91 protein-coding genes, 2 pseudogenes and 1 riboswitch (2 of these 94 cut by a window edge) are annotated in these 115,343 nt (G+C 67.7%); of the genes and pseudogenes, 36 read left to right on the top strand and 57 right to left on the bottom strand.

All coding sequences use genetic code 11. The features are described 5' to 3' along the window. The 5 genes and pseudogenes from LRM18_RS05405 to LRM18_RS05385 form a co-directional block, all read right to left on the bottom strand. Positions 1-51, bottom strand: a pseudogene (locus LRM18_RS05405) (pseudouridylate synthase); its annotated part reaches 111 nt to the left of the window's first position; the annotation flags it as partial. Positions 52-181: 130 nt separating this feature from the next. Then, positions 182-925: a pseudouridine synthase gene (locus tag LRM18_RS05400; protein WP_270952128.1), complete on the bottom strand. Its 744-nt coding sequence runs from the start codon at positions 923-925 to the stop codon at positions 182-184. Positions 926-1,056: 131 nt separating this feature from the next. Then, positions 1,057-1,635: an O-methyltransferase gene (locus LRM18_RS05395; RefSeq protein ID WP_270952436.1), complete on the bottom strand. Its 579-nt coding sequence runs from the start codon at positions 1,633-1,635 to the stop codon at positions 1,057-1,059. A 5-nt stretch (positions 1,636-1,640) separates the two neighbouring features. Further along, on the bottom strand, positions 1,641-3,296 hold the full coding sequence (ubiB, locus tag LRM18_RS05390) for a ubiquinone biosynthesis regulatory protein kinase UbiB (protein ID WP_057493989.1): 1,656 nt from the start codon (positions 3,294-3,296) through the stop codon (positions 1,641-1,643). Next, positions 3,293-3,928, bottom strand: a complete 636-nt coding sequence (locus LRM18_RS05385) for an SCP2 sterol-binding domain-containing protein (protein ID WP_270952125.1) — start codon at positions 3,926-3,928, stop codon at positions 3,293-3,295. The genes ubiB and LRM18_RS05385 overlap by 4 nt, the downstream gene beginning before the upstream one ends. A gap of 422 nt (positions 3,929-4,350) precedes the next feature. Between LRM18_RS05385 and ddlA the strand changes: the two genes are divergently transcribed. After that, complete coding sequence (gene ddlA, locus LRM18_RS05380) at positions 4,351-5,445, top strand: D-alanine--D-alanine ligase (protein WP_270952123.1); 1,095 nt, start codon at positions 4,351-4,353, stop codon at positions 5,443-5,445. Positions 5,446-5,521: 76 nt separating this feature from the next. Here the strand turns inward: ddlA and LRM18_RS05375 are convergent, their stop codons facing one another. The 3 genes from LRM18_RS05375 to oleC all read right to left on the bottom strand — a co-directional run bounded on the left by LRM18_RS05375 (position 5,522) and on the right by oleC (position 8,406). Beyond that, the gene (locus tag LRM18_RS05375) at positions 5,522-5,677 is read right to left on the bottom strand and encodes a DUF1328 domain-containing protein (protein WP_005407633.1); all 156 of its coding nucleotides are present in this window, start codon (positions 5,675-5,677) and stop codon (positions 5,522-5,524) included. A gap of 81 nt (positions 5,678-5,758) precedes the next feature. After that, the gene (oleD, locus tag LRM18_RS05370) at positions 5,759-6,751 is read right to left on the bottom strand and encodes a 2-alkyl-3-oxoalkanoate reductase (RefSeq protein WP_150828265.1); all 993 of its coding nucleotides are present in this window, start codon (positions 6,749-6,751) and stop codon (positions 5,759-5,761) included. Continuing rightward, a complete protein-coding gene (gene oleC, locus LRM18_RS05365; RefSeq protein ID WP_270952110.1) occupies positions 6,748-8,406 on the bottom strand; it encodes an olefin beta-lactone synthetase in 1,659 nt (552 codons plus the stop codon). Before oleC ends, oleD begins: the two co-directional genes overlap by 4 nt. Before the next feature lie 104 nt (positions 8,407-8,510). Between oleC and LRM18_RS05360 the strand changes: the two genes are divergently transcribed. Continuing rightward, positions 8,511-8,942, top strand: a complete 432-nt coding sequence (locus LRM18_RS05360; protein WP_029380125.1) for a YkgJ family cysteine cluster protein — start codon at positions 8,511-8,513, stop codon at positions 8,940-8,942. Positions 8,943-9,042: 100 nt separating this feature from the next. Here LRM18_RS05360 and LRM18_RS05355 read toward each other — a convergent pair whose 3' ends face one another. The 4 genes from LRM18_RS05355 to LRM18_RS05340 form a co-directional block, all read right to left on the bottom strand. Continuing rightward, positions 9,043-9,933, bottom strand: coding sequence for an alpha/beta fold hydrolase (locus LRM18_RS05355; RefSeq protein WP_164688713.1), 891 nt, complete (start codon positions 9,931-9,933; stop codon positions 9,043-9,045). Positions 9,934-10,029: 96 nt separating this feature from the next. Beyond that, a complete protein-coding gene (locus tag LRM18_RS05350) occupies positions 10,030-11,046 on the bottom strand; it encodes a 3-oxoacyl-ACP synthase III (RefSeq protein WP_010487115.1) in 1,017 nt (338 codons plus the stop codon). 102 nt (positions 11,047-11,148) lie between these two features. Next, a complete protein-coding gene (locus LRM18_RS05345; protein WP_130768364.1) occupies positions 11,149-11,466 on the bottom strand; it encodes a DUF4156 domain-containing protein in 318 nt (105 codons plus the stop codon). Between the two features lie 222 nt (positions 11,467-11,688). After that, positions 11,689-14,538: a pitrilysin family protein gene (locus LRM18_RS05340; RefSeq protein WP_053461845.1), complete on the bottom strand. Its 2,850-nt coding sequence runs from the start codon at positions 14,536-14,538 to the stop codon at positions 11,689-11,691. A 415-nt stretch (positions 14,539-14,953) separates the two neighbouring features. On the opposite strand from LRM18_RS05340, the gene LRM18_RS05335 reads away from it, so the two are divergent. After that, positions 14,954-15,430 (top strand): hypothetical protein, encoded by a 477-nt coding sequence (locus LRM18_RS05335; RefSeq protein WP_049470054.1) that lies wholly within the window; start codon positions 14,954-14,956, stop codon positions 15,428-15,430. Between the two features lie 69 nt (positions 15,431-15,499). Then, positions 15,500-15,979: a tRNA (cytidine(34)-2'-O)-methyltransferase gene (locus tag LRM18_RS05330; RefSeq protein ID WP_049455011.1), complete on the top strand. Its 480-nt coding sequence runs from the start codon at positions 15,500-15,502 to the stop codon at positions 15,977-15,979. A gap of 252 nt (positions 15,980-16,231) precedes the next feature. Here LRM18_RS05330 and LRM18_RS05325 read toward each other — a convergent pair whose 3' ends face one another. Continuing rightward, positions 16,232-17,395, bottom strand: a complete 1,164-nt coding sequence (locus LRM18_RS05325; protein ID WP_270952094.1) for an acyl-CoA dehydrogenase family protein — start codon at positions 17,393-17,395, stop codon at positions 16,232-16,234. A 256-nt stretch (positions 17,396-17,651) separates the two neighbouring features. On the opposite strand from LRM18_RS05325, the gene LRM18_RS05320 reads away from it, so the two are divergent. After that, the gene (locus LRM18_RS05320; protein ID WP_270952092.1) at positions 17,652-19,328 is read left to right on the top strand and encodes an electron transfer flavoprotein-ubiquinone oxidoreductase; all 1,677 of its coding nucleotides are present in this window, start codon (positions 17,652-17,654) and stop codon (positions 19,326-19,328) included. Positions 19,329-19,393: 65 nt separating this feature from the next. Further along, on the top strand, positions 19,394-19,792 hold the full coding sequence (locus tag LRM18_RS05315; protein WP_053461842.1) for a c-type cytochrome: 399 nt from the start codon (positions 19,394-19,396) through the stop codon (positions 19,790-19,792). Here the strand turns inward: LRM18_RS05315 and LRM18_RS05310 are convergent. After that, positions 19,786-23,385 (bottom strand): transporter substrate-binding domain-containing protein, encoded by a 3,600-nt coding sequence (locus tag LRM18_RS05310; protein ID WP_270952089.1) that lies wholly within the window; start codon positions 23,383-23,385, stop codon positions 19,786-19,788. The genes LRM18_RS05315 and LRM18_RS05310 overlap by 7 nt on opposite strands. A 75-nt stretch (positions 23,386-23,460) precedes the next feature. Here LRM18_RS05310 and LRM18_RS05305 point away from each other — a divergent pair, with 75 nt between their 5' ends. The 5 genes from LRM18_RS05305 (at position 23,461) to pnuC (ending at position 29,259) form a co-directional block, all read left to right on the top strand. After that, positions 23,461-24,099, top strand: coding sequence for a response regulator transcription factor (locus LRM18_RS05305; RefSeq protein WP_270952086.1), 639 nt, complete (start codon positions 23,461-23,463; stop codon positions 24,097-24,099). Positions 24,100-24,569: 470 nt separating this feature from the next. Continuing rightward, positions 24,570-24,977 carry a glycine zipper 2TM domain-containing protein gene (locus tag LRM18_RS05300; RefSeq protein WP_049416597.1) on the top strand — a complete coding sequence of 136 codons (408 nt, stop codon included), beginning with the start codon at positions 24,570-24,572 and terminating at the stop codon, positions 24,975-24,977. 125 nt (positions 24,978-25,102) lie between these two features. Further along, positions 25,103-26,227, top strand: coding sequence for a phosphotransferase (locus LRM18_RS05295; RefSeq protein WP_270952081.1), 1,125 nt, complete (start codon positions 25,103-25,105; stop codon positions 26,225-26,227). Between the two features lie 98 nt (positions 26,228-26,325). Then, positions 26,326-26,421: riboswitch (TPP riboswitch) on the top strand. A gap of 70 nt (positions 26,422-26,491) precedes the next feature. Next, complete coding sequence (locus LRM18_RS05290; RefSeq protein ID WP_270952079.1) at positions 26,492-28,681, top strand: TonB-dependent siderophore receptor; 2,190 nt, start codon at positions 26,492-26,494, stop codon at positions 28,679-28,681. An 8-nt stretch (positions 28,682-28,689) separates the two neighbouring features. Then, entirely contained in the window at positions 28,690-29,259 is a 570-nt protein-coding gene (pnuC, locus tag LRM18_RS05285) for a nicotinamide riboside transporter PnuC (RefSeq protein WP_057494013.1), read from the top strand. 59 nt (positions 29,260-29,318) lie between these two features. On the opposite strand, the gene LRM18_RS05280 is transcribed toward pnuC, so the two are convergent. From LRM18_RS05280 to LRM18_RS05250, 7 genes are all read right to left on the bottom strand, one after another. Beyond that, positions 29,319-29,735, bottom strand: coding sequence for a hypothetical protein (locus LRM18_RS05280; protein ID WP_270952077.1), 417 nt, complete (start codon positions 29,733-29,735; stop codon positions 29,319-29,321). A 119-nt stretch (positions 29,736-29,854) separates the two neighbouring features. Then, on the bottom strand, positions 29,855-30,175 hold the full coding sequence (locus LRM18_RS05275) for a hypothetical protein (protein ID WP_182068669.1): 321 nt from the start codon (positions 30,173-30,175) through the stop codon (positions 29,855-29,857). A 54-nt stretch (positions 30,176-30,229) separates the two neighbouring features. After that, positions 30,230-31,204, bottom strand: coding sequence for a Dyp-type peroxidase (locus LRM18_RS05270; RefSeq protein WP_049465993.1), 975 nt, complete (start codon positions 31,202-31,204; stop codon positions 30,230-30,232). 91 nt (positions 31,205-31,295) lie between these two features. Further along, a complete protein-coding gene (locus LRM18_RS05265; RefSeq protein WP_065428186.1) occupies positions 31,296-31,658 on the bottom strand; it encodes a hypothetical protein in 363 nt (120 codons plus the stop codon). A gap of 59 nt (positions 31,659-31,717) precedes the next feature. Next, a complete protein-coding gene (locus LRM18_RS05260) occupies positions 31,718-32,086 on the bottom strand; it encodes a VOC family protein (protein WP_270952069.1) in 369 nt (122 codons plus the stop codon). A 68-nt stretch (positions 32,087-32,154) separates the two neighbouring features. Continuing rightward, positions 32,155-32,922, bottom strand: coding sequence for a helix-turn-helix domain-containing protein (locus tag LRM18_RS05255; RefSeq protein ID WP_270952067.1), 768 nt, complete (start codon positions 32,920-32,922; stop codon positions 32,155-32,157). A gap of 123 nt (positions 32,923-33,045) precedes the next feature. After that, a complete protein-coding gene (locus LRM18_RS05250; RefSeq protein WP_049465985.1) occupies positions 33,046-33,621 on the bottom strand; it encodes an Ax21 family protein in 576 nt (191 codons plus the stop codon). Positions 33,622-33,784: 163 nt separating this feature from the next. Between LRM18_RS05250 and LRM18_RS05245 the strand changes: the two genes are divergently transcribed. The 6 genes from LRM18_RS05245 (at position 33,785) to LRM18_RS05220 (ending at position 39,046) form a co-directional block, all read left to right on the top strand. Then, positions 33,785-34,765 carry a DUF2268 domain-containing putative Zn-dependent protease gene (locus LRM18_RS05245; RefSeq protein ID WP_270952063.1) on the top strand — a complete coding sequence of 327 codons (981 nt, stop codon included), beginning with the start codon at positions 33,785-33,787 and terminating at the stop codon, positions 34,763-34,765. A gap of 211 nt (positions 34,766-34,976) precedes the next feature. Next, positions 34,977-35,249: a hypothetical protein gene (locus LRM18_RS05240; RefSeq protein WP_010487149.1), complete on the top strand. Its 273-nt coding sequence runs from the start codon at positions 34,977-34,979 to the stop codon at positions 35,247-35,249. 158 nt (positions 35,250-35,407) lie between these two features. Beyond that, on the top strand, positions 35,408-36,100 hold the full coding sequence (locus LRM18_RS05235) for a hypothetical protein (RefSeq protein ID WP_064237400.1): 693 nt from the start codon (positions 35,408-35,410) through the stop codon (positions 36,098-36,100). Between the two features lie 414 nt (positions 36,101-36,514). Beyond that, entirely contained in the window at positions 36,515-36,778 is a 264-nt protein-coding gene (locus tag LRM18_RS05230; RefSeq protein ID WP_064237399.1) for a helix-turn-helix domain-containing protein, read from the top strand. After that, the gene (locus LRM18_RS05225; protein ID WP_080473081.1) at positions 36,775-38,157 is read left to right on the top strand and encodes a HipA domain-containing protein; all 1,383 of its coding nucleotides are present in this window, start codon (positions 36,775-36,777) and stop codon (positions 38,155-38,157) included. Before LRM18_RS05230 ends, LRM18_RS05225 begins: the two co-directional genes overlap by 4 nt. A gap of 514 nt (positions 38,158-38,671) precedes the next feature. After that, on the top strand, positions 38,672-39,046 hold the full coding sequence (locus tag LRM18_RS05220) for a hypothetical protein (RefSeq protein WP_270952047.1): 375 nt from the start codon (positions 38,672-38,674) through the stop codon (positions 39,044-39,046). Positions 39,047-39,059: 13 nt separating this feature from the next. On the opposite strand, the gene LRM18_RS05215 is transcribed toward LRM18_RS05220, so the two are convergent. Then, positions 39,060-39,725, bottom strand: coding sequence for an Ivy family c-type lysozyme inhibitor (locus tag LRM18_RS05215; RefSeq protein WP_270952045.1), 666 nt, complete (start codon positions 39,723-39,725; stop codon positions 39,060-39,062). Between the two features lie 114 nt (positions 39,726-39,839). On the opposite strand from LRM18_RS05215, the gene LRM18_RS05210 reads away from it, so the two are divergent. Then, a complete protein-coding gene (locus LRM18_RS05210) occupies positions 39,840-40,316 on the top strand; it encodes a nuclear transport factor 2 family protein (RefSeq protein WP_270952042.1) in 477 nt (158 codons plus the stop codon). A gap of 118 nt (positions 40,317-40,434) precedes the next feature. Here the strand turns inward: LRM18_RS05210 and LRM18_RS05205 are convergent, their stop codons facing one another. From LRM18_RS05205 to LRM18_RS05185, 5 genes are all read right to left on the bottom strand, one after another. After that, complete coding sequence (locus tag LRM18_RS05205) at positions 40,435-41,460, bottom strand: NAD(P)H-dependent glycerol-3-phosphate dehydrogenase (protein ID WP_021204061.1); 1,026 nt, start codon at positions 41,458-41,460, stop codon at positions 40,435-40,437. 20 nt (positions 41,461-41,480) lie between these two features. Then, entirely contained in the window at positions 41,481-41,999 is a 519-nt protein-coding gene (gene secB, locus LRM18_RS05200; RefSeq protein ID WP_005407596.1) for a protein-export chaperone SecB, read from the bottom strand. Between the two features lie 100 nt (positions 42,000-42,099). After that, positions 42,100-42,537: a rhodanese-like domain-containing protein gene (locus LRM18_RS05195; RefSeq protein WP_005420930.1), complete on the bottom strand. Its 438-nt coding sequence runs from the start codon at positions 42,535-42,537 to the stop codon at positions 42,100-42,102. A 57-nt stretch (positions 42,538-42,594) separates the two neighbouring features. After that, positions 42,595-43,020 carry a hypothetical protein gene (locus LRM18_RS05190; RefSeq protein WP_049470818.1) on the bottom strand — a complete coding sequence of 142 codons (426 nt, stop codon included), beginning with the start codon at positions 43,018-43,020 and terminating at the stop codon, positions 42,595-42,597. A 32-nt stretch (positions 43,021-43,052) separates the two neighbouring features. Continuing rightward, complete coding sequence (locus LRM18_RS05185) at positions 43,053-43,520, bottom strand: YiiD C-terminal domain-containing protein (protein WP_049470815.1); 468 nt, start codon at positions 43,518-43,520, stop codon at positions 43,053-43,055. A 35-nt stretch (positions 43,521-43,555) separates the two neighbouring features. On the opposite strand from LRM18_RS05185, the gene LRM18_RS05180 reads away from it, so the two are divergent. The 3 genes from LRM18_RS05180 (at position 43,556) to LRM18_RS05170 (ending at position 46,749) form a co-directional block, all read left to right on the top strand. Continuing rightward, entirely contained in the window at positions 43,556-44,365 is an 810-nt protein-coding gene (locus LRM18_RS05180; RefSeq protein WP_270952021.1) for a uroporphyrinogen-III synthase, read from the top strand. Positions 44,366-44,469: 104 nt separating this feature from the next. Next, the gene (locus tag LRM18_RS05175) at positions 44,470-45,447 is read left to right on the top strand and encodes a uroporphyrinogen-III C-methyltransferase (protein ID WP_150828284.1); all 978 of its coding nucleotides are present in this window, start codon (positions 44,470-44,472) and stop codon (positions 45,445-45,447) included. A gap of 6 nt (positions 45,448-45,453) precedes the next feature. Beyond that, positions 45,454-46,749, top strand: a complete 1,296-nt coding sequence (locus LRM18_RS05170; protein ID WP_049470806.1) for a heme biosynthesis HemY N-terminal domain-containing protein — start codon at positions 45,454-45,456, stop codon at positions 46,747-46,749. Between the two features lie 109 nt (positions 46,750-46,858). Here LRM18_RS05170 and LRM18_RS05165 read toward each other — a convergent pair whose 3' ends face one another. After that, complete coding sequence (locus LRM18_RS05165; protein ID WP_005420942.1) at positions 46,859-48,154, bottom strand: acetyl-CoA C-acetyltransferase; 1,296 nt, start codon at positions 48,152-48,154, stop codon at positions 46,859-46,861. A gap of 93 nt (positions 48,155-48,247) precedes the next feature. Between LRM18_RS05165 and LRM18_RS05160 the strand changes: the two genes are divergently transcribed. Further along, a complete protein-coding gene (locus tag LRM18_RS05160; RefSeq protein ID WP_053461823.1) occupies positions 48,248-49,135 on the top strand; it encodes a hypothetical protein in 888 nt (295 codons plus the stop codon). A 672-nt stretch (positions 49,136-49,807) separates the two neighbouring features. Here the strand turns inward: LRM18_RS05160 and LRM18_RS05155 are convergent. The 16 genes and pseudogenes from LRM18_RS05155 to glnA form a co-directional block, all read right to left on the bottom strand. Continuing rightward, on the bottom strand, positions 49,808-50,434 hold the full coding sequence (locus tag LRM18_RS05155; protein WP_053506120.1) for a superoxide dismutase family protein: 627 nt from the start codon (positions 50,432-50,434) through the stop codon (positions 49,808-49,810). Positions 50,435-50,471: 37 nt separating this feature from the next. After that, the gene (locus LRM18_RS05150; RefSeq protein ID WP_270952014.1) at positions 50,472-51,041 is read right to left on the bottom strand and encodes a superoxide dismutase family protein; all 570 of its coding nucleotides are present in this window, start codon (positions 51,039-51,041) and stop codon (positions 50,472-50,474) included. A gap of 93 nt (positions 51,042-51,134) precedes the next feature. After that, complete coding sequence (gene ntrC / locus LRM18_RS05145) at positions 51,135-52,583, bottom strand: nitrogen regulation protein NR(I) (RefSeq protein ID WP_270952012.1); 1,449 nt, start codon at positions 52,581-52,583, stop codon at positions 51,135-51,137. After that, the gene (locus LRM18_RS05140) at positions 52,576-53,637 is read right to left on the bottom strand and encodes an ATP-binding protein (protein WP_053462608.1); all 1,062 of its coding nucleotides are present in this window, start codon (positions 53,635-53,637) and stop codon (positions 52,576-52,578) included. Before LRM18_RS05140 ends, ntrC begins: the two co-directional genes overlap by 8 nt. 171 nt (positions 53,638-53,808) lie before the next feature. Continuing rightward, positions 53,809-55,854 (bottom strand): TonB-dependent receptor, encoded by a 2,046-nt coding sequence (locus tag LRM18_RS05135; RefSeq protein WP_270952009.1) that lies wholly within the window; start codon positions 55,852-55,854, stop codon positions 53,809-53,811. Positions 55,855-55,958: 104 nt separating this feature from the next. Then, entirely contained in the window at positions 55,959-56,273 is a 315-nt protein-coding gene (locus LRM18_RS05130) for a hypothetical protein (protein ID WP_053461818.1), read from the bottom strand. A 107-nt stretch (positions 56,274-56,380) separates the two neighbouring features. Beyond that, positions 56,381-57,547: an MltA domain-containing protein gene (locus LRM18_RS05125; RefSeq protein ID WP_270952005.1), complete on the bottom strand. Its 1,167-nt coding sequence runs from the start codon at positions 57,545-57,547 to the stop codon at positions 56,381-56,383. A gap of 67 nt (positions 57,548-57,614) precedes the next feature. Beyond that, positions 57,615-58,361: an N-acetylmuramoyl-L-alanine amidase gene (locus LRM18_RS05120; RefSeq protein WP_270952003.1), complete on the bottom strand. Its 747-nt coding sequence runs from the start codon at positions 58,359-58,361 to the stop codon at positions 57,615-57,617. Positions 58,362-58,491: 130 nt separating this feature from the next. Next, the gene (locus LRM18_RS05115; protein ID WP_270952001.1) at positions 58,492-58,929 is read right to left on the bottom strand and encodes a hypothetical protein; all 438 of its coding nucleotides are present in this window, start codon (positions 58,927-58,929) and stop codon (positions 58,492-58,494) included. Positions 58,930-59,119: 190 nt separating this feature from the next. After that, positions 59,120-60,316 (bottom strand): annotated as a pseudogene (locus LRM18_RS05110) (IS3 family transposase). Positions 60,317-60,420: 104 nt separating this feature from the next. Beyond that, positions 60,421-60,792, bottom strand: coding sequence for a hypothetical protein (locus LRM18_RS05105; RefSeq protein WP_241738408.1), 372 nt, complete (start codon positions 60,790-60,792; stop codon positions 60,421-60,423). After that, positions 60,789-76,232, bottom strand: coding sequence for a hemagglutinin repeat-containing protein (locus tag LRM18_RS05100; protein ID WP_270951997.1), 15,444 nt, complete (start codon positions 76,230-76,232; stop codon positions 60,789-60,791). Before LRM18_RS05100 ends, LRM18_RS05105 begins: the two co-directional genes overlap by 4 nt. Positions 76,233-76,338: 106 nt before the next feature. Then, positions 76,339-78,063, bottom strand: a complete 1,725-nt coding sequence (locus tag LRM18_RS05095) for a ShlB/FhaC/HecB family hemolysin secretion/activation protein (protein WP_270951995.1) — start codon at positions 78,061-78,063, stop codon at positions 76,339-76,341. 295 nt (positions 78,064-78,358) lie between these two features. Next, on the bottom strand, positions 78,359-79,789 hold the full coding sequence (amt, locus tag LRM18_RS05090; protein ID WP_053506115.1) for an ammonium transporter: 1,431 nt from the start codon (positions 79,787-79,789) through the stop codon (positions 78,359-78,361). 22 nt (positions 79,790-79,811) lie between these two features. Beyond that, the gene (locus LRM18_RS05085) at positions 79,812-80,150 is read right to left on the bottom strand and encodes a P-II family nitrogen regulator (RefSeq protein ID WP_004134334.1); all 339 of its coding nucleotides are present in this window, start codon (positions 80,148-80,150) and stop codon (positions 79,812-79,814) included. A 346-nt stretch (positions 80,151-80,496) separates the two neighbouring features. Further along, positions 80,497-81,906, bottom strand: coding sequence for a type I glutamate--ammonia ligase (glnA, locus tag LRM18_RS05080; protein WP_019661939.1), 1,410 nt, complete (start codon positions 81,904-81,906; stop codon positions 80,497-80,499). 223 nt (positions 81,907-82,129) lie between these two features. Between glnA and LRM18_RS05075 the strand changes: the two genes are divergently transcribed. Both LRM18_RS05075 and LRM18_RS05070 read left to right on the top strand, forming a co-directional pair. Beyond that, on the top strand, positions 82,130-82,924 hold the full coding sequence (locus tag LRM18_RS05075) for an undecaprenyl-diphosphate phosphatase (RefSeq protein ID WP_057493697.1): 795 nt from the start codon (positions 82,130-82,132) through the stop codon (positions 82,922-82,924). A gap of 73 nt (positions 82,925-82,997) precedes the next feature. Next, the gene (locus tag LRM18_RS05070) at positions 82,998-83,822 is read left to right on the top strand and encodes an META and DUF4377 domain-containing protein (protein WP_049466280.1); all 825 of its coding nucleotides are present in this window, start codon (positions 82,998-83,000) and stop codon (positions 83,820-83,822) included. Between the two features lie 157 nt (positions 83,823-83,979). On the opposite strand, the gene LRM18_RS05065 is transcribed toward LRM18_RS05070, so the two are convergent. The 9 genes from LRM18_RS05065 to LRM18_RS05025 all read right to left on the bottom strand — a co-directional run bounded on the left by LRM18_RS05065 (position 83,980) and on the right by LRM18_RS05025 (position 92,937). After that, complete coding sequence (locus tag LRM18_RS05065) at positions 83,980-84,591, bottom strand: YbhB/YbcL family Raf kinase inhibitor-like protein (protein WP_270951931.1); 612 nt, start codon at positions 84,589-84,591, stop codon at positions 83,980-83,982. A gap of 10 nt (positions 84,592-84,601) precedes the next feature. After that, a complete protein-coding gene (locus LRM18_RS05060; protein WP_154329815.1) occupies positions 84,602-86,671 on the bottom strand; it encodes a tetratricopeptide repeat protein in 2,070 nt (689 codons plus the stop codon). Between the two features lie 56 nt (positions 86,672-86,727). Beyond that, positions 86,728-87,717, bottom strand: a complete 990-nt coding sequence (locus LRM18_RS05055; protein ID WP_049466306.1) for an alpha/beta fold hydrolase — start codon at positions 87,715-87,717, stop codon at positions 86,728-86,730. A 52-nt stretch (positions 87,718-87,769) separates the two neighbouring features. Continuing rightward, positions 87,770-88,561 carry a lysophospholipid acyltransferase family protein gene (locus LRM18_RS05050; protein ID WP_270951928.1) on the bottom strand — a complete coding sequence of 264 codons (792 nt, stop codon included), beginning with the start codon at positions 88,559-88,561 and terminating at the stop codon, positions 87,770-87,772. A gap of 118 nt (positions 88,562-88,679) precedes the next feature. Beyond that, a complete protein-coding gene (locus tag LRM18_RS05045) occupies positions 88,680-89,114 on the bottom strand; it encodes a hotdog fold thioesterase (protein WP_049466272.1) in 435 nt (144 codons plus the stop codon). A gap of 10 nt (positions 89,115-89,124) precedes the next feature. Beyond that, positions 89,125-91,173: a phospholipase D family protein gene (locus tag LRM18_RS05040; protein ID WP_049466270.1), complete on the bottom strand. Its 2,049-nt coding sequence runs from the start codon at positions 91,171-91,173 to the stop codon at positions 89,125-89,127. Further along, positions 91,170-91,787 (bottom strand): YceI family protein, encoded by a 618-nt coding sequence (locus LRM18_RS05035; protein ID WP_049466268.1) that lies wholly within the window; start codon positions 91,785-91,787, stop codon positions 91,170-91,172. The genes LRM18_RS05040 and LRM18_RS05035 overlap by 4 nt, the downstream gene beginning before the upstream one ends. Positions 91,788-91,791: 4 nt before the next feature. Then, entirely contained in the window at positions 91,792-92,268 is a 477-nt protein-coding gene (locus LRM18_RS05030; RefSeq protein WP_049466266.1) for a histidine phosphatase family protein, read from the bottom strand. 39 nt (positions 92,269-92,307) lie between these two features. Then, the gene (locus LRM18_RS05025; protein ID WP_005420986.1) at positions 92,308-92,937 is read right to left on the bottom strand and encodes a ParA family protein; all 630 of its coding nucleotides are present in this window, start codon (positions 92,935-92,937) and stop codon (positions 92,308-92,310) included. A 123-nt stretch (positions 92,938-93,060) separates the two neighbouring features. Here LRM18_RS05025 and LRM18_RS05020 point away from each other — a divergent pair, with 123 nt between their 5' ends. Then, complete coding sequence (locus LRM18_RS05020; protein WP_049466262.1) at positions 93,061-94,545, top strand: AAA family ATPase; 1,485 nt, start codon at positions 93,061-93,063, stop codon at positions 94,543-94,545. Positions 94,546-94,925: 380 nt separating this feature from the next. Here the strand turns inward: LRM18_RS05020 and LRM18_RS05015 are convergent, their stop codons facing one another. Continuing rightward, positions 94,926-95,561 carry a hypothetical protein gene (locus LRM18_RS05015; RefSeq protein WP_049466260.1) on the bottom strand — a complete coding sequence of 212 codons (636 nt, stop codon included), beginning with the start codon at positions 95,559-95,561 and terminating at the stop codon, positions 94,926-94,928. 169 nt (positions 95,562-95,730) lie between these two features. On the opposite strand from LRM18_RS05015, the gene LRM18_RS05010 reads away from it, so the two are divergent. Then, the gene (locus tag LRM18_RS05010; RefSeq protein ID WP_270951909.1) at positions 95,731-99,417 is read left to right on the top strand and encodes an indolepyruvate ferredoxin oxidoreductase family protein; all 3,687 of its coding nucleotides are present in this window, start codon (positions 95,731-95,733) and stop codon (positions 99,415-99,417) included. An 83-nt stretch (positions 99,418-99,500) separates the two neighbouring features. Here LRM18_RS05010 and LRM18_RS05005 read toward each other — a convergent pair whose 3' ends face one another. Continuing rightward, positions 99,501-100,115, bottom strand: coding sequence for a DUF938 domain-containing protein (locus tag LRM18_RS05005; protein WP_270951907.1), 615 nt, complete (start codon positions 100,113-100,115; stop codon positions 99,501-99,503). A gap of 740 nt (positions 100,116-100,855) precedes the next feature. Between LRM18_RS05005 and LRM18_RS05000 the strand changes: the two genes are divergently transcribed. Genes LRM18_RS05000 through LRM18_RS04960 form a run of 9 tightly spaced genes read left to right on the top strand, consistent with a single transcriptional unit; the run spans position 100,856 to position 113,207 of the window. Beyond that, positions 100,856-102,487, top strand: a complete 1,632-nt coding sequence (locus LRM18_RS05000; protein WP_270951905.1) for a TldD/PmbA family protein — start codon at positions 100,856-100,858, stop codon at positions 102,485-102,487. A 30-nt stretch (positions 102,488-102,517) separates the two neighbouring features. After that, entirely contained in the window at positions 102,518-104,152 is a 1,635-nt protein-coding gene (locus tag LRM18_RS04995; protein ID WP_057493705.1) for a TldD/PmbA family protein, read from the top strand. Between the two features lie 21 nt (positions 104,153-104,173). After that, positions 104,174-105,508: a TldD/PmbA family protein gene (locus LRM18_RS04990; protein ID WP_049470455.1), complete on the top strand. Its 1,335-nt coding sequence runs from the start codon at positions 104,174-104,176 to the stop codon at positions 105,506-105,508. After that, positions 105,508-106,215 (top strand): DUF4159 domain-containing protein, encoded by a 708-nt coding sequence (locus LRM18_RS04985; protein ID WP_049470457.1) that lies wholly within the window; start codon positions 105,508-105,510, stop codon positions 106,213-106,215. The genes LRM18_RS04990 and LRM18_RS04985 overlap by 1 nt, the downstream gene beginning before the upstream one ends. A 16-nt stretch (positions 106,216-106,231) precedes the next feature. Next, a complete protein-coding gene (locus LRM18_RS04980) occupies positions 106,232-107,215 on the top strand; it encodes a MoxR family ATPase (protein WP_057493706.1) in 984 nt (327 codons plus the stop codon). A 7-nt stretch (positions 107,216-107,222) separates the two neighbouring features. Next, positions 107,223-108,119 carry a DUF58 domain-containing protein gene (locus LRM18_RS04975; protein ID WP_270951898.1) on the top strand — a complete coding sequence of 299 codons (897 nt, stop codon included), beginning with the start codon at positions 107,223-107,225 and terminating at the stop codon, positions 108,117-108,119. Further along, positions 108,116-109,237 (top strand): BatA domain-containing protein, encoded by a 1,122-nt coding sequence (locus tag LRM18_RS04970; protein ID WP_270951897.1) that lies wholly within the window; start codon positions 108,116-108,118, stop codon positions 109,235-109,237. Before LRM18_RS04975 ends, LRM18_RS04970 begins: the two co-directional genes overlap by 4 nt. After that, the gene (locus LRM18_RS04965) at positions 109,234-111,402 is read left to right on the top strand and encodes a hypothetical protein (RefSeq protein ID WP_270951894.1); all 2,169 of its coding nucleotides are present in this window, start codon (positions 109,234-109,236) and stop codon (positions 111,400-111,402) included. The genes LRM18_RS04970 and LRM18_RS04965 overlap by 4 nt, the downstream gene beginning before the upstream one ends. After that, the gene (locus LRM18_RS04960; RefSeq protein ID WP_270951892.1) at positions 111,399-113,207 is read left to right on the top strand and encodes a hypothetical protein; all 1,809 of its coding nucleotides are present in this window, start codon (positions 111,399-111,401) and stop codon (positions 113,205-113,207) included. The genes LRM18_RS04965 and LRM18_RS04960 overlap by 4 nt, the downstream gene beginning before the upstream one ends. 110 nt (positions 113,208-113,317) lie before the next feature. Here LRM18_RS04960 and LRM18_RS04955 read toward each other — a convergent pair whose 3' ends face one another. Both LRM18_RS04955 and LRM18_RS04950 read right to left on the bottom strand, forming a co-directional pair. Beyond that, complete coding sequence (locus tag LRM18_RS04955; RefSeq protein WP_074725827.1) at positions 113,318-113,992, bottom strand: hypothetical protein; 675 nt, start codon at positions 113,990-113,992, stop codon at positions 113,318-113,320. Between the two features lie 39 nt (positions 113,993-114,031). Then, positions 114,032-114,550 carry a hypothetical protein gene (locus LRM18_RS04950; RefSeq protein ID WP_270951889.1) on the bottom strand — a complete coding sequence of 173 codons (519 nt, stop codon included), beginning with the start codon at positions 114,548-114,550 and terminating at the stop codon, positions 114,032-114,034. Between the two features lie 211 nt (positions 114,551-114,761). On the opposite strand from LRM18_RS04950, the gene LRM18_RS04945 reads away from it, so the two are divergent. Then, positions 114,762-115,343: the start of a DEAD/DEAH box helicase gene (locus LRM18_RS04945; RefSeq protein ID WP_053461795.1), read on the top strand. It continues 1,908 nt past the right edge of the window; the window shows 582 of its 2,490 coding nt (coding positions 1-582); the start codon lies at positions 114,762-114,764; its stop codon lies off the right edge, out of view.

The raw sequence follows: 115,343 nt of genomic DNA, 5'->3' as shown, positions 1-115,343 counted from the left end.
CTCGGCGTGCAGCAGCATGCGATGCACGCCCTGCATGCGGAAGATCCTGTTTGCAGAGCTGCAGAAGGACCTGAAAGCGATCGTCAACGAACCGGAAAAGAAATGAGGTAGTGCCGGCCGCTGGCCGGCTCCGCAGTACATCTGGAATCACGCAGCTGCCGGCCAGCGGCCGGCACTACCGTCAAACGGTGTCCACCTGCCAGCCGAACAGGTCCAGCGCCTTCTGGAATTCACGGTCCAGCGGCGCACTGACATCCACGGCGCCGCCATCGGGATGCGGGAAGCGCAGGCGCTCGGCGTGCAGCAGCATGCGATGCACGCCCTGCATGCGGAAGATGCGGTTGTGGCGGCCATCGCCGTGGCTGGTATCGCCGATCATGTGGTGCGACAGGTGCTTGAGATGCCGGCGGATCTGCCGGAAGCGCCCGGTCTGCGGCTGGCAGCGCAGCAGCGCGTAGCGCGAGCGGGTGAATTCACCCACCGGCACCGACAGCTCGCCGGTGGCCAGGCGCTGGAAATCGGTGATCGCCGGCTTCTTCACCGGCTTGCCCGGCCCGCCATCCAGGTCATGGTCCACCCGCCAGGACAGCTCGGCCGGCCAGCCCCGGCAGACCGTCAGGTAGTCCTTGGCCACTTCGCCACCCATCAGCGCCTTGCCCAGCGCACTGGCGGTCTCGCGGTCGAAGGCCAGCAGCAGGCAGCCGCTGGTGGCCCGGTCCAGGCGGTGCACGAGGAAGATCGGGCGGCCCAGCTGCTCGCGCAGGCGGTCGGCCAGGAAGTCGTCCTCGCCTCGGGCCAGCTTGCTGTCGTGGACCATCAGCCCGGCGGGCTTGTTGACCACGGCCAGGCGCTCGTCCAGGTGCAGCAGCTGCAGGGGCACGGTTGCAGGCTCGACCGCGGCGAGGGTGTCAGGTTCGGTACTCACCGCAGGATTATCGGGGCTGGGCACTGAATGGGGTAGAGCCGGCCGCTGGCCGGCTGCCTCCGGGCAGTTGGATTGCTGCGGTTGCCGGCCAGCGGCCGGCACTACCGGATCACGGGTGTGTGGCGCGGCGGTCAGCCGTTGCGCACGGCCAGCAGCTCGCCGTTGCCCACCGGCACCAGGCTGGTGCTGAACACCGGATCAGTGTCCAGCAGCGCCCGCAACGGCTCCATCTCCACCGCGTGCGACGTGGCATTGTCCACCACCAGCAGGCCCCCCGGCCGCAGCACGCGGCGCAGCTGCGGCCACCAGCCGGCGTACTGCGCGCGGTCCGAATCGAGGAACAGCAGGTCGATGCTGCCTTCGGCGGCCTCGGCCAACCACTGCCCGGCATCGCCATGCACCAGCGTGATGTGCGCGGCCAACCCGCTGCGCGCGAAGGTGTCACGCGCCATCGCCACCTTGTCCTCGGCAAATTCCAGCGTGGTCACGTGACCTTCGATGGCGGCGGCGGCCTCGGCCAGCCACAGCGTGGAGTAGCCGTTGGAGGTACCGATTTCCAGCACCCGTCGCGCATTGCCGAAACGCACCAGCACCGACAGGAATTCGCCGGTGTCCGGCGTGATGTTGAGCATGCGGCGGCCGCGCTGGCTTTCACGCGCGTCGTTCTCGGCGCCGAAGCGTGCCAGCTCATCCTTCAGCGCCCGCAGCACCGGGTCTACTTCCACCACGCGCGCGCCAGCGCCAGCGCACCGACGGCACCGGAAACCCAGCTCCACATCGGCACCTCACCCCAGTACCAGCCTGGCGGCTGCAGCACGTACATCAGCGCGGCGATGGCCAGCAGGCCAACGCCGGTGATTGCGCCGACCGCGCGCTTCTGCAGGCGCTGCACGCTGGCGTCGAGCGCGACCAGATCGCGCGAGCGCATCGCCAGCTCATGGCGGCCCTCCACCTGCTGGGTCAGCCAGGCATGCACCAGGCGCGGCATGTCCGGCGCGTGGGTCATGATCTCCGGCAGGCGCTTGCCGATCTCGCGCACCACCCGGCGCGGGCTGTAGCGCTCGCGCAGGATCTTCGCCAGCACCGGCTTGGCCACCGCCCAGATGTCGATCTGCGGGTCCAGCTGGCGGCCGACGCCTTCGATGTTCAGCAGGGTCTTCTGCAGCAGGATCAGCTGCGGCTGCAGGGTCAACTGGTAGCGCTGGGCCACGCGGAACAGCTTCATCAGCACTTCGGCCAGCGAGATCTGCGACAGCGGGCGGGTGAAGTACGGCTCGCACACCGAACGCACGGCTGCTTCCAGATCATCGATGCGCACGTTGTCCGGCATCCAGCGCGCCTGCACATGCAGCTCGGCGATGCGGCGGTAGTCGCGGTTGAAGATGGCCATGAAATTCTCGGCCAGGTAGTACTGATCTTCCTGCGACAGCTGCCCCATGATGCCGAAGTCCAGCGCGATGAAGCGCGGATTGGCGCGGCGTGCCGGATCGGTGTCGACCCAGATGTTGCCGGCATGCGCATCGGCATGGAAGAAATTGTCGCGGAACACCTGGGTGTAGAACACCCGCACGCCCTTGGCAGCCAGCGCCTTGCGGTCGATGCCGGCCTTGTCCAGCGCGACGATGTCATCGGACGGAATGCCCCACACCCGCTCCAGGGTGAGTGCACGCTCGGCGGTGTGGCTCCAGATCACTTCCGGGACGTACAGATCGTCGCTGTTTTCCCAGAAGCGGCGCAGCACGCTGGCGTTGGCGCCTTCGCGCTGCAGGTCCAGTTCGGCGGCCAGGGTGTTCTCGACCTCGGCCACCACTTCACGCGGACGGATCTTGTCGGCACGCGGATGGGTACGCTCGACCAGCGCGGCCAGCGAATTGAGCAGGGCGATGTCGGCGTCGATCTGCTTCTCGATGCCCGGGCGCAGCACCTTGACCACCACCTGGCGGCCATCGGCCAGCGTGGCCGCATGCACCTGCGCGATCGAGGCCGAGGCCAGCGGTTCGGTATCGAAGCTGGCGAACGCCTCGCTGACCGGCCGGCCGAGGGCGTCCTCGACGATGCGGCGTGCGGTTTCGCCATCGAACGGTTTGACCCGGTCCTGCAGCAGGGTCAGTTCGTTGGCCACGTCCGGCGGCACCAGGTCGCGGCGGGTGGAGAGGATCTGGCCGAACTTGACGAAGATCGGGCCGAGATCCTGCAGCGCCAGGCGCAGGCGCGCACCGCGCGACTGCACGGCGATGTCGGCCGAGGCACGCGGTACGAATGGCTTGGCCAGGCGCAGCCAGCGCTCGGCCGGCGTGCCCTGCAGCAGGTCGTCGAGGCGGTAACGCAGGATCACCCGACCGATGCGGCTGGCCCGCAGCACGGCCTTCATGCGGCACCCCGCAGGCGCTGCACGCGCGCGCCAAGGCGCTCGACGTCATCGCGCAGCACGTCCACGTCATCGTGGAAGGCGTCCAGCTCGGCGCGCGGCACTACATCGCGCGACTCCTCGGTGATGAATTCGGCGGCGCTGTGGGCCAGGTCGATTGCCCCTTGGCGCGCATGCTGCAGGGCACTGCGCAGGGTGTTGGCAACCTGCACCCCCAGTACCTCGCCGAACACACTGACGAACGGCTGCTGCCAGTCCGGATCGAAGCCCTTGGCCAGCTGCTGCAGGCGGCGCGCCAGTTCGGCGTCACCGGCCACGCGCACGCGGCCCTTGCTGTTGGATTCGCCGCGCCTTGCGTTGGCCAGCAACGGCAGCTGCGCCAGCACGCCGGCCAGGCTGCTGCGCACGGCCAGGTCGGCTTCCTGTGCATCCACCGGGCCGACCCGCAGCTGGTCGCCATCAACGCTGATGCGCATCGCCAGCGACGGCGCTTCCAGGGTCAGGTCGATGTGCCGGCCATCGAGGCTGCCCAGGGCATGGCGGGTATCCGGATCCAGCGCCAGCGCGCGGTTCAGGGCGATCTGCAGGGCGCGGCCAGCGACCGGCTTGAGGGACTTGAGCAGGGAAGGAGCCATGCGCGCATTCTACCTGCGTGGGTGGGGAGCTTGGGCCGGGCTGCCGCCCGGCACCCGCGGTAGTGCCGGCCGCTGGCCGGCAACCTCAACCCCAACAGCAACATCAAAAGCTGGCTTCCTGTGGGGTGCGGGGTGGGTCCGGTTGCGGGAGACGCCGTAAACCCGTCCGTGGGGGCTTGGCCGCGGCATCCATGCCGCGGACACTCCCGCAACCGGACCCACCCCGCCTTCGACAGTTTCCTGTCGTCCGTGGGGTCGGATCCCGTTGCTCCGCAACGGGCTCCGACCCCTGTTGATGGGCCATGAGGACGGTCGATCCGCGCCATGCGTGGATGGATTTCTGGTTCATCTGTGCCTCACGCGGAGGGCCGATGAAGGTTCATGCTATGAGGCCACGCAACGCACAGGACATCGCATTTCCCATGGCACGGACCCGGGTCGGCATCATCTTCGGGGGCAAGTCTTCCGAACACGAAGTTTCACTGCAGTCGGCGAAGAACATCCTGGACGCCCTTGATCGCGAGCGCTTCGAGCCGGTGCTGGTCGGCATCGACAAGCAGGGCCAGTGGCATCTGAGCGAACCGGCGACCTTCCTGCTGCATGCCGACGACCCGGCCCGCATCGCGCTGCATCGTTCCGGCCTGTCGCTGGCGGTCCTTCCGGGCGCCGAGCAGGCGCAGCTGCAGCCCTCGGACGCGGCCAGCGCCCTGGCGCAGATCGATGTGGTGCTGCCGATCGTGCACGGGCCGCTGGGCGAGGACGGCGCGCTGCAGGGCCTGCTGCGCATGGCCAACCTGCCCTTCGTCGGTTCACCGGTGCTGGGATCGGCCGTGGCGATGGACAAGGACGTGACCAAGCGCCTGCTGCGCGACGCGGGTCTGCAGGTAGCGCCGTGGTTGTGCATCCGCCGCCACCAGGCGGCGTCGGTGGATGTCGATGCGGTGATCGCCCGGCTCGGCCTGCCACTGTTCGTGAAGCCGGCCAACCAGGGTTCGTCGGTGGGCGTGAGCAAGGTCAAGGATGCGGCGGGCTTTGCCGAGGCGCTGGCACTGGCACTGCGCTACGACCACAAGGTGCTGGTGGAATCGGCGGTGGTCGGCCGCGAGATCGAATGTGCGGTGCTGGGCAACGCGCACCCTCAGGCCAGCCTGTGCGGCGAGGTAGTGGTGCACGACGAGTTCTATGCCTACGACACCAAGTACATCAACGAAGATGGCGCCGACGTGGTGGTGCCGGCCGATATCGATGCCCTCACGCAGGCACGCATCCAGCAGGTCGCCCTGCAGGCCTACCAGGCGCTGGAGTGCGCGGGCATGGCGCGCGTGGACGTGTTCCTCACCGCGGGCGGCGAGATCATCATCAACGAGGTCAATACGCTGCCGGGCTTCACCCGCATCAGCATGTATCCGAAGCTGTGGGGCGCCAGCGGCATCGACTACACCACGCTGATCACCCGCCTGATCGAACTGGCGCTGGAGCGCCATGAGGCCGATCGCGGGCTGCAGAGCGCTGTGTAACGCGGTGATCGCCCGCAGAGTCGAGCATGGCTCGACTCTGCGGAAAGCGATGCCGGCCAGCGGCCGGCACTACCGGCTAGCCTCGCTTGCGGAACATCGAGATCACGGCAAGGATCAGGAACACCACGAACAGGATCCAGGCGATGTTCGTTGCGGCGCCGGCAATTCCGGAGAAACCCAGAACGGCGGCGATGATGGCGATGACAAAGAAGATAATGGCGTAGTGCAGCATGGCGCTCCTCGCGGGTGGTCGAGCCTTGGATGGCGTGGGTCCATCCTCCCGATCCAGCGGTGTGCAAGCAGTGATGGCGATCTATGCGGCAGATGAAGCCTTCAGCCTGCGCAGCCCTTCTTCGATGCTGACCTGCGGCACGTAGCCGAAGTCACGGCGTGCCGGTTCCATGCTGTACCAGTGCGGCGTGCACAGCTGCTCGGCCAGGAAGCGGGTCAGCGGCGGCTCGCCGCGCAGGCGCAGCAGCGGCCACAGCCGCTCGCAGACGGCGCCGATGCGGTAGGCGGTCTTGAAGCTGATCGCCTTGTCCACCGTTGGCGCACCCACCGCCTGCAGCAGCCTGTTGACCAGCTCGCGCATCGGCAGCGGCTCGCCGTTGGAGATGAAGTAGGCCTTGCCCGCACACGCAGCGCCCGGTGCCAGGGCGTCAAAGGCGAGGAAGTGCGCCAGCGCGGCGTTGTCGATGTAGGTGGTATCGACCTTGTTGCTGCCATCGCCGACCAGGCGCAGGCGCCCTTGCCGCGCACGCTCGGCGAGCCTGGGCACCAGCTGCTGGTCACCGGGGCCCCAGATCAGCCGCGGGCGCAGCGCCACCGTCGCCAGCGCGGCGTCATTGGCCGCCAGCACGCGCTGTTCTGCGATCGCCTTGGTGGCCGCATACGGCGCCTGGAAATCTTCCCCGTACGGCACCTCGTCCGCGCCCAGGCCTTCCACCGGATGCGTGGCACGATGGGTCACGCTGGGCGTGGAGGTGTAGACCAGCCGGGTGATGCCCTGCGCGCGGCACGCCGCGATGACGTTGTCGGTGCCGACCACGTTGGCCTGGTGGTAGCTGTCATAGCTGCCCCACGCCCCGGCCTTGGCACCGTTGTGGAACACCGCATCGACGCCGGCCACCGCGTGCAGCACCGCCTGTGCATCGGCGAGGTCGCCGCGGATCTGGCCCACGCCGATCGCCTGCAGCGCCGGGTAATGACTGCGGTTGAACGCCAGCACCTGGTGGCCACGTTCGACCAGGCCACGGCACAGCGCCTGGCCAAGGAAACCACCACCGCCGGTGACCAGGATCTTCATGCGCGCTTCTCCAGTTCGGCGCTGGCCCAGACGGCGAGCTTTTCGCGGCCGATCTTGGCGTTGTGACGGATATCGACGGGGAACGCCGGATGCACCAGGAAGTGCTGCAGGCCGGCCTCCGGCAGGCGGGCGGCGGCATGTGCACGCAGCGCTTCCTGCAGCGCCGGGCTGTCGGACCGGCCGCTCTGCAGTTCCACGCACAGCACCGGCACCTGCGCGCCGGCGGCGCCGACGCCGACCAGTGCCGTGCGCGCCACGCCGGCCACGGTGTTGAACACCGGCTCGACCTGCTCGGTGTACAGCGGCCCGCGCGCGGTTTCCACGCGCTGGGTCTTGCGCCCGCAGAACCACAGGCGGCCCTGCGCGTCGAAGTAGCCCACATCGCCCATGCGGTGGACGATGCGCGTGCTGCCGTCGTCCAGCGTCTCGCGGATCTTCGCCGCCGCTGTGGCCTGCGGGCGGTTGAAGTAGCTGTCGGTGGCGGTCGGTCCGGCCACGGTGATCTCGCCCACTTCGCCGGTGGCCAGCACGCGCGCCTGCGACCACTCCGGCAACGGTGCGTCGTCGATGGCGATGATGCGCACGTCGTTGGGCGCAACTACGCTGCCCACGCAGGTGCCGGCACCGGCCTCGGTCGCGGCACGGGTACGCTCCAGTTCGCGCCCCTCGACCACCGCCACCGGCAGGCACTCGGTGGCGCCGTACGGGGTCCAGAACTGCGCATCGGCCGGCAGCAGCCCCCGGATGGTGGCGACCACATCCGGCGGCACCGGGGCACCGGCCGAGGTCACCCGGGTCACCGTCGGCAGCGGCCGGCCATGCCGCGCCAGCACCCGCATCAGGGCCGGCGAGCCGAACAGCTGGGTCACGCCGAAACGCTGGATGGCGTCGTGCAGGCGGGCCGGGTCAGCCTGCGCCGGCCGGGTCGGGTCCATGTCCGGAATCACCGAGGTCAGCCCCAGCGCCGGGTCGAACAGCGCGAACGGCGGGAACGTCGGCAGGTCCACACCGCCCGCTTCCATGCCGAAGGCGCTGCCCAGCAGCTGGATCTGTCCAACGAAGTGGCGGTGGCGGTAGACCACGCCCTTGGGCACGCCGGTGGAGCCACTGGTGAACAGGATCGCGGCCATGTCCTCGCCATCGGTGTCGGCCAGCATCGGCCCAGCGCTGGCGCCAGCGCGCTCCAGCGCGGCCAGCGTGGTGCCGCCCCAGCCGAGGCGCCGGCCGACCGTGACCAGGCGGGTGGCCGACGGCGCCCAGCGCAGCACCAGCCGCGCCACGTGCGCCAGCGGAATGCCGATGAAGGCCTGCGGCTGCGCTTCGTCCAGGCACTGCTTCAGCGCACGCCTGTCGATGCCCGGGTCGACCAGCACCGGCACCGCGCCCAGCTTGAACAGCGCGAACATCAGCAGGAAGAACTCCGGCGAGGGCCGCACCATCACGACCGTACGCACGCCGCGGCCGATCCCGTAACCGGCCAGGCCGGCGGCCATGGCATCGCTGCGGGTGTCCAGCTGGCGGTAATCCAGGGTCACATCGTAGGCCGCCATGCCATTGCCCGCGCCGCGGCGGCCGGGACAACGGATGGCAATCTGGTCAGGGCGTTCACGCGCCAGTTCAGGCAGGCGCGCGGCAATGTTGCAGGGTCGGTTCATCCGTTCATTGTCGCCGCTTACGGAATTTCTTGCGCGGCGGCCCACTTCGTGGAAAATCCGCTCCCTCGTTCCTGATTCCGACTGCCGCCCGAGGCGGCTTGCCCATGCAACATCCCTGCATGACCTGCGGCGCCTGCTGCACCCAATACCGCGTGGCCTTCCACTGGATGGAATCGGACGAGGTCACCCCCGGCGGCGTGCCGCACCAGCTCACCGAGGTGCTGGACCCGCACCGCCTGTGCATGCGCGGCACCCACTCCAAGCCGGTGCGCTGCGTGGCGCTGGATGCGCAGATCGGCGTGTACTCGCGCTGCACCATCCACCCCAACCGGCCCAGCGTGTGCCGTGAGGTGGATGCATCCTGGGAGTACGGCAAGGCCAGCCCGCAGTGCGACAAGGCACGCATCGCCTATGGCCTGGATCCGCTGACGCTGGCCGACTGGCGCTGGCGCGATGACGCCGACAATGACGACGATCACCCGGACGACAACGGCAACAGCCCGTCCTCACCGCCGCAGGCACCGGTCGCGGCGTAATGGTAGTGCCGGCCGCTGGCCGGCAAGCGCGCTATGCGCGCCGGGTTCATGAAGTTGCCGGCCAGCGGCCGGCACTCCCGGGATCCGGCCCGGGAGCCGATCAGAGCGGGTTGGCGTCCAGGAAGGCGCGGATCTCCGGCACCAGCACTTCATGCTTGTCTTCCAGCACGTAGTGGCCGGCGTCCTCGAAGGCATGCACCTGGGCCTGCGGCAGCGCGGCCTGGAAACCCTTCAGGAAGTGGTGGTCGAACACGAAGTCGCGCAGGCCCCAGCCGAGGAAGGCCGGTCGATCCGCGAACGACGGCAGCGCCTTGCCGGCCCGTTCCAGCAGCGACCAGGCCTTGTCGGCCGGCGACAGCGGGATGTCCTGCATGAAGCGGATGGTGCTGATGCGGTTGGCCCAGCTGTTGTACGGCGACACGTAGGCGCGGCGCACATCGGCCGGCATCTTCCGCTCCACGCCCAGCCACGAGGCACCGGACGAGAACGCGTTGAAGCTGCGGATGATCCACTCACCGATCTTCCAGTGGCGGCCGAGCGCGATCTGCCAGGGCATCTTCTTCGCCGCCGGCATCGGGAACGCAGCGGTGTTGAGCACCACCAGGCGCTGGACCTGGGCGTGGTGCGACAGCGCCCAGCCGAAGCCGATCATGCCGCCCCAGTCGTGCACGGCCAGGGTCACCGGGCCGGTGATGCCCAGGTGCTTCAGCAGCGCATCGAGGTCGTCCACGCGCGACTGCAGCGTGTAGTCGTAGCGGCTGTCATCGGGCTTGTCCGACAGGCCCATGCCGATGTGGTCCGGCACGATGCAGCGGTACCTGTCCGACAGGCCGGCCACCAGCGTGCGCCAGTAGTAGCTCCACGACGGGTTGCCATGCACCATCACCACCACTTCGCCGTCGCGCGGGCCTTCGTCGAGATAGTTCATCGACAGGCCCGGTCGGACCTCGAAGCGTTGCGGGTGGGCGGGGTAACCGGGAAGCTGGGACATCGAATCGCACCTGTAGAAAGGGCCGGTAGAACCGGCCCCTGGACACTTGGAAAAATCATCGCTGCCCATCGTGCAGCAGGTCAGCGGTGACTTTTTTTACCAGACCACTTCAGCCATCGAGCAGTTCAGGCCCGAGCCAATGCCCAGAAGCGCGATGCGATCGCCCTTCTTCAGCTTGCCCAGCTGCTTGAGCTTGCTCAGCACGATCGGCACCGAGGCCGGGCCGATGTTGCCGTGCTCGCCGAAGATGGTCATGACCTTCTTCGGGTCGATGCCGAAATTCTTGATGAACGCGGCGGTGTGCGGCTGGCTGACCTGGTGGATCACGAACTGGTCCAGTTCTTCCACGGCCCAGCCGAGTGCGATCTTGGCGGCGCTGAAGGTCTTCTGCGCCAGCTTGATGCCTTCGATCAGCAGCAGGCGGGTGTCGGTCACCATGCGGTCCAGGTTGCCCAGGCACAGCTGGTTCCACTCGGTGGCCGAGCGGGTCACGCCACCCTTGTAGCGCGGGGCGTCCGGCACCAGCTCCGAGCGCGCCATCACCATCGCGGCGGCGCCCGAACCGGTGGTCAGCGCGGCCAGCTCGTTGCGGAAATCATCGGCGGTGACGTCCGGGGCGGTCATGCGCTCCAGGGTCTTCTCGTACACCAAGTTGGCGGTCTCGCCATCCACCACCAGCGCGTAGTCGATGTCGCCGCGCTCAATCATGCGCGCGGCGATATCCATGCCATTGATGAAGGCCAGGCAGGCATTGGCGACGTCGAAGGTCATGCATTCGTCGCTGACGCCGAGGTTGCCCGACACGATGGAGGCGGTGGACGGCTCCAGGTAGTCGCGGCTGACCGAGGTGTTGACCAGCAGGCCGACCTGGGTCGCGGTGATGCCCGCGTCTTCCAGCGCCTTGCGCCCGGCCATGGTGGCAGCGTCCGAGGCCAGTACGCCGTTGTCCCACAGGCGGCGGGCGTGGATGCCGGCGATGTCGCCGAGCACATCGGTGCGGATACCCAGGCGATCCAGCGTCGGCTGCAGCCGCTCGTTGATTTCCTTGGTCGTCAGCGTATGCGGCGCGTCGACGTGTGCCAGGCCGGCGATCGAGACATTCTTGAAGAGCATCGAGGTTAGCGCCAAGGCTCAGGCAAAAGGGGGCGCTATTCTATAACCCCCGGGCTTTCACCGCATCTTTACGAATTCAGCCTTGGCCGTATGGTGAAGCGTTCAGCGCGGCGGGCACTGGAACGCCGCAAAGCGCTGGCTGCCATCGGCGGGGGCCGCAGCGGCCTGCACGGCATTGGCGCCGGCGCTGGGGGCCTCGTTGCGGGCCAGCGTTTCCAGCTCTTCCTGCACCCGCAGCGGGTTGCGGTTGTAGAAGCCGACCTTGCTCTTCACGGTGACCACCACCTCGCCCTTGGCGATGCAACCGGCTGGAACCGGGCCCGCCGGCAGCACGCGGGTCGCCTTGCCGGCCGGTTCGATCGGCACCCAGGTACAGGCGCTGACGGTGAGCAGCAGGGAGGAAAGCAGCAGAACGCGCATGGGCAGATCCTGGAAGGGTATGGGGGGATTCTGCCTGAACAGCCTGAATCGGGGGTAGCCGGGGCCGGGGTCGTAGCCCCCTGCGGGGGATCCGACCCCAGGTCGGCAGAGGGGTCAGCCCCCCCGCAGGGGGCTCTGACCCCGGATGCATGACGGGGTTGCCGGCCAGCGGCCGGCACTACCGGGGCAGCCGGCCCGCCACAGGGCGGGCCGGGTATTGCCTTATTTCTTGACCGGGTTGCCTTCGGCGTCGATCACCGTCACCTCGCCCAGGTTCAGCGCACGCACCGCCGCTTCGGTCTGCTTGAGATCGCCCACCACCACCCAGGTCAGGGCCTGCGGCTTGATCTCGGCAGCGGCCTGCTGCACCTGCGCCGGGGTCATCGCTTCGATCTCGGCCTTGCGGCGCAGCACATAGTCATCCGGGCGCTTGAACTGCACGATCGAACCGATGGTGGCGGCCACCGCGCTGGCGGTCTCGTAAGCACCGGGCAGGCTCAGGGTCTGGATGTTGCGGATGCGGTTGACCTCGGCCGCGGTCGCCGGCTTGCTGCCATCGGCGAACGCGGCGATTTCCTTGCGCATCTCGGCCATCGCCGGGCCGGTCTTGTCGATCTGCACCGGCGCGCTGGCCATCCACGGGCGCTGGCCCACCGAGTTGACCGCGCTGCTGCGCGCACCGTAGGACCAGTGCTTGTCCTCGCGCAGGTTCATGTTCAGGCGCGAGGTGAAGTCGCCACCGATCACCCCGTTGGCAATGTCGAAGCGGGTGGAACTGGACGCACTGGACGGCGGCACCACCTGGCCAGCGAACAGGTTGGCCTGCACCGCACCCGGCTGGTCGATCAGGAACACGCGCGGGCCCTTCGGCAGTGCGACATCGGTGGCCGCCTTCACCTGCGGCGCATCGCCTGCCGCCTTCCAGTCGCCCAGCTGCTTGTCCAGCAGCGGCACGATCTCGGCCAGCGTGGTGTCGCCGACCACGATCAGGGTGCCGTTCTGCGGCCGCAGCCAGTCGTGGTGGAAGTCGACCAGGTCCTCGCGGGTCAGGCCGTTGATCGCCGCCTCGTCGCCACTACCGGTGAACGGAATGGCATACGGATGGCCCTTGCCGTACAGCAGCGGCGGCAGCACGCGCATCGCCACCGCACCGGGGTTGACCTTCTCCTGCTGGATGCCGGCGATCCAGGTCGCCTTGACCCGGTCGATCTCGCCCTGCTCGAAACGCGGCTCACGCAGCAGGTCGCGGTACAGCGCCAGCGACGGTGCCAGGTTTTCCTTCAGCGCCGACAGGTCCACGCTCATCGAGTCCAGGCCGGCCGAGGCATCCAGGCTGGCGCCCAGTGCGTCAGCGGCATCGGCGAAGGCCAGCGAGCCCAGCTTGCCGGCGCCTTCGGTCATCAGGCTCATGGTGAAGTTGGCGGTGCCCGGCTTGCGGCCCTGGTCGGCACTGAAGCCGCCCGGGAACTGGTAGCTGAACTGCACCACCGGGATCTCATGGCGCTCGGCCAGGATCACCTGGGTGCCGTTCTTCAGCGTGGCGCGCTGCAGCGCCGGGAACTTCAGCTGCGGGAACTCGCGGGTCTGCGGCACGCCGGCCTTGCGGTCGACCTGCTCCGGCAGGGTGCTGTACTTGGGGTCCACCGCCGGTACGTTGAACGGCTTCGGCGCCTGGCTGGGATCTTCCTTCAGCGCCACGCGTTCACCCGGTGCGATCACCAGGGTGTGGCTGCCCTTGTCCAGCCACTGCGCGCCCAGGCGGCTCAGGTCGGCAGCGCTGGCCTTCTCGATGTTGGCCAGCGAGGTGCGGAAGCAGCCCGGGTCGCCAGTGAACACTGCGCACTCGGCCAGTGCGTCGGCCTTGCCGCCGAAGCCACCGATGCGCTCGATGCCGCGGATGAAGCCTGCGCGGGCACCGGTCTTGGCCCGCTCCAGCTCGGCCGCGGTGGGGCCCTGCTTGATCAGCCGGTCCAGTTCCTCGTCGATGATCTTCTCGACCTTGGCCGGGTCCTGGCCCTGCTTGACCGTCGCCATGATCACGAAGTTGGAGCCCAGCTGCGACGTCGACAGGCCCGACGCGATGCTGTCCACCAGCTTGTCCTGGTGCTGCAGGCGCTGGCTCAGGCGGGACGACTTGGCACCACCCAGCACCTGCGCGAACAGCTGCAGCTGATCGACCTCGGTGGTGCCGACCTGCGGCACGTTCCAGGCGCGGTAGATGCGCGCCTGTGGCACCTTGTCGGTCATCGTCTCGCGCGTGTCGGCGCTGCGCTTGGCCACGTTCACGGCCGGCTGCGCCATGGTCGGGCCGGCCGGGATGCTACCGAAGTACTTGGCGACCTTTTCCTTGGCGGTGGCCAGATCGATGTCGCCGGCCAGCACCAGCACCGCGTTGTTCGGGCCGTACCAGGTGCGGAACCAGGTCTTCACGTCATCCAGCGACGCCGCGTTGAGATCGTTCATCGACCCGATCACGCCGTGGTGGTACGGGTGGCCCACCGGGTACAGCGCCTTGTTGAGCTGGTCCCAAGCCTGGCCGTAGGGCTGGTTCTCGCCCTGGCGCTTCTCGTTCTGCACCACGCCGCGCTGCTCGTCCAGCGCGGCCTGGTCGATCGCACCGACCAGATGGCCCATGCGGTCCGATTCCATCCACAGCGCCATGTCCAGCGCCGTGGTCGGCACGTTCTCGAAATAGTTGGTGCGATCGGTGTTGGTGGTGCCGTTCTGGTTGGTGGCACCCACCTGCTTGAACGGTTCGAAGAATTCGCCGTCGTGGTTTTCGCTGCCCTGGAACATCAGGTGTTCAAACAGGTGCGCGAAGCCGGTACGGCCGGCCGGTTCGTCCTTGCTGCCCACGTGGTACCAGACGTTGACCGCAACGATCGGCGCCTTGCGATCGGTATGCACGATCACGCGCAGGCCATTGGGCAGGGTGAACTGCTCGTACGGGATATCGACCTTGGCCGGTGCCGCCGGCTTGGCGGCGAGCGCATGGGTGGGCGCGAGCGTGCCCAGGGCGGTGCTGAGGGCGACGGCCAGCAGTGCAGCGCGCGGGCGAAGGGCGAGAGACATATCCGGATCCTTGGTCACGAAGGTGAACCCCGATCCTAGCCTGCGCGCGCGGCGGCCGGAATCGGTCACCAGTCACTGGGGGGTTCGCCCCAACGGCCCTCCGCTCCCGGCCCGATAGGCGTGCCTGGCCCGTCACATGCGCCGGCTGAAGACGTCCGGACAGTGTCCGTGGCGCGACGAATGGACAGGTGTCCGCCCAGCGGACACTTTTCGGATGCCGAAAAACCCTTTCAAATCAATAGCTAAATGTTGGCACGCGGATTGCTTGGCACTTCCTGCGCCAGGAAGGGCTTCAGACAAAAGCTGACTGAAGACTGAACAAATGCAGGAAATCGAAAATTTCTCTTGCATGCCCAGAATTGGTGTACTACATTACTACCACACCACAGCTCAACAACACTAAACAGGCCCCGTCATGAACACCAAGACCATTGCCATCGCCATCGCCCTGATCGCCGGCACCGCGGTTGTTTCGTCGGTGCAGGCCTCCGAATCCATCAAGACCCTGGCCACCGTGCAGGTTCGCCCGGCCGCCGACCAACTGGCCCAGCAGGCCTGGGAACAGGCCAGCGGCATCCCGACCCTGGCCACCGTGGAAGTGCGCCCCAGCGCTGACCAGCTGGCCGAGCGCAACGGCTACGTCGCCGCCCCGGTCGCCGCCGCGATGCCGATCACCACCCTGGCCTCGGTGGAAGTGCGCCCGAGCCTGGAACAGCGCGTCGCCCTGGCCGCCGAACTGGAAGCCCAGCGCTACGCCGCCACCCTGGCCGCCGCCGCCACCAACGTCGCCAACTCGGTCATCGTCAACCTGCCGGCCCTGCAGGTGCGCCCGAGCGCTGCCGACCTGCAGGCGCTGGCCACCGAAACCGCCCAGGTCCTGCTGCGCCCGTAAGCGGTGCCGCCCTGCCCAGCGCAGGGCGCGCGCCGTAAAGCCGGCCGCCGTCGCAGGTACACTGCGCCGATGAATGCCGCGCCCCCGTTCCACGTGATCCTGTTCCAACCGGAAATCCCGCCCAACACGGGCAATGTGATCCGGCTCTGTGCCAACACCGGCGCGCAGCTGCACCTGGTCGAGCCGCTCGGCTTCGCACTGGAAGACAAGCAGCTCAAGCGCGCCGGCCTGGACTACCACGAGTACTCGCGCCTGCAGGTGCACCCCGACCTGGACACCGCGCTGGCGCGGATCGCACCGAATCGGTTGTTCGCACTCAGTACCCGCGCCAGCGTGCGCTACGACAGCGTGGCCTTTGAAGAGGGCGATGCGTTCCTGTTCGGCCCGGAAAGCCGTGGCCTGCCGCAGGACGTGCTCGATGCACTGCCGGATGGCCGCCGCCTGCGCCTGCCGATGCGGCCGGGCAACCGCAGCCTCAATCTTTCCAACACCGTTGCCGTGGTGATGTACGAGGCGTGGCGGCAGCACGGGTTTGCCGGTGGGGCGTAGCTCACGTGTGTCACTTTCTTTGCTCGCGCAAAGAAAGTAACCAAAGAAACGCGCCGCCATCGGCGAGCCGGTGCTGCGCACCGGTACCCTGCGCTCCTCGGCCCGCTTCAAGGCGGACCCGACAGCCGCGCGCTACAGGCTGTCCTTGAACACTCGCGGCAGTTCCGTCCGGTGCGCGGGTCGGTACACCGGTCGCTCGCCTGCGGATACGCTGCGGGCAATGCCGGCCAGCGGCCGGCACTACCGGTGCACTCAGAACGCGTTGATGCCGGTCAGTTCGCGGCCGATCACCAGCTGGTGCACGGTCTCGGTGCCTTCATAGGTGATCACCGATTCGAGGTTCAGCGCGTGCCGGATCGCCACGTGTTCGGTGGTGATGCCAGCCCCACCGAGCAGATCGCGACACTCGCGGGCGATGTCAATCGCCATGCGGCAGTTGTTCCACTTGGCCAGGCTGACCTGCTGCGGCTGCAGCTGGCCGGCTTCCTTCAGCCGGCCCAGCTGCAGGGCCAGCAGCTGGGCGGTGGTGATGCGGCGGGCCATTTCCGCCAGCTTGATCTGCGCGCTCTGGGTGGCGGCCAGCGGGCGGCCGAACAGCACACGCTCCTTGGCGTAGCCCAGCGCTTCATCCAGGCAGGCGATGGCCGCGCCGATCGGGCCCCAGCTGATGCCATAGCGGGCCTGGGTCAGGCAGCCCAGCGGCCCCTTCAGGCCCTTCACGTTCGGCAGGCGGTGGCTGTCGGGCACGCGCACGTCATCGAAGAACAGCGCACCGGTCAGCGATGCGCGCAGGCTCATCTTGTGCTTGATTTCCTGCGTGGTGAAGCCGGCCATGCCCTTCTCCAGCACGAAGCCCTGGATACCGTCCTCGGTCTGTGCCCAGACGATGGCCAGGTCGGCCACCGGGCCGCTGGTGATCCACATCTTGCTGCCGCTGATGCGCCAGTCGCTGCCGTCGCGCACCGCGCGGGTCTTCATGCTGGCCGGGTCGGACCCGCCGTGCGCCTCTGTCAGGCCGAAGCAGCCGATCAGCTCGCCGCGTGCCATCGCCGGCAGCCACTGCTGGCGCTGTTTCTCGCTGCCGTACGCGTAGATGGGATACATGCACAGCGAGCTCTGCACCGAAACGAAGCTGCGCAGGCCAGAATCGCCGCGCTCCAGCTCCTGGCAGATCAGGCCATAGCTGACCGCGCCGAGGCCACCGCCACCGTATTCGGCCGGCAGTGTCGCGCCGAGCAGGCCCAGAGACGCGATCTCCGGCACCAGCTCGGCGGGGAAACGGGCCTGGTCGAAGGCATCGCCGATGATCGGCAGCACGCGCTCGTTGGTGAAGCGGGCGACGCTCTCCTGCACCGCGCGCTCTTCCTCGTTGAGCAGGGAACGGACATCGAACAGATCGTACGGATGCAAAGCCATGGCACTCACGCGCAGTCAGGACCGGGCCATTGTCGGTCATCCGCACAGCGCGTGCCGGCCAGGGTCGGCACCGGCAGGGCTGCGGCCCTACGCTGCATTGCAGCAATCCGGGCGTGAACATCGCCGATCTAGCTCGATCACGCGCGGCCCGGTACCCTGACACATTCAAACAACCGTTTCGCCCGTGGCTGCACGCGCGATTCCCAGGCACCGCCGGTGGCCCCGATGCCGGCCCTACCCACGAGTCATGCAATCGATGAGCGCTGAAGCCAACGCCCTGCCCCCGCGTGAAGTAATGGAGTTCGACGTGGTGATCGTCGGCGCCGGCCCCGCCGGCCTGGCCACCGCGATCCGCCTGCGCCAGCGCGCGATCGAAGCCGGCCGCGAACTGTCGGTGTGCGTGCTGGAAAAGGGCTCCGAACCGGGCGCGCACGTGCTGTCCGGCGCGGTGATGGATCCGCGCGCGCTGGCCGAACTGTTCCCGGACTGGGCCGAACGCGGCGCACCGCTGAAGCAGAAGGTTACCCGCGACGAGTTCCTGTTCCTCAGCGAGACCGGGTCGCGCAGCACGCCCAATGCGCTGCTGCCGGAGTGCTTCCACAACGAAGGCAACTACATCATCAGCCTGGGCGAAGTGACCCGCTGGCTGGCGCAGCAGGCCGAGGCGCTGGAAGTGGCGATCTTCCCCGGCTTCGCCGCCGCCGAGGTGCTGTACGGCGACAACGGCGAAGTGATCGGCGTGGCCACCGGCGACATGGGCATCGAGAAGGACGGCAGCATCGGCCCGGCCTTCGAGCGCGGCATGGCGCTGCACGCCAAGTACACGGTCTTCGCCGAAGGCACGCGCGGCCACCTCGGCCGCCAGCTGATCGCCCGCTACAAGCTGGACGAAGGCAAGGACCCGCAGGCCTACGGCATCGGCATCAAGGAACTGTGGCAGATCGACCCGGCCAGGCATGAGCCGGGCCTGGTGGTGCACGCCGCCGGCTGGCCGCTGGACAGCGACACCTACGGCGGCGCGTTCCTCTACCACGCCGAAGGTGGCAAGGTCGCCATCGGCTACGTGGTCGGCCTGGACTACAAAAACCCCTGGCTGAGCCCGTTCGAGGAATTCCAGCGCTTCAAGACCCATCCGGATATCCGCAAGCACCTGGAAGGCGGTACCCGCATCGGCTACGGCGCGCGTGCGATCACCGCCGGCGGCCTGCTGTCGCTGCCGAAGACGGTGTTCCCCGGTGGCGCGCTGGTCGGTTGCGAGGCCGGTTATCTCAACGCCAGCCGCATCAAGGGCAGCCACGCCGCGATCAAGACCGGCATGCTGTGCGCCGACGCCGCGTTCGACGCGCTGGCCGCCAACCGCCAGCACGATGAGCTGAGCGCCTATCCGAAGGCCTTCGAAGCCAGCTGGCTGTTCACCGAACTGCAGCAGGCCAAGAACTTCAAGCAGTGGTTCAAGAAGGGCCAGACCGTGGCCACGCTGATGACCGGCGTGGAGCAGTGGCTGCTGCCGAAGCTGGGCGTGCGCAACCCGCCGTGGACGCTGCACCGCACCCAGCCGGACCATGCCTGCCTGGAGCCGGCGGCCCAGCACACCCGCATTACCTATCCGAAGCCGGACGGGGTGCTGACCTTCGACCGTCTCAGCTCGGTGTTCCTGAGCAGCACCAACCACGACGAGAACCAGCCCAGCCACCTGACCCTGAAGGACCCGAGCATTCCGGTGAAGGTGAACCTGGCCGAGTACGCCGGCCCGGAAGCGCGCTACTGCCCGGCCGGCGTGTACGAGTTCGTTGGCGAAGCCGACAACGCACGCCTGCAGATCAACGCGCAGAACTGCGTCCACTGCAAGACCTGCGACATCAAGGACCCGACCCAGAACATCGTCTGGGTGACCCCGCAGGGCGGCGGCGGCCCGAACTACTCGGGCATGTGATCGCCCCGGGCTGCGACCGCGTGTCGCAGCCCGGCCACTGCAGCGCACCGCTATCCTGCCCGGCCATGCGTGTCTCCCTGCTCACCGCCCTTGCCTGGGCCCTGCTTGCCACGGCCTGCCAGCGCCCGCCTGCGCCAGCGGCCACACCCGAACAGGCCCGGCAGCAGGCCATGCAGCGCGCGTTCGAACTGTGCGCCGGCTGCCACACCGTGCAGCCCGGCGGCATCCACCGCTTCGGGCCGAACCTGCACGGCGTGATCGGCCGCCGCGCCGGCAGCCTGCCCGACTACGGCTATTCCGAGGGCATGCGCCGCGCCGACATCACCTGGACCGCGCAGACCCTGGATGCCTTCCTGCAGTCGCCTACCCACGTGGTGCCCGGCACCCGCATGTACAACGCCTTCCCCAGCCCCGAACGCCGCGCGCTGGTGATCGCCTACCTGCAACAGCAGTCGGCTCAGTGAGCCAGTCGCTGCAGCTGATGCTGCAGCCGGGCCACGAACGCCGTGACGGCGGCGAACAACGGTGCCGGGTCGGTCTCGCCCGCATCCTGCAGGCGCTCGACCAGCGCGTTGGCCTGCCCGGCCAGTGCCGTCGCTCCAATCGCCCCGAGGCCGCCGGCCTGGCGATGCAGGTGCCGCGCCGCGGCCTCGCGGTCACCGGCCTGCACGGCGCGCAGCACGGCCGCGAGGTCGCCCTCACTGGCCTGCAGCAGGCTGTCGCGCAGCTGTTCGGCCACCGCACGCGAACCGTAGCGCTGCTGCAGGGTGGCCAGGTCAGGCAGCGCATCACCGTCGTCGGCGGCATCCTCCTGTACGGCCGCGTCGAACGACTGGCCCTGCGCCTGCGGCAGCCAGCGCAGCAGCGCGGTGCGCAGCGTGGCCAGCGACAGCGGCTTGGCCAGCACCTCGTCCATGCCTGCCTCGCGGCAGCGGCGCGCATCGTCGTCCAGCACGCTGGCGGTCAATGCCAGCACCGTCAGTCGCGGCTGCCCGGTGCGACCCTCGCGTTCGCGCAGCAGGCGGGTGAACCCAAACCCGTCGAGTACCGGCATGCGGCAGTCGGTAATGACCAGGTCGAAGGACTCCGATGACAAGCGGTCCAGCGCCTGCTGGCCGTCGCCCAGCAGCACATAGGGCACGCCCAGTTGCTGCAGCCGCCACGCCATCATCGCCTGGTTGGTCGGGTGATCCTCGATCACCAGCACCCGCGCCTGGCGCAACGCGGCGGGCAGCAGCGCGGTCTGGTCCTGCTCGGCCAGCAGCGCCGCCGCGTCCTCGCTGCCGGCCTCGACCAGCGAGACCCGCACTTCGGCGCGCGTGCCTTCGCCCAGCGTGCTGTGCAGGGTCAGTTCGCCCTGCATCATCTGCACCAGGCGCTGGCAGATGCTCAGGCCCAGGCCGGTGCCGCCGTGGTCACGCTGGATGTAGGCGCCGGCCTGGGTGAATGGCGCGAACAGGTGCTGCAGTTGTTCCGGTGCGATGCCCATGCCGGTGTCGGTCACGCTCAGGCACAGCGGCTGCACACCGTCCTCGCTGGTCGGCCCCAGCACCTCCAGCTGCAGGCGCACCTCGCCCTGGCTGGTGAACTTGATGGCATTGCTGAGCAGGTTGAACACGATCTGGCGCAGCCGTACGCCGTCCACTTCGTGGGCCGGCGCCAGCTCGGGATCGATCTGCACGTGCAGCGCCAGGCCACGCGCGCTGGCCTGCGCGGACAGCAGGCGGCACACGCTTTCCAGCAGGGGCCGCAGCGGTTGCGGTACCGGCTCCAGGCGCAATGCACCTGCTTCCAGCCGCGAGTAATCGAGGATGTCATCGAGGATCTGCCGCAGCATCTGCGCCGAATCCTCGATCACGCCGAGGATGCGCTGCTGCTCGCTGTCCAGCGGCGAATGCGCCAGCACCTCCAGCATGCCCAGCACGCCACTCATGGGCGTGCGGATCTCGTGGCTCATCGTGGCCAGGAAACGCGATTTGGCTTCCGCAGCCTGCTCGGCCTCTGCCTTCGCCGCCGCCAGCGCATCGGCCTGCATCCGCGCTTCGGTCACATCCACCCAGTAGCCGCTCCAGATCACCGCGCCCTCTTCGGCGGCATAGGGGTGGGCCTGGCTGCGCACCCAGCGCGTGCCTTCCTCATCGCTGCGCAGGCGGAACTCCAGGACCAACGGTGCGAACTGGCGCGCGGCCTGTTCGATGGAATGCAGGATGTGCGCGCGGTCGTCCTGCTCGATGCGTTCCAGCAGCAGCTTCGCATCCTGTTCGGCCTGCTGCCGGGTGATACCGAACAACGCCGGCAGGTCGCCGGCAATGAACGGGAAACTGAGCGTGCCATCGGCATCGCGACGTGCCTGGTAGACCACCGCCGGCAGGTTGTCGGTCACCTCGGCCAGGCGCTGCTCCAGCTGGCGGCGTCCTGCCACCTCACGGCGCAGGCGCCAATGGCCGACGCCGTGCACCAGCAGTGCGGTCAGCAGCACCAGCAGCACCGGCACGCCCCACCGCAGCACGTTGCTCCAGTCGACACCGTTGCGGTACTCCACCCCCAGCCAGGCGTTGCGCAGGGCCTCGCGCTTGCGTGGGGTCATCTGCAGCAGCAGGCGATCGAAGGTGGTGGCCAGCGCCGCGTGGCGGCGATCCACGGCCAGCACCAGCTGGTCGTTGAAGCCGGCCGGTGCCGCCACCTGCAGCCGCCCCGGGAAACGGCTGCGCAGCAGGTGATCCACCACGGCAAGGTTGCCGATGTACGCATCGGCTTCGCCATCGAGCAGGCGCTGCAGTGACTGTTCGGCGCTGCGTGCAGCGATGATCCGCGCCTGCGGTGCCTGCTGCAGCACGTAGCCGCGCACACGCTCCGGGTCGGACAGCAGCACGCGCTTGCCCTGCAGGTCGGCCAGGTCCAGCAGCGACTCGCCATCGCTCCTGACCACAATCACGTTCGGCACGCTGATGAAGGGCTGGCTGAACACCCAGTCCGGGCCCAGGTAACGTGAATCGACAGGAATGCCCATCACCGCCTGCAGCTCACCGCGGCGGGCCTTCTCGCGTACCTCGTACCAGTCGTGGCTGTCCTCGACCTGCAGGTTGGCGCCAGCCTGCATCAGGCGCTGCAGGTATTCGCTGGCCAGGCCGCTGGGCCGGCCATCGTCGCCGGTGAACGACAGCGGCGCGGCATTCGGGGCGAAACCGATCTTCAGCGGCTGCTCCAGCACGCGCTTCTCGGCCTGGCTCAGCGCCAGCTGCGCCGATGCCGACCAGTGCGGCGGAGACAACCAGCGTTGTGCCAGGGCATCGCGCTGGGCCTGGCTGGTGGCCGCCAGCGCCAGGTCCAGGGCTTCGGCCAGGGGTTGCTTGCTGTTGGGAATGCCGAAGTGCAGCCGCTCAGGGGGCAGGTCGCTCGGCCGCAGCAGCGCCACGCCCTGCAGGCGCCGGCTGGCAATCAGCTCGGTGGCGACAAAAGCATTGCCGATGTAGACGTCGGCCTTGTCGTCTATGACCATCTGCAACGCGCTCAACGTGTCGCTCGCGACAAGCTGGCGGGCACGCGGGAATCGGGCGCGCACCTGCGGACCGGTCAGGAAATCCTGCTCGATCACGACCCTCAGCCCATCCAGGTCCGGCATGTCGGAGGCACGCAGGTCATCGGGCCGGCCCACCAGGGCGAGCGGCGCCTCGCTGTAGGCCGCGGTATAGACCATGCAGCGGGTGCGGTCGGCACTGAGACCGACATTCATCACCACGTCGATCTCGCCACGGCATGCCGCATCCAGCACGGATGTCCAGTCGGGATAGCGGCGCGCCTCGACCTTCATGCCGAGCTGGCGTGCAAGATGCGACAGATAGTCCGGTCCCAGACCGACCTGCTGGCCGTCACGGAGGGACTCGAAGGGCGGCCAACCGCTGTCATACTGCCCGACAACGATGGTCGGATGCGCCACCAGGTATTCGCGCTGCAACGGGCTGAGCGGCAGCAGCCCAGGGAGCGGCTGTGCCTGGGCCACGGGCAGGGCCAGCACCGCCAGCAGCAGGAGCAGCCCGCGAACAGCCCACCTACGCATCTGCGTCGATCTCCTAGAATCCTGCCAGGGACCGCGATGGTCGCGGTCCGGCGTGCCCGATGGCCATACTAGAGCATGAGCTTGCGCATCATCATCGCAGACGATCACCCGGTGGTCCGCATCGGTACCCGCGCCGTCATCGAGTCCAGTGGCGTGGGCCGCGTGGTCGGCGAGGCCGACAGCGCGCAGGCACTGATGACCCTGCTCGCCAACCAGCCCTGCGACCTGCTGGTCACCGACTACTCCATGCCGGGCAGCCCGCAGGCCGATGGCTTCGCCATGATCGGCATGATCCGGCGCCGCTACCCGGACCTGCCGGTGCTGATGCTCAGCGTTTCCAGCAACCTGGCGATCCTGCGCATGGTGCTCGACAGTGGGGTGCTCGGCCTGGTCGACAAGAGTTCGTCGATGGACGAGCTGCCGCAGGCGATCCAGGCGGTCTACCGCGGCCAGCCCTACATCAGCCGCAGCCTGCGCGAGCGGGTGGAGGCAGCCGGCAGCTGGCGCATGCGCGAGGGCGACGGCAAGCCGCTGTCCCCGCGCGAGGTGGAGGTGCTGCGCCTGCTCGGCACCGGCATGACAGTGAAGGAGATCTCGCTGCTGCTGCACAAGAGCGTCAGCACCATCAGCCGGCAGAAGGGCGATGCGATGCTCAAGCTGGGGTTGAAGGGCGATGCCGAATTGTTCGACTACCTGCGTGACGGGAAAATCTGAGACACGATTCACATAATCGCCCCCGGCAACAATGCCAGGTCGAAGGAATCGACCGGCGCATGTCCGGCCCCCAGCCGCGTCGCCGTGGAGACGCGGGCCGCCAGCGAGCAGAGAGCCGGGCGCTCAGCAGCGATGCGGTGCAGGGCGCGCCTGACGTGCTGCAGCCGCAGCAGGAGACCCCGCGGGAGCCGGCGCGGCAGCCCAGAGGCGATGGGCGTCTGACATGCCAACGCCTTGGCAGAGAAGGGAGGGGCCACCTCCGCGTGGCCTTTTCCCTTTCTGCCAGCTGAGCGGCCGAGGCCGCTTTCAGCCTTGCTTCATGCCACCTGCCGCTAGATGAATGCGCAAGCCGCACGGTGGCCCAGGCAATGTTCCGGCAATGTTGGAACGCCAGCGTGGACATCACGGCAGCCGGGGCGCCCCGCGCCCTCCCTGCCCAGCGTGGCATGCACCTCACAGGAGAACGAATCATGCTCAGTACTTCCACACTCAGCTTCCGTGGTCTGGCGATGGCGCTGGCACTGGTGGCCGGTGTCGCCGTGGTCAGCGATGCCAGCGCGATGTCGAGGAAGGACAAGCGCACCCTGGTCGGCGCCGTGGTCGGTGGCGTGGCCGGCAACCTGCTCTCCAACGGTGATCCTGCCGCCACCGTCGGTGGTGCCGTGGCCGGCGGCGCGATCGGCAATCTGACCACCTCCGACCGCCGCGACCGTCGTTATTACGACAATCGCTACTACGACAACCGCTACGACCGCCGCTACGATCGTGGCTACTACCGCAGCGGTTACTACGACCGCGGCGACGACCGCCGCTGGCAGCGCGAGCGCTACTACGACAACCGCTACTACCACGACCGCGGCCGCCATCGCGGCTGGTAAGCCGCGCGGCATCCTCCACGCGGCTGCACGGACGGGCGGGTCGGTGACCCGCCCGTTTGCGTTGGCCGCGCTCATGGCGTTGAATGCGCAGCCTTGGATGTGACTTTCCCCTCTCGGGCTGCGGCATGACGTCTCCCTCCCACCGCGTGCAGGGCCTCAACAACGACGAGGTGGCTGCCGACTGGCCACCGATCAGCGCGGCGGACATCGCGTGGCTGCGCCAGCGCTACCCGCAGCTGGACAGCGGCAGCCAGCCGCGCTGGCACAGCCCGCGGCCGCTGTCGGCTGCCGCCATCGTCAGCGGCGCGAACGGGGCGGTGTTCGTCAAGCGCCATCACCACAGCGTGCGCAGCGCGACGTGCCTGGAAGAAGAACACCATTTCATCGCCCATCTCGCTGCGGCGGGCGTACCGGTGGTGCAGGTGCTGCCAGCGGCCGATGGCCGCACCGCCGTCGAGCACGGCGAGTGGACCTTTGAACTGCATGCCGTCGGCGCGGGCGATGACCTGTACCGCGACGCGGTGTCGTGGTCGCTGCTGACCGATGTCGCCCAGGCCCGCGAAGCCGGGCGCGCACTCGCACAGCTGCACCGTGCCGCCGCCAGCTACCATGCGCCCCAGCGCAGCACCCATGTGCTGGTCGCGCGCGATGATCTGATCCGCGCCGACGATCCGATCGCGGCGATCAAGGCAGGACTGCATGAGCGTCCCGGGCTGGCCCGCTATCTCGCGCGCATTCCCTGGGAGGCGCAGCTGCAGCGCGACGTACTGCCGTGGCACGCCGGGCTGGCCGAGCGCCTGCGCGCCGAGCCACGGCTCTGGGCGCATAACGACTGGCATGTCTCCAACCTGCTGTGGCGCGACGGGCAGGTCAGCACCGTGCTGGATTTCGGCCTGGCTTCGCCCACCAGCGCACTGTTCGACCTCGCCACCGCGATCGAGCGCAACGCGGTGGCGTGGCTGGAACTGGAACGCGGCAGCGAGGCCGTGCGCCTCGACATCGCGCTGGCGCTGCTCGAGGGCTATCGCCAGGTGCTGCCGCTGTCGGCGGCACGCGTGCACCTGCTGGCCGACCTGCTGCCCATGGTCCATTTCGACTTCGCACTGTCCGAAGTGGAGTACTTCGAGGGCATCACCGGCTCGACCGCGAATGCCGACGTGGCTTGGCAGCCTTTCATGCTGGGCCATCCGGCGTGGTTCCATACCGCCCCGGGGCAGGCACTGCTGCAGGCCCTGCACGCCGCCGCGTGATCCGGTTGGGACACCGTTGGGGTCAGATCCCTTTCCTGCGGAAAGGGATCTGACCCCGGGTGGCGCTCGCAAATCCGTACCATTTGTAGTGAAATGGTCACCTGAAGCGGGGGTGCCTGGATCTGCCAGGCTGAGAGAGTCCCTTGGAACCTGATCCGGTTTGCACCGGCGTAGGGAGCTTTGAGCCGCAGCCACACCCCCATCATGGGCCGGTGCACCTGCGCGCCGTCGCTTCGTCTCCCTTGTTGTCCGAAGACGAATCGAATGAACCGCTGCCTGCGCCCCACCCTGCTCTCCCTCGCCCTCTGCGCCGCGCTGCCGCTGCATGCCAGCGAGGCCGAGTCCACCACCGATGCGGCTGCCGCTGGTGCCGAACGCTCGCCGACCGAACTGGCGGCGGTGCGCGTGGAGGCGGGCAAAGCGAAGGCCGATACCTCGCGCGTGAATGCCTTCGGCGGCGGTTCGTGGAAGGACACGCCGGCGTCGGTGAACGTGCTCGAGCGCGATTACCTCGACCGCCGCCAGGTACGTTCGCTGTCCGAGCTGGCCAGCAACGATGCCTCGCTGGGTGATGCCTACGCGCCGGTGGGCTACTACCAGAACATCGCCATCCGTGGCTTCGCACTGGACGCGGCCACCGGCTACCGCTTCAACGGGCTGTCCATCGCCGGCGAACAACGCCTGGCGCTGGAGAACGTGCAGTCGGTGGAGATCCTCAAGGGTGAAGCCGGGCTGGCGGCAGGCGTGATGGCGCCGGGCGGAATCATCAACTACATCGGCAAGCGCCCGGCCGAGGTGCGCACCGCCACGCTCGGCACCGATTCGGAAGGATCGCGCTACGCCGCTGTCGACGTCGGTCACTGGATCACCCCGCGCTTCGGCCTGCGCCTGAATGCCGCGTGGGATTCCAGCAATTCCCATGTCGAGCACGCTGATGGCCGCCGCAACTTCTACGCGCTGGCCGCCGACTGGCTGATCGGCGAACGCGGCAAGCTGGAGGTGGATGCCAACTACCAGACCAGCGCGCAGCGTTCGGTGTCCGGCTACCAGCTGCTGGGCGCGCGCGACCTGCCGCGCGGTGTCGACCGCGAACACCTGCTGGGTTACCAGCCGTGGCAGCGCCCGGTGGACATCGCCAGCACCAACATCACCGCCCTGCACACCTACGATTTCAATGACGCCTGGCAGTCGCGCGTCTCGGTCGGCCACAGCCGCTCGGTGATCGATGACAACGTCGCCTTCGCCTACGGCTGCTACTACGCCACGCAGTGCGCCGATGGCAGCGTGCCGGGCAATTACTTCGCGCCGAACGGCGACTATGACGTCTACGACTACCGCAGCCCGGACGACACCCGCCGCAACCAGCAGGCCCGTGCCGAGCTGCGCGGGCGCTTCCAGACCGGCAGCGTCGGCCACCAGCTGACCGTCGGTGCCGACTACTTCCGCCGCACCGTGGACAGGCGCCCGAGCGTCAACGAGTACGTCGGCACCACCAACATCCACGATGCGCCGGTGCCGGTATTCGAGCCGTCGCCGAAGATGCCGGGCCCGTCCGCACGACGCCTGGACAGCCGCCAGACCGCGTTCTTCGCGCTGGACCGGATCAGCTTCGGTGATGACTGGCAGTGGTTGGCCGGCGGTCGCTTCGTGCGCCTGGACGAGCGTGCCTACGACAAGCGTGGTACGCCGCAGCGGCACAGCCGCCTGTCGCGTTTCCTGCCGCAGACCGCGGTGGTGTGGAAGGCCACCGACCAGCTCAATGCCTATGCCAGCTACGTGCGCGGCATTTCGCTGGGCCAGGAAGCGCCGTTCTGGACCAGCAACGCCGACACCTTCCTGCCGTCGGTGCAGTCGCGGCAGCTGGAAGTGGGCGTGAAGTACGTGCCGGTCGAGGCGCTGACGCTGGGCGCGGCCGTGTTCCGCATTTCGCAGCCGTACCAGTACGCCAAGCCGGACAGCAGCGACGTCGGCTACACCTTCGTCGAGGAAGGCACGCAGACCCACACTGGCCTGGAGCTGACCGCCAACGGGCAGCTGACCGATGCACTGCAGATCGTGGCCAGCGCCAGCGTGCTGCAGGCGCGCGCGCGCGACACCGGCACGCCGGCCTATGAAGGCCATCAGCTGGTGAACGTGCCGAAGCTGCGCGCCAGCGTGCACCTGGCCTACGCGCTGCCGTTCGTGCAGGGCCTGGATGTCACCGGCGGCTGGCGCTATGCCGGTGCCAACGTGGCGCGTGCCGACGGCGGCGTGCGCGCACCGGACTACTCGGTATTCGATGCGGGCCTGCGCTTCCAGCATCGCCTGCACGAGCGTGCGGTGACCTGGAACCTGGCGGTGGACAACGTGTTCAACCGCTTCTACTGGCGTGATACCGGCGGCAGCGGCGGTGACTACTACCTGTTCCCCGGCGCACCGCGACAGGCCCGCCTGTCGGTGACGTTCGCGTTGTGAGCAGCGTGATGCTCGAGTGGAGCGCCGCGCTGTGCAGCATCCTCGGCGTCTGGCTGATGGCCCGCCGCCGGTTGTCGGCGTGGCCGGTGGGCCTGCTGTCGGTGGCGCTGTATGGCCTGGTGTTCGCCGAGGCCAAGCTGTACTCGGACACGCTGCTGCAGGTCGCCTTTGGTGGCTTCCTGGTCTACGGCTGGCTGAACTGGCGCCAGCACGCGGCCGACGAGGGCAGCATCCGCATCGTGCCGCTGGCGCGTAGCACGCTGCTGCGCGACCTCGCCATCGGCCTGTGTGGTGGCGTGGCGCTGGGCGCGGCCATGCACACCTTCACCGATGCCGCGCTGCCCTGGCTGGATGCGATGCTGACCGCGCTGAGCCTGGTCGGCCAGTGGTGGCAGGCGCGCCGCCACGTGGCCTGCTGGTGGGTGTGGATCGCGGTGGACGTGGTCTACGTCGGCGCGTACCTGTTCAAGTCGCTGCACGTGACCGCCGCGCTGTATGTGTTCTTCCTCGGCCTGGCCGTGTTCGGCCTGCGCGCATGGAGCGCGGCCGCGCGCGAGCCACAGGTGGCAACGCAGTAGAGCCACGCCACGCGTGGCTGTTGCGGGCAATCGGCGCGCCATCCACGCATGGCGTGGATCTACGGGGTCAGGGCCAAACCCAGCCGCAGCGGCTGGCGCATGTCGGCCGGTGGGGCCGCCTGCAACGGCGCAGCCTGCAGCGTCGCGCGCAGGTCGGCATCGACCTGGGCATCACCCAGGCTGTCGAATTCCAGTTTCGAAATGCGGCCGTCCGCGGCGATCCACAGGCTTACCGGCAGTGGCATCGGCGTGTCCGGGTGCGCCTCCAGCCATTCCAGTACACGCTGCGCCTGCGGATCGTGCTCCTGCTGCAGGCGCTGCTGCAGTTGGCCTCCCACGGAGGCGGCGTAGGCCATCCAGTGCGCAGGGGCTTCCTGCGCGGAAACGCTGGCACTCCCCAGTGCCAACGCGCCGAGCACTGCAGCCAGAGGCCGCCACCAGCGGCGCATGCCGGTCCTGTTCCCTGCCATGACCATCGCCTGCCTCCTGCACTCCCATCCAGCGCGCCATGGTCGGCGCCCTAGATGACAGGCAGATGGCGGCCGGTGATGGCCCGGCGCTTCGAGCTTACCCGATTGCGAGGGATTGCCTTCGATCAGTCCAGACAAGCCTTCAGATCATCACGTGTCCAGCCGGTGAGGCCTGCACCCTTCCAGTAGCGTGCGGACGTACCAGCCGGGACAGGGGCAAGCTCGACAATGGCAATCACCCCATGGTTCACAGGGTTGTCGATGACAATGCGCTGCCCGGATTCGGTGGGCAGCACGCGCACGACCTTGTTGCGTTGTGTCCATGTCTGGGACAGGCAAACGGTGACCTGCTGTACCGATTTCGAAGAACCAAATGCCTCGGGTGCTTGTTCAAGCAGACCAGGTGCGGTCGAGCAGCCGGCGATGCCCATGAACAATGCCGCCAAGAATGGAGCTCTCAAGACAGACATACGTCCTCCAGATGCATACGTGCGCCTTGATCACTCGCCCAGGTCGGCCAGCACCTTGCGCGAGGGCGCGAAGAAGGTCACGCCGGTGGTGGCGGTGGAGAAGTCGAGGATGCGGTCGTGCAGCGGCGCGGGATTGCCGATGAACATGCGCTCGAGCATCTTCTCGATCACCCACAGGCGACGGGTGTAGCCGATGAAGTAGGTGCCGTACTCGCCACGACCGGGGTTGGCGAACGGCATGTTGTCGCGCAGGATCTCGTGCTCGCCGTCGGCATCCTCGATGGTGCACAGCGTCTTGTGCGACTTCTGCGCATCGGCCGGCGCGTCGTCCAGCTCGATGTTGTCGTGCTTGGTGCGGCCGATGATCGCTTCCTGCGCCTCGGTCTTCTGCGCGCGCCAGGCGTCAAGGTTGTGCAGGTACTTCTGCACCACCACGTAGCTGCCGCCTGCGTGGTCCGGATCCTCGTCACCTACGATCGTGGCTTCCGGCAGCGACAGCCCTTCCGGGTTGGCGGTGCCATCGACGAAATCGAGCAGGTCGCGGCCATCGAAATAGCGGAACCCGGCCACATCATCGACCGCTTCAACGGCATCGCCGAAGGCCATCAGCAGATTGCGCTCGAACGCCACGATCAGGTCCATGGTGCGCGCCCGGATGTGGTACAGCAGGTCACCGGGCGTGGACACGGCGGTGTGGGTGGCGCCCTTGATCTCGCGGAACGGCTTCAGCTCGCGCGGCGGCGTGGAGCCCACCAGCGGCTGCCACACGCGGTGGCCGATGGCCACGTTGCAGGTGAAGGTACGCTCGATCTCGCGGATGGCGGTGTTCTTGATCAGGTCATCGGTGCTCGCCAGCACCTCGCGTGCCCTGGCGATCGACGCCTCGTCATCCTTCACCTTCAACACCAGGAACGCCGCCGAATGGGTCAGTGGCGCGGTGATCTGCTGCGGCTCGTTGTCGAGCGTGTGGTTGAGGGCGGTGATCGGTGCGGGCTGGGAGTTCACGGCGGTTCCTGCGGGCTTGAGGCGGGCGCATCGCGCGTGGCGATGTGCGGGCGATCATAGCGGAACCGCCAGACCGGGGACGGAGCGGTTCTCAGTTCGCGGTCGATGCCGCTTGTGCTTGAGAGAGCGCCATGACGCTGCAGACTACGTAGCGTTGTGGATCGGTCCAGGCGATGCGCAGATACGGGCCTTCGAGCAAGCCATGGTCGCAGAGCCAGCCAAATACCTCGACCGGACTCCATTCGCGACCGGCCGCAAACGCTACACCAAGATCACGCAGGGCAGCGAACAAACGAGCTTTGCTGATGTCGTCGCCCACTTCAGCACGCAAGGTGGGGGCCTGCCCCTGGAAGCCGAGGGCATGCAGCGCCGCAAGCACGCCAGCGTCCAGAACCGCTACCTGCACGGTGCTGCCGTCGGCCTGCTGCACATATGCGGAAATGGGGATCTGCATGCGGGAACGCTGCCTGGCTCGGTCCCAGTATGCCCGCTCCACGACGGGCATAGGCAGGATCAATCCACGTCACTCCAGACCGCCAGCTCGTAGCCGTCCAGATCGTGGAAGTGGAAGCGGCGGCCGCCGGGGAAGGCGAACACGGCCTGCACCACCTCACCACCGGCGGCAACCACGCGCCGCTCTGCATCGGCCAGGTCCGCGCAGTAGAGGATCACCAGCGGTCCCCCATGGGCACGCACCTGCGCGTCGGCCACGAAGCCACCTTTCAGGCGGCCGTCGTCGAACTCGGTATAGGCCACGCCGTAGTCGGTGAACTGCCAGCCGAACACCTCGCCATAGAAGCGCTTGCTGCGGGCGATGTCGGCGACGTTGAATTCAATGTTGTCGATGCGGCGTTCGGCATCGTGGGTAGCAGCATGGCTCATGGCATGGCTCCGTTGAGGGAGCCCCAGCGTCGCTCAGTGCAGCCGGCGAGTCTTGAACAAAACGGCCATCATTGCCCCCACTCCAGGCGCAGTTCGCTGGCGGTCATGCCAGCCAGTTCGCGAGCGTCACGGCTGAGATGGGCCTGGTCGGCATAGCCGGCATCGGCGGCCAGCATCGCCAGCGAGTGCTGCGGCAGCGCGCGGCTGTGGCGAAGAAAACGTTGCAGGCGCAGGATCCGCTCCAGCGTCTTGGCACCGTAGCCGAACTGCGACTGGCTGAAGCGGCGCAGGCTGCGCGGGCTCAGGCTCAGGCGTGCCGCCAGCTCATCCAGCGTGGCATGTCCCTTGGCAAGCGCCTGGAACAGGGCGTACGCCCGCTGTGACCCGCTGTCGAACGCCGCGTCCCCAAGGTGCGACTGCAGGCAATGCGCCATCCGCTGCAGGCGCTGCGCAGGCGCGGTGTCGCCGATGGAGGCCGCGGCCTCTACCGCCCATCGACCCTTCAGATCCGCCAACGGCACCGCCTGGCCGATGATCCCGGCCAACGGCAGGCCCAGCGCGGCAAGCGCCTGCCCAGGCCGTAAGCGCGCGCCCAGCACCTGCGCGCCCGGTGCCAGCATCGGATGTGCGGCTACCCGGTCAGGGCCAACGACGAACAGCGCACCATCGCGCCAGAGGATGTCCACGCACCCATCGGGCAGCACAGTGATGTGCCCATCGGCATCGGCAGGAAGCTGGCTCTGCCAAAGCTGGCCGAAGTGGCCACGCAGCGAGCCAGGTGGCAGATGCTCCTGATAGGCCGTGCCGGTACCTGCGAGAGAGGGGGAATCGCCCATGCGACATTGTGGCGCCCCGGAGCCCATAAAAGTGAAGCCCGGCGCGAGGCCGGGCTTCGGTTGGCGTGTGGGAGAGAGAGAGAGTCACACGCCAGCACAACACGCACTAACGACAGGCGTTTGTTACCAAGTGAAGCGCGGGCCCACGAACCACTCGCGGTCGCCGGCCTTGGCCAGCTTCACTTCGCCACTCAGGCCCCAGTTCTGGTTGAACTTGGCGGTGGCGCCGACGCGGCCGTAGAACTCGCCGTCCGGGTTGATGCCGTGCTTCTTGGTGTAGTCCTCGTAGCCGGCCATCACGTAGCCTTCCACGTACGGGTTGAACGCGGTGCGCACGCCGACTTCGGTCGAGTAGCCGTTGAAGTCCAGGCCGTGCTTCATGTCGAACTTCTGGTACGCGACGCGGGCGACCAGGTCGGTGTTCGGTGCGATGCCGTAGTTGTAGCCGGCACCGATGCGCCACTGGTCGACGTCATTCTTGAACGTGTCGGTCTCCTGCGCGCTGTAGTCGCCGAAGATGTGGAAGTTCGGGTGCACCGCCACCGAACCCTTCACCTTCCAGCCATCGGCGTCGCCGCCCTTGGCATCGGTGTTCACGTAGCCGCCTTCAACGTAGTTGTACGACAGGCCGTCGGTTGCCGATGCAGCGAACGGCAGGGCAGCCAGAAGACCCAGGGCGAGCAGCGAATTCTTGTTCATCGGGACACACCTTTCATTATTTTGGTTTCGTCGCCCGCCTCCCGGGAGGGGGAGAGAGAGAAGAGGCGGTCGACAGGTGTGAATTATCCGTTAGGGGGGCCAATCGACCCTGAATATTGAACTGACTGGTGTATAAATAAGGCTGCCGTTCAGGGAACTCGCCATGCAGCGCGCATCCATCGCGTCACTGCTATTTCCGCCCGACGTCCGCTGCAGGGCGCTCGTGCTGCTGCTCGTCATCGTGCCGCTGCAGGCAGCCAGCGCGGACGGGCGCGTTGTGGTCCGGACAGACGATGTCACGCGCTTCTTCAGCGTGTTGGATGCCAGCGGGGGATCGCCAGGTGCCGAAGACCTGCGACGCGGCTATCTGGACGTCGGCACCGATGCATTGCGCAGCTTCACCGACAGCCGTATCGGTTCGATGGAGCGTCTTGCAGGCGCGATCCAGGACAAGCCTGCGCTGTTTGCGAAGGCACGCACGTGTGAGGCGGCGTTGCCGGGAGTGCGCGCGCGGGTAGCCGAGGCACTCGACCGGTTGGGCACTCTGCTTCCCACCGCTCGCTTTCCTCCAGTCACCGTGCTGGTCGGCCGCGGCAACAGCGGCGGCGTCACCACCGAAGCAGGTGTGGTGATCGGCCTGGAAGCGCTTTGCAACGCCGACTGGATGCAGCCCGATGTGGGCGACCGCTTCGTGCACCTGATCGCCCATGAGTACGTGCACGTGCAACAGCCCGGCACACGCTCGGAGGTCGAGCAGCCCACGCTGCTCTATCAGACGTTGCTTGAAGGCGGCGCAGAGTACGTAGGCGAGCTGATCTCCGGGCAAACGGCCAACGCGCATCTGCATCGTTGGGCGCAGGGCCGCGAATGCGCACTGGAGCGCGCCTTCGTGCAGGACAGCAGGGGCACCGATCTATCGCAGTGGCTGTACAACGGTCCTGGCGATGATGCTCGGCGCGGGGATCTCGGCTACTGGATCGGCTACCGCATCGCCCGCGACTATGTCTCCCGCGCGCCAGACAGATCGAAGGCGATTGGGGAGCTGCTGGATGTACGGCCCGCGACGGCCAACGCGCTGCTTGAGGCCAGTGGATGGCGGCCTGCGTGCACGGCCGCAACAAGCACGGACACCCAGCGCCCGTGAGTTCGGCTTCATACTGATGAATTGGCGATCTTGAATAGGCGCAAGGCGCTCGGCCGACGCAGACCAGCTCGCCTGATCCCGCTTGTTAATGTTGGGTCACAGGCGGACTTCACAGCCCTTCCACGTAGTCAAATTCCAGCTGAAAGCGCTTGGTAGCGCCGGGAACAAACGCCGCTATATTCCAGCTTCCCCAGACGAAGGAGGGAGTGCAATGAACCTGAACCCGCAACACATGAAGACGGCCCGCGCGCTTGCTGTAGCGCTCATCGCCACCGTGAGCCTTGGCGCTTGCGCCTCTTACAAGAACGAGTTTGCAACGATCAACTCGCGCCTCGACCAGCTCGATGTAAAGGTGCAGGGCGCCGCACAGAGCGCTGAATCCGCCAACCAGTCCGCACAGCAGGCCAACCAGCGCCTGGACCAGATCGAAGGCCGCGTGCAGCAGCTTGAAAGGGCACCTGCCGGCCGCAAGCCGCGCGGGTAACCGCTCCCTCACCGTTTGAATTGATCCACATCTGTACCGGGAACCAGTGGCCTTCGCCGGCCACTGGCGTCCTTCCACCACAGATCTGCATTGCAAGGAGCCGTCCCATTCGTACTTCCTCCTCCCCTGCACGCCGCGCCCTGCACGCCACTCTAGCCATGGCGCTAGCGGTTGCGTGCAGTGGCGTAGCCAACGCAAAGGACGCGAAGGACGACGTACCGGCCCAACGCGTCGCCGCCATCGATGAACTGCCGCCCGACCAGAGCGTGTCCGAGACCGTGATCGAACTGGCCGGCTGGGTCGTTGCCAGCAAGGACAATCAGGGCTATCCGTTTGCGGTCATGGACAAGGCGGCGGCGCAGGTGCTGATCTTCAGCGGCGAGGGCAAGCTGCGTGGCGCGGCACCGGCACTGTTCGGTTCGGCCATTGGCGACCACTCCGCACCCGGCGTCGCAAAGCTCGCACTGAGCGCGATTCCCGGCCACGACCGCACCACGCCTGCCGGCCGCTTCATTGGCGGCTATGGCCCCTCCGACGATGCCGGGCGCGTGCTGTGGGTGGACTATGATTCCGCCGTTTCGCTGCACCCGCTGCCGCCGGGCAGCCCGAAAGAAAAGCGCGCCGAGCGGTTGGCATCGCCCACGCCGGACGACAACCGCGTCACCCACGGCTGCATCAACGTCTCGCCGACGTTCTACGAGCAGATCGTGCAGTCCACGTTCGAAAAGGGCGGTGTGTTCTACATCCTGCCGGACAAGGATTCGATCGCGAAGACGTTCCCGGAGTTCGCCCAGAGCCGTGGCGATGCGAAGGACGCCGACGAGAAGGGCGCGCGGCGCGCGAGCAAGTAGCGGTCGCTTCGCGTGCGGCCCTGGTTGGTAGTGGCCGGCATGCGACCAAGCCTGACCTGCGCTGCAGGCAGAGGTTGCCCGGCACGTTCCTGACGGGCTCCACTGGGCCCCACGGCATCGCGGACATCCCGCCGTCGTGGCGCTGCCAATGGACGGAGGAGGTATGGCACTCCGTACCACTCCAGAAATCCTTTCGTTCATGAGGATTTCTGGCCAGCCGGACATTCTTGCAAAGAAATCCTGGTGTTGATAAGGATTTCAGGGCATCCAGATCTTTCCCATAGAAATCCTCAAGCGCACAAGGATTCCCGGTGGATCTCCGGTCCTGCGCGAAAAATCCTTAATTTAGTGAGGATTATATGATATAGACGATGGGTCGAATCCGGAGCATCAGGCTCTGCCGGGGAGTTCCCATTGAAGATCAGGCTCGACAAGGCGGAGGCCTTGGGACCATTGGTGAGAGCCGCCCGCAAGCATCAGGGGCTGCGCCAGGATGCAACCGCCGAAGGCATCGGGGTCAGCGAGAATTTCCTGGCCAAGGTCGAACGCGGCGGTACCACAGTGCAATGGGGCAAGTTGTTCAACGTGCTTGACGAGCTGGGGCTGCATGTCGAAATCGACGTGCCGGACGAAGCCATGGCCCTTCTGACAAGGCGTGCCAACGGGAAGGCGCCATGAGCGCCCCCCGTATCGACCTCAAGGACGTGATTACAACGACCGTCCTGTCTGGACTGCACTATCCGCGTCCACCCCGCGAACTGCAGGTCAGCATCGATGAAGCGCCGGTGGGCCACCTGACCGAGGCAGCAAACTTGTGGCGCTTCACCTATGCGCCGGAGTGGCTCGGCAACGCATATCGGTTTCCGCTGGCACCCGCATTGCCACTGCAGGAAGCCGCCATCGCCGATGGCTCCAGCCAGCGACCGGTGCAGTGGTATTTCGACAACCTGCTGCCGGAAGAGCAACAACGCACGTTGATGGCAACCGATGCCAGGGTGGATGGCGCCGATGCGTTCGCCTTGCTGGCCGCCTACGGCGCGGAATCGGCTGGCTCGTTGACGCTGCTCCCGCCCGGGACGCACCTGCTCCCCGGTGGCAGGGAACCGCTGCCCGATAGGGAACTCTCCACCCGTATCCAGGGACTGCCACGTACATCGCTCGCCGCCGGCGCCGCCAAGCGCATGTCACTGGCAGGTGCCCAGCACAAGCTGGCCATCATCGAGGTGGGGGAGGAACTCTACCAGCCTCTGGGTGCCGAGCCCTCGACCCACATCCTCAAGCCTGACAGCACCAGCAGCAGTTACCCGCACAGCGTGATCAACGAATGGTTCGTGATGCGCCTTGCACAGCGCATGGGGCTGCAGGTGCCGAGGATCGAGCGCCGCTACGTACCTGAGCCGGTCTTCATCATCGAGCGCTTTGATCGCGAAATCACCGCCGACGCCATCCACCGTCGGCACGCGATCGACGCCTGCCAGCTGCTCAACCTCGACCGTCAGTTCAAGTACACGCTCGGGAGCATCGACACCCTGAAGGTCATCGTCGAGCAATGCAGAAGCAAGCTCAAGACGCGCGTCCGCCTGTTCGACTGGCTGATCTTCAATGTACTCACCGGCAACAACGATGCGCACCTGAAGAACCTGAGCTTCCTGGTCGACAGCAGCGGTATCGAATTGGCCCCCCACTACGACCTGCTGTCCACCGCATCTTACGAGACCCGCGCGTATGCCGACGAGGGCGCACGTTGGCCAGAACGCTCGGAACTATCGTGGCCCATTCTCGGTGTCGCGCGCTTCCACGACCTTCGTTTCGAGCATCTGGTTTCTGCCGGTGAAGCCCTGGGTTTGGGAAGGCCAGCCGCCACCCGGCAGCTGCGCCATCAGATCGACCGCATCGCGAGCGAAGCCCAGTCGCTTTATGCGGAGGTGCTGCAGGAAAACCAGCAATGGCTGACCCGTTTCACCATCGGCCCAACCCTGGAAGGCGAGGTCCATTTCCTGAGAACACTGGTCCACGTGATCATCGCCGACATGGTGAGGCAGCTCTCACCCGCGTGATGCGGATCTGCGGCCATTCCTGCTGCTGATCTTGGCCATCCGGCGCCGCTGCCTACCGGCCGACGCGATCGTGTCGCTTTTGCCCATTGCAGGTGCGGCGTCCGAGGGCGCCAACCACGACGGCTGTCGCATATTCCCCAAGCCGCTACGGCCGTTGCGGCGCCTGCGTCTGCGACGGCTTAACCGCATGCAAGAATGCCGAAAGCGTCTTTGTTTCAGCGTGGAATGCAACTGTTCTGATTGGCACTGCGCCGCGACCCGCGTACAGATGGCGGGCCACCGGAAAATCGGTGGCCGGGCCTCGAAAACCCGTTAGATCACGAACGTTGTTTGCGCTTGCCAGCCGGCGTCACCCCGCGTGGCGCCGGCTGGCATTCCGTCTGCCGGCTATGGCGGGCGGAGCGTGGAGGCCTTGCGCCTGCCGGTCTTGTTCGTGATCTCCCGGTTTTCGAGCCACGTCTCCGCCCGCCACCTTTGTGTGGCGGCTACCGTCTGCCCTGCACGGAGCACTGCCATGACATCACCGGACTTCCCGCGCCTGCATCCGCATCACTCGCCCGCCAATGCCGGTGAGTTGCCAGAGCACGCGCCTGCGGCCGATCCGAACGCCTTCATCGCCACGCTTCACCGCATCGGCAAAGGCGCGGCCGCCGATGGCCAGCCTTGGCCAGAGCGTCACCAGATGCCGGGCCGTTGCATGGCGCTGGCCGATGCGGACTGTGCACTGGCCGGCCAACGCGTGACGTTGGAGCTGCTGCTGGCGGCCGAGCGCGTGCGTCAGAACGGCGCGGAGGCCGAGTACGTGGGCGACCGGGTGATGGAAGGGCTGATCCTGGCGTGCCTGACCATGAACGCACAGGCCAGCGCACGCATGCAGCCGGAAGGATGACGCGGGCGCCACCTCACTCGCAAAGCGCGCTGTCTTCCTTCAACGCGGCATCCTGCAGTGGCTGGCGCAGTTCGATCTGCGCACGTTGTTCCGCCGTCGGTTCGCCCAGCCACCATACACGGCAGCGCGCGGTAAGACGGCCGACCATCCTCGCTTCCGTTGGCGAATACAGCATCGCCAACGCGGTGCCGGGGCAGTCGTGGGCCTGGCAGGCGGTGTAGAACCACCATGGCTCGCCCTGCAGCACCACCCGCTCGCCGGGCCCGCTGGGGCCGCTCAACAGCCGTTGGCGCAGCGAGGGAATCTCCTTGTCAGCGGATTCGGCTGCCGCAGTGCCCTTCATCAGGGTATTGAAGGCCGCCAGCACCTTCGGGTCCTTGCGACCGCAGTCGTCCACGGTGTTGCCACCGACCAGGGTGAAGAAGTGGGTCGCCAGCGGATTGTCCGCGCAGGTCAGTTCGCCGCCGGTGCTCGGGTCTTCCGGTTCGCCTTCGTTGTCCCACACCGCGGGGTCCACGCCGTCTTCGGTGGACGGTTCCTTCTCGGCCGCCGTGGCCGTGGCCGCAGGTGCTTCGGCAGTCGGTGCCGGTGCCGCCGGTGCTGCGGCCGGTGCGGGTGCCTGCCCGCAGGCAGCCAGCAATGCGACCGTCAGTGTCATCCCTGTGATTCGAATCTTCATTCCCTGTCCTTGTCTGATCTGCGCTGCATCCACCAAATCGGCAGCCGCGTGATTCTAACCAGCACCGTGCAAGGATGCGTTCGTAGCTTCCCGTCATCGCCTGGAGCCGGACGCATGCGCCGTACACGACTCGCCATGATCTTCTGCAGTGCCCTGCTGCTGGCATCGCCGGCAATTGCCCACGATGCAGAAAACGCGAAGCCTGCGCAGCCTCTCCCGAGCGCAGCCCTGCCCCCTTCGCTGGATCGCGTACTGCGCGACTACGAGCAGGCGTGGCACACGGGCGACGCCAAGGCGCTGGCCGGGTTGTTCGCCGAGGATGGCTTTGTGCTGCAGAGCAACCAGCCGCCGGTGCGCGGCCGCAGTGCGATCGAGGCCGCATATGCCGGCCAGGGCGGCAGTCCGTTGCGGCTGCGTGCGTTGGCGTACGCGGTGGACGGGAATGCGGGCTACATCATTGGTGCCTACCGCTACGGCAACAACGTGGGGGACACCGGCAAATTCACGCTGACGCTGAAGCGCGTGGGCGATGGGCCGTGGTTGATCTTCTCGGACATGGACAACACCAGCGCGCCACCACGGGCGCGGTGATTGCTGCCGCCGGGCTCTCGGCACCCACGGTGCCAGATCGGCAAGAGATAAGATCCACGCCATGCGTGGATAGGGCGCGCACGTAAAAAACCCCGGCACGTGGCCGGGGTTTTTCGATTCACTTGAACAGCGTGTCCGGATATTCCGGTTTCTGTTCCCGCGCCAGCAATGCGCGCAGCCCTTCTTCCGGCGTCTGCTCGCCGTGCAGCACGGCACGCACGCGGTCGGAGATCGGCAGGTCGATGCCATGGCGGCGCGCCTGTCGCATCACTTCGTCGGCGGTCTGCACCGACTCGACCACCTGGCCGATTTCGCGCACGGCATCCTGCAGCGTCTGGCCGCGGCCCAGGGCCAGGCCCAGGCGACGGTTGCGCGACAGGTCGCCGGTGCAGGTCAGCACCAGATCGCCGAGGCCGGCCAGGCCCATCAGCGTTTCCGGCTTGGCGCCGATCGCAGCGGCCAGGCGCAGCATCTCGTTCAGACCACGGGTGATCAGGCCGGCACGGGCGTTGAGGCCCAGCTGCATGCCATCGGCCACGCCGGTGGCCACCGCCAGCACGTTCTTCATCGCGCCGCCCAGCTCGGCACCGACCATGTCGTCGCCGGTGTAGGCGCGGAACGCCGGGCCATGCATCGCCTCGGCCACCGTCTGCGCGAACTCGGGCACGTCGCCATGCACGGTGATCGCGGTCGGCAGGCCCTGGGTCACTTCCTTGGCGAACGACGGCCCGGTGACGACGGCCAGCGGCACGTCCTCACCCAGCACTTCGCGCGCCACTTCATGCAGGAAGCGGCCCGAACCGGGTTCGAAGCCCTTGGTGGCCCAGGCCACGCCGGCACCGGCCGGACGCAGCGGCGCCAGCGCGCGCACGGTTTCACCGAAGGCATGCGACGGCGTCACCACCAGGATCCAGGCCGCGCCCTCTACCGCCGACGCCAGGTCGGTGGTAGCCCGCAGGCTGTCCGGCAGCGGGATGCCCGGCAGGTAACGCGGATTCTCGTGGCGCTGGTCGATGGCGTCGACCACGGCAGCATCGCGGCCCCACAGCACGGTCGGGTGACCGTGCCGTGCGAGCAGGCTGGCCAGCGCGGTTCCCCAGGAACCGGCGCCAAGCACGGCGATCTTGTCAGCGGGAGTGCTCATCCGTGACGTCGCGGCAGGAATCAGGCGTTGCCGGCCGGCTCGGAGTCAGCCAGCGACGGTGCGTCGCCCTGCTCCTGGCGCTGGCGCAGGGTTTCTGCGTACAGGCCTTCGAAGTTGATCGGCTGCAGGAAGAACGGCGGGAAGCCGCCGGCCTGGATCAGGTCGCTGATCAGCTGGCGCACGTACGGGAACAGGATGTTCGGGCACTGGGTGCCGAGCAGCACGTCGATCGACTGCGGGTCCAGGCCGACCAGGCCGAACACGCCGGCCTGCTTCACTTCGGCCACGTAGGCGGTGCGCTCACCGGCCTGGCAGGTCAGGGTCACGGCCAGCACGACTTCGAAGGCGTTCTCACCCAGGCGCTGCACCTGCTGGTTCAGATTCAGCTGCAGCTCCGGCTGCACCTGGTCATTGAAGATGGTCGGCGCGTTCGGCGACTCGAAGGAGACGTCCTTGACGTAGATCTTCTCGACGGTGAAAGCGGGGCCGGTAGCGGCATCGACCGGCGCAGCGGCGCCGTTGGTGATCTCTTCGGACATTTCCAGTAACTCCAGGTGAATGCAATGAAAACGATGGTCGAACTACTGCGATGGGGGCGGGATCCGGCCCAGACAAGGCCGGATCCGCCACCTGCGACAATCAGTTACGGCCCTTGACCAGCGGCAGCTCGGCCTGCTGCCAGGCGGGGATGCCGCCGTCGAGCACGTAGACCTTCTCGAAACCGGCCTTCTTCAGCGCCTTGGCGGCGGTTTCCGAAGCGTTGCCGCTGCGGCACACCAGCACCACCGGCGACTGCTTGGCGTTGGCAACCAGCTTGTGCTCGGGGCCGAAGGCACTGGCCTGGGCGTTGCGGCTGCCGGCAATGTGGCCCTTCTCGAAGTCACCGCTGGCCGACAGGTCGACCACCACCGTGCCGCCCGCGTTCATCAGCTGGGTCAGTTCGGCGGGCTTGATGCCCTTGAAGCCCCGGAACAGGCGGCGGATCTCGGTGACGATGATGGCCACGGTCAGGCCGACCAGGGCCGCGGACAGCATCGGGTTTCGGCCTGCAAAGGCCAGCAACTCTTCGTAATTCACTCAGGTCACGGGTCGATTAAGCGGGCGCCGATTGTCGCACAAGCCGGACGCGGCCCGTCACTGCCCCTTCCACAGGTCCGGCAGGCCGGCGGTCTGCCACCAGCGCTTGGCCTCCGGGTCCCAGCGCCAGCGCTCGACCACCACCACCGTGCGCTCGGCCTGGGTGTTCTGGTTGATCACCCCGATTTCGACCCGGCGCTCGACCAGGCCGCCATCCAGCGCGGCACTGCTGCGCTCGCGGTAGGACGACACGCGCAGCTGCGCGTAACGGTTGAGCTCGAACTCGGTCGGCGGCTTTTCCTTGCGCAGCTTCGGGTCCAGGTAGCCGATGGCATCGTCCATGCTGCCCCAGCGGATGGTGGCGCCGTAGGCGACCTGGGTCTCTTCCAGCAGCTTGCGCTGCTTGCGGCTCAGGTCGTCGGCCGAAGCCACGGCGCTGACCAGCAGCAGGGAATACATCAGGAACTGGATGAGGCGGCGCATCGGTGGTTTCCCCAGGACGTCAGCCTGCCATCCTACCCTCTGGCGAAGGCAACAAAGCGACCGCTGAACTCGGCCGCAGGCTTGCCATCGGCACCGGGCTGGGTGGCAATGATGCTGATCCGGGCCTTGCGGCGCTGGCGGAAGGTATTCAGGAAGGCATCCCAGCCGGTGGCTTCGGCCGCTTCGGCGTGGGCATGCAGGTCCTCGTAGACCGGCGCCAGGTAGCGCAGGTTGCTGTCGGCCACGTAGACCTCGGCATCGTGGCCGGCCAGGCGCAGGCGCAGGCTGACCAGGGCCCAGCCGGACAGGGTCAGCACCGAGGCCAGGCTGCCGCCGAAGGCGTTGCCCTTGTCGTTGACGTTGGCGGCCAGCGGCGCGGTGATGCGCAGCACGCCGTCAGCATAGCCGTCGAGGCGGATCTGCATGGCGCGCACCGCCGGCATGCAGTCCAGCACGTCCTGCAGGGCGGCCAACGAGGAAGTCAGGGCATCAACGGACATCGGAGCAGCGACCACGACAACGAAGGGCCCGCATAATGCAGGCAATGGTCGACCATACGATACCCACTGGCGCCACCCGTTCCGGCGCGCGCTGGACCCTGATCTCGCTGCGCCCACAGGGCCAGCAGGCGGCGCTGCGCCGCGCCGTTGCCGGGCGGGGCGGACAGGTACTGGCGCTGCCGCCGTGGCGGCTGCAGCGCCTGCACGGCACGCCCGTGCTGCGCCAGCTGCAACGCGCGCTGAACTGCGACCGGGTGGTGTTCACCAGCCCTGCCGCCGTTACCGCCGCAGCATCGCTGCTGGCGCTGGCCGAAGCGCAGCGCAGCCCCTGGCTGACCGTGGGCGAAGGCACCGCGCGCGCGCTGCAGGCGCACGGCGTGGCCGAGGTGCATGCGCCGCAGCGGATGGACAGCGAAGGCCTGCTTGCGCTGCCGGTGCTGGCGGACGTCCGCGGCCTGCGCATCGGCCTGGTGACCGCGCCCGGCGGGCGCGGCCTGATCGCCGCGCAGTTGCAGGCGGCGGGCGCCACGATCGAACGCGCCGACGTCTACCAGCGCCGCTTGCTGCGCCTGCCTCGGCGCCCGCTGGCCCGCTTGGCGCATTCAGCCCAGCCGTGGGTGCTGGCCGTGAGCAGTGGCGAAGCGCTGCAGCACGTCTGGCAGCAGCTTCCGCCGACCTGGCAGCAGCGCCTGCGGGCAGAGGGCCGCGTGGTGGTTGCCAGCGACCGCCTCGGCGAACAGGCACGGTCACTCGGCCTGCGGCACATCTCACGCAGCGCCGGCCCCACCGCTGCGCAGCTGGTGGCCGCTGCACACGCCACGCTCACCGTCCCGGCAGCGACCTGAACAGGGACGTGGATCACGCTTGCCGCTGTCGTCGGCAACAGTGATGCTGTGCACAACGCGGCCAGCCGGACTTCCACCGGCGACGCTGCCGACAAGGAAGCCCGATGAACGACACTCCGCCCGCTCCCCCACCCCATCGACCCGTGCGCTGGCTGCTGCCGCTGGCCGCTGTGGTCGTGCTCGGCGCGGGCGGCTATGCCGGCTGGTACGTCTGGCAGCAGCAACAGCATGAGCAGGAAGCGCAGGCACAGACCACGGCCGTCCAGCTGAAGGGCCTGGAGGCCACGCTGGATGCGCTGCGTCGTGACCAGCGCGCGACCAGCCAGCGCCTGCAGGACGCAGCGACCACCAACCGCGTGCTGCGCGACGAGATGCTGGGCCTCTCCCAGCGCAGCGCGTTGCTGGAAGAAAACCTGGCCAAGCTGGCCGACAGCGCCAACCAGGGCCGCCAGGCGGTGCAGCGCGACGAGGCCGAGCTGCTGCTGACCCAGGCCGCACAGCGCCTGAACTACGCCGACGACGTAGACGGCGCACGTCGCCTGTATGCGCAGGCGGCCAGCGCACTGGCCGAACTGCCCGACACTGAGGGACTGAACCTGCGCCAGGCGCTGGTGCAGGAGCGCGAGGCACTGGATGCACTCGGCAGCGGCCCGCGCGTGCAGTCGCTGCAGCGCCTGGATGCTGTGGCCCAGGCGCTGCAAGGCCTGCCCTCGCAGATCACCGGCACGACCGGCGGCAACGCAGCCAAGCCCTGGTGGCAGGCCACGCTGGCGCCGTTCGTGGACATCACCCCGAGCCGCCAGAACGGCCCGCTGACCGCCGCCGAGCAGCGCACTGCCGACGATGCGCTGCAGCTGGAACTGACGTTGGCCCGTGCCGCCATCGAGCGCGGCGACCGGGCCGGCCGCAATACCGCCCTGGACCGCGTGGAGCACTGGGCACAGCGGCGCTGGCCGGATTCACCAGCCCTGCGCGCGCAACGTGCTGAACTGAAGGCCTTGCGCGAACTGCCGCTGCAGGCCAACGATGCTGTCCTTGGCAGCACCCTGCAACAACTGCGCACCCAGACCGACCGGAGGTAAGCCCGCATGAAACCCCTGCAATCCCTGGTCGTGCTGTTGCTGGCCGTGGCCATCGGCGTGGTGGCCGCGCAATGGCTCGGCGCCGATGACCTGAACCGCTTTGGCGAGGTGACCCTGCGCTACGGCGGCTACGACTACCACAGCAACCTGCCGAAGGTGGCGCTGCTGGCAGTGATCACGGTCCTGGTGCTGTGGCTGCTGTGGAGCCTGATCGCCGCACCGTTCCGCGCCTGGGGCCGCTACCGCCGCAAGCAGGGCCGGGTGCGCCTGATCGACGGCCTGCAGGCCTATGAGCATGGCCAGTGGCAGCGTGCCGAAAAACTGCTGGACGGTGCGGCCAAGGACCCGGAGGTGAGCGCGGTGGCGCTGGCCAATGCGGTGCGCAGCGCACAGGCACGCGCCGACGGCCCCGCCGGCGAAGCACTGCTGCAGCGCCTGGGCGAAAGTGACGCCACCCTGCAGGCGCTGCTGCGCGCCGAACAGCTGCTGGCGCGCGACCTGCCGGTGGATGCGATCAACGCGCTGGACGTGGCGGCGATCCAGCCGCTGCCGCCACGCGGCCTGTGGCTGCGCACCGAGGCACTGGCACAGGCCGGCCGCGCCCACGAGGCGTATGGCCAGCTGGGTGCACTGCGCCAGAGCAAGGTGCTGCCGGCCGAGGCCAGCAGCGAACTGGAAGCGCGGCTGGCTGCGCAGGCGCTGCTGGAAGCGGCCGACGTCAACGCACTGGCCGCGCAGTGGGAAGCCACGCCGAAGGCGTTGCGCCCGACCCCGGACGTGGTGGGCGCCTATGCCAGCCGCGCCGTGGCGCTGGACTGGGACGAGCCGGCGCTGCTGGCGCTGGAACAGGCCCTGGACCAGCGCTGGGATGACGAACTGGTGGCGCTGTATGGCCGCCTGCCGGCCGAGCGCCTGGCCACCCGCCAGGCCAACCTCGCTCGCTGGCGCAACGTGCATGACGGCTCGGCCGCGCTGCGGCTGGCGCAGGGCCGCGTGGCCCTGGCCCAGCAGCAGTGGGAGGCCGCCGATGCGTTCCTGCACGAGGCCATCGCCGCGGGCGCCGGTGCACCGGCGTGGGAAGCACTCGGTGAACTGTTCGCCCAGCGTGGCGAACACGCGCTGGCCGCACAGTGCCTGGCCAATGCGCTGCGCCTGCAGCGCGGCGAGGACAGCGTGGCGCTGGTGCGCGGTAGCGAGGCGCCACTGCGTGCCACGGTGGAAGAGCAGCCGATCGCGGTGCAGCCGCCGGTGTATGACGCCAACGAAGAGCGCGACGAGTTCGGTAATCCGCGGTTGCCGTGAACCGTGCCGACCAACGGTCGGCACCCACCGATGCAAAAAAAAAACGCCGCCCATTGGGCGGCGTTTTCGTATCAGCGCTGCCGGCCAGCGGCCGGCACTACCGTAATGCTCAGCGTTCGACGATCGCCACCACACCCATGCCGCCGGCGGTGCAGATCGACACCAGCGCGCGGCCACCGCCGCGTTCGGCCAGCTGCTTGGCGGCGGTGGCGATGACGCGGGCGCCGGTGGCGGCGAACGGATGACCGGTGGCCAGCGACGAACCCAGCAGGTTGATCTTGTCCGGGTCGATGCGGCCCAGCGGTGCGTCCAGCCCCAGGCGGTTGCGGCAGTAGTCCTCGCTCTCCCACGCACGCAGGGTGCACAGCACCTGCGCGGCGAAGGCTTCGTGGATCTCGTAGATGTCGAAGTCCTGCAGGGTCAGGCCATTGCGCTTGAGCATTTCCGGCACCGCGATGGTCGGTGCCATCAGCAGGCCTTCGCCATGCACGAAGTCCACTGCCGCCACGTGTGCGTCACGCAGGTAGGCCTGCGGCTCATGGCCATGCGCGCGCGCCCACTCTTCGCTGGCCAGCAGTACCGCAGCGGCACCGTCGGTCAGCGGGGTGGAATTGGCAGCGGTCAGCGTGCCGCGGCCGGAAACCTTGTCGAACGCCGGCTTCAGCGTGGCCAGCTTTTCCAGCGAGGTGTCCGGGCGCAGGATGTTGTCACGCTCGACGCCACGGAACGGTGCGATCAGGTCGTTGAAGAAGCCACGCTCATAGGCAGCAGCCAGCTTCTTGTGCGAGGACACCGCCCACTCATCCTGCGAGTCGCGCGAGATGTTCCATTCCTTGGCCATGTCCTCGCAGTGGTCGCCCATGCTCTTGCCGGTGCGCGGCTCGGCCACGCCCGGGAACTCGGGCTTGAGCTCGGAGAACTTGAAGCCGGCGGTGAGCGCGCGGATCTTGTCGCCGGTGCTCTTGGCGCGGTTGGCGGCCAGCAGGCGTGCACGCAGCTTCTTGCCGTAGACGATCGGCACGTCGGAGGTGGTGTCCGAACCGCCACCGATGCCCGATTCGATCTGGCCCAGCGCGATCTTGTTGGCCACGGTGATGATGCTGTCCAGCGAAGTGCCGCAGGCGCGCTGCAGGGTGATGCCCGGGGTCAGCGGCGACAGGCCGGAGGACAGCGTGGCCTCACGGCCCAGGTTCCAGTCGCTGGAGTGCTTGATCACCGCACCCATCGCCACTTCGCCCAGCTGCTGGCCGTGCAGGCCGAAACGTTCGACCAGCGCGCCCAGCGTACGGACCGACATGCCGAGGTTGCCGACATCCGAATACGCGGTGTTCTGGCGGCAGAACGGAATGCGGACGCCACCGAGGATGGCGACGGGACGAGCGTTGGGCATGGAGATACCTGGCATGGATGAGGGTGTCTGCAACATGGCCTGCACGGCGGAGCAGGCATAATGGAGCCAAGTGTAGCTGCCGCCCTGTGATGGGCCAACCGTGGAACCATGAGCAAACCCGACCCCGCGATGAATGCCCTTGGCGTGCTGGCCCTGGAACTGGCCGGCGGCGAAATCCCCCGCCAGGCGGTACTCAGCGCTGAACAGGCCGGTGAACTGGCCGAACGTGTCGGCCGTGACCTGTCCAAGCTGGTGCCACAGGTCGCCGAGCTGGACCTGGTGTTCGCCGCCGCGCATTTCGACCCGGCCGAAGTCCTGCGTCCGGGCTGGCCGATCCACCGCCGCCTGGAAGAACTGCAGATGCGTGCCCCGGGCCGCAACCAGGGCCCGCGCCTGCTGGCCTTCGGCACCGATGCCGCAGGCGATGTGCCGCTGCCGTTCCAGGCCGATGCGACCCTGGTGGGGGGCGGCCTGCGCGTGGTGCCGTTCCTGCTGACCGGCAGCGACGTGGCCACCACCCATGCCGTGGCCGAGGCGCTGGAAGACACCCTGCTGGCCAACGGCATGGCGCATGCCGATACCGCGCTGATGGCGCAGAACGCCTTCGGGGCCCGCATCGAGCACGCGCGCTATTTCACCGTGAACGACCTGGCCGCGATGATGTCGATGCAGTACGACAACCAGGGCCTGGCCGCGCTGTGGCCGCTGATCGAGACCGCGATCATGGCGCCGGGCGAAGACGAGTGGCTCAATGCCGCGCCCGAGCCGTTGCTGCGCTATACCCATGGCGAGGCACGCATGGCGCTGTTCGACCCGGCCGGTTGGTGCGCGTACTACAACCACAGCAAGAACGACTGCGACCGCCTGCAGGGCATCTACGAGCAGTTCCTGATGCGCCAGCGGCAGATGGCCGCGGTGCTGGAAGCGCATGGCGTGCCCGTGCTGTTCGTGCACTGCGAGGCCGGCCAGGACGCACGCGAGCTGCTGGCGCGCTGAAGACGGGTAGTGCCGGCCGCTGGCCGGCAACGTCCGGATCTGCGATGGCCGGCCAGCGGCCGGCACTACCGATGAAGAAGAACGCCGGCTTGCGCCGGCGTTTCCCGTTTCCAGCAGAAATGGCCGCAGTGCTGTTCGTGCACTGCGAGGCCGGGCAGGACGCGCGCGAGCTGCTGGCGCGCTGAAGGACGGGTAGTGCCGGCCGCTGGCCGGCAACGTCCGGATCTGCGATGGCCGGCCAGCGGCCGGCACTACCGATAAAGAAGAACGCCGGCTTGCGCCGGCGTTTCCCGTTTCCAGCAGAAATGGCCGCAGTGCTGTTCGTGCACTGCGAGGCCGGGCAGGACGCACGCGAACTGCTGGCGCGCTGAAGACGGGTAGTGCCGGCCGCTGGCCGGCAACGTCCGGATCTGCGATGGCCGGCCAGCGGCCGGCACTACCGATAAAGAAGAACGAACGCCGGCTTGCGCCGGCGTTTTCCGTTTCCAGCAGAAATGGCCGCAGTGCTGTTCGTGCACTGCGAGGCCGGCCAGGACGCACGCGAGCTGCTGGCGCGCTGAAGGACGGGTAGTGCCGGCCGCTGGCCGGCAACGTCCGGATCTGCGATGGCCGGCCAGCGGCCAGCACTACCGATAAAGAAGAACGCCGGCTTGCGCCGGCGTTCCTTGATTCTTACGGGGCCTTCTGGATCACCGCGCACGCCAGGCGCGCGCCGGCATTGCCGGTCGGCTGGGTCTTGTAGTCGTCTGCATCCGCGTGGACGATCAGGCCGCGGCCGATGATGTCGAAGTCATCGCCCTTGCCGATGTTGACGTTGCTCGACACCGGGCCGTCGATGGTGGCCACGCCCTTGTCGTCGGCCTTGATGTTGGGCATGTCGCCGCCGTGGTGCGGATCGGTGGCGACGTTGCCGTGATCCTGCTTGCCGGGATTGAAGTGGCCGCCGGCGCTCATGCCGTCCGGCGCGCTGCAGTCGCCCTTCTCGTGGATGTGGAAGCCGTGCTCGCTGCCCGGCTTCAGGCCGGTGATCTGGCCGGTCACGTGGACCTTGCCATCAACCACCTTGAAGGTGACGCTGCCCTTGGCTTCGTTGCCCTGGGTCGGTGCCAGCTCGGCGGTGGCCGAAGCATCGGCCGCCGGTGCGGCAGCCGGCTGCGGGGCTGCAGCGGGTTCGGTGGTGGCGCCGTCGGCCGGCGTGGCCGGCGGGGTTTCCGCCTGCGGCGCGGCCGGTTGCGGGTTGCAGGCCGCCAGGCCCAGTGCGGCGATGGCCGCAAACAGCGAAGTGTGGATCAGACGCATTGGAATCTCTCCCTCGATGATGCCTGCGGTGAAGTGATCAGCGGACGACCCGGATCACGCCACAGGCGATGCGGACGCCGGCATTGCCGGCGGGCTGGCTGCGATAGTCGTCGGCGTTGGCATGCACGACCAGTGCACGTCCGGCGATATCGGTGGCGGCGCCTCCGCCAAGGGTAACGCCCTTGAGGTGGATATCGACGTTGGCGCGGCCCTGGGCGTCGGCACGCAGGTTGTCCATGTCGCCCAGGTGGTGCTTGCCGGTGCCGGCGCGACCGTGCGCAGCTCCGGCGGGGTTGAAGTGGTTGCCGGCGCTGCTGGCATCCACCGCGCTGCAGTCGCCACGCTCGTGGATGTGGAAGCCGGCCTGCTGCATCGGCTGCAGGCCACCGACCAGGCCGGTGATGTGGATGCCGCCAGGCTCCACCATCAGTGCGATGCGGCCACTGACGATGCTGGCCGAGGCCGGCGCGAGATTGGCCTCGCCCTGCCGGGCAGCGCTGACCACGGTGGGCGGCGGCGGCGCGGGTTCGGCCTTCTTCGGCGCACTGCCACAGGCAGACAGCAGCACGGCGGTTGACAACGACAGGATGGCAAAGGACAGGCGCATCAAAGACTCCTTGCAGATGACACTAAGCGTTGCATCGTCCATGAACGATCAACAGTTCGGCAAGCGGGTGCGAGGATCGCGTGCAGGGGCCGTTCAATGGCCGCCGCGACGACGTCCCGCGCCCAGCTTGCGGGTCAGGGTATTGCGGCCAAGACCCAGTCGTGCCGCGGCTTCGGCACGGCGGCCATGGGTGATCTGCAGCGCGGCGTCCAGCAGGGCATGGTCGACCCGCTCGCGCACCTGCGCGTGCAGTCCTTCCACGCCTTCAGCCAGCTGCCGGCGCGCCCATTCGGCCAGCAGCGCTTCCCACTGCCCCGGATCGGCGCTGCTGGTGCTGCCGCGACGGCTCCGTGCGCGGTTCAGCGCGGTATCGACGTCGGCCACGCCGATGGTGTCAGCAGCGGCCAGCGCGGCCATCCGCCAGCACACGTTTTCCAGCTCGCGCACGTTGCCCGGCCAGTCGTGCTCGCGCAGTGCCTGCAATGCGGCCGCCGTCAGGCGCTTCGGCGGCGTGTCCAGCTTGCGTGCGGCGGCGGCCAGGAACGTGCTGGCCAGCTGTGCGATGTCCTCGCGGCGCTCGCGCAGCGGTGGCAGCTGCAGGCGCACCACGTCCAGGCGGTGCAGCAGATCGGCGCGGAACTTCCCCTGCGCGACCAGGCCTTCCAGGTCCTGGTGGGTGGCGGCGATCACGCGCACATCGACGCGGATCAGTTCGCGGCCACCGACGCGGAAGAACTCGCCCTGCGCCAGCACGCGCAGCAGGCGGGTCTGCAGCGGCAGCGGCATGTCGCCGATTTCGTCCAGGAACAGCGTGCCGCCGTCGGCCTGCTCGAAGCGCCCGGTATGGCGGCGCTGCGCGCCGGTGAACGCGCCGGCTTCATGGCCGAACAACTCGCTTTCCAGCAGCTCGGCAGGAATCGCGGCGGTGTTGAGCGCAACGAACGGCCCGTGCGCACGCGGCGATTCGCGATGCAGCGCATGGGCCACCAGTTCCTTGCCGGTGCCGGTCTCGCCGGTGATCAGCACCGCCAGCGGCGCCTGCGCCAGGCGACCAATGGCACGGAACAGCGCGCGCATCGCCGGGGTATCGCCCACCAGTTGCGGCGGCTGGTCGCTGGCGGTTTCGACTGCCGGGCCGGGCGCGGCCAGAGTGGGTGCCACGGCCGGCAGCACCCGCTGCGCCAGCGCCACCGCATCGTCCAGATCGAACGGCTTGGACAGGAACTCATGCGCGCCGCCGCGGAACGCACCGGCGGTGCTGGCCACATCGGTGTAGGCCGACATCACCACCACCGGCAGCTGCGGCAAGGCGGCCTTGAGCTTGTCCAGCAGCACCAGGCCGTCATCGCCGGGCATGCGCACGTCGGTGAACAGCAGCGCCGGTGGCGGCCCCTCGCGCAATGCCTGCAGGGCGGGGGCGGCGCTGTCGAAATCGACGACCTGGTAGCCCGCCTCGCGCAGCGCGGTGCACAGCACGAAGCGCACGGCACGATCATCGTCGACCACCCAGATGCGCTGTGCGGTGGAGGAAGATTCAGACATCGCGCGGGGCCTCCTCGGCCGGGGCGGCGCCGTTGCCGATCGGCAGCAGCAGGGTAAACACGGTGTGGCCCGGGCGCGAGCGGTAGGTCAGCGTGCCGCGATGCTCGCGCGCCACCTGCTGGGCCAATGCCAGGCCGAGTCCAGTGCCTTCGGCGCGGCCACTGACCAGCGGCAGGAACAGGTGTTCGGCCAGTTCCTCGGGCACGCCACGCCCGTCGTCGGCGATTTCCAGGCGCAAGGCGAGCGTGTGCAGCTGTTCGGCGATGCGCACGCCATGCTCCACGCGGGTGCGCAGGGTGATGCTGCCGGCACCGGCCTGGATTGCGTTGCGCACCAGGTTCCACACCGCCTGGGTGAGACGGTCGGCGTCGCCGTGGAATTCGGGAATGCTGGGGTCGTAGTCGCGCTGCAGGCGTACCGCCCAGCCGGCCTCGTTCTCGGCCAGGCGCAGCACGCGCTCGAGCGCGGCATGGATGTTCAGTTCGGCGTGCGGTGCGGCCGGGGCCGGCGACAGCAGCTGGTCGAGCAGGCCGTTGAGACGTTCGATCTCCGAGCCGATCAGCTCGATCAGTTCGCGTTCGCTGGCGTCGCGCTGTGCGGCCCGGCGGGCCAGCAGCTGGGCCGCCCCCTTCAACCCGGCCAGCGGGTTGCGCAGCTCGTGGGCCAGGCCCTTCAGCGCCGCGCTGAGCGCGCTGGGCAGGGCCTGGGTCGGGTCCAGCCCGGGGAATTCATCGACCGGATGCGCCTCCAGCAACCAGCCGCCATCGTCGCGCCGGCTCATCCAGCCCTCGGCGAAGCGGGGCGCCTCGCCGGGCACCGCCAGCGCCAGCCGGTTCAGGCGCAGGCTGTCGCGCTCATCGCGTGCCAGGAAGTGGGCCAGGGCTTCGCCCTGCACTTCCAGTGCGGCCAGTGGCTGGCCCAGCAGCCGGCGACCGCTGACGCCCAGCCAGCGCCCGAAGGCCGGGTTGCAGCCGATGATGCGGCCATCGGCCCCGGCCCAGGCCAGCGGCGTGCCCAGGGCTTCAAGGGTCGGCGGCGGTGCGGGGTCGGACATTGCACCAATGTAGTGCAAAACGCGGGGTTCGGGGTCAGAGCCCTTTCCTCGCGGAAAGGGATCTGACCCCATGCGCTACGGGTTCCGGGGTCGGATCCCTGTCCGCCAGAAAAGGGCTCTGCCCCCTGCTGCAGGTCGAGCAAGCTCGACCATTACCAGATGCGTGGCCGGCTACAGCTTCATGTTGAGGCCGACGAATATGCTGCGGCCCGGCGCCGGCGAGAACATGGGGCGGGCGGTGTCCCAGAAGAAGCTGTCGTACCAGGCGTAGGCGTACTCGCGGCCGGTAACGTTCTTCAGCTGCAGGTCCACGCTGAAACACGGGGTGAGCTGGTAGGCCGCGCTGAGGTCGAGCACGGCGAAGCCGCCGAACTTGCCGGCCACGTTGCGCTCTTCCAGGTAGTAGTCGCCCTGTGCACGCGCCTGCAGGCCCAGCCGCAGCGCATCCGTGGCGCGGTAGTCCACGCCCAGATTGCTGATATGGCGCGGCGTGGCGGCCACTTCCCGGCCCTGCAGGGAAACGCTGGCATCGCGGTCGTCGCGGGTGATCTTCGCTTCCTGGTAGGCGTGCGACGCCCATACCGTCCAGTCGTCGCCCAGCTGCAGGCTCAGCTGCGCATCCACGCCGCGCCGGCGGGTCTTGCCCAGGGTGACCGTGGTGCCGGTGGCCGGCATGTTGGACACCTCGTTTTCCGCATCCTGCTGCCACACCGCCAGGCGTGCCTGGCTGCCAGCAAACGGCTGGAATTTCAGGCCCAGCTCCATGCCGGTGTTGGTGGACGGCTGCATCGGTGCCTGTCCCGGGGTGAGGTAGGCCGGTGCGGTGGACCCGGTCAGCACCTGGAAGGTGCGGCCCCAGTTCGCATAGACGTGGGTGGTCTGGCCCAGGCTGTGGATGATGCTCAGCTTGGGCTGGCCGATGCTGCCGTAATCCTGCAGCCGGGCGGTGATGCCGTTCATCAGGTGCGTGCGGCCACTGAAACGGTCGACGCGGTAGGCCGGCACGATCTTCCAGGCCTCGACCGGCTGGTAGATGGCCTGCACGTAGGCACCCCAGTTGTCGAAGCTGTGGCGATCGTTGTTCTGCACCCGCGCGGGCGGCTGGCTGAAATCAGTGGGTTCGGCGTAGGCGTAGCGCTCGCGGATGTAGCTGTTGTCCTGCTGCTCGTAGTTCAGGCCGCCCTCGACAGTAAGCGTGGGGCTGGCCTGCCAGGTCAGCGTGCTGAGCAGGCCATGCTGCCGCTCGTCCCACACGCGGCGCTGGCGCGGCAGGTTGCCGGTGGGCAGGTTGCTGAAGGTCACGCGGCGGTCGTCTTCGTAGCGGTTGTAGTAGAGACGCGTGCCGAAGGTGAGTGAGTCGGACAGTTTCATGTCCAGGTGCGCGGCAAGCTGGCGCATGTCGCGGTCATCACCATCGTTGCCGTTGCGCAGCTCGCTGCCACGGCGGTGCGTGCGCAGTTCCTCGGCGGTCATGAAGCCCGGTTCGTCGGCCTGATGGTGGTAGGCGCGCGCGGTCAGCCCCACGCGCAGGCAGTCGTCCAGCGAGCCGAAGAACCACTTGCCGCCCAGCGAGTACTTCTTCGAGGTGTCGTGGTCGCGATAGCCATCGCTGGTCTGGGTGCCGACGAAATAGTTCTGCGCGAAGCCATTGGCTTCGCGGCCAACCGCCAGCTGCGCATCACGGGTGTTGTAGCTGCCGTAGGCCAGGCGCGCATCGGTGTAGCTGCCCCCCTGGCGCGTACCGAAGTTCACGTTGCCGCCGATGTTATGCAGGCCATAGCGCGGGTCGTTGGTACCGCGCACCACTTCGATGTAGCTGATGTCCAGCGGGAACAGCATGTCGATGAAGCGCTGGTTGCCGCTGTTGACGTTGCTGGGAATGCCGTCGATGAGGGTCTTGATGGCGTTGAGGTAACCCTCGCCGTTGAAGGCGCGGAAGCTGACCTTGCCCGATTCGGCGCCCTGCCGGGTTTCGGTGAGCTGGATGCCGGGCATCTGCCCGAGCAGTTCCCAGCTGTGCGAGACGTTGCGGTTTTCGATCTGGTCTGCACCTAGGACGTCCACCGAGGTCAGCACCTGGTGCGCACTGAGCTGGCCTTCGCCGTGCTGGTGTACCTGCACCTTGCCGAGGGTGAGCGCGGCGTCGGCCGACTGCGCGAAGGCTTCAGGGGCGAACGGTGCGGCCGCGAGGGCGGCCACCAGGGTGGGAGTCTTCATGGGAAGGGGCGGTTACAGTGAAATGTAATCATATAACATTTCACATGCCCGCTTTTGCAGCGTCGAGCAAGGCTCGGCACTACAAGGGCGGGGTGCCGGGGGGATTACACCGGGTAACCGGTGGCTTCCCGTGCCTTCTTCCAGGCGGCTTCGAATTCACGCGCGGAGATTTCGTCGTCCTCGTCGAAATCCAGGAACGACACTGGCTGGTCGGCCAGCAGGAAGCGATCGTCGCTGTGGGCATGCTCGTCGGCCCAGACCATCTTGGTGCCGTAGATTTCCACCTGCCGCACGATCTTCTCGCCGCGCGCTTCCATCAGCACGTTGCCCTTGCCCAGGCCCGATTCGGCCCAGTGCTTGTAGTACTTCTTTGCGGCGGATTTCGCGCCGGATTTTGCGTTGTGCTTTGCGTAGGTCATTGCAGGGGCCCTGGCCGCAGGCGCGGCCGGAAAGTACGGAATGGCGCCATTATCAGGCATCCGGGGTCAGAGCCCTTTCCTTTGGAAGGGATCCGACCCTTGCCGGTTCAGTTCGGCAGGGGCACGCCCTTCGGCCACAGCATCCAGATGTTGCCCTTCTGCTTCATGTCGCCAGCCAGCTTGCCGGCGGCATCGCCGCTGCCCCAGTACAGGTCGGCGCGCACTTCGCCGGCGATGGCGCCGCCGGTGTCCTGCGCAGCCACCGGGCGCACCACCGGGGTGCCGTCCGGGCGCGTGGTGGACAGCCACAGGAGGCTGCCCAGTGGCACCACGGTGCGATCCACCGCCACGCTGTAGCCGGCGGTGAGCGGCACGTTCAGTGAACCCCGTGGCCCCTCCGGGCTGTCCGGGTTGCGCACGAAGAACACGTAGCTGGGATTGCTGCGCAGCAGTTCCGGTACGCGCGCGGGATGGGCCCGGGCCCAGGCGCGGATCGCGTCCATGGTGACGTCTTCCTTCTTCAGCTGGCCCTGGTCCACCAGCCAGCGACCGATCGCGCGGTACGGGTGGCCGTTCTGTTCCGCGTAGGCCAGCCGCACCTGCTTGCCATCGGCCAGGCGCACGCGGCCGGACCCTTGGATCTGCAGCAGCTGCAGGTCCATCGGGTCGGTCAGCCACGCCAGCACCGGGGCCTTGGCGCCCTTGGCCGCGATGGTGCCGGCGTCGTCATAGGGCTTGAGCACCTTGCCTTCGACGCGACCACGCAGGCGCTTGCCCTTCAGTTCCGGGTAGAGGCTGTCCAGCTGCACCACGATCAGATCATCGGGCGTGCCGTACACCGGTACCGTGGCCTTGTCGGTACGGGTCAGGCTGCCGGGGTAGATCGGCTCGTAGTAGCCGGTAATCAACCCGTCGGCCTGATGGCCACCGGCACGCAGCGCGTAGGCATCGAGGTCGCGCTGCAGGAACTGGCGGATCGCGGCCGGGTCCTTGTCTGACACCGCGGCGGCGGTGGCGCAGGGTTTGGCCCAGACAGCGTCGTTTTTCAGGCGGGCGCAGCTGCTGCGCCAAGCCACGAAGCCGGCCTGCAGATCAGCGTCGGAGACTGCGGGCAGGGCTTTCCAGTCGACTTTGGCGTAGGTGGCCGCCGGCGGCGAGGGCGACGTGGGCGCTTCGGAACCCGTGCGGGGAGCGGTGGTTGCGCAACCGGCGAGCACCGCCGCTGCCAACAGGGTCCAGTGCTTGCGCTTGAAGAAGGTAGCGGAATCGATCATGCCGCCATGGTGGAGTGCCGGCCGCTGGGCGGCAACCCAGCGCGGGGTCAAGCGTTCATGCGCGGGGTCACGGCATCTGCAGCAGCAACGAATGCAGGATGCGGGCGTCCTCGGCATCCAGCGTCTTCGGCAGGTCGTCGCGGCCACGGAAGCGGCGGTGGAAGGCGGCGACGGTGGCTTCGCGGTTGTCGAGCGGATAACCGAAGCGGGCCAGCGCATTCCAGGCGTCGAAGCCTTCCGGTGCCGCGCCGTCGGCCGCGCGCGGCCACACGCCGAAGCCGGCCTCGGCCAACTGCTGCCATGGGAAGAAGCGGCTCGGATCCTGCTTGCGCGTCGGCGCCAGGTCGGCATGGCCGATCACCTGGCGCGGCGGAATGTTCAGGCGCGTGGTGAGATCGCGCAGCAGCACGATCAGCGATTCGATCTGCGCTGCACTGAACGGGCTGCGGCCATCGTTGTCGAGCTCGATACCGATCGAAGCCGAGTTGAGATCGGTGATGGTGCCCCAGCGCCCGGCGCCAGCGTGCCAGGCGCGGCGCTCATCGGCCACCAGCTGGTAACGGTGGCCATCGGCGCCGATCAGGTAGTGCGCACTGACCGGTCCACCGCTGTTGGCGGTGCGCAACGTATGCAGGCTCTGCTGCACCGACTTCTGCTCGGTGTGGTGGATGACGATGATGACCGGCGTGCGCGCGTTCTGGTTGGGTGATGGCACCCAGGTGGCGAGCGGGTTGTGCTGCACCGGCGCGGTGGCGGTGCAGGCCGAAAGAGCCAGGGCCAGCAGTGTGGAAGCCAGGAGGCGGGGGCTGATCATGGGCGGATTGTAACCATGGACCGCGTCTATCGTTCGACGCCGCGTGCCGAACAACGTCGCCGATGGCCCCGCTGTCCGCATGGGACTGCGGGACCTGTTCAGGCCAGCGCTCGGCCAGCCGATGTGCCGCTCAACCTCGGAAGAATGACAAGTTGTACAGGAACAGGCCCCAGACCACGATCGCGAGTGGGAGCTCGAAGAACGCGGAACGGTGCCGCAGTGCCATACGGATGAACATCACCGCGGTCAATATTGGCTGCCCGAAGAAGCAGACCCAGAAGAGCACTTCTACGCCCGGCAAAGCAGACAGCTCGTAGATTCCGAGGGAGTTGTCAGTGTGCCGATTAAAGGTGACCGCTCCCCAGGAGACGAGCAGGAAAAGCCAGGTCAGTGACTGATGATCGACAGAAGCTTGACCCACCATTTCGTTACCTTGATTTCGCCGCTCATGTTCGTTACCTGTCGAGGAATCCATGTGAATCTGGAGGTAAGTGAACGTCAGCGAGTCAGCGGTAAGTTCGCTGTTCCCTGCATTCGTGGTGGCGATCGTGCCATCCGCCAGATTCACACGCCTGACATTGGCTTGGTAACCGCCATTGCCTGCAAACGATCCGCTCTGCTGCCCCCGGTAGCTGCCGTTGGTTTTGCTTGCTCTGGCATAGTCATCGGCATTTCACGCAGGGCCGACAAATCCTGCACACCACCGCCCACGTGGCGGCTCTTGGACATGCTCTCGGCCATGTCCTGCAGTCTATCGGTTACTCCAGGTGAACAGCCAAGCCAGTGTTTCCAGCGAAAGTTGATCCAAAGCTGGATGACGGACGGACATTGAAATTCGCTTGGAACCAGTCTTCTCGGGCGAATTCCGCAGGGGTTTTCCATGCCAGTGCTCCGTGGGGCGCTCCTTGTTATAGAAACGCCGCCACGCTTCGACTTTGCTCCTTGCGTCGGCTAGCGACAAGAATCAATGCTCGTTCAGAAATTCCTGCCGCAGCCGGCCGTTGAAGCTTTCCACCATCGCATTGTCTGTCGGCGTACCACGCCGGGAAAAATCCAGCTCCACGACGTTCTCATAGGCCCAGCGGTCCATCACCTTGCCGGCAAACTCACTGCCGCTGTCCACCTTAATCGCGTCCGGCCTGCCCAGTTGAGCGACCAGCCTTGCCACCCCTTCGGCCACATTGTCTATACGCAACGAATGATCCACAACGATCTCCAGGCACTCGTGCGTGAAGTGATCCAGCACCGGTAGCAACTGAAAGCGACGTCCATCGAACAGCGCGTCACTGACAAAGTCCATGCCCCACAGGGCGTTGGGGGCCGTGGCCACCTTGACCGGTTGCCGGCGACGGCGCTGCGACTGCGGCGCGGCCGGCAATGCCGTAAAGAAAGGCCTTCTTCCTTCTAGATGCGATGCACGCGCTTGTGGTTATCCCGCCAACCCTTCCGGCGCAGCACCACCTGTACGCGCTCACAACCGTAGTGAATCCGCGTCTGAGTAATCTCATGCATCCGCCGACGGATAGCACTACCGCCATGCACCTTGGGCGTGTAGGAAAATGCCGAGCGCGACATCGACACGATCCGTAGCGCACGCCGCTCACTGCTGCCAAATCGCTCCTGCAGCCGCCGCACCCAGGCACGCCTCGGGGCAGGCCTCAGAGCCTTCTTGTGACCACCTCCTGCAGCATCGCCTTGTCCAGGCTGGGGTCGGCCACCAGCTGCTTGAACTTGAGCTTACGCTCCTACTCCTTCAGCAACCGCAGCCGTTTGAGTTCGGACCGACCCAACCCGCCGTACTTCTTGCGCCACACGTAGAACGTCGCCTCCGCAATGCCCAGTTTGCGGCACACCTCACCGACCGCCATCCCTAGTTCGACCTGCTTGAATGCCCATCCGCATTGATTGTTGATCCAATCACGAAACCCACTGATAGCCCAGACAAGAAAAAACATTATTCAAACAATTACCACTTTAAATTCAACAACCAACAATAATGGCACGAAACAGAATTGCTAAGCAGCAAAAAAAACGACCCCAGCAAAGACGCGACACGCCTCTAACTACTGACCCCCCAGCCATCTCCTTCGTAAGACAGCGGCGGAGCGTATTCCCCATCCCGAATTACCGGACACCAACCCATGCTGGCATAGAAAAACTGCAGATCAGTAACGTCATAGAGGCCCAAACTAACCGGCCGAATCGTGATAAGCCCTCTCGCATAATGAGAATACTTTCCACCGGCACCTGCAACCGCCCGCAGCGCCAGCTCCCGACGATCCCACTCCTCCATCACGCCTGTAACTTCAGGATTGCTGTCGAAGATGACCACCTCAAAGCAATCGGCCACTTTACACAGGCAGGGAATTCGCTCCTGATTTATCAGATCCTCAGAAGCAAGATTATCTGGAAAACTAATCCTCAATTTCACTTTTTCCCCCTCGGAACTACAACATCGCCCGAAAAATTTCTCTCGAACGTGGACAATGGACTAAAGTACTGAACACCATGAGGATCTCGAATAGCTACAACCTTGAGACCGGCGCGCTCGGTAACACCATCAACCACCACAAAATGGGAGAATGTTGAACCCCCACTTCCGTCAATCACACGCACAACGACTGGAGTCCCGTCAGCAGTATAGCGTGCAAGATCAGCGACGCTTCTGTTCTGGAATGCAGTTGCTGGAACCCCTTCCGAGCGCATCAGCCTAGCCACGTCAACACCGGAAATTCCAGCCTCTCCTGGAGCAACCTTACTGATCAGACGATTTACATCTACTTCCTTCCCATACGTGCTTAGAACCATCGCGCATGAATTATGCCCGCATGTTGGCGTATTTCCCTGATTGAGAACTGTACGATCGCCACTTCTGGGAATTGCATCTTCGCGCAAAGGATGCGTCGAAGCTCCCCCTCCCGCGACTTCGCCCCAAGGATCGCTCTTAATTGCCCCCCTCTCCAACGCCGCCAGTTTTCTGGCCTTCGCGGCCGCCCGCATCGCGGTGACATCACCCAGGCTGATCACAGCCAATGCGACGTCCAGCCCCATGTCACCCTTGGTGAAGCCGTTTGCGGCCACATCGGCCAGGTTCCATTTCTGGTTCAGGCCCAGCTCGTAGGTCGCCGCATCCCAGCCGTTCCCGAAGTAGCCTGAAATGGACGACCAGGCGCCGGCACCCTTTTCCTTCACGACACCCCAGCCGCCAATTTCGCCGATGCGCTGGAAGTCGTTCAAGGCCTGCTTGGTGCTCTCAATGGACATGTAGATGGCATTCATCTTCGCCATGTCCATGACCATTCCACCCGCGTTGGTCACCACGCCTGCTCCAGAGCCCACCTTGTCGAACAGCAGATTCAGTGCCGCGTTGGCTGCCGCCTCCTGTGTCTTCCCATTCAACGCGAGCATGCCGGCGGTGAATGGATCGCAGCGCCCCGCCGCTGCACAGGTGACCTTGTAACGGGCATCCAGCGAGGACGTATGCGTCAGCAGATCGGAGGCGACCTGGCCACCATTGCCCTTCGTCAGTGCCGCCTGGGCCAGATCAAGGCCATTGTCCTTGATCCATCGCAGATAGGTGGAATCATTCTGGGTAAGTGACCAATAGGCGTCACCCAGCTTCGTCTGCTCTGCGCGGCAGGCAGGCGAATCGGCAGCCGCGGTGCATGCAGCAATCAGTGCCGCATTACGCGCGTCCGATAGCGCTGCCAGCTCCTTCTGTTCGCCGCAACGCTCCCCGCTCTTCGTGCAGCTCAGCATAGCGTCGAGGAACTGCATGCGCTCGGCATGATTCAGATAGTTGTTCTCGACGGAGTTCCTGGCGATGGTGGCTCCCAACGCCGCACCCATGGCTCCGTCTCCACCAATCCCACCCGCCATCGCGCCGACCGCCTGGCCCAATGCCTTGATCTGCTGTTCCTGCTCCGGAGTCAGCTGCCCGCCATTCTGCTGCGCGTAGTAGTCACCCAGGAATTTGGCTGCCAGTTCACCCCCTCCGGCAGCAGCGGCTCCGGTACCTGCCGAACCGCCATTCGCCTCCGCAAGCAGCGCGCCCAGAAGCGCATGCGAGAGCATCTGCATCGCCTCACTGGGGACGGCGCTCTGCTTGTTGGGATCGAATGTCTTTCCAATCAGCTCAGCGGCGTAGGGCGCGAGTGTGTTCGAGATGACCTGACCACCTGCGTGCCCTGCCACGCCGCCGACCAGCGCGGTGGAGACCGCGTTGAGCGCACGACCATAGGTACCGTCGGGTGCCCACTTCTGCTGCGTGACCAGCGCATCAGGGTAAGAGCTGTCAAAGCCGGCAAGGGCGGTGTACTGATCCTTGGGACTGAGGTTGGCAAAGGCCTCCTTCTCTGCGGCGCTCTTACCCTCCAGGTAGGCATCGGTGATCTTGTTGATCCCGTAGCTGCCAATGTCCGATGCGATCTGCTTGCTGGTGGCCAGTACCGTGCTTGCTGCATTCGCCAGCGCCTGCTGGTCGGCCAGCAGCTTGTTGGCATCCGGCATCGCCTCCAGCGCACGGTGTGCCGCTGCAGCATCGGTATTGACACCAAGTTCGGCCGCCGTGGTCTTCCTGCCGCCGATGGTGATATTGCCCTCGGTCAGTGTTGCACGCGTGCTTGAGCTGTCGCTGCCACTTTCATGCATCGGCAGTCCACCGCCGAACGCGACACCATCCACGCCGCCAAACGTTCCGGATTTGATGTTGCTGCCGATGCCCTGCAGCTGCTCAACCGCTCCCACACCCTTGTCCGTCGGGCCCTTGCCACTGCTGCCGAAGCCACCACTGATGCTGCCCGACGTGGCCTTGTAGTCCATGTGGTTCTGCAGGTCGGTGAACGTCAGCGAGCCCGCAGTCAGTTCACTGTTGCCCGCATTGGTGCTGGCAATCGCGCCGCCCACCAGGCTCACGTGACCTGCATCGACGTGGTACCCGCCATTGCCGGCAAACAGGCCGCTCTGCTGGCCAACGCCCTGATAGCTGCCGTTGGCCTTGCCTCCGCTGGCGTAACCGTCGGCATTCCACGCGGTACCGAACGACACCTGCACGCGACCGCCCACCTGGCTGTTCTTCGACATGCTCTCGGCGATGTCCTGCAACGACTCGATGGTCAGCGTGCCGCCGGTCTTGACGTCGATGCGATCAGCGGTCGCCGTGGCGCCACGGAGGATGGTATCGCCCTCGGCCTTCATCGAGATGTTCTTGCCGGTCAGCGTGGTGTTCTGCCAGGTGCTGCTCTCGGCATTGGACTTGCTGCTGCCGACGCTGGCTTCGGCGTACACATACACACCGGTCTGCGCGCCCACCGCAACGCCCACGCCGACTTCGGCGCCAGCATTGCTGCTCTTGCTGCGGTCGGCCACATGCGCCTTGCCCGCTTCCAGCAGGATGTCACCGGCCGAATCCAGACTGAGCGTGTTGCCCGCGCTCAGATTGCCCTGCACCACGTGGATGTCGCCCTGGGTGCTGGTCAGGTTGACGTTGCCGCCCCCCTGGATGGTGGAGCCGCGCGAGACCTGGCTGCTGCCATCGGCACTGCTGCTGGAGGTCTTGAAGCCGACGCCGGCCTCGGCACTGAGCAGTGCCCCGCCTCCGCCCTTGCCGGCCATGCTGGAGATGGCACTGGCGGCCTGATAGGCATTGGCACCAGCGGCAAGTCCCTGCATCTTCTGCAGGCGGTCGTCGGACTTGCGCGCGGCGTCGACGTTGTTAAGCAGATCGATCAACGGCGACTTCACCCGCGCGAAGGCACCGATCTTCAGGTCCTTGTCGCTCTGCGAGTAGTGGCCACTTTCGTCGGCGGTCAGCAGCTCGATCTCGGCAGCGGTGATGTTCACGTCCTTGGCTGCCACTACATTGCTGGCGCTCTGCGTGTACTTGCCACCTGCGGTGAGGTTGACGTTGCCGCCGAGGCTGCCGACGGTGCTGGCCACCTGTGAGACCTGCGCGCTGTCATCACGATGCTGTTCGCGATGCCAGCCGGAGAATTTCTCGGTATCGGAGATCTGCACAGTGCCGATCGCCTTGCTGTCCGAGCGGTTGGCATTGCTGACCGTGTCCTGTCCGCTACGGATCGCCAGATCGCCCGCAGCACGGATGCTGACGTCCTTCTCCGCCGCAATGTTGGCGGCGGTCAGGCTGATATTGCCCTCCGTGGTGGCCATGCGCACGCCACCACCGACCGACAGCTGGGTGCCGGTAATGGTGTCGCTCTGTCCGGCGCCATCGCTGCGTGAGTTGTTGGTGCCGAACGGCAGGCCTGCCGAGTTGGTGGCGATACCCCAACCCTTGCCACGGCTGTCGCTGTCACTGCGCTCGGTATTGTGCGCGACATCGAACACGATGTCCTTGGTGGCCAGCAGGGCGGCATTGCCCTCGGCCGACATCTGCGCACCCTGGCTGGTGATCGAGCCGCCATTGGCAATCAGCGAGAGATTGCCACCTGCATTGAGGTTGCTGACCCGGGCATCACTGGTCGAGTGGCTCTGGTTGCTGTTCGAGCGCTGGCTGCCAGCCGTGATCGCCGGCAGCACAGCCGCCGACACGCCGGCCGCCACGCCCTCGGCGGTGCGCGTGATCCGGCCCATCATCGTGCCGCTATCGGCCATGCCTTCGGTAGCGTTGTCGCGTGCGGCGCGGTACGCCTTGGCCGGGTCGTAGGTGACGCCCACCGAGAACCCGCTGGACTTGCTCGACTGGCTGGACTGCGTATCCACGGTGTCCTGCCGGGCAACCAGATTGATGTCCCTGCCGACCAGGGTCAGATCCTTGCCTGCCGCCACGTCGGACGCCGCGACCGTCAATTGGTTGCCGGCGTTGATCAGCACGCTGCCTTCGCGCGAGGCGATGGCCGAGCCGACCTGGGTGGTCGACTGCTCGGCAGTGCTGCTGCTGTTCTTCGAGCTACCGTAACCGATCGAAGCGGTGCCATTGGAAAAGCCACCGGTGAAGCCGGACTTCTTCCTGCTTTCGCTGGACTCGCTGCTGTGATGGTCCTCAGCGGAGGTGATCAGCACATTGTTGCCAGCGCCGAGAACGACCGTACCCGTGGCATCGACCACCGCGCCCACCGCGGTCAGGTCACGGCCGGCGGTGACGCTCACGCTCTCGCCCATCAGACCGGTGCCGATCGCGTAGCTGTCGCTGCTCTCGGCATGGCGGGTGGTGGTGGTGCTCGAAAGTGTCTTCTTTTTCTTATCGTAACTGTCCAGGCTGAAGTCATGCGTCTCGCTGGCCGAGAGCAGGTTGACGTCGCGACCGGCGGTCACACTCAACGTGCCATCCGAGCTGGTGGCCTGGGTAGCGGTCAGATTGATATCGCGGTTTGCCCTCAGCACCATGTTGTCGCCAGCCAGCAGCTGGCTGCCGCGCACGGTCTCATCACTCTGGCTGATCTGCAGCGAGCTACGCTTGCCACCGGCGTTGAAGTCGCTGCTGCGGCTGTCCACCAGCACCTGGCTGTTGATGTCCCCACCGGCCTGGAGGGCCATGCCGCCATCGGCCTTGATGCGGGTTGCAGCCAGGTTGATGTCCTTGCCCGCTGCCAGCACCACATCGCCAGCGCCTTCAATCGAAGACACCGCATGCGTGGTCTGGCTGTTGCTGATGTGGTTGCGGTTGTCGTGGTTCAGCGCGCTGCTCTGGCCCAGCGTCTGCGCACCCAGGTCCAGGGTGCCGCCAGCAACCAGCTGGGTGATGCCATCCTTCCCGGCATTGCGGATCTCCGCCGCCTTGAGGCCGATGTCACCGCCGGCCACCACCGACAGCACGCCGTCGCCGCTGGGATTGGTGACATACAGGCCAGCCACGCGATCGAGCGTGGTCTTCTGCTGTGACAGGCGATCGCCCTGGTCCTTCCATTCCGTGGTGGTCGAAGCCACGGTGATGTTGCCGCCGGCCTTCAACGCCAGCGCATCGGTAGCCTTGACGGTACTACCGATGATATCGATGTCCTGCCGCGCCGACAGGCCCACCTGGGCACCGCTGATCTGGCCGCCGGACAGGTTGCGGATGTTGCCGGCATCGATGCTGACCAGCTGCCGGCCGGCAATCGTGCCGCTGTTGACCAGGTCACCGCGCAGCTTGACGTCCACCTCCGCGCCGGCCAGCAATGCGCCATCGTTGCCAAGGTCGCCCGGCAGCACCCGCAGGTAGACCTGCGGGACCAGCGCGCGAACCACCGAGCCATCGGCCAGGGTGACGTCCTTTTCCACCAGCCAGACGATGTCGCTGGTCAGGCGTGCCATCTGCTCGGCGGTGAGCGCCACGCCGGGGCGCAGACCCCATTCGCTCGCCACCGTGGCACCGGCCTCCAGCAGCGCGCGGTACTGCTCCTCGTCGCTGGCGTGGCCGCTAAGGAAGCGGCGGCCGGTGAGCTCTCCGATCTGCTCGCGCACCAGCTTCTGCTCGTAGAAGCCATCACCCAGACGCTTCTGCGTCTGCGCGGGATCGAAGCCTGCGCGCTGCAGAAGGTAGTCCGAGCTGAGCCAATCACGATAGCTGGTAAAGCGCGGGTCGGTTTCCACGATGTGGTTGCCACGGTTGGCATCCACATTGAACAGGCTGGCGGTGGGCGCACTGGCATTCGGGTTGGTGGTGACCACCACGCGCGGATCAGCACCGGTTGTCGTTGTGGCCTGCTTGCCATCCACCGCGGCATTGCCACCACTGCCGGCATGCTCTCCGGCGCGCACCGCCGCCGGGCCGTTGGCATTGGCCTGCCCGGCCTCGGTGGCACTGATGTCCTGGGTCGTGCCAGCGCCCGCCCCGGCATTGCCGGCCTGGCCGGGGCCCTGGGCACCCGCCGCGTCTGCCCGCACGCCGTCGGCCTGCGCTACCGCCTGCTGATGGCCGCCGTTGGCCCCCTGCGCCGCGCCAGCGGTGCCCGGCCCCTGCGCGTCCACGCTGCCCGCACCCTGCCCCGTGCTCTGGCCGGGCCCCTGCACGCTGCCCGCGCCGGGACCGACCGCACCTGCACCGCGGCCGTTGGTATCCACCTGCGCGGTGCCCTTGCCACCACCGGCGTTGGGGTTGCTGCCCCCGGTGTTGTCGTTGCGCAGGTTGCCGACATCGATGGTGAGCTTGCCACCGGCGGTTATCGACGAACCCAACGCACCGGTCTTCTCGGTGATCGGTGCCGCCTTCCAGCGGCTGGAGGAGCCACCGTAGGTGATGGACACGTTGTCGAAGGTGCTGGTGCGGGTCAGCTGCTCGGCAGCATTGATCACCTCGGATTGATCGCGATTCAGGCCGACGATGGCCAGGTCGCGACCCGCAGCGATGTTGGCGAAACGGTTCTCCAGCCGATCGGTGCTGATCCGCATGTTGCCGCCCGCATTGATCACGGCGTTGTTGCCTGCCGAGACCACCACGTCTTCCACGGTGGTGCGGGTGGCAATGCGGGTTTTCTCGTTGCCGCTGGTCTCCTGCGGGTGACGCTGCATGTTGATCAGCGTCGCGTCCGGATTGTCATAGTCCGGATAAGTGATGAGCTGCACGCAGGTGGTGGTGCAGGTGCCGTAGGCGTTGTTGTACCGGAGGGTATCGGTCACGTACTCGATCGGCGGCGAACCGGCCCCGCGGACGGACAGGTCGCGGAAGGGATCTTCCGCGCCCGCGCCGAGCTGGTCGGGATTGTTGCGGTTGTCGGCACGGCCGACGTAATAGATCGTGACGGTGCCGTCCTGCACGTTGAGGCGTTCGCGTGAAGCGCGCGCACCATACGCGCCGCCGCGGGCAAAGGCATAGGCGCTGGTGTTGCTGGTCAGCCGGATGACCGCCTTGCGGATCTGCTGGCCATCCGGGGTGACGTAGGGGGTGTCTTCCAGGATGTCCGACGGATCAAGGTAGTAGATCTCGTACGGCTGGTAGTTCGAGGTTGCCCTGAAATCGCGGTTGTTGTTGTTGGCGTTCTTGAACCAGCCGGGCTGCTCCAGCCGGACCGGCGCGTGCACGGTGGTGACCTTCTCCACGACTACGTTCTCGCGGATGTTGTTCACTGCCAGCGCGGACAGATCCAGGTTGCCGCTGACCTCGATGGTGGATCCGATGTTGTCGACCCGCTGCGCGCTGCCTACTGCGGCCAGGCCGTTCAGGGCGCCGCCGATGGCGGCGTCGCCATCGCTGAAGATCAGGCTCTTGCCACTGTTGGTCAGCGTGCCGACGCCGAGGTCCAGGCGCTGGCGCGCGGCGATGGTGCCTGCACGGTCCACGCCACCGATGTTGGCCGCCACGTTGTTGAGCGAGCCCGCCTGGATCGCGACGCGGTCACCGTAGATGCGGCCGCTGCCGATGTTGTCGACGGTCGCGGCGGTGATATGGGTGACGTTGCCGTCCATCAGGCCGTAGTTGACCAGTGCGCCGCCCGCTGCAAGGCGGGTCAGGCCGATGCTGCTGATCTCGCCGGTGGACGCATTGGTGATGTTGCCCGCATTGATGTTGACGTTGGCGCCGGCCAGCTTGCCGGTGTTGTCCAGGTTGCCCTGGATGGACAGGCTCAGCGTGCCGTTGGCCACCATCTCGCCACGGTTGGTGTGGCTCTGTCCCAGCTCCAGCGTCATGTCACCCTGCGACATCAGCCGGCCGTCACCGATGATCTCGCGGGTGCGGAGGGTCTGCTGCCTGCCGGCCACCAGGGTGCCGCCGCTGTTGACCAGGGTATCGGCGCGGACATCGGAGCCCAGGGCCGCCGACACCAGGCCACCGCTGTTGTCCAGGCGCTGGTTCACCTGCAGCACGAGGTTGTCCGCAATCACCTGGCCGTTCTGGTTGTCCAGGTTGCTGGTGGTTACCTGCAGGGTCTTGCCCTGCAGCCCCAGTGCAGGACCATTGCCCGGGCTGAGCGTATTGCGGTTGTCGACGTGGCTGGCCTGCAGGTCGAGGCGGCCGGTCGCGGCCACCAGGCCGCCACTGTTGAGCAGCGCGCCCTGCAAGCCGATATCGGCGTTGCCACCGGCGGTCACGCTGCCACCGCTGTTGGCCAGCTGCTGCGCGCGCAGCAGCAGGTCGGCCGCACTCACCAGCGAGCCACCGCCACTGTTGTCGATGTTGATGGCCTGCACGTCGGCGCCGGACTTGGCGGACACGGCGCCGCCACGGTTGTCGAGATCGCCGCTGCGGATCTGCAGCGTGCCGCTGCTGACGATGCCGTTGCCATTGGAACCGGCATTGGTCAGCCGCTGTCCCCCAGTGTTGATGCTGAGCGCCGCCGCCGATTGCATCAACCCGCCGGTATTGTCCAGCGCACCACTGCGCAGCTCCGCATTTCCGGAAAGGCTGGCAATGATGCCGCTGCGGTTGTCCAGCGCCTGGCCGCGGGTATCCAGCTGCAGGTCGTTGGCGATGATCCGGCCACTGGTGTTGTTCAGGCCGCTGGCCGAGACCTGCAGGTGCTTGCCGGCCTGGACCAGGCCAGCCTGGTTGCGCAGCACTTCACCGCTGGTCAGCTGCATGTCCTGACCAGCCGCCACGGTGCCACCGTCGTTGTTGATGGACTGTGCCTCGGCCAGCAGTGCGCCTCCGGCGGACAGGGTGCCCTTGTCGTTGTTGTCGAGCAGGCCGTCGACGCGCACGGTCAACGCGCTGTTGCCATCGCTGTGCACGGTGCCGCCGCGATTGTCGAACGCGCCTGCTGTGAGGGTGGCGTCCCCTGTGGTCAGGATGCGACCGCCGCGATTCTCCAGCGCACGGGTGATCGCCAGGGTACTGCCACCGCCGCCGGCAGCCTGGATCGTGCCCCGGTTGTTGAGCAGCTGCGCGCTGCGCAGATCCAGCGTGCCATTGCCGGCAAGCGTGCCACCGCTGTTGTCCAGCCTTTCGCGCGCGGACACCTTCAAGGCATCGCGACCGGAGGCGATGATCGAACCGCCCGCGTTGAGCAGCGTGCCGGTATCCACGGCGATGCGGGCAGCCGACAGCGTGCCGTCACGCAAGTCGGTGGTTTCACCGGTCAACTGCAGGGCGCCATTGCTGAGCAGCTTGCCGCCCTGGCCATTCAAGGTGTGCGCGTTGATGGCCAGCGTGCCGGTGCCGGCCTGCTGCACGGTACCGCCAGCATTGCCGAACACTGCGCTGGTCAGGGCCAAGTCGCCATTGCTGGCGATCAGACCGTTGCCGCCATTGTCCAGTGAGGTGGTGGCCTGCACGCTGCTGGCCTGCGTGCCCGTCGCCAGCAGCTTGCCGTTCTGGTTGTCGAAGCGGTCGGCATTGATGTTGAAGTGATCGGCACTGAGCGTGGCGCCGCGATGGTCCACAGTCATCGCATCCAGCTGCAATGCGCCTGCCGTGGCGATGCTTCCGGCAGCTCCATCCAGCTGTTTGGCCTGCACGGTCAACACGCCCTTGCCTGCATGGACGATGCTGCCCGCAGCGTTCACCAGCTGCCCGGCATCGATACGCAGGTTGCCGGCATTGCTGGCGAGGGTGCCGCCGCCGTTGTTGAATCGGCCGGTGACGGTGACCCGGCTGTCGGACGTACCTGCCGAGCTCAACGTGCCGCCCGCATTCGACAGCGAACCGGCGCTGATCTGCTGCGCGCCGTTGGCGGCAATGGTGCCGCCGTCATTGCCCAGCGCGCCGCGCACCTGCAGCGACATCGCCTGGTTGCCGGTGGCGTTCAGCGTACCGCCCGTGTTGTCGAGCTGGCCGACCTCGATGCTGACCTGCTGCGCGGCCGTGGTGCCCGCACTCAGATCGACGGTCTCGCCCTTCAGCTGCAGCTCGCCGTTGCTCACGATACGGCCGGCGTGGCCCTGCAGCGTAGTGGCATCGATCTGCAGCAGGCCGTCACCCGCCTGCTCGATGCTGCCGCTGCGGTTGTCCAGCGAAGCCGCCGCCACCTGCATGCCCGCGCCACTGGCAATCACGCCCTTGTTGCTGTTGTCGAGCAGGCCATCGGCCTTGACCACCAGCCGTTCAGCGCTGTGCAGCGCACCGCCCTGATTGTCGATGCTGCCGGAAGCGATGCCGAGCCCACCGTTGGCCAGGATGCGGCCACCGCGGTTGTTGAGGTCCTGGCCGATGCTCAGCTGGCTGGCCGCTGTACCCGCGGACTGCAGCGTACCGCCGGCGTTGACCAGCACGGCGCTGCGCAGATCCAGGCCGCCGTTGCTGGACACCGTACCGCCGCTGTTGTCGATGCGTTCGCGTGCGCTCAGCCGCAGCATGTCACTGCCGGTCGCGGTCAGCGTGCCGCCGGCGGTGATCAGGGCGCCGGTGTCCACCTCGATCCGCTTGGCCGAGGTGACACCCGCCCGCAGGTCGGTGGTGGTGCCCTTGAGCAGCAGGCTGCCATTGCTGACCAGCGTGCCGCCCGTACCGTTGAGCGCTCCGGCGTTGATCGACAGCACGCCTTCGCCGGCGTGCTGCACGCCACCGCCGGCATTGCCGAACTCCGCCGCCTGGATGCCCAGGTCGCCATTGCTGGCCAGCAGGCCACCCTCGCCGTTGTCCAACGTGCCGGCCACCTCGATCCGGCTGCCCTCGGCACCGGTTGCGATGACCTTGCCGGCCCGGTTGTCGAACGACTGTGCGTCCAGCGCGATGCGCTCGGCCTGCAGGGTGGCGCCGCGATGGTCGACGCTGCCCGCCTGCAGGGTGATGCCCCCTGCGCTGGCAATGGTGCCGCCGTGGCCATCCAGTTGCCCGGTACGCAGCAGCAGGCCCTGCGTGCCGGCATGGCTGAGCGTGCCCTTGACGTTGGCCATGCTGCCGGCGTCGATCTTCAGCTCCGCACCATTGCTGGCCAGCGTGCCGTTGCTGTTGTCGAACAGGCCATTGACGCGCAGCTCAGTGGACGCGCTGCCGGCCGAACTGAGCGTGCCGCCACGGTTGGAGAGCTCACCGGCTTCAATGTGCTGCGCACCGTTGCTGGCGATGGTGCCCGCGTCGTTGGCCAGCCGGCCGCTTACTTGCAATGCCAGCGTTCCGCTGCCGGTTGCACGCAGCGCGCCTGCACTGTTGTCCAGGCTGTCGGCCACGATATCGAGCTGCTCGGCTGCCGCGCTGCCGCCGCGGAGATCCAATGAACCGCCCTGCAGAGACAGCGCGCGGGCGGCACCGATGCTGCCGCCCTGGCCCGACAGCATCTGCGCGTCGATGCGCAGGTTGCTGTTGGCGGAGATCGAGCCGCTGCGGTTCTCCAGCTGGGCGGCACGGATTGCGGATGCAGCGTCACCGGCGGCGATCAACTTGCCGTGGTCGTTGACGAAGCGGCCTGCGTGCACGTCGACGGCGCCATTGCTGCCCAGCGTTCCGCCGGTATTGTCGAGCAGGCTGCGGGCCTGCAACTGGAGCACCTGGCTGCCGAGCGCGCTCAGATTGCCGCCCGCGGTGATCACGCTGTCACCGGCGATGCTGATGCGTTGGGCCGTCGTGGTGCCATCGCGGAGATCGAGGGTATCGCCCTGCAGGTCCAGCGAACCGTTGCTGAGCAGGGTGCCACCGGCGCCGGTCAGGTCCTGCGTGGTGATGACCAGGCTGCCGGAACCGGCCTGCTGCACGGTTCCTCCGGCGTTGCCGAAGGTGCGCGCGTGGATGTCCAGGTTGCCATTGCTGGCAACGGTGCCTCCATTGCCATTGTCCAGCGTGCCCTGCACGCGCAGCGTGTTGCCGCCGGTGCCGGTGGCGATGATGCGCCCACCGCAGTTGTCCAACCCGGTCGCCGTGATATCCAGCTGTGCGGCAGCCAGCGATGCGTCCTGGTGGTCGACCTCGGCCGCAGTGAGCTGCAGGGCGCCAGCAGTGGCAATCTGTCCCTTCGCCCCGTCCAGGCGGCCGGTATCGATGACCAGGCCGGCGCTGCCCGCATGGCTGAGGGTACCGCCGGCATTGACCAGCGCGCCGCTCTTCAGCTGCAGATTGGCCGCGTTGCTGGCGATGCTGCCGCCACTGTTATCGAGCGTGCCGTCGACCCGGATCTGCGACGCTGCAGTACCCGCCGAAGTGAGCGCACCGCCGCGGTTGGACAGCGCGCCCGCCTGGATCTGTTGCGCGCCATTGGCGCTGATGCTGCCGCCGTCATTGCGCAGCAGGCCCTGCACCTGCAACTGCATCGCATTGTTGCCCAGGGACAACAGACTGCCGCCGCTGGTGTCCAGGCCCGTGGCCTTGATCTTCACGTCACGGGCGCGGGTGTTGCCCTTCTGCAGGTCCAGCTGCTGCCCGCTCAACTGCAGCTGGCCGTTGCTGGCGATGCTGCCGCCAGCCCCCTGCACGGTGATCGCCTCGATCTGCAGCGTGCCGGTGCCGGCATGGTCGATGCTGCCGCCCTCGTTCAGCAGCCCATCGGCCTTGATGTCCAGATCGCCATTGCCGGACAGCAGGCCGCGCTGGTTCTGCAATCGCTGGCTAGCATGGATGCGGCTGGTGCCAGTGCCTGCGGCGATCAGTTTGCCGCCATCGTTGATGAGGATGCCACTGTTGATGTCCAGCGCACCATTGGCGCCAATGGTGCCGCCGCTGTTGTCCAGGGTGCGCGATACCTGCAGCTGCAGCGTGTCGCCGCCCGTCGAGGTCAGCGTGCCACCGGCGGTGGTCAGGTCGCCGGCACGTACATCGATGCGCTGCGCGGCGGTGGTGCCGTTGCGCAGGTTCAGGGTATTGCCGTGCAGCTGCAGGGTGCCGTTGCTGAGAACAGTGCCGCCCTGGCCCTGCAGGTTGGCGGTGGCAATGCGCAGGTTGCCGGCGCCCGCCTGCTGCACGGTGCCAGCAGCATTGCCGAAGGACGCCGCGTCGATCTGCAGGTCGGCGTTGCTGGCCAGCAGGCCACCGTCGCTGTTGTCCAGGTGATTGCGGACGTTGAGCGTACTGGCCTGCAGCCCGGTGGACAGCACGCGGCCGCCACGGTTGTCGAAGTCCTGTGCGGTCAGCTCGAGCTCGCGGGCGACCAGCTGCGCGCCGCGGTGGTCGGCACGGCCCAGCAGCAGGTCTGCCGCGCCTGCGGTGGCGATGCTGCCTTGCACACCGTCCAGGACCCCCGCACGCAGCAACAGCCCTTCACTGCCAGCGTGGCTGATGCCACCTCGCGTGTTGACCAGGGTGCCGATGTCCAGACCCAGGCGCGTGGCATTGCTGGAGATGCTGCCCTCGCTGTTGTCGAGCTGGCCAATCGTCCAGGTCGTCCCGGCGCTGCCACCGTGGGCGAGGCTGCCGCCGCGATTGATCGCCGACATCGCCTTCAACTCGAAGCCACGGGCGAAGGTCATGCGGCCGCCACTGTTGTCCAGCTGTTGCACCTGCGCGCTGGCCGCGCCCTGGACCTGCAGGGTGCCACGCATGTTGCGCAGCGCCTGTCCCTGTACCTGCAGGGTGCTTGCGCCCAGGGTGCCGTCGCTGTTGTCCAGGCTGTTGCGGGCGCTGAGCTGCAGGTCGCCACTGGCTTCAATGCGGCCGCCGTCGTTGCCCAGCGTTCCGGCGATGTTGAGCACACCGGCCGCCAGCGGCGGAAGCGGCGTGACCGGCGGGGTGCCGGTGCCAGGAGAGCCGGTGCCCGGAGTACCCGTGCCTGGCGTGCCGGTACCCGGGCTGCCCGTACCCGGTGTCCCGGTTGCCGGTGTACCCGTGCCAGGCGGGGTACCGGTGCTGGTACCCGGCGACACACTGGCGACGTTGCCGATACGGCCCTGCAGATTGCTGACGTCGGCCGCCTGCAGCTGCAGCACCTGCGCGCCAAGCTGTTCGATGCTGCCGCCACGATTGCGCAGTGCATCGGCATTCACTTCGATGCGCCGCGCGTTGAGGGTGCCGCCGCTGTTGTCGACATCCGCAGGGGTCTGCAGGCGCAGCTCGCGCTCGGCACTGAGCGTGCCGGCATTGGCGATGCCCGCGCTGGCGTCGATGCGCAGGTCCTGTTGCGCATGCATCGCGCCGGTGTTCTGCAGCCGGCCGTCGGCAGTGACGACCAGCTCGCCGGCCTGCGCGCCGATCTTGCCGGCGTTGCTCACGCCCACGCCGTGTTCGTTGCCGACCAGCCAGATGCGATTGGCGTACATGCCGCCCAGCGCGCCCACATCCAGCGCGAAGGTGGGCGCCGCGGATGCAGGACTCTGCAGCTGCACACTGCTGTGGTCAGCGCTGACCACGTTGCTGCCCAGGCTGGCCTGCAGCTGGTTGGCCCAGATGCCGGCGTTGACCTGCAGCGAACGGGTGATGATGTCGGTGTAGTCGGCGCGACTGGTATCCAGGCCTGCGCCACCGATACCGATGCTGCCACCTTCCACGCGGTACCCGTCCAGCACGCCCTGGGTGACGATCGGCGTACCGGTGGTGAGGGTCACCCGGCTGGCATTGAGGAAGCCCGCGCCATTGACCTGGATGCCGGCCGGGTTGGCGATGACCACCTGCGCCCGCGCACCCGCCACTTCCACGTAGCCATTGAGGTGGCTCGGATTGCTGCTGTTGATCTCGTTGAGGATGACGCGCGCGCTACCCGTGGCCAGCCACGGATTGCCCTGCACCCAGCCGCCCAACTGGGTCTGCACCTCACCGCGCGAGTTGTTGAGGATGACGCCCTGCTGGCCGACGTCGAACTGCTGGTAGGTATTGCGCGACACGCCGCCAGCGCTGGGCGTGGTGATGTTGACCTGGGGCGTGCCGTTGGCCGAGGTGATCACCGTCGGGCGCTGGTTCGCCGGCGCGCCGGGGTCTGCGGCAATTCGGCCCGGGTCGGCCGGCGCCTGCTGCGCAGACAACGGCTGCACCAGACCCACCCACCCCAGCATCAGCCACAGCGCGAAACTGATCGGACGCAGCGTGCCAACCGTACGGCCTTCCCGGTTGTCGGCACCGCCGTGCGTGGCGTTGGCCAGCTCGGACGCCACCTGCATGACCCCGAGCGTACGGTTGAAGACCAGACGGTAGACTTTGTTCACGGCGCTGATTCCTTTCGGTGCTGTTGGGTTGTATGCGCAGCAGGCTGCGCGGTACCGCATCGTGTTGGCCGCGCAGCGGACTGCGCAGGCCGGTCATGTGCAGGTGTCAGAACGAGACGCCCACGTTCATTCCGAACGTGGTGTAGGCGGTCTGGAAACCACGTGGCTTGGACAGCGGGCTGCCGACGAACGCATCCCAGTTGATGTGGCGGGTGCCACCGCGAAGTCCGAGCGCGGTACCGGTGAGCCGGTTGCCCAGCAATCGCGCCGTGGACGGGCCGGCAACACGCCCGTGATCAACGGCAACGTAGGCCTCCACGCCGCCGCCCAGGGGCACGCCCACTTCATTGCGCAGCAACCAGCCACGCTCACCGGTCAGCGACATTTCGCCATCAAAGCCACGCACGGTGTAGCGGCCACCAATGGAGAACCGGTCCTGCGGCACCAATGGCGAGCGGTTCCACTGCGCGCGCCAGCTGCCGATGTAGCGCAGGCTCTGCTTGCCCCACTGCAGGGGCAGGACCAGTTGCGCGTCCGCGGTATAGATGCGGCCATGCGCCGTGCCTTCGCCAAAGGCCTCTTCCGGCGCACGCAACGCGTTGAAGGCACCGGTACCCTTGCGGTACGCCAGGTTCACATCCAGCGTCGCCTTGCCGATGAAGTGACGGTGGCCCAGGCCCAGCTCCCAGCCGGCCATGCGGCGGCGCTGCACTTCGATCTCGGTGTCGTTGATGAAGTTGTCCGATTCGCGATACCAGCCACGCGCGTACATGCTGGTCTTGGCGTGCGCATTGCGGAACAGCATGCGGGTCAAACGCAATTCCGCGTTGCGGCTGGAGCCGCTGTAGACGTAGTTCTCGAACGCACCGGCAACGGTCTGCTCATAGTCGTACTTGCTGGCATTGGCGCCCAGCAACCAACCGCCCAGCGGCAGGCTGTAGTGCGCCGCCCAGCTGTCGGTGCCACGTTCGCTGCCATTGAACACCGATCTGCCCACGTTGATGTAGAACAGATCGCTCAGGCCCGCAGGGTTGTCCACCGACACCGTGGCACCGGCCTGCATCTTGCCCGTGCTCTGGCTGCCGGCATCGTCCAGGGTCAGATTGACCCGTACCGGGCGCGCCTGCTTCCAGCTGATCACCAGGTCGCTTTCGCCGGGTTTGGCGGCCGCGCCGTCGGCTGGTGGCGCGATCTGTATGTCCACCGAGGCGGTCGGCACGCGTTGCAGGTTCTCCAGCGCCTGCTCGATGTCACGCAGGTTCAGCACCTCGCCGCGCGTCACCGGCATCGCGTTCCAGAGGGCGGGGATACGGCCTTTTCCATCGGCGAAGCGGATGGCGTTGACGCGCCCTGGCACGACCGTGAGCGTCAGGATGCCGGCCTTCAGGTCCTGCGGTGCGGCCAGGATGCGGGTGGTGACGTAGCCGCGCTCGATGATCGCGTTCTGAACGCGCTTCATCACGACGTCCACGCCGCCCGTGCCCAAGCAGCGCCCGGTGGCGGGATCGCTGCGGGGATCAGCTGCCGCCAGCGCCCATCGGAAGCGGTCCGCAAGATCCCCCTGCAGCGCGATGGCGTTGATGGTGAAGCACGGTGACTCCTCCATCGGCAGGTGGCCGAGGTCTTCGGTAGCCGGCTGCAGGCGGACGTCCGGCGTGGACTCCTGCTGTTCACGCAGGAGGCGCTCGCGCTCCTGCTGCCGGAGCAGTTCCTGATCCGGCGACACCGTCTGCGCCCATGCCGGCGCCTGGAGGCCGGCGATGGCCAATCCCACGCCCACGGACAACCGCCACCGCAACGCGCGGCTGCGTACCTTACGTCCCTGTTTCACGATGCTCTTTCCCTGCGGATAACTGCCAGTCCGACGAGTATTCGGCTGGAAGAGGCCGCACTTTAGGGGAATCGCATGGAAGGCGACAGAGCCGGCAAGCTACGCGGGCCAACGCCTTGCCCAGCAAAGTGTGATGTCCGACGAGGCGGCTTCTGGCAGCCGGCGGCCATCGGAATCTGCTCCGACGCTGCCAGCCGGTGGATAGACATCGGCGGCCCTAGGGCCGCCGAGGGCGGACGCCCGCTACTGCCTGTGCGACGGCAGTAACGAGGCGTCCGCGAAACCGTGAAGCCGGTCAGGCCTCGTACGCCGATTCGCCGTGCGAAGTCACATCCAGGCCGGTGCGTTCGGCCTCTTCGGTCACGCGCAGGCCAACCACGACCTTGACCACCAGCAGGATGACCGCGGTCACCACCGCCGACCACAGTACGGTCAGGCCGACGCTGACCACCTGCACCCACACCTGGTGGGCGATATCCAGATCGGCCTTGGTTCCGCCCAGCGACTGTGCACTGAACACGCCGGTGAGGATCGCTCCGACGATGCCGCCGACACCATGCACACCGAACACGTCGGCAGTGTCGTCCACTTTCAGCAGGCGCTTGAGACCGGTCACGCCCCACACGCAGACCACGCCGGCGACGAAGCCGATCACGATCGCGCCAAGCGGCCCGACGGTGCCACAGGCCGGGGTGATGCCGACCAGCCCGGCCACCGCACCCGACGCCGCACCCAGCGCCGACGGCTTGCCCTTGCCGATCGCCTCCACCAGGGTCCAGCCAAGCACGGCAGCAGCGGTGGCCAGCACGGTGTTGAGGAAGGCCAGCGAGGCCACCGTATCGGCGGCGGCGGCGGAACCGGCATTGAAGCCGAACCAGCCCACCCACAGCAGCATGGCGCCGATGTAGGTAAACGGTACATTGTGCGGCTTCAGCGCGGTCTGGCCGTAGCCCAGGCGCTTGCCGACGAACCACGCGCCGACCAGGCCGGCCACGCCCGCATTGATGTGCACCACGGTGCCACCGGCGAAGTCGATCGCGCCCAGTTCACCCAGGTAGCCGCCGCCCCAGACGATGTGTGCCATCGGGATGTAGCTGAGGGTGAACCACAGCGCCGAAAACAGCAGCACGGCGCGGAACTTGATGCGCTCGGCGAATGCGCCGACGATCAGCGCGGTGGTGATGCCGGCGAAGGTCGACTGGAAGGCGACGAACAGGTAATCCGGCAGGCCCTTGATCGGCGTGTTGCCCACCGACTCCGGGGTGAAGCCCTTGAGGAAGGCGAATTCGGTGAACGAGCCGAAGAACGGATTGCCGGCGCTGAACACCGCGCTGTAGCCATAGGCCACCCACAGCAGCAGCACCAGCGAGAACACCACCAGGATCTGGCTGAGCACTGACAGCACGTTCTTCGAACGCACCAGGCCGCCATAGAACAGGGCCAGGCCCGGCACGACCATCAACAGCACCAGCAGGGTGGAGGTGAGCATCCAGGCGACGTCGCCACGATCATAGGCGGCGGCGGCTTCGGCCACGGCCGGCGCAGCGGCGGTGGCGGCCGCGTCGTGCAGCGGCTCGACCGCCACGCTTTCGCTGGGCAACGGCGAGACCTGGGCCTGGGCGTGGGCGCTGCCCGGCCAGGCGCCGGCGGCCAGCGCGCTGAGCAGCATCAGCAGGCACACCAGGTGGAACCGGGCTTGCCACCCGGTGAGAAGGCGCATCTTCATGGGGGAAATCTCCGGAAGGGGGTTACAGCGCGTCGGCACCGATTTCGCCGGTGCGGATGCGGATGACCTGTTCAACGGCGGTGACGAAGATCTTGCCGTCACCGATCTTGCCGGTGCCTGCCGACGACTGGATCGCTTCGATCACCGCGTCGGCACGCTCGTCGGTGACCACCGTTTCGATCTTGATCTTGGGCAGGAAATCCACGACGTACTCGGCGCCGCGATACAGCTCGGTGTGGCCCTTCTGGCGACCGAAACCTTTCACTTCGGTCACGGTGATGCCCGACACGCCTGCATCGGACAGGGCCTCGCGGACCTCGTCGAGCTTGAACGGTCGGATGATGGCGGAGATCAGTTTCATGCGCATGTCCCGATGGTGGATGGGGCCAGCGCGCCAGCGCGCGTTGGCATCAGGCAACCACGGGTCATCAGGATGATGACCGTGGCTGTTGCACCGGACACATACAGGGCCGGGACGGCCGTGCCTCTCTCCTTGCACGACCGACGCGGGAGGGAGGGCGGCCCTGGTCGCGTATCCGGTCTCTCTCTTGCCCCTGGATAAGCGGGCCAAAGGCCCGCGTTCCAATGCAGCGGACTGACAGTCCGCTCTACAACGGCGGGCCTGCACCCGCCTTGCGGCTCCCCAGCCGCGAAAACGGAAGCGATGGCGGCGGGTGGGAGGGGGAACCCACCGCCATCGCGCCCGGTCAGCTGGCGTAGTACAGCTGGTATTCCAGCGGGTGGGTGGCCGCGCGGAACTTGGTTACTTCCTGCATCTTCAGCGCGATGTAGCCGTCGATGAAGTCATCGCTCATCACGCCGCCGGCCTTCAGGAACTCGCGGTCCTTGTCCAGTGCTTCCAGCGCCTGGTCCAGCGAGGAGCAGACCTGCGGGATCAGCTTCTCTTCTTCCGGCGGCAGGTCGTACAGGTCCTTGTCGCTCGGTGCACCCGGGTCGATCTGGTTCTTGATGCCGTCCAGGCCGGCCATCATCAGCGCGGTGAAGGTCAGGTAGCCGGACTGGATCGGATCCGGGAAGCGCATCTCGATGCGGCGCGCCTTCGGGTTGGACACCCACGGAATGCGGCACGAGGCCGAACGGTTGCGGGCCGAGTAGGCCAGCATCACCGGCGCCTCGAAGCCCGGCACCAGGCGCTTGTAGCTGTTGGTGCCCGAGTTGGCGAAGGCATTGATGGCCTTGGCGTGCTTGAAGATGCCGCCGATGTACCACAGCGCCAGCTGGCTCAGGCCACCGTAGCCGTCACCGGAGAACAGGTTGGTGCCGCCCTTGGACAGCGACTGGTGCACGTGCATGCCGCTGCCGTTGTCGCCGACGATCGGCTTGGGCATGAAGGTGACGGTCTTGCCGTTGCGGTGCGCGACGTTCTTGATCACGTACTTCATGCGCAGCAGTTCGTCGGCCTTCTGCACCAGGGTGCTGAACTTGGTGCCGATCTCGCACTGGCCGGCGGTGGCCACTTCGTGGTGCTGCACTTCCACCTCGATGCCGACCTGTTCAAGGGTCTTGCACATCTCAGCGCGCAGGTCGTGCAGGGTATCGGTCGGCGGCACCGGGAAGTAACCGCCCTTCACGCCCGGGCGGTAGCCGCTGTTGGCGCCGTCGTACTTGGCGCCGCTGTTCCAGGCGGCTTCTTCGGAATCGACCTTGAAGAAGGTGTTGCCCATTTCATTGGCGAAACGGACCGAGTCGAAGATGAAGAACTCCGGCTCCGGGCCGAAGAACGCGGTTTCGGCGATGCCGGAGGACTTCAGGTAGGCCTCGGCGCGCTTGGCGATGCCGCGCGGACAACGGCCATAGGCCTGCATGGTGGCCGGGTCGAGGATGTCACAGCTGATCACCAGGGTCGGATCGGCATAGAACGGATCAACATAGGCGCTGGACGGGTCCGGCAGCAGCACCATGTCCGACTCGTTGATGCCCTTCCAGCCGGCGATCGAGCTGCCATCGAACATCTTGCCTTCTTCGAACAGCGACGGCTCGACGATGCTGACCGGGAAGGTGACGTGCTGCTCGACGCCACGCATGTCCACGAAACGCAGATCGACGAATTCGATCTGGTTGTCCTTGATCAGCTTCTCAACGTTTTCCACGGACATCGGTACGACCTCGGATGGGGATGAATGCCTGCTGAGGTACAGCAATGACCGTGCCAACTTTTTGCGACCCGCAAGTCGTTGATTTCACTAAGACCGCCCCGCACCGGTGCAGATCAGCGCGCACCAAACGGGTGCGCGGGGTACCGCACGCACCCGTTTGGTGCAGCGGGGATCGTCTATCCTCTCGACCTTCTTCCTTCCGCCGCGCGTGCACGCACCGTCCATGTCCGACCTGCTCTCCGCCCTGCTGCTGGGCATCCTCGAAGGCTTGACCGAATTCCTGCCGATCTCCAGCACCGGCCACCTGCTCATTGCCCAGCACTGGCTGGGAGCCCGCTCGGACTTCTTCAACATCGTCATCCAGGCCGGCGCCATCGTGGCCGTGGTGCTGGTGTTCCGCCAGCGCCTGCTGCAGCTGGCCACCGGCTTCAACCAGCGCGAGAACCGTGAGTACGTGTTCAAGCTGGGCGCTGCGTTCCTGGTCACCGCGGTGGTCGGCCTGGTGGTGCGCAAGGCCGGCTGGTCACTGCCGGAGACGGTCAGCCCGGTGGCCTGGGCGCTGATCATCGGCGGCGTCTGGATGCTGCTGGTGGAGGCCTACACCGCACGCCTGCCCGACCGCGACCAGGTGACCTGGACGGTGGCCATCGGCGTGGGCCTGGCGCAGGTGGTGGCCGGCGTGTTCCCCGGCACCTCACGTTCGGCCTCGGCGATCTTCCTGGCCATGCTGCTGGGCCTGAGCCGCCGTGCCGCCGCGGCCGAGTTCGTGTTCCTGGTGGGTATTCCCACCATGTTCGCCGCCAGCGCCTACACCTTCCTGGAAATGGCCAGGGCCGGTCAGCTGGGCAGCGAGAACTGGGCCGACGTGGGCGTGGCCTTCCTTGCCGCAGCCGTCACCGGCTTCGTCGTAGTGAAGTGGCTGATGGGCTACATCAAGTCACACACGTTCACCGCCTTCGCCCTCTACCGCATCGCGCTGGGCGCGGCACTGCTGCTGTGGTTGCCATCCGGCAGCTGAACAGCGCCGGGGCGTGGCAACCCCGTTGCCGGCCCCGCTCCGTTTCCCCCACGGTTCCCCAAGGAGAATCACCATGAACCGCAAGCTCACCCTGCTCCTTCCGCTGGCCCTGATGGCCGCCTGCAGCCAGACCCCGGCCCCGGCCGGCACCGGCGGCGACGACGTGGCCCCGGCCGCGGCCAAGGCAGCAGACCAGCAGACGCTGGCGCACCTGGATGCGCAGCGCCTGCAGAGCCAGCACTGGCGGCTGCAGCAGGCCACCGGCGCCGACGGCAAGCGCATCGACGCGCTGTTCGCCCGCGAAGACAAGCCGGTCACCCTGGACTTCGCTGAGGGCCGCCTGTCGGTCAGCAACACCTGCAACCGCATGGGCGGCGGCTACACCTTCGACGCTGGCAAGCTGAGCGTCAGCGCGATGGCGTCGACCATGATGGCCTGCACCGACAAGGCGCTGATGGCGCTGGACGAGGCCGTGTCGAGCCGCCTGCAGGGCGAGCTGAAGGCCGAGCAGGGTGCCGATGGCACGCTGACCCTGACCAACGCCAAGGGCGACGTGCTGGTGTTCAACCCGGAACCGACCGCTGAAACCCGCTATGGCGGCGCCGGCGAGACCGTGTTCCTGGAAGTGGCGGCCAAGACCGAGAAGTGCTCGCACCCGCTGATCCCGGACTACCAGTGCCTGCAGGTGCGCGAAGTGAAGTTCGACGACAAGGGCCTGAAGCAGGGTGAGCCGGGCAAGTTCGAGAACTTCTACGGCACCATCGAGGGCTACACCCACGAAGACGGCGTGCGCAACGTGGTGCGCGTGAAGCGCTACGAGGTGAAGAACCCGCCGGCCGATGCGCCGTCGCAGGCGTACGTGCTGGACATGGTGGTCGAGTCGGCCATCGAGAAGTGATGTAGAGCCGACTGCCAGTCGGCTGACGGGTGGAGGGCGGCCGCAAGGCCGCCCTTCTTCGTTGCGGGTAGAGCCGGCCGCTGGCCGGCTGCCCTGCGCGGATCCGGCAGCACACGGGCGTTGCCGGCCAGCGGCCGGCACGACCCGTCATGCCGCCTCAGCCCAGCGCCGGATTCAACGTGTAGGTGCCGTGCAGCGCCGCTTCGGCCAGCACGTGGCCGTGCATGGCCCTGTAGGCGTCGGCGGCGGTGAAGCGTTCCGGCAGCTGCAGCGACGCCACGTCCAGCGCGAACACGCGGAAGAAGTAGCGGTGCACGCGTTCGTCGTTGAACGGCGGGTAGGGGCCGTCATAGCCCAGATAATCGCCGGCCATGTCCGGATTGCCTGCGAACCAGCCGGTGAAGTCATTCAGGCCCTCGCGGCTGCCGGCCGGGCCGGCCGGTGCGGACTTGCCCTTCACCACGAAGCCGTCGCTGCAGCTGCCTGCGGCAATCTCGCGCACCGAGGCCGGAATATCGGCCATCACCCAGTGCACGAAATCGCAGCGCGGCTGGTCGCGCGGCACGCTCATGTCGGTGCGCCCGACCGTTTCCGGCACCGTCGGCACGTCCGGATCGACGCATACCAGCAGGAACGAACGGGTGCCCTCCGGCACCCCGCTCCACGCCAGGTGCGGATTGCGGTCCGGTGCGAAACCTGCGGCATCGCCGGCGGCGAACTCACGGTCGATCGGCGCACCATTGGCCAGGCTGTGGCTGCTCAGCTGCATTGCATCCTCCTCACTCTTCCGGATAGCCCAGGCGCACCGCGATCGGGGTGAGCTTGGCGAAGGCGGCGCTCATCACGTCGCGGTAGTTGCGCCAGTGGCCCGGCGGGAACCGCGGCGCGCCCAGCTGCGCGGCCGGCGGCATCGGCCGTTCGAACAGGCGGCCCAGCAGATCGGCCATCGCCTGCGGATCGTTGCCGATCTGGTCGATGCGCAACAGCACCTGCGGATACAGGTCGTCCTCGTGCAGGGCGGCAACCTGGGCCAGCGCGCGCGCCAGCCATTCGCTGGCTTCGGCCAGCGAGGTCATCGCCAGCGGCGCGGCCGCACCGTAGGCCACCCAGTCCAGCAGCATGTCGCGCGGGTCGCGCAGCACCACCAGCAGGCGGCCCTGCGGCAGCTGCGGGCGCAGCGCCCACAGCAGCGCGTTGTCCCACCACAGCAGCCAATCGATGATCGCGTCGTCCTGCACGCCGCGCGACGGCAGCTGTTCGCGCCAGCGCTGCACCAGCCGCTCCGGGGTCAGCACGCCGGAAGCGAGGTCCTGCAGCGTGTGGTAGTTCTGGAACGCGTCGTCGGGCGCGCTGGAGGTGTAGCGGTCGCTGCGCAGCACCGGGCTGGCGGCGGCCAGGCCGGTTGCCACGCGTTCCACGCCCGACCCCGGTGCCCCCCACAGGAAGATCGGCGCGGAAGTGGCCTGCGCATCGATCTCGCCCTTGTCCGGCCAGCTCGGCGGCGCCTTGGCCTGCGGCGGCAGCGGCAGGCGCTGCGGTGCCTGGTCGGCCTGCAGCGCCAGCCAGGTCTGCAGCGCGTCTTCGTGCTGCCCGGCGCGATCCTGGATCTCGCCCAGCCAGGTGCGCAGGTCGGCGCGGTGGCCTTCGGGGGCCATCTGGATCAGCGCCTGCACGCGGGCGATGGCGGCGGCCGGATCGCGCTGCAGCAGGCCTTCGACCAGGCGGGTCTCGCCGCTGACGCGGCCCGGCTCGAGGCTGACGATGCGCTCGGCGATCGCTTCGGCCTGGGCGTGTTCGCCCACCATGTCGTGCAGCCGCAGGCGCGCTTCCAGCGCCGGCAGGTGGCCCGGCATCGTGTCCATCCAGCGCTCGACCGTGGCGGCAGCAGTGGGACTGCCGACCTCTTCCACCGCCAGGCGCGCCAGCCACAGGTCGTGCAGCTGCGGGTGCTGCTCCAGGGCGGCATCCAGGCGTGCGCGTGCTTCGTCTTCGCGGCCCAGGCGCTGCCAGGACATCAGCAGCAGCTGCAGCACCTCGCGGTCGCCGGGCGCCGATTCCAGCAACGGCAGCAGGTGTTCCAGCGCCTGCAGCGGCTGGCCGCTGCGCAGCGCCAGTTCGCCAGCCAAGCGGCGCATCGACGGCGTATCCATGCCCTGCTGCTGCAGTGCGACCTGCATGGCTTCGGCGGCGGCTTCCAGGTTGCCCTGGCGCATGGCCAGCTGCACCACCAGGCCATGCAGCGAGGAGATCGCCGGGTTCAGCTCCAGCACGCGGCGGAATGCCTGTTCGGCGAAGGCCAGCATGTTCTTGCCCAGGTAGGCGAAGCCCAGTGCGTAGAGCACGCGGGGGTCGTTGGGCTGGGCCTGGTTGGCGGCCGACAGCAGCCTCAGCGCGCGATCGGGGTCATCGCGGCGCAGCGCGATCATGCCGTCGATGGTCAGCAGTTCCGGGTGGTCCGGTTCGACGCGCGAAGCCAGGGTGGACAGTCGCTGTGCTTCGTCGAAATCATTGCGGCCGATCGCCAGGTGGGCCTGCATCAGGTACGCGGCAAACGCGTTCGGGTCCAGCCCGGTGGTGCGGGTCAGTGCCTCGCCGGCGCCCTCGAACTGGCGCAGGGCCAGCAGCAGGCCGGCGTGCTGCAGGTGCAGCTGGGCATCGTCCGGGGCCAGCTGCAGCGCCTGCTGCAGGGCGTCCATCGCGTCCTCGGCCCTGCCCTGCTGCTGCAGCGCAAGCGCCAGCCAGCGGTGGGCCGCGGCCTGGCCGGGTTCATCGTGGGTCCATGCCTGGGCCAGCTGCACGGCTTGGTCGGCCTCGTTCTGGCGCAACGCTTGGATGATCTGGTCTTGCATGGCGGTCCGGTTCAAGGGCAAACCCGCATTGTAGCGGCCTGCGCGCCCGTGCCGGTTCAGCCTTGCAGCACGCGCCGCAGCCGCTGCGCCACCCAGCGTTCGGAGAAGCCATCCCCCCGCCAGTTTTCCAGGAAGCCGCAGTGGCCTCCCCAGCAGGCGGTTTCCAGGTGCGCCTGGCGCGGCAGCTGCCAGTCGCTGAAGGTCGCGTACGGGATCACCGGATCGTCCTGTGCCATCAGGATGTCGGCCGGCACCTGCAGCGTGGCCAGGCGATCTCCGGCGATCGAGTAACCATCGAAATAGGCCTGCAACGAGCCGAAGCTGGTGTGGCGCTCGACCAGCCACGCGGTCAGCGCGCGGATGTCCAGCTTCAGCACGCGGTCGTCGCAGTCGCTCAGTTCGGGGAACAGATCGCGCTTGCGCCGCAACGAACCGGCCCACTTGCGGCGGAAATACCAGTCGTACATCGCCGGACCGTTCTCGATGTTCTCCATGGTCAAGCCCGGGTCCAGCACCGGGCATACCGACGCCACGCGCAGCAGCGGCACGCCGGCCGCCGGCGCGCGCAGGGCCAGGCGCAGCACGAAGTTGCCGCCCAGCGAGTAACCCGCGGCCACCAGTGGCAGCTGCGGCCAGCGCTGGGCGATGTCGCCCGCGGCATGCACCACTTCGTCGATCAGGTTGGAGTGGAAGATGCCGGGGTTGAGATGATGGGTATTGCCGTGGTCGCGGAAGTTCAGCCGTACCACGTCGAAGCCCTGCTCGAGCATGCGCGCGGCCGCCATGCGCATGTAGCTGGATTCGGCGCTGCCTTCCCAGCCGTGCAGCAGCAGCGCCATGCCCTTGGGCTCGCGGCCTTCGATATGGCTGTGCCAGCCCTGCAGGCGCACGCCATCGCCGCCATCGAGAATCAGCTCTTCGCTGACCGCGCCGGTCGCAGCCAGCAACAGCAGGCCGCGCTGCAGGCGCATGCGGCTGGAGCTGAGCATCGATTGCAGGTGCGGGTTGCGCAGCCAGCGCGGCGGCTGGTAGTCAGCCGCGTGCAACGTCGGCGTGCCGGCGTCCAGGACGGGTGGCGGGATCAGGGCCACCGCACCCTCACCCGGTGCTCATGGCCGCCACGATGCGCGCGCGCGACGTCTCCGCGATGCGCCGACGGCCTTCCAGGTCCTGCGCACCGATGGGTGCCAGGAAATGCACTTCCGCACGCCGCGCCGGCTCGCCTAGCAGGCGCAGGAAATTGGCGAAGAAGCTCTCGCCGGGGCCGAAGGCGACAATGGTCTGCGCATCGCCGTTGGCCCCGTACACCAGCGCCACCGGCTGGACCGGCACGCCGGTTTCCACCGCAGCCTGGAAGATGCGCGCATGGAACGGGCCAACCTCGTGGCCCCCGCGGGTACGCCCTTCCGGGAACACGCCCACCGCCTTGCCTTCGCGCAGGCGATCGGCCATCACCTGCATCACGCCACCGAGCGATTCGGTGTTGCCGCGCTGGTGGAAGATGGTCTGGCCACGCGCGGCCAGCCACCCGACCAGCGGCCAGCTGGCGATCTCGCGCTTGGCGACGAAGCCCATCATGCGCTGGCTGTGCAGGATGCAGATGTCGACCCAGCTGACGTGGTTGGCGACGAACAGCACGGCGCCGGGCAGCGGCGTGCCGATCCGCACCAGGCGGAAGCCGAAGATCCACATCAGCCCCCCCTGCCACCAGTTGACCACTTTGGCCCCCAGGGTCGCCTCGCCCACGCGCAGTTCGCCCCACGGCCGAAGCATGCCGATCAGGATGAGCGGCAGGAACACGATGATGTGGACCAACAGCAGCGGTACGCGGTACAGGTAACGGCACACACGCGCCACGCCGCCGCGGGGGGCCGGAGTGGGGGAAGTCATCCGCGCACGATACCGGAGGGCCGTCATCGCTGCCAGCCGATTTAGGCCATAACTGCCATTGACCGGGGCAATCGGCAGGGAACGCTGGGTTCTGCTGCCGTCACCGGCCTTCCGGGGCTCAGCCGTGGCCGGCCGCGACCACCGCCAGGGTCAGCCGCGAGATGCATACCAGCCGGCCCTGCTCATCCTCGATGCGGATCTCCCACAGCTGGGTGCTACGGCCGACGTGCAGCGCGCGCGCGGTGCCGGTGACGGTGCCCGAGCGCACGGCGCGCACATGGTTGGCGTTGATTTCCAGGCCCACGCAGACCTGCTGCGCCGTATCCACGCACAGGTTGCCGGCGCTGCTGCCCAGGGTTTCGGCCAGCACCACCGACGCGCCGCCGTGCAGGATGCCGTAGGGCTGGCGGGTGCGCTCGTCCACCGGCATGGTGGCCTGCAGCCAGTCGTCACCGGCCGCGCTGAAGACAATGCCCAACGACGCGATCGCGGTGTTGCGGCTGAGCGCATTGAGCTGCTCGAGGGAAACGGCTTCGCGGAACACCTGGGTCATGCGGGCACCTTCAGAGGATGGGAACGAGGCCGGCACCGAATGCGGTCAGCATGCGGACCAGCAGCCACTTCGGGCCGACATTGACCTCGGGGAAGTCGCCCACGGCGACGTAGCAGCGGTGGAAGTCCGGGTCCTGCCGGGGCAGCGGCTGCGGGCAGTCCGGTCCGGGCTTGAACTCGTAGTCGGTGGCATAGCGCCACGGCCAGAAGTCGAGGATCGGCAGCGCTTCGGAGGCCTTGCCGACGCTGTAGTTCAGCCCGGACAGCACCGGCGGCTTGGCCCGCGGGGCCACCGTCCACGAATTCTGCGGGTGGGTGTCGCGCAGGATGCTCTCGGCCAGCTGCTCGGCGAAGGCCGGGTCATCGATGATGACCGCGCCTTCGGTGTTGTAGTTCTCGCTGCGCGGATCGAAGTTGTGGGTGCCGACCACGCCGATGCGGCGATCGACCACCAGCGACTTGGCATGCAGGCCCATGCGCGCGCCCTTGCGGGTGACCGGCAGCGGCTTGTTGACCGCCTTGCTGCCCAGGAACGAGGGCCGCGTCTCGGTGCGCAGCAGGCGGGTCTCGACCTCGCTGCCGGCCGCGCGGCGACGTTCGCGTGCGTTCTGGTATGCGCTGCCGGTGCGCGGATGGTTCACCGGCGCCTGCCTGGCAGGCGCCGCGGGCGCGTCGCGGCGGTCGCCGGCATTGCTGCCGGCGGCGCTGCCGCCGATCAGCGGGTTGCGTCCACCGTCGTCGTCGCCCCCGGGTGCGGCGATCGGATCAGGCAGCAGGTTGCGGTAGTCGACCGGGGCATCCAGCGGGAACGGCTTGTATTCGAAGATGTTGAAGCCCAGTTCGCGCATGTTGCGCCGCTTGTACTTGTACGACAGCGCATACACGATCGGGTTGTCGGTGGCCGCCAGGCTGTTGCTGGACACCACCACCCGCGGCGGCTGCGGTCGCTTGCGCAGCTCGCGGAACAGCGCCTGCGCCGGCTTGGACAGCACCAGGTACGGGGTCTGCAGGATCACTTCCTTCTGCGCGCCGGCGATCAGCGCATCCAGCTGCGGCTCGGTCACGTGCTGGCCGGCCAGTGGCGCATCGGCCTTCTGGCGCCGGTGCTTGCGTGGCAGGTCGGCGACATAGCGCACCGACGCCACCGGCAGGGCGGTATCGACGAACGCGCGGGTGACGAAGTCCATGTCGTTGGCCTCGGCACTGACCCGCTGCACCCGCTCGGGGCGGCGGAAGCTGGCCGGTGGCAGGGCCGGCACGCCTTCGCGCAGCAGGGTCCGGCCGACATCGTTCAGGCGCTCGGCCGGCACGCTGCGCTGGGCACGCCAGAAGGCATCGAAGTTGGCTGCCATCGCACGCGCTTCGGGGCCGGCAATCAGCACATCGCGGTCGCGGAAGTTGTACTCGCGGTCCCAGTCGTAATAGTCATCCTGGTAGTTGCGGCCTCCGACCACGCCGATCGCATCGTCGATCACCAGCAGCTTGTTGTGCATGCGCTGGTTGAAGCGGCGGAAGCAGCACAGCACGCTGCCGGCATAGTCGAAGTAGTTCAGCCGGGCCTTGCCGAAGGTCGGGTTGTAGACCCGCAGCTGGAAGTTCTGGTGGGCGCCGGACAGCGCGCCGAGGATCTGCAGGTCGGAGATCGCCGAGAGCTGGTCGATCAGCACCCGCACCTTCACCCCGCGCCGCGATGCGGCCAGCAGCTCGTCGATGACCAGCCGGGCGCTGTCGTCCTTGTCGAAGATGTAGGTCTGCAGGTCGATGCTGCGGGTGGCGCTGCGCAGCAGGTTCAGGCGCGCAACCAGGGCACCCTCGCCCTCGTCGAGCAGGGTGGCGTAGTGGCGCGGCTGCTGCGGGGTGGATTCGGTGAACGCCCGGCCGGCCAACGCGCGCAGCGGCGAGTCCTGCGCGCAGCGGTCGGCGCGCTGGCAGTCCACCTGGCTGGAGCGCGCCTGCACGGCGATCGCCTCGGCGCGATCGCGTTCGGCATGCGAGAGCGATGCACAACCGCTGCCCAGCAACACGGTTGCCAGCGCCAGTACACGCAGCAGGAGGTTCACGGTTTCGGCGCCTCGCTCAGGCGCGCACGCAATACGAAGGTCACTCGGTCACTCAAGGCAAGCTGCCAGCTGTCCATTCCATACCGGCCTCGCTGCACGGTACCGCGGCTGACGACATCGCAATCATAGCCGGGTCGGGCGCACTCCGCCTTCTCGACCCGCAGCGACTCGGGATGGCTGATGCCGCGCAGGGTCAGCCGGCCCTGGATGTCGCCGCCCTGCTCCACGGTCTCCGGCCAGTAGGGCAGCGAGTCGAACTCGACCACCGGATGGCGCCCGGCATCGAAGAACTCCTCGCCGCGCATCCAGCCGGTATAGCGCGCCTTGCCGGGGATCTCCACCGAGCGGGTGAACATCTTCAGGTGCACCTGGTGGCGGCCGTCGGACAGGATCTCGATGCGTCCCTCGAAGTGCGGGAACACGCCTTCGATGCGCTGGCCGAAGCGGGTCCGCACTTCGAAACCGATCCGCGAGCGCTGGGTATCCAGGCGCAATGGCCGGGGTGCTTCGGCCGACACCGCCGGCAACGGGGTCGGCGGGGGCGCCGCGGCCCAGGCCGGGCCGAGCGCCAGCAACGCGGGCAGCAGGAAGCGGCCGCGCCGCACCCGGCTCATCGGATCACGGCCACCAGAACGCGTTCAGGCTGGCCACGCCCGGTTCGATCGTGGCCTCGCGCGGGAAGCCCAGCACGGCGATGCCGGCCGGCGGCATGCCACGGTAGTCGCTGCTGGTGCCCTCGGTCATCAGCGCCACCAGGCGCTCCAGGCCCGGGTTGTGGCCGACGATCAGCACCCGATCGAGGTCGCGGCGCTCATCCACCAGTGCCGCCAGGGTGCCCGGGGTGGCCTCGTAGATGCGGTCTTCCAGGCGCTTTTCCACATACCCGATGGCGGCCAGCACCGCCTCCAGGGTCTCGCGCGTGCGCCGCGCCGGCGAGCACAGCACGCAGTCAGGCAACAGGTTGTTGTCCTTCAGCCACTTGCCGGCGGCCTCGGCTTCGGCCAGACCGACCGGCGACAACGGCCGGTCGAGGTCGGCCTGGCCGGGGGTGGCCGGTTCGGCATGGGCATGGCGCAGCAGGATCAATTCACGCATCGCGGGTTTCCATGAAAAAGAGGATGGAGACGTGCAGCCTTACAGCTTCAGCCAGGACAGCAGCGGCTCCCAGTCGGCCTGGTGCTCGCGCACCTGGGCCGAGCGGTAGTCGAACAGGCTGCGGCCCAGGCCGGTCATGACCACGTAGCTCTGGCTGTCACGCAGCTGCGCGACCACCGGGTACGGCCACTCGGCCAGCATCTGCAGCGCCTGCTGCGAGGTCTGGGTCCAGGGTTTGGTACGGTTGAGCACCAGCCCCACCGGCAGCTTGCGGCTGTGCACGCGCGGGTTCTGGGCCAGGCTGTTGAGGAAGCCGACGATGGCTTCGATATCCAGCGCCGAGGGCAGCACCGGCACCACCACGGCATCGGCCGCGTCCAGGAAATGGGGGATATCGTCGGCGAGCGCACCGGCCGGCGCATCGATGATGACGGTATCGGTACCGTCGGGCAGCTTCTGCGCCCACTGCTTCTTCCGATACACGTCGATGGGAAGCACCGCGCTCTCCAGCCCGGCACGCCGTTGCGCCCAGCGGGTGCTGGAGCCCTGCGGGTCGGCATCGGCGATCACCGTGGCCTTGCCCTGCAATGCCGCGTACGCGGCCAGGTGGGTGGCGACGGTGGTCTTGCCCACCCCGCCCTTGGAACCGGCCACCAGGATCGTCTTCATGCCAGCCTCGCTTCCGGGTACGTGCCCCGAGCGTACACCGGCGGTGGTGACGGGAGGTAGCACCGTGCTGAACCGGTGGCCATCGCCTTTGCTATCGTGGCGCCCCCGAAGGATCGAACCGCCATGAGCGAACTGCAGGACCTGAGCGCACTGATCCGCGCCAACACCCCCCTGATCGTGATCGAGACCCAGGACGAGGGTCGCATCGTCGAGCTGTTCCGGCAGACGCTGATGCACGTGTGGCGGGCCCTGCACCGCTGGTCCATCACCGAGGGCCTGCGCCGCATCGACCTGGACCGCGAAGACGCGGCGGTCGGCCCCCCCGATGCCAGCGCTGCGTTGCAGATGATCCGCCAGGCCGACCAGCGTGGCGTCTACCTGCTGCTCGATTTCCACCCCTACCTGGGCTATGCCAGCCACCAGCGCGCCCTGCGCGACCTGATCCAGCGCCGCCACAGCGAACCGCATGTGCTGGTGCTTATCGGCGCCAAGGTCGAACTGCCGGCCGAGCTGGAAGCGCTGGCGGTGCGCTTCAACCCGCGACTGCCCGATGCCAACGCGCTGCTGAAGATGCTGCGCGAAGAGGCCGATGCCTACGCCCGCGAGCACGGCGGCCGCCGCGTCGAGGTCGACAGCGAGGCAGTGAAGAAGATCCTGAAGAACCTGCAGGGCCTGAGCCTGGTCGATGCCCGCCGCATCGCACGCCAGTTGATCTACGCCGACGGTGCGCTGCGCGATGACGACCTGCCGCAGCTGGCGCGGCTGAAGTTCGAGCTGCTCAACCGCAGCGGCCACCTGTTCTTCGAGCATGACAGCGCGCGCTTCGGTGACGTGGCCGGCGCCAACCGGCTCAAGCGCTGGATCAACCAGCGCCGGGTGGCCTTCATCGCCGGTTCGGCACCGGCCGGCCTGGACCCGCCGCGCGGCATGCTGCTGCTGGGCGTGCAGGGCTGCGGCAAATCGATGCTGGCCAAGGCCACAGCCGCCGGCTTCGGCGTCCCGCTGCTGCGCCTGGACGTGGGCGCGCTCTATAACAAGTACCACGGCGAGACCGAGGCCAACCTGCGCCAGGCCTTGGCCTCGGCCGAGCAGCTGGCGCCCTGCGTGTTGTGGATGGACGAGATCGAGAAGGGCCTGGCCAGCGGTGGCGAGGACGGCGGCGTGTCGCGCCGCGTGCTCGGTTACCTGCTGACCTGGATGGCCGAGCGCAAGGCGCCGGTGTTCATCGTCGCCACTGCCAACCAGGTGCACGAGCTGCCGGCCGAGCTGCTGCGCAAGGGCCGTTTCGACGAGATCTTCTTCGTCGACCTGCCCACGCCTGAGGTGCGTGTGGAGCTGCTGCGGCTGCACCTGGGCCGGCGCCAGCTCAATGGCGACGACTTCGCGCTGCCGGCGCTGGCAGCGGCGGCGAATGGCTTCTCCGGCGCGGAGATCGAGCAGGCGATCGTGGCCGGGCTGTATGCAGCGCATGCGGAAGGCCGGCCGCTGGACACCGAGCTGCTGATGAACGAGATCCGCGCGACCCGACCGCTGTCGGTGCTGATGGCCGAGCAGGTCGAGGCGTTGCGGGCATGGGCGTCGGGGCGGACGGTTTCCGCGGACGATTGAAGTGGACGCGCAAAAGCAAAAGCGCTTGGCTGGCCGCTCTTGAGCGCATGGGGTCAGATCCGTTTTCCTCTGGAAAACGGATCTGACCCCAGTTCGATTTCTATCCCTGGCAGATCGCATCCACGCATGGCGTGGATCTACCGTGCCGACCAAGGTCGACACCTACCAACAGCCGCCGGAACCTGTCGGAGGCGGGGTACTGTGGGTTTGCGGGGTGTGAGCCGCATGGATGCGGCGACCGAGCCCCCATGGATGGGTTTACGGCGGCCCCGCAAACCCACAGTGCCCCGCCCATCCCTCAGGAAACCCGCTTTGGCTTTGGCTTTGGCTCCAGCCCTTGCCTCTGCGGGTGCCGGGTGCAACCCGGCCGCCCCCTACCCTCAGGGCCAGGCCGGCGGGGCAGCCGCCCACGCCTGCTGCACTTCCGCCAGCGAGGCGCGCTCGTCGTCACGCCACAACGGCAGCAACTGCGCATAGCGGCTGCTGTCGCTCCATTGCGCCGGCTCGGTGCGCACCGCCGCGGCATACCACTGCACCGCCTCCTGCTTCTGCCCGGCCCGCCACAACGCCAGCGCATAGGTAGGCGGCAACCAGGCCGGCTTGCTCAGTGAACCACCGGCGGCGGCCTGCCATTGCTCCAGGGCGGCCTCGGCCTTGCCCTGGCGCAGCAGGTCCCAGCCGTAATTCCAGCGCACGCCGCGGCCCAGGCTGCCCTGCACCGGCGCATCCTTCAGTGCCTCGCGATACAGCTGTTCCCCCAGTTCGGTGCGGCCCTGGGCGATGGCCACCGACGCCAGCTGGACGGTGGCTTCGACCGTACGCCGGCCGCGTTCGCGCTGTTTCAGCAGCTGCGCCACCAGCGCATCACCTTCGGCCTGGACCACGACCATCGGCGCGGCGGCCGCATCGCTGTCGAAGTAGAACTCCTGTGGTGCCGGCACGACCGGCGCGGCCCACACCGGGGCCGTTCCCGAGACCAGCAGCATGCTGCCCAGGATCTTTCCTGCAACTGACATCCCATCTCCCCAGACCGCAACTGCAGCCTCCCTCTCTCTCCCCGATCCTAACCGCAGCATGGCTGCGGGCGCGAGTGCCGGGGCGGCCGGAGCCTCGCTGCTACAATTCGCGCCTTTCCCGCCGCGTGCCCGCACGCGGCCGGTGCCAGCCGATCCTACCGGGCCAGCCATGACCAGTACCGCGCAACTCACTTCGCCCTCTTCCGCCGACCTGATCGACCGTGACTACACGCTCGACCACAAGTACACCCGCAACGAGGGGCGGATCTACCTGAGTGGCGTACAGGCGCTGGTACGGCTGCCCTTGATGCAGCGCCTGCGCGATGCCGCCGAAGGCATCGACAGTGCCGGCTTCGTCAGCGGCTACCGCGGCAGCCCGCTGGGCGGCTTCGATCTGGAGCTGTGGCGGGCGCGCAAGCACCTGGAAGCCGCCCGGGTGAAGTTCACCCCGGGCCTGAACGAGGACCTGGGCGCCACCATGGTGTGGGGCACCCAGCAGACCAACCTGTTCCCCGGCGCCAACGTGCAGGGCGTGTTTGGCATGTGGTACGGCAAGGGTCCGGGCGTGGACCGCTGCGGCGACGTGTTCAAGCACGCCAATGCCGCCGGCACCTCGCGCTACGGCGGCGTGCTGGCGCTGGCCGCCGATGACCATGCCTGCCGTAGTTCGACCCTGCCACATGGCAGCGAGGACGAGTTCGTCAGCGCGATGATGCCGGTGCTGAACCCGGCCGGCGTGCAGGACATCCTGGACATGGGCCTGCTGGGCTGGGCGATGAGCCGCTACACCGGGCGCTGGGTCGGCTTCAAGACCATCGCCGAGACGGTCGAATCGTCGGCCTCGGTCGAGGTCGACCCGATGGCGCGCCGCATCGTGCTGCCGGAAGACTTCGAAATGCCCTCGGGCGGCCTCAACATCCGCTGGCCGGACCCGCCGCTGGACCAGGAAATGCGCCTGCACCGCTATGCGGTGAAGGCGGCACAGGCGTTCGCCCGCGCCAACGGCATCGACAGGGTGGTGATGGATGCGCCGCGCGCGCGGCTGGGCATCGTCACCACCGGCAAGAGCTACCTGGACGTGCTGCAGGCGCTGGAATACCTGGGCCTGGACGAAGCCGCGTGCGCCGACATCGGCATCCGCGTGTACAAGGTCGGCATGACCTGGCCGCTGGAGCCGCAGGGCATCGCGCGCTTCGCGCAGGGCCTGGAAGACATCATCGTGGTGGAGGAGAAGCGTGCCTTCATCGAGCGCCAGATGAAGGAACAGTTCTTCAACTGGCCGGCCAGCTGGGGCCAGCGCCCGTCCATCGTCGGCAAGTACGACGAGAGCGGCGAATGGATCCTGCCGTCCACCGGTGAACTGACCCCGGCCACCATCGCCGGCGTGATCGGCCGCCGCATCCAGAAGTTCTTCAACAACGCGTCGATCGAGCAGCGCCTGCAGTGGATGCAGGAGAAGGAAGCCGAGCTGGCGTTGCCGCGCGCCAGCTTCCCGCGCGTGCCGCATTACTGCTCGGGCTGCCCGCACAACACGTCCACCAACGTGCCGGAAGGCTCGCGTGCGCTGGCCGGCATCGGTTGCCATTACATGGTGACCTGGATGGACCGCAGCACCGATACCTTCACCCACATGGGCGGCGAAGGCGTGACCTGGGCCGGGCAGGCGCCGTTCACCGATACCCCGCACGTGTTCCAGAACCTCGGCGACGGCACCTACTTCCACAGTGGTTCGCTGGCGATCCGGCAGGCGGTCGCCGCCGGCGTCAACATCACTTACAAGATCCTCTACAACGATGCCGTGGCGATGACCGGCGGCCAGCCGGTGGACGGCCCGCTGAGCGTGCCGGACATCGCCAGGCAGATGCGCGCCGAAGGCATCCACACCATCGTGGTGCTGTCGGACAACATCGGCAAGTGGACCGCCCAGCGCGAGCACTTCCCCAGCGATGTCGAGTTCCACGACCGCAGCGAACTGGATGAGGTGCAGAAGCGCCTGCGCGAGGTGAAGGGTGTTTCGATCCTGATCTACGAACAGACCTGTGCCACCGAGAAGCGCCGTCGCCGCAAGCGCGGCAAGCTGGAAGATCCGCAGAAACGGGTGATGATCAACTCGCTGGTCTGCGAAGGTTGCGGCGACTGCGGCAAGAAGAGCTTCTGCGTGTCGGTGCTGCCGAAGGAAACCGAGTTCGGGCGCAAGCGCGAGATCGACCAGTCCAACTGCAACAAGGACTATTCCTGCGTGAACGGGTTCTGCCCGAGCTTCGTCACCGTGCACGGCGGCCAGCCGCGCAAGGGCAGCAAGCGCGATGCCTCCACCCTGCTGGACAATCTGCCGGCACCAACCATCCGCGGCACGCTGGAACAGCCCTGGAACATCCTGATCACCGGCGTCGGCGGTACCGGCGTGGTGACCATCGGTGCGCTGCTGGGCATGGCCGGCCACCTGGAAGGCAAGGGCGCGACCGTGCTCGACCAGACCGGCCTGGCGCAGAAGGGCGGTGCGGTGACCACGCACATCCGCATTGCACGCCGCCCGGACGACATCCACGCCGTGCGCATCGCCGCCGGTGAGGCCGACCTGGTGCTGGGCTGCGACATGGTGGTGGTGAACGACTACTGGGCATTGTCGAAGGTGCGTGCCGGCCGTTCGCAGGTCGTGCTGAACACCTACGAAGCCATGCCCGGTACCTTCACCACGCGCCCGGACATGCAGTTCCCGGCCGCCGACATCATCGCCGGCGTGCGCGTGGCCTTGGGCGGCCAGGAGCCGCTGCTGCTGGATGCCACCCAGCTGGCCACCGCCCTGCTGGGCGATGCCATCGCCGCCAACCTGTTCATCCTCGGCTACGCGTGGCAGCAGGGCCTGGTGCCGCTGTCGTTCGAATCGCTGATGCGCGCCATCGAACTCAACGGTGCCGCCGTGACGATGAACCAGCAGGCCTTTGCCTGGGGCCGCCTGGCCGTGGTCGACCCGCAGGCGGTGCAGCAGGCCGCCGGCCTGGTGCGCAACCGCCACACCGACACCGAATCCACCCCGGGCCCGCTGCATCCGCTGCCGCCGGGCGAGTGGGAAGGCAATGAATGGGGTGCGACCGCGGCACCGCGCAACACCGGTGACGAACGCGAACTGCGCGGCCTGCCTGCGCACGGCGGGGACGTGGCGTTCCTGCCGCTGGATGACGCCCGCCTGTCGCGCTCGCTGGATGAAATGATCGAGCGCCGCGCGGCGTTCCTGGTCGAGTACCAGGATGCGGCCTACGCCAACCGCTACCGCAGCCTGGTCGAGCGCGTGCGCCGCGCCGAAGCCGATCGCATCGGCGGCTCCACCGCGCTGACCGAGACCGTGGCCCGCTATCTGTTCAAGCTGATGGCATACAAGGACGAGTACGAGGTGGCCCGCCTGTACACCAGCGGCGACTTCCAGCGCCGCCTGCAGCAGCAGTTCGAGGGTGACTACCAGCTGCGCTTCCACCTGGCACCGCCGCTGTTTGCGAAGAAGGACGAGCAGGGCCGGTTGCTGAAGAAGGAATACGGGCCGTGGATGTTCAAGGCCTTCGGCCTGCTGGCCAGGTTGAAGTTCCTGCGTGGCGGTCGCTTCGATGTGTTCGGCCGCACGGCCGAGCGCCGCATGGAACGCACGCTGATCACCGACTACGAGGCCACCGTGCAGGTGCTGCTGGATGGCCTGGACGATGATCGCCTGGCACTGGCGGTGGAGATCGCCAGCATTCCCGAGCACATCCGCGGCTTCGGCCACGTCAAGGAAGCGCATTTCGAACAGGCCAAGGCGCGCGAAGCGGTTCTGCTGGCACAGTGGCGCAACCCGAAGGCGCTGCACATCGTGCAGGTGGCGTAAGGCCGCGGAACAGGTAATGCCGGCCGCTGGCGGGCATTCATCCTGGCAATCGGTGCCGGCCAGCGGCCGGCACTACCGGCGGTTCAGCCCAGCCGCCACAGCAGCAACCGGTTGTTGGCCGGCATCGCGACATCCCCCAGCCGGGTGAATCCGTTGTCGGCCGCCAGCGCCTGCACCGCCTCGCTGTCGCGGATGCCGCTGCGCGGATCCCGCGCCTTCAGCCAGGCGTCGAACTGCGCGTTGCTGTCGCTGGTGTAGCGACCGCCGTAGTTGAACGGGCCATACACCGCCAGCAGCGCGCCGTGGCGCAGTACCGCAGGCAGTGCGGCGAACAGTGCCTGCACGTGCGCCCAGCTCATGATGTGCAGGGTGTTGGCGCTGAACGCGGCATCGAACGTACTCCCCGGCGGCAGGCTCAGGCCGGCCGCTGGCGGCAGTTCCACCTGCAGTGCGATCGGCGGCAGCAGGTTCAGCAGCGCGGCCTCGGCGCGCCAGGCCTCGATGCCGGGCAGATGGTCCGGATGGTCGGTGGGCTGCCAGCGCAGCCACGGCCAGCGCTCGGCGAAGAACGCCGCGTGCTGGCCGGTGCCACTGCCGATTTCCAGCAGCCGATGACGGTCGCCCATCCACGGGTCGAGCGCGGCGGCGATGGGTTCGCGGTTGCGCCCGCAGGCTGCTGAATACGGCTTGCTCGACATCAGGACGGTGTCCAGGCGGGGTCGGCCCCATTGTGCACGAGGGGGGTGTTCCGAGCAGGGCTGCGCCCTGCACCTGCTCAGAGCCAGAGCAACAGCAACAGCGGGCTTCCTGTGGGATGGCGGGGCGGATCCGGTTGCGGGGGACGCCGTGAATCCGTCCATGGAGGCTCGGTCGCGCCATCCATGGCGCTCACGCCCCCGCAACCGGACCCACCCCGCCTTCGACAGTTTTCTGCGATCTGTCGGGACGACCGTGGGTCAGATCCGTTTTCCGAAGGAAAACGGATCTGACCCCGGTTCCATTTCGATATCTGACAGATGTGTGGACCAAGGTCGACACCTACCAACAGCCGAGGAAATCTGTCAGAGGCGGGGCGGTGTGGGTGGGCCGGACCGTTGGCGCCATGGATGGCGCCATCGAGCCCCCAGGGGTGAGGGCGCTTTGCTTGCGAAGCACTGCTTCGCAAGCGCCCGAACGCACAGCCGCCAGCGGCTGGGCCGGTCTGGGGGTTTACGGCGTGTCCTGCCCACCCACACCGCCCCGCCATCCCTCAGCAAGTCCGCTGTTGCTGTTGCTGTTGCTCCGGCTCTGGGCAGGTGCAGGGCGCAGCCCTGCCGAAACCCTCCCCAACCATGACTGCAGTCACTTGCCCGGTGGCGCCGCGCTGGCGAAAGTCGAGGAGTTGACGTGATCGGTCCGGCCCGTTGCCAACCGCACGCAAGCGAGAGAGAGAAACGCTGTGCAACGACGTGAGTTCCTGGCTTTTTCCGGTCTGGGCCTGGCGGGCCTGCTGCTGCCGCATTCCCGTGCCATCGCCGCCGAGCAACTGCTCGCCCCGGTCGACCCCCTCCGGCGCCGACGCCTGGCGGACGTTGCGCTGGCGACCGCACACACGGCCAAGGCCAGCTACTGCGACGTGCGCATCGGCCGCTACCTCAACCAGTCGGTCATCACCCGCGAGCACCAGGTCGGCAATGTGACCAACCGCGAATCGTCCGGCGTGGGCGTGCGGGTGATCGTCAACGGGGCCTGGGGCTTCGCCGCCACCCACCAGCAGACCGAGGCCGCGGTTCGCGCGGCGGTGGAGCAGGCCGCCGCGATCGCCCGCGCCAACGCCAGCATCCAGACCCGGCCGGTGCAGCTGGCGCCGACGCCGCCGGTCGGGGAGGTGCGCTGGCAGACCCCGATCCGCAGGAACGCGATGGCGGTGCCGATCCAGGACAAGGTCGAGCTGCTGCTGGCACTCAATGCGGCCGCGCTGGATGCGGGCGCCGACTACATCAATTCCACCCTGTTCCTGGTCAACGAACAGAAATACTTCGCCTCCAGCGACGGCTCGTTCATCGACCAGGACATCCACCGCATCTGGTTGCCGTTCACCGCCACCGCCATCGACAAGGCCAGCGGCAAGTTCCGCACCCGCGCCGGGCTGTCCTCGCCGATGGGCATGGGCTATGAGTTCCTCGATGGCGATGCGCGCGGCAAGGTGCAGCTGCCCGGTGGCATCACCGCCTACCGCGATTCCTACGACCCGGTCGAGGACGCCATTGCAGCCGCGCGCCACGCGCGCGAGAAACTGAAGGCGCCGTCGGTGAAGCCCGGCAAGTACGACCTGGTGCTGGACCCGTCCAACCTGTTCCTGACCATCCACGAGAACGTCGGCCACCCACTGGAGCTGGACCGCGTGCTCGGCTACGAAGCCAACTACGCCGGCACCAGCTTCGCCACGCTGGACAAGCGCGACGCCGGCTTCCGCTGGGGCAGCGACATCGTCACCTTCTTCGCCGACAAGACCCAGCCGGGCAGCCTCGGTGCGGTCGGCTACGACGACGAGGGCGTAAAGACCCAGCGCTGGGACCTGGTGCGCGACGGCATCCTGGTCGATTACCAGGCCACCCGCGATGAAGCCCACATCCTCGGCCGCGATGCCTCGCACGGCTGCAGCTATGCCGATTCCTGGTCCAGCGTGCAGTTCCAGCGCATGGCCAATGTCTCGCTGGCGCCGGGCAAACAGCCGCTCAGCGTCGAGGACATGATCAAGGACGTGGAGAACGGCATCTACATCCATGGCCGCGGGTCGTATTCGATCGACCAGCAGCGCTACAACGCGCAGTTCGGCGGCCAGCTGTACTACCAGATCAAGGACGGGAAGATCGCCGGCATGGTCGAGGACGCGGCCTACCAGATCCGCACGCCGGAATTCTGGAATGCCTGCACCGCCATCTGCGACGAGCGGGATTTCCGCCTGGGCGGTTCGTTCTTCGATGGCAAGGGCCAGCCCGGCCAGGTCTCGGCGGTCTCGCACGGTTCGTCCACCACCCGCTTCAACGGCATCAACATCATCAACACCGCGCGCAGTCTCGGCGCTTGAGCCACCCATCCTTCGACATGGAGAGCAGCCTTGCAAAGACGTGACTTCCTGGCCCTGACCGGGCTTACCGCGGGCGGGCTGATCGTGCCCTCCTTCTTCGGCAAGGTGATCGCCGCCGAGCAGCTTCAATCCAGCCTCGACCCGGCGCTGAAGAAGCGCTTGGCCGACGCTGCGCTGCAGGCGGCGCGCAGCGCCGGTGCCACCTACTGCGACGTGCGCATCGGCCGCTACCTGCGGCAGTTCGTGATCACCCGCGAGGACAAGGTGCAGAACGTGGTGAACACCGAGTCCACCGGCGTGGGCATCCGCGTGATCGTCAACGGTGCCTGGGGTTTTGCCGCCACCAACGCGCTGGGTACCGCCGATGTGGCCCGGGCCGCGCAGCAGGCCGCGGCGATCGCCAAGGCCAATGCCGGCGTGCAGACCGCGCCGGTGCAGCTGGCCAAGGCGCCGGGCGTGGGTGAAGTCAGCTGGCGCACGCCGATCCGCAAGAATGCGATGGAGGTGCCGATCAAGGACAAAGTCGGGCTGCTGCTGGACGTCAACGCCGCCGCAATGGGCGCGGGCGCCAGCTTCGTCAATTCGATGCTGTTCCTGGTCAACGAGCAGAAGTACTTCGCTTCCACCGATGGTTCCTACATCGACCAGGACGTGCACCGCATCTGGGCGCCGATGACGGTCACCGCCATCGACAAGGCCAGCGGCAAGTTCCGCACCCGTTCGGGCCTGTCCTCGCCGATGGGCCTGGGCTACGAATACCTGGACGGCGCCGCCGCCGGCAAGGTGGTCAGCCCCAATGGCGTGGTCAACTACAGTTCTTCCTACGACATGAAGGAAGATGCCATCGCCGCCGCCCGGCAGGCGCAGGAAAAGCTGAAGGCACCGTCGGTGAAGCCGGGCAAGTACGACCTGGTGCTCGACCCGTCGCACACCTGGCTGACCATCCACGAATCGATCGGCCACCCGCTGGAACTGGACCGCGTGCTCGGCTACGAAGCCAACTACGCCGGTACCAGCTTCGCCACGCTGGACAAGCGCGAACAGCATTTCCAGTACGGCAGCGAGCTGGTCAACATCTTCGCCGACAAGACCCAGCCGGGCAGCCTCGGCGCGGTGGCGTACGACGATGAAGGCGTGAAGTGCAAGCGCTGGGACCTGATCAGCAACGGCAAGCTGGTGGACTACCAGACCATCCGCGACCAGGCCCACATCCTCGGCAAGACCGAGTCCGACGGCTGCTGCTATGCCGACTCGTGGTCCAGCGTGCAGTTCCAGCGCATGGCCAACGTGTCGATGGCACCGGGCAAGAAGCCGCTGAGCGTGCCGGACCTGATCAAGGACGTGGAGAACGGCATCTACATCATCGGTGATGGCTCGTTCTCGATCGACCAGCAGCGCTACAACGCGCAGTTCGGTGGCCAGCTGTTCTACGAGATCAAGAACGGCCAGATCACCCGCATGCTGGAAGACGTGGCCTACCAGATCCGCACGCCGGAGTTCTGGAACGCCTGCACCGCCGTGGCCGACGAGCGCGACTACCGCCTGGGCGGTTCGTTCTTCGACGGCAAGGGCCAGCCGGGCCAGGTCTCGGCGGTCTCGCACGGTTCGTCCACCGCGCGCTTCAACGGCATCAACGTCATCAACACCGCACGCAGCCTCGGCTGACCGGTCAGGAGCCCTTACACCATGAGTATCTTCACCGAAGCCCAGGCCAAGGCCATCCTCGACAAGGTCATCGCCCTGTCCAAGGCCGACGAATGCACCGCCGTGCTGGCCGGCGCGATCGACGGCAACATCCGTTTCGCATTGAACAACGTTTCCACCAGCGGCATCGTCGACAACACCGAACTGGCGGTCACCGTTGCGTTCGGCAAGCGCGTCGGCACGGCCTCGATCAACGAGTTCGACGATGCCGCGCTGGAACGCGTGGTGCGCCGTGCCGAAGACCTGGCCCGCCTGGCCCCGGAGAACCCGGAGTTCATGCCGGCCATTGGCAAGCAGAGCTACCGCGCCAGCCCCACCTTCAGCGAATCCACTGCCGCGATCGATCCGGCCTTCCGTGCCAAGGTTGCCGCAGATTCAATCGCGCCGTGCCGTGGCCATGGCCTGATCGCCGCCGGCTTCCTCGAAGACGGCCAGGGCTTCCAGGCCACCGCCAACAGCAACGGCAACTTCGCCTACCAGCGCACCACGAACTTCAATTACACCTGCACCGTGCGCACCGAGGATGGCCGTGGTTCGGGCTGGGTGGGCCGCAACCTGAAGGACGCCGCCGACTTCAAGGCCGACCAGGACATCCGCATCGCCATGCGCAAGGCCACCGAATCGGCCGAAGCCAAGGCGCTGGAACCGGGCAAGTACACGGTGATCCTGGAGCCGGCCGCAGCGGCGGGCCTGATCAGCTTCATGATGAACTTCTTCAGTGCACGCTCGGCCGATGAAGGCCGCAGCTTCCTGTCGAAGAAGGGCGGTGGCAACAAGCTGGGCGAGCAGGTCTACGACCCGCGCGTGACCATGATCGCCGACCCGTGGCATCCGGAGGCGCCGGTGCTGCCGTGGGACAACGAGGGCCTGCCGCGCGAGCGCATGGCGATCATCGAGAACGGCAGGATCGCCAACCTGGACTACTCGCGCTTCTGGGCGCAGAAGCAGGGCAAGACCGCCAAGGCCTCGCCGGGCAACCTGCTGATGAGCGGCGGCGACAAGAGCACCGCCGAACTGGTGCGTGGCACCCAGAAGGGCATCCTGGTCACCCGTACCTGGTACATCCGCATGGTCGATCCGCAGACCGTGCTGCTGACCGGCCTGACCCGCGACGGCACCTTCTACATCGAGAACGGCCAGATCAAGTACCCGGTGAAGAACTTCCGCTTCAACGAGTCGCCGGTGATCATGCTCAACAACATCGAGGAGCTGGGCAAGCCGGTGCGCGTGGCCGGTGATGAATCCAGCTTCGTGATGATGATCCCGCCGATGAAGCTGCGCGATTTCACCTTCACCTCGCTGTCCGACGCGGTCTGATGGATCGCCGGGCCTGCCTGCGCTGGTTGGCCGCTGCCGCTTCGGCGGCGGCGTTGCCGGCCTGGGCGCAGGCAGGCCCGCGCAGTTCGCGCTACGACTTCTGGTTCACCCGCCTGCAGTACGACTCCGGTGACTGGGACGTCGACGCGCGCATGCCGTCCAACCTGATCACCTCGCTGATCGACTACACCTCGCTGCGCGTGGACCCGCAGGAACACGTGGTGGCGCTGGCCGACCCGCGCATGCTGGAGGCGCCGTTCTGCTACCTGGCCGGGCACACGCTGGTGGAGTTCAACGCCGCCGAACGGCAGAACTTCGTACGCTACGTGCGCAATGGCGGCTTCGTCTTCGTCGACGACTGCAACCATGACATCGATGGCCTGTTCGCCACGTCGTTCGAAGCACAGATGGGTCGCCTGTTCGGACCGAAGGCACTGCAGAAGCTGCCCAACAGCCACGCGCTGTACCGCAGCTTCTTCCGCTTCCCGGAGGGCCCGCCTGCCACCAGCTTTGAGCTCAACGGCTGGGGCGACGACCTGGTGCACGACTACCTGAAGGGCATCGAGGTCGACGGACGCCTGGGCCTGCTCTACAGCAACAAGGACTACGGCTGCGAGTGGGACTACGACTGGCGCAACAAGCGCTTCCTGGCCGAAGACAACACCCGCTTCGGCGTGAACATCGTGATGTACGCGTTGAACCATTGACAGGACCTGCACGCCCATGACCTCCCCCGACCTCGATTCCCTGTTGCCGCGCCTGGATGCACTGCGCGCCGCGCTCGCACGCGCGGTGGTGGGCCAGCACACCGTGGTCGAGCAGCTGCTGATCGGCCTGCTGGCCGGTGGCCACTGCCTGCTGGAAGGAGCGCCCGGGCTCGGCAAGACCCTGCTGGTGCGCTCACTGGGCCAGGCACTGGAGCTGCAGTTCCGGCGCGTGCAGTTCACCCCGGACCTGATGCCCAGCGACATCCTCGGCACCGAGCTGCTGGAAGAAGACCACGGCACCGGCCATCGCCATTTCCGCTTCCAGCAGGGCCCGATCTTCACCCACCTGCTGCTGGCCGACGAGCTCAACCGCACCCCGCCCAAGACCCAGGCCGCTCTGCTGGAAGCGATGCAGGAACGCACGGTCAGCTACGCCGGTACCACCTACGCGCTGCCCGCGCCGTTCTTCGTGCTGGCCACGCAGAACCCGATCGAGCAGGCCGGCACCTACCCGCTGCCGGAAGCGCAGCTGGACCGCTTCCTGCTGCACGTGCTGGTCGATTACCCCAGCGAGGACGAGGAGCGGCGGATCCTGGAACAGACCACCGGTGGCACCACCGACGCGGTGCCGAAGGTGATGGATGCCGAGGCGGTGATCGCCCTGCAGGCGGCCGTGCGGCAGGTGCATGTCAGCCCCGACGTGCTGGCCTGGATCACCCGGCTGGTGCGCGCCAGCCGGCCCGGCGAAGGCGCACCGGCGGCGATCAACCAGTGGGTCAAGTGGGGCGCCGGTCCGCGCGCGGGACAGTCGCTGGTGCTCGCGGCCAAAGCGCGCGCGCTGCTGCAGGGCCGCTTCGCCGCCACCCGCGAGGATGTGCAGGCGCTGGCCGCACCGGTGATGCGCCATCGCCTGCTGCTGTCCTTTGCCGCCGAGGCCGAGCAGAAGCGTGCCGACGACGTGGTCGCCGCGCTGCTGCAGGCCGTGCCGTTCCCGGGTTGAGCCACGCGTGAACGCAGCTGCCGCCCTGACGTTGCCGCCGGAACTGCGTGCGCGCCTGCGCACGCTGCGGCTGCGGCCACGCCTGGCCAGCGGCGCCAGTGGCATCGGCCAGCACGCCAGCCGCAGCCGTGGTGCCGGGCTCGAATTCGCCCAGTACCGGGCCTACGAGCCCGGTGACGAACTGCGCCAGATCGACTGGAAGCTGTATGCCCGCTCGGACCGCTTCTTCGTGCGCGAGTCCGAACGCGAAAGCCCGATCACGGTCTGGCTGCTGCTTGATGCCACCGCCTCGGCCGGCCAGGCCGACCGCGCGGCACCGCAGCGCACCCGCCTGGACCATATGCGCGGCGTGGCCGCCTGCGTGGTTGAACTGGCCCTGCAGCAGGGCGACCGTTTCGGCCTGCTGGCAATCAATGGCGATGGGTTGCAACTGGTACCCGCCGCAAACGGCGCACGCCAGCGTGATCGCGTGCACCTGCAACTGCATGCCCTGCAGGCGCGCGGCGGCTGGCCTGCGGCCGATCGCCTGCGTCCGCTGTGGGAGCGCGTGCGCCCGGGCGACCTGCTGCTGTCGATTGGTGATGGCTTCGACGAGGCCGGCATCGTGCTGCTGGAACAGCTGGCCAGCGCCCGCCGCGAAGTGGCACTGCTGCAGATCCTCACCGCCGACGAGCGCGACTTCCCGTTCGATGCCGGCCATCGCTTCCGCGACCCGGAAACCGGCGAGGAACTGCTGGGTGACGGCGCGGCGATCCGCGCCGACTACCTGCAGCGCTTCGCTGAGGCGCGCAGCGCCTTGCAGGCGCGCCTGCAGGCCAGCGGCATCGCCCGTGCCAGCGGCTGGCTCGACCAGCCGCTGGACCAGCCACTGCAGGCACTGTTCGGCCGCGGGGGCGGCGCATGACCCTGCTGTTCCCGTTGGGCCTGGCCGCGCTCGCTGCAGGGTTGCTGCCGCTGCTGATCCACCTGGCCCGCCGCCATCCCTACACGCCACTGGATTTCGCCGCGCTGCGCTGGCTGCGCGCGCAGATCCGGCCGCGCCAGCGCATCCGCTTCGATGACTGGCCGTTGCTGCTGGTGCGCCTGCTGTTGCTGGCCGCGCTGGCAGTACTGCTGGCACGACCGGCGTTGACCGGGCCTGCGCCAGCCCCCACAGCGTGGACGGTCGTGGCCCCGGGGTTGGATGCTGCGGCGCTGCGCGGCACCGCCGACGAGGGCAACTGGCATTGGCTGGCCCCCGGCTTCCCCACCATCGATCAGGCGCCCGGTGCATCCCGTGCGTCGCTGCCCAGCCTGCTGCGTGAGCTGGACGCGCAGCTGCCTGCGGGCACCCCGTTGACCGTGCATGTTCCCGACCCCCTGCCCGGCCTGGATGGCACCCGCCTGCAACTGTCACGCGACGTGCAATGGCACCCGCAGCCGATGCCGGTCACTCCTTCCCGGACGGCCGCGGCCATTCCGCGGCTGCGCGCCCACGACGGAGCGTCCGCCACCGCCCAGCACTGGTTGAATGCACTGCAGCGCGCGTGGGGCGCGAGGGCGCTGCCCGCATCGCTGCCGGCGCATACTCTGCCCGAGCGCGGCGAGATCGGCGTCTGGAGCCGCGGCGACGCACTGCCGGCGGATTGGCAGGCATGGCTGCGCGCCGGTGGCCGGGTGATGACTGCCGGCAAGCCTGCTGCCGACGCCCGCATCGTCCTGCGCGATGCCGAGGGCGCCCCCCTGCTGTGGCAGCAACGCGTCGCCCACGGGGTCCTGCTGTCTCTGCCCGGCGACTGGGATGCCTCGGTCAACGCTGCCTTGCGCGATCCACAGGTGCCGCGTGCCCTGCTGCTGGCGCTGCAAGCGCCCCCTTCGCCGCGCCTCGGCGATGCACGTGACCAGGCACCGCAACGGGCCGCATTGCCTGCTGCAACACCACCGCTGCGCGAGCCGACGCCGTGGCTGCTGCTGGCCATCGTGCTGCTGTTCGCGCTGGAGCGCTGGATGGCCAGCAGCCGCCGGCGCAGGGTGGCCGCATGAACACCCTGCAACGCGCCTGGCAACGCGCGCGCCGCCGCCGGGCGCTCATCACCCTGCTGCTGGGCCTGCCATGGGCGCTGGCCGCCACGATGCTGGCCCTGCGCCTGGCCGGCTTCGATAGCGCCTGCGTGGCCGGCACGGTCAGCCTGCTCGCCTGCGCAGCGCTCGCCACGGCGCGTTCCCGCCAGTTGGACCGGCAGTGGTTGCAGCGCCAGCTCGACGGCAGCGGTAGCAGCGAGGACAGTGCCGACCTGCTGTTCGCCGATGGCGCTACGCTCAATCCACTGCAACAGCGCCAGCGCACGCATGTGCTGGCCACGCTGGAGCGCGCAATGCCGGACCTGCGTCCGCGCTGGCCGCGCAGGGCATTGGCCCTGAACTGGGTCGCGGGCCTGGCCATCGTTGCGCTGGCATTCGGCTGGCCACGTTCCAGCCCCGGCCCCGCACCGGCGCGCACATCGGCGCCTGGCAGCACGGCGGCCGCAGGCCCGCTGCACCTGCAGTCCGCCCGCCTGCGCATCGACGCACCGGCCTATACCGGCCAGGCCACGCTTACCCAGAGCACGCTGGATGCCAAGGTCGCCGCCGACAGCACGCTGTCGTGGTCGCTGCGCTTTGATCGCGCGCCGGACAAAGCATGGCTGCAGTTCCACGACGGCCGGCGGCTGCCGCTGAGCCAGCGGGATGGACAGTGGCAGGCGGAGGACGTGGCGCGCACGCCGGTGCTGTACCGCGTGGTGAGCGAACCCGCACTGGCCGAAGCCCGCCTGCATCGGCTGGATGTGGTCGCTGACCGCGCGCCCAGCGTACGCGTGCTGGAGCCCGCCGCGACCCTGGTTCCGGGCACGCCCGGGCAACGCCAGTGGTCGCTGCGCTTCGAGGCCAGCGATGACTACGCCGTGGCCACGCAGGCAACGCTGTCGATCACCGTCACGCAGGGCAGCGGCGAGAACATCACCTTCGTTCGCCGCAGTGTCGTCCTCATCGGCAGCGGCGAAGCAACCGCACGGCGTTTCGCGCATACCCTCGACCTGGCCGCGCTGGGCGCGCAACCCGGCAGCGATGTCATCGCCCAGCTGGAGGTACGCGACAACCACGCGCCGACGCCGCAGACCGGGCGCAGCAGCAGTGTGATCCTGCGCCTGCCCAGCGCCGACGTCGCGCTCGGTGCCGAGCTGGAAGGACGGATCAAGAAGACCCTGCCGGCCTACTTCCGCAGCCAGCGGCAGATCATCATCGATGCCGAAGCGCTGATCCGGCAGCGGCGCACCCTTGCCGCCGACGACTTCGTGAAGCGCAGCGATGCGATCGGCGTCGACCAGCGCATCCTGCGCCTGCGCTATGGCCAGTTCCTGGGCGAAGAAAGCGAAGGCGCACCGAAGCCGCCGCCGACCAGCGACCTGCCCACCAGCGATACGCCGACCGCGGACAGCCACGACGACGATCACGATCACGACCATGGCGCCGATGCCGGAGCGCACGACGCGCATGGCCACGATCACGGCGGCAAGCCGGCCAGTGCCGATACGCCACCGGTGTTCGGCAGCGATACCGACGTGCTTTCCGAATACGGACACACCCATGACCACGCCGAGGCGGCGACGCTGCTCGATCCGCAGACCCGCGCCACCCTGAAGGCCGCGCTGGACCAGATGTGGTCGGCCGAAGGCGAGCTGCGCCAGGGGCGCCCGCAGCAGGCGCTGCCGTTCGCCTACAAGGCCCTGGGTTTCATCAAGCAGGTGCAGCAGGCCGAACGCATCTATCTGGCCCGGGTCGGGCCGGAGCTGCCGCCGATCGATGAAGGCCGACGCCTGGGCGGTGACCGCGCCGGGCTGGCCAGCCGTGAGCTGCCGTTGGCCGCGCGCACCCCACCGGATCCGGCCATCGTCGAAGCCTGGCAGCGCCTCGGTGATGACAACGGCGCACCGGATCTCGATGCGCTCGCGGCCTGGCACCAGCGCAACGCTCCCTACCTGCCCGATGCACTCGATCTGGCCGCCGCCATCGAACAACTGCGCATCGAGCCCGGTTGCAGCGATTGCCGCCAGCGCCTGCGCGCGCAGCTGTGGCGGGCGCTGCAGCGTCCACTGCCGCAGGCGATGCGGCGCAGTGCCGCTGATGTGATGGGCCAGCGCTACCTCGATGCGCTGGAGGCGCAGCCATGAACACCGCCGGCCTGAATCTGTGGATCGCGCTGGCACTGGCCCTGATCGTGGTCATCGCCAGCGTGCGCCAGCTGCGTGGCAGCACCGCGTCCCCAGGCCGCCGATGGTGGCTGATCGCCCTGCAGATCATCGCCGCCGCGCTGCTGTACGTCTGCCTGGTGCCGCTCACCCGCCAGCAACCCGCCAGCGGTCTGGTCGTGCTCGGAATCGATGCCGGCAAGGCCGGCGCACTGCCGGCCAGCGAAGGCCCGCTGCTGCTGTTGCCGGAAGCGGCCGATGTGCCCGGCGCCCAGCGCGTCCCCGATCTGGCCACCGCGCTGCGCCTGCACCCGGCCTCCACGCTCACCCTGGTCGGTGCCGGCCTGGCCGCGCGCGATCGGGACACCGCGCTGCCACCGGACGTGCGCTGGCAGCCGGCGCCGCCACCACGCGGTTGGATCGCGCTGCGACCACCGGCCGACGTCGCGCCCGGTGCGCGCTTCGAGGTACGGGCGCAGGCGCGCGGCGTTGCCCGGGCGAAGGCGGAGCTGCTCGACCCGGCCGGCAGCGTCGTCGACCGCCGCGATGTTGCAGCAGATGGTCAGGTACAGCTGAGCGGCGTTGCCCGCGCCGAAGGCCGTAGCGTGTTCCAGCTGCGCCTGCTTGATGCCGACGGCCATGGGGTGGACAGCGTGCCGGTGCCGCAGCAGACCCTGCCGGCCGCGCCGCTGCGCCTGCGGGTGCGCGCCGGTGCGCCGGGACCAGAATTGAAGTACCTGCGGCGATGGGCGGCCGATGCCGGCATCCACGTGCAGGTGCAGGCCGATGTCGGCGCCGGGGTGAGCGTCGGCGACGGTGCATTGCCGCTCGATGCGGAATCACTGGCACGCATCGACCTGCTGGTGCTGGACGAGCGCAGCCTGGCCGCGTTGAGCACAGCCCAGCTGGCCACCGTGCGCCAGGCCCTGCGCGAGGGACTGGGTGTACTGGTGCGCAGTGGCGGCACGGCTTCGGCCAGCGCGCGCCTGCGCCTGCGCGAACTGGGGCTGCCGGTGCAGGGCGATGGCAGCAGCCACGCGCTCGAACTACCCGGCGACGGCGACAGCGCGGTGCTCGCGGCACGACGTGGCCCGCTCGCCGCAGGTACGCTGCCGACCGGCTACGGCGAAGAGGCGGACCGCAGTTCGCACAGCGCCGCCCTGCCCACGCTGGAAGCACTGGCGCTGCAGGCGCCGGGCAGCACCGCGCTGCTGCACGATCGCACCGGCAGGGCGGTCGGCGGCTGGCGCGCTGCCGGCAGGGGCCGCATCGGCCTGCTGCCACTGACCGACACCTGGCGCTGGGTGCTGGCCGGCCGCGACGACCGCCACGGCGAGCTGTGGAGCGGCGTGGTTGCCACGCTGGCGCGTGCGCAAGGCAGCGCCGATGCGCTGTGGTCGCCACAGCCGATCAGCTGGGCCGGCGAACGGCAGGCGCTGTGCGGCGTGCAGGCACCGCTGCAGGCCTTCAACGCACGCGGCGGCGGTGTGCCGCTGATCGTCGACCGCACCACGTCAGACCTGCGTTGCGCGGGCTGGTGGCCGCGTGAGGCGGGCTGGCAGCGCCTGCGGCACGGTGAGACTACGGTCTGGCGCTACGCATTCGACCCGAAGGACGCGCCCGCACTGCACCGGCAGGCGATGATCGAGGCCACCACGCAGGCGTTGGCCTCACGTAGGTCGGCGAATACGACGCTCATGTCGCCGGTGCCGGGCTCACGCTGGCCCGGGTGGCTGGGATTCGTGCTGTGCGCATCGCTGCTGTGGTGGCTGGAGCGGCGGCGCTGACCCGGGGTCGGATCCCTTTCGCTGGCGAAAGGGCTCTGATCCCACCGACTGGATCGCACACAGCATCCACGCATGGCGTGGATCTACCAGCCCCCTCCGTCATGCGTCCTTCAGTGCTTGGCCGCGCGCCGGTACACGCCGTTGAAGCGCACGTTCATGCCGCCGCATTCGCTGTTATCGGCCACGATCAGCACCTCACCCAGCGAGTGCACCCGCACCTTGCAGGTGTCTTCAACGAATTCCACATCGGCACCCCGCGGCGTCGCGCGCGCTTCCACCTGGCCCATGTTCGGCCCATACGGACGCTGCTCCGGCGTGGGGTTGGCGGAGGGCCAGTAGGCGTCGCCTTCCACATGCAGCTGCCCGCCCTGCACGGTGATGCGCAGGCCGTTGTCGCCGTCTTTCCAGTGCCCCGCCCAGTCCTTCAGCGCCGGCACAACCACCGGCAGCGGCTGCAGCTTGCTGCGGTCCACCCAGCCCGCACTGCCGCCCACCTTGTTCGGGAAGAACGCGCAGCGGTAACGGCCCAGGTCGCGACCGGTCACCACCGTATCGCCGTTGATCACATAGCCGCGCTGGCGGCAGGCGGGTTCGCCCTTCGCCGGGCAGCCATCCATGTCGCCGAGCAGGTACAGGCGTGGCGTATCGACCACGCGTGCCAGCGCAAACTGGCCCTGTTCGGACGGAAATGCGCCATTGCGGCAGGCGCCCCCACCGGCGATGCCGTCAGCGAAGGCGGACGCCGGCAGCAATGCAGCCAGCAGGCAGAACGAACGCAGGAACATGGCAGCGCTACCGATTGAGGAACCCGCAGGATAACCGGCCTACTTCACCGGCGGCGCCTCGCCCCCATCCTGCTGCTGGGAAAAGCGCAGCGCACGCTGCTGCTGTTCGGCACTGAGCTCCGGCGGAGGCCGTGCAACGGCCGCCTGGATCTGGTCCGGCCCGCCGGTAAGCTTGTTGATCCCCTTGGCCGCCGCCAGCACGCCCTTGACCACGCCCATCATGATGTAGCCGCCGCCCATGCTGACCTGCTCCGGCGACGGCGGTTCGCTCCAGTCGCGGCTGAAGCGGTTGTCGCCGAACTTTACCGGGTTCTTGAAGCGGTACAGGTCCAGCGGCTCGTCTTCGGGCTTGAGCGCACGCACTTCGCCGAGGGTGGTGACGTTGTCCTGCGATGGAGCGGCGGGGAGGGACGCGGTGCCTGCAGCCGGCGCATCCACCGGGGGAGTGGGCGCTGGATCAGGCCCCGCTGTCGGCGCGGCCTGCTGCGCCTGCGCGAGACCCGCCAGCAGCAGGCCGGCCAGGAGTGCTCCCTGCGTTCCACGTCGTGCCACAGCCATCCACCCTGTTGGTCGCGTCCAGCACCCAAGGATACGGATGCCGGCTTCAGAATTCGTTGCTGCATCGGCAGCTGTTCAGCCAGGGGAGATGCAGCGATGCCATCCGGCAAAGGCACTGAACGGTTCACGGCCGCGCAGGCGGTGTCTCACATCCTGAGACGTGGATGTGGTGCCATGTGACCCCTCGTAAAACGTCCCGGCTCCACTTTCCATGGTCTACGAACTCGCCAAGCGCACCGCCGATGCCGAGCAGAAGCTCGCCACCCGCGATGGCCTGCCGGCCCGCGATGGCGCACTGCTCAGCGCGCGCCTGCAGCGTCGCTACCAGGACCGCATCACCGGCAGCTTCGCCATTCCCGGCCGCGAAGGCCGCTATGCGCCGCTTCCCGCCTCGGTACCGCCGGCGCTGGCCGCGGCGCTGCAGGCACGCGGCATCGAGCAGCTCTACAGCCACCAGGCCGAGGCCTGGGAGGCCAGCCAGCGCGGCGAGCACGTGGCCATCGTCACCCCCACCGCCAGCGGCAAGTCGTTGTGCTACACCTTGCCGGTGGTCAGCGCGGCCATGCAGGACAAGGCCAAGGCGCTGTACCTGTTCCCGACCAAGGCGCTGGCCCAGGACCAGGTGGCCGAGCTGCTCGAACTCAACCGTGCCGGCGACCTGGGCGTGAAGGCCTTCACCTTCGATGGCGATACCCCGGGTGATGCACGGCAGGCGATCCGCCTGCATGGCGACATCGTGGTGTCCAATCCGGACATGCTGCACCAGGCGATCCTGCCGCATCACACCAAGTGG

The sequence above is a fragment of the Stenotrophomonas sp. PI_27 genome (assembly GCF_027854495.1).
Classification (GTDB): Bacteria; Pseudomonadota; Gammaproteobacteria; order Xanthomonadales; family Xanthomonadaceae; genus Stenotrophomonas; species Stenotrophomonas pavanii.
This window is presented reverse-complemented; position numbering and strand designations above follow the sequence as displayed.

What these genes read in the sequence shown, in the direction of transcription:
- LRM18_RS05180 (WP_270952021.1), top strand. Translation starts at nt 43,556, where the DNA reads ATGCAGGCAATGGTCGACCATACGATACCCACTGGCGCCACCCGTTCC.
- secB (WP_005407596.1), bottom strand. Translation starts at nt 41,999, where the DNA reads ATGTCCGAAGAGATCACCAACGGCGCCGCTGCGCCGGTCGATGCCGCT.
- LRM18_RS05030 (WP_049466266.1), bottom strand. Translation starts at nt 92,268, where the DNA reads ATGCGTGAATTGATCCTGCTGCGCCATGCCCATGCCGAACCGGCCACC.
- LRM18_RS05310 (WP_270952089.1), bottom strand. Translation starts at nt 23,385, where the DNA reads ATGCGTAGGTGGGCTGTTCGCGGGCTGCTCCTGCTGCTGGCGGTGCTG.
- LRM18_RS05290 (WP_270952079.1), top strand. Translation starts at nt 26,492, where the DNA reads ATGAACCGCTGCCTGCGCCCCACCCTGCTCTCCCTCGCCCTCTGCGCC.
- LRM18_RS05260 (WP_270952069.1), bottom strand. Translation starts at nt 32,086, where the DNA reads ATGAGCCATGCTGCTACCCACGATGCCGAACGCCGCATCGACAACATT.
- LRM18_RS04970 (WP_270951897.1), top strand. Translation starts at nt 108,116, where the DNA reads ATGACCCTGCTGTTCCCGTTGGGCCTGGCCGCGCTCGCTGCAGGGTTG.
- LRM18_RS05295 (WP_270952081.1), top strand. Translation starts at nt 25,103, where the DNA reads ATGACGTCTCCCTCCCACCGCGTGCAGGGCCTCAACAACGACGAGGTG.
- LRM18_RS05045 (WP_049466272.1), bottom strand. Translation starts at nt 89,114, where the DNA reads ATGACCCAGGTGTTCCGCGAAGCCGTTTCCCTCGAGCAGCTCAATGCG.
- amt (WP_053506115.1), bottom strand. Translation starts at nt 79,789, where the DNA reads ATGAAGATGCGCCTTCTCACCGGGTGGCAAGCCCGGTTCCACCTGGTG.
- LRM18_RS04955 (WP_074725827.1), bottom strand. Translation starts at nt 113,992, where the DNA reads ATGTTCCTGCGTTCGTTCTGCCTGCTGGCTGCATTGCTGCCGGCGTCC.
- LRM18_RS05205 (WP_021204061.1), bottom strand. Translation starts at nt 41,460, where the DNA reads ATGAGCACTCCCGCTGACAAGATCGCCGTGCTTGGCGCCGGTTCCTGG.
- LRM18_RS05215 (WP_270952045.1), bottom strand. Translation starts at nt 39,725, where the DNA reads ATGAAGATTCGAATCACAGGGATGACACTGACGGTCGCATTGCTGGCT.
- LRM18_RS04950 (WP_270951889.1), bottom strand. Translation starts at nt 114,550, where the DNA reads ATGGCTGTGGCACGACGTGGAACGCAGGGAGCACTCCTGGCCGGCCTG.
- oleC (WP_270952110.1), bottom strand. Translation starts at nt 8,406, where the DNA reads ATGAACCGACCCTGCAACATTGCCGCGCGCCTGCCTGAACTGGCGCGT.
- pnuC (WP_057494013.1), top strand. Translation starts at nt 28,690, where the DNA reads ATGCTCGAGTGGAGCGCCGCGCTGTGCAGCATCCTCGGCGTCTGGCTG.
- LRM18_RS05005 (WP_270951907.1), bottom strand. Translation starts at nt 100,115, where the DNA reads ATGTCGAGCAAGCCGTATTCAGCAGCCTGCGGGCGCAACCGCGAACCC.
- LRM18_RS05020 (WP_049466262.1), top strand. Translation starts at nt 93,061, where the DNA reads ATGAGCGAACTGCAGGACCTGAGCGCACTGATCCGCGCCAACACCCCC.
- oleD (WP_150828265.1), bottom strand. Translation starts at nt 6,751, where the DNA reads ATGAAGATCCTGGTCACCGGCGGTGGTGGTTTCCTTGGCCAGGCGCTG.
- LRM18_RS05360 (WP_029380125.1), top strand. Translation starts at nt 8,511, where the DNA reads ATGCAACATCCCTGCATGACCTGCGGCGCCTGCTGCACCCAATACCGC.
- LRM18_RS05210 (WP_270952042.1), top strand. Translation starts at nt 39,840, where the DNA reads ATGCGCCGTACACGACTCGCCATGATCTTCTGCAGTGCCCTGCTGCTG.
- LRM18_RS05185 (WP_049470815.1), bottom strand. Translation starts at nt 43,520, where the DNA reads ATGTCCGTTGATGCCCTGACTTCCTCGTTGGCCGCCCTGCAGGACGTG.
- LRM18_RS05065 (WP_270951931.1), bottom strand. Translation starts at nt 84,591, where the DNA reads ATGCAGCTGAGCAGCCACAGCCTGGCCAATGGTGCGCCGATCGACCGT.
- LRM18_RS05015 (WP_049466260.1), bottom strand. Translation starts at nt 95,561, where the DNA reads ATGTCAGTTGCAGGAAAGATCCTGGGCAGCATGCTGCTGGTCTCGGGA.
- LRM18_RS05385 (WP_270952125.1), bottom strand. Translation starts at nt 3,928, where the DNA reads ATGGCTCCTTCCCTGCTCAAGTCCCTCAAGCCGGTCGCTGGCCGCGCC.
- LRM18_RS05120 (WP_270952003.1), bottom strand. Translation starts at nt 58,361, where the DNA reads ATGATCAGCCCCCGCCTCCTGGCTTCCACACTGCTGGCCCTGGCTCTT.
- LRM18_RS05225 (WP_080473081.1), top strand. Translation starts at nt 36,775, where the DNA reads ATGAGCGCCCCCCGTATCGACCTCAAGGACGTGATTACAACGACCGTC.
- LRM18_RS05070 (WP_049466280.1), top strand. Translation starts at nt 82,998, where the DNA reads ATGAACCGCAAGCTCACCCTGCTCCTTCCGCTGGCCCTGATGGCCGCC.
- glnA (WP_019661939.1), bottom strand. Translation starts at nt 81,906, where the DNA reads ATGTCCGTGGAAAACGTTGAGAAGCTGATCAAGGACAACCAGATCGAA.
- LRM18_RS05085 (WP_004134334.1), bottom strand. Translation starts at nt 80,150, where the DNA reads ATGAAACTGATCTCCGCCATCATCCGACCGTTCAAGCTCGACGAGGTC.
- ddlA (WP_270952123.1), top strand. Translation starts at nt 4,351, where the DNA reads ATGGCACGGACCCGGGTCGGCATCATCTTCGGGGGCAAGTCTTCCGAA.
- LRM18_RS05240 (WP_010487149.1), top strand. Translation starts at nt 34,977, where the DNA reads ATGAACCTGAACCCGCAACACATGAAGACGGCCCGCGCGCTTGCTGTA.
- LRM18_RS05060 (WP_154329815.1), bottom strand. Translation starts at nt 86,671, where the DNA reads ATGCAAGACCAGATCATCCAAGCGTTGCGCCAGAACGAGGCCGACCAA.
- LRM18_RS05155 (WP_053506120.1), bottom strand. Translation starts at nt 50,434, where the DNA reads ATGCGTCTGATCCACACTTCGCTGTTTGCGGCCATCGCCGCACTGGGC.
- LRM18_RS05250 (WP_049465985.1), bottom strand. Translation starts at nt 33,621, where the DNA reads ATGAACAAGAATTCGCTGCTCGCCCTGGGTCTTCTGGCTGCCCTGCCG.
- LRM18_RS05150 (WP_270952014.1), bottom strand. Translation starts at nt 51,041, where the DNA reads ATGCGCCTGTCCTTTGCCATCCTGTCGTTGTCAACCGCCGTGCTGCTG.
- LRM18_RS05350 (WP_010487115.1), bottom strand. Translation starts at nt 11,046, where the DNA reads ATGCTCTTCAAGAATGTCTCGATCGCCGGCCTGGCACACGTCGACGCG.
- LRM18_RS05235 (WP_064237400.1), top strand. Translation starts at nt 35,408, where the DNA reads ATGGCGCTAGCGGTTGCGTGCAGTGGCGTAGCCAACGCAAAGGACGCG.
- LRM18_RS05280 (WP_270952077.1), bottom strand. Translation starts at nt 29,735, where the DNA reads ATGGTCATGGCAGGGAACAGGACCGGCATGCGCCGCTGGTGGCGGCCT.
- LRM18_RS05355 (WP_164688713.1), bottom strand. Translation starts at nt 9,933, where the DNA reads ATGTCCCAGCTTCCCGGTTACCCCGCCCACCCGCAACGCTTCGAGGTC.
- LRM18_RS05135 (WP_270952009.1), bottom strand. Translation starts at nt 55,854, where the DNA reads ATGAAGACTCCCACCCTGGTGGCCGCCCTCGCGGCCGCACCGTTCGCC.
- LRM18_RS05190 (WP_049470818.1), bottom strand. Translation starts at nt 43,020, where the DNA reads ATGCGCCGCCTCATCCAGTTCCTGATGTATTCCCTGCTGCTGGTCAGC.
- LRM18_RS05175 (WP_150828284.1), top strand. Translation starts at nt 44,470, where the DNA reads ATGAACGACACTCCGCCCGCTCCCCCACCCCATCGACCCGTGCGCTGG.
- LRM18_RS05300 (WP_049416597.1), top strand. Translation starts at nt 24,570, where the DNA reads ATGCTCAGTACTTCCACACTCAGCTTCCGTGGTCTGGCGATGGCGCTG.
- LRM18_RS05255 (WP_270952067.1), bottom strand. Translation starts at nt 32,922, where the DNA reads ATGGGCGATTCCCCCTCTCTCGCAGGTACCGGCACGGCCTATCAGGAG.
- LRM18_RS05165 (WP_005420942.1), bottom strand. Translation starts at nt 48,154, where the DNA reads ATGCCAGGTATCTCCATGCCCAACGCTCGTCCCGTCGCCATCCTCGGT.
- LRM18_RS04985 (WP_049470457.1), top strand. Translation starts at nt 105,508, where the DNA reads ATGGATCGCCGGGCCTGCCTGCGCTGGTTGGCCGCTGCCGCTTCGGCG.
- LRM18_RS05305 (WP_270952086.1), top strand. Translation starts at nt 23,461, where the DNA reads ATGAGCTTGCGCATCATCATCGCAGACGATCACCCGGTGGTCCGCATC.
- LRM18_RS05325 (WP_270952094.1), bottom strand. Translation starts at nt 17,395, where the DNA reads ATGGCTTTGCATCCGTACGATCTGTTCGATGTCCGTTCCCTGCTCAAC.
- LRM18_RS05010 (WP_270951909.1), top strand. Translation starts at nt 95,731, where the DNA reads ATGACCAGTACCGCGCAACTCACTTCGCCCTCTTCCGCCGACCTGATC.
- LRM18_RS05170 (WP_049470806.1), top strand. Translation starts at nt 45,454, where the DNA reads ATGAAACCCCTGCAATCCCTGGTCGTGCTGTTGCTGGCCGTGGCCATC.
- LRM18_RS05025 (WP_005420986.1), bottom strand. Translation starts at nt 92,937, where the DNA reads ATGAAGACGATCCTGGTGGCCGGTTCCAAGGGCGGGGTGGGCAAGACC.
- ubiB (WP_057493989.1), bottom strand. Translation starts at nt 3,296, where the DNA reads ATGAAGGCCGTGCTGCGGGCCAGCCGCATCGGTCGGGTGATCCTGCGT.
- LRM18_RS05075 (WP_057493697.1), top strand. Translation starts at nt 82,130, where the DNA reads ATGTCCGACCTGCTCTCCGCCCTGCTGCTGGGCATCCTCGAAGGCTTG.
- LRM18_RS05125 (WP_270952005.1), bottom strand. Translation starts at nt 57,547, where the DNA reads ATGATCGATTCCGCTACCTTCTTCAAGCGCAAGCACTGGACCCTGTTG.
- LRM18_RS04990 (WP_049470455.1), top strand. Translation starts at nt 104,174, where the DNA reads ATGAGTATCTTCACCGAAGCCCAGGCCAAGGCCATCCTCGACAAGGTC.
- LRM18_RS05375 (WP_005407633.1), bottom strand. Translation starts at nt 5,677, where the DNA reads ATGCTGCACTACGCCATTATCTTCTTTGTCATCGCCATCATCGCCGCC.
- LRM18_RS05220 (WP_270952047.1), top strand. Translation starts at nt 38,672, where the DNA reads ATGACATCACCGGACTTCCCGCGCCTGCATCCGCATCACTCGCCCGCC.
- LRM18_RS04960 (WP_270951892.1), top strand. Translation starts at nt 111,399, where the DNA reads ATGAACACCGCCGGCCTGAATCTGTGGATCGCGCTGGCACTGGCCCTG.
- LRM18_RS05050 (WP_270951928.1), bottom strand. Translation starts at nt 88,561, where the DNA reads ATGACTTCCCCCACTCCGGCCCCCCGCGGCGGCGTGGCGCGTGTGTGC.
- ntrC (WP_270952012.1), bottom strand. Translation starts at nt 52,583, where the DNA reads ATGTCTGAATCTTCCTCCACCGCACAGCGCATCTGGGTGGTCGACGAT.
- LRM18_RS05130 (WP_053461818.1), bottom strand. Translation starts at nt 56,273, where the DNA reads ATGACCTACGCAAAGCACAACGCAAAATCCGGCGCGAAATCCGCCGCA.
- LRM18_RS05320 (WP_270952092.1), top strand. Translation starts at nt 17,652, where the DNA reads ATGAGCGCTGAAGCCAACGCCCTGCCCCCGCGTGAAGTAATGGAGTTC.
- LRM18_RS05345 (WP_130768364.1), bottom strand. Translation starts at nt 11,466, where the DNA reads ATGCGCGTTCTGCTGCTTTCCTCCCTGCTGCTCACCGTCAGCGCCTGT.
- LRM18_RS05245 (WP_270952063.1), top strand. Translation starts at nt 33,785, where the DNA reads ATGCAGCGCGCATCCATCGCGTCACTGCTATTTCCGCCCGACGTCCGC.
- LRM18_RS04965 (WP_270951894.1), top strand. Translation starts at nt 109,234, where the DNA reads ATGAACACCCTGCAACGCGCCTGGCAACGCGCGCGCCGCCGCCGGGCG.
- LRM18_RS05335 (WP_049470054.1), top strand. Translation starts at nt 14,954, where the DNA reads ATGAACACCAAGACCATTGCCATCGCCATCGCCCTGATCGCCGGCACC.
- LRM18_RS05140 (WP_053462608.1), bottom strand. Translation starts at nt 53,637, where the DNA reads ATGTCCGACCCCGCACCGCCGCCGACCCTTGAAGCCCTGGGCACGCCG.
- LRM18_RS05265 (WP_065428186.1), bottom strand. Translation starts at nt 31,658, where the DNA reads ATGCAGATCCCCATTTCCGCATATGTGCAGCAGGCCGACGGCAGCACC.
- LRM18_RS05035 (WP_049466268.1), bottom strand. Translation starts at nt 91,787, where the DNA reads ATGAGCCGGGTGCGGCGCGGCCGCTTCCTGCTGCCCGCGTTGCTGGCG.
- LRM18_RS04980 (WP_057493706.1), top strand. Translation starts at nt 106,232, where the DNA reads ATGACCTCCCCCGACCTCGATTCCCTGTTGCCGCGCCTGGATGCACTG.
- LRM18_RS05330 (WP_049455011.1), top strand. Translation starts at nt 15,500, where the DNA reads ATGAATGCCGCGCCCCCGTTCCACGTGATCCTGTTCCAACCGGAAATC.
- LRM18_RS05160 (WP_053461823.1), top strand. Translation starts at nt 48,248, where the DNA reads ATGAGCAAACCCGACCCCGCGATGAATGCCCTTGGCGTGCTGGCCCTG.
- LRM18_RS05340 (WP_053461845.1), bottom strand. Translation starts at nt 14,538, where the DNA reads ATGTCTCTCGCCCTTCGCCCGCGCGCTGCACTGCTGGCCGTCGCCCTC.
- LRM18_RS05315 (WP_053461842.1), top strand. Translation starts at nt 19,394, where the DNA reads ATGCGTGTCTCCCTGCTCACCGCCCTTGCCTGGGCCCTGCTTGCCACG.